Below are 115,343 nucleotides of genomic sequence, written 5' to 3'. Positions count from 1 at the left end.
CCGCATAGAAACCGTAGCCGACGGCTATCCGAACCTCGTCAGAGTGGGTTTTCCACTACTCAAGGGCAAGCTTCACGTGGTGGTGCGTAACCGGGAAATCCAAGAACTGCCCGAATCCCACGCAGACGACCCACTGAAAGTAGCCGTGCGCCGGGGCATAATAATCGCCGAAAATACCGCCAAAGCGTTGGGCATGGAACCCATTCACGCGGAAAGCTATGAACAGGTGCGAACACTGCTCGAAATGCGACGGGTTGACTTGGCCTTCGTAGCCAGCATCGAAGGCATTACACCCTTGGTAAACTCTGAATGGCATCACCTGCACATATTGCCAGAGCCAGTAGCCAGCTTTACCCTCCACCACTACCTCAATCGTCACCATGTCGAACTTGCCGAAGAACTTGCCGAGGTATTGGCACAACTGGAGCAAGAGGGAGTTAGAGACCAGATACTCAGAACCGTTCGGGGCCAACAAAAGGACGAGGAGTGGTGAGGGGCCTTCACACGAGTTTTGGAGAATACAAAGAATGACATCATCAAATCGCCATTCATTACTGGCAGCACTGGATATCGAAAAACCCATCATCCAGGCCCCCATGGCCGGCGTTCAGGATTATCGCCTGGCAGCGGCAGTTACCAACGCCGGCGGCCTCGGCTCTCTGCCCTGCGCCATGCTCGGCCCCGATGCACTGAAAAAAGAACTTCAGGCACTGAATGAAGCCACCCAGGGTGGCCCCTATAACCTCAATTTTTTCGCCCATACACCGCCCACCCCGAATGACCCGCAGGAGGCCGGATGGAGGCAGGCACTGGCGCCCTATTACCAAGAATTCGAGATAGATCCAGCCTCCATCAGCAACGGCCCCGGCCGCATGCCTTTCAACGAAGAATCGGCAGCTATTGTGGAAGCCTTCCGACCGGCAGTGGTGAGCTTCCATTTCGGGCTACCAGAACCGGCTTTGCTGGATAGAGTCCGGCAAGCCGGGGCAAAGATATTCTCTACCGCCACGACTGTGGAGGAAGCCATCTGGCTGGAACAACGCGGCGCAGACGCAATTATCGCCCAAGGGTTGGAAGCGGGCGGTCATCGAGGGATTTTTCTTACGAGGGACATGACCACACAAATGGGCACCTTCGCCCTGTTGCCTCAGATTGTGGACGCCGTGAACATTCCCGTTATCGCGGCTGGTGGCATTGCAACTGCAGAGGGAGTACAGGCCGCGTTGAAGCTTGGCGCAGCGGCAGCGCAGATTGGCACGGCGTTTATGCTGTGTCCCGAGGCAACCACCCGCCCCCTGCACAGGGAAGCACTTAAAAGCCCGCAGGCCAGGCACACCGCCCTGACAAACCTGTTTTCCGGCGGCCCCGCCCGGGGCATTGTGAACCGGATAATGCGAGAACTCGGGCCAATATCAGAGCTCGCACCGGCATTTCCACTGGCAACCAACGCCATAGCGCCGCTCAGGGCGGCGGCTGAAGCGGCGGGCTCCGGCGATTTTTCACCGTTGTGGAGTGGGCAGAATGTGAGTGGGTGCAGGGAGGTTCCGGCGGGGGAGTTGGTGGAAGCGCTGGCACCATAAGCCAGCCCTTAAGCGCCAGAACAATCACATACCCAACCACTCCGCCAGTTGAAGATTGGTCTTAAGGCGCAAACGTTGCTGTAACATGCCCTCAAACACGCTATCGACCGCGCGGCTCGCCCCGAGAAGTGGCAGTGATGCCTCTGCTTCCGAGAAAAACTGCGGCTCGCGCTCGGTGCCGATAATAACTTGCTCCCACCATTCAATGACTCTGGGGCGGGCCTGTTTCAGTAATGAATCAGCCGGTAGTTTTTCTGACTTTGCCGCATTGGCAGTATGAGAGGCCGGCAACAGGTTCCAGAGATCATTATTGTTCCAGCGAGACCAGGGAAAACAGTGGTCGATATCGTATCGAATATGGGAAAGATTCCTGGCTGTCCACACGCACTCCACCGGTCTAGCAGAAAGCTGTTGCTCTACCAGTTTGCGCACCACAGACGTGTCACGCCGCCCTTCTACCCACTGCAGAGCCTGATGATAGGTCTCCGTTGTATACCGGGCTTCCCAGCTACCCATCAGATTGATCCATTCATTTACGATGGCCGGTTCCACCCAGCAGGCATAGCGGCTAAAGGTATCCCAAAGTGTGGCCGGCACACGGAAGCGCCCGAATCTTGCCAAGGTTTCCTTATCGAGACGAACCGCCTCATTACGAATCGTCACTCGGCTGGTACCACCCTCGAAAACCTGGCGATTCGTGCCTGGCCAGGTAGTAAATTGAGCGGGATTTTTGAGAATGTTCGACGCAGCCTTCTTGATCGCTCTCATCACCACAGGTGCGAACTCTGACGACAGCGACAAACCAACCCTGAAATCCAGCGGGGACAACTTGCTTAACTCATAAAAATCATCCCCGGCAAAGCCCAAACCACGGGAACCCGGAGCCTGCCGTAAATGATGCTTCAGCACCAGCGGGTGGTAGAGCATGATCCAGAACAGCCCCACTGCCCCAAGCGGCAGCTCTACCCAGTCATCCGAGCGGTGCAACACCAGTCCCGGCGCGCTGTCTGCCATGCGCACCAGGGTTCGCAGCAAGCCCAATTTGTACGTGGAGAATTTGTTGTCATTGATGATGATATGCCGCAGCGTGGGCAATGCTCCCGTGCCATCATCCGGCAGACGGTATACGGCGGTTTCCCACCACACATCCTGGCGTTTCAGCTGATCCGCGCGCGGCGTATCCGCCAGAGGCACAGGCATAACCGCCCGGTGGCGGGCAAAGCTGTCCAGCTCGGATTTTGAGACTTCATAGAACTGCCGCTCGCCATCACCCGGCCCATGGCGAAGGGTAATCACGAGCATGCCAGACGGTGCCAGCAGCTCCGTTAAAATCCGGAACGCCCTCTCCCTGGAAGTTGGAGGAAGATGCATCCACACCGCCGACACCAGAACCAGATCAAAGCGGTAACTGAGTTTGCGGATCTCGCTCAGATCAGGCAGAGCATCATCCACCCACTGGATGCTCCGGTGAGCTGTTGCGGTTTCACCCAGGCGACGCAACTCCGCCGCCGGCTCCACGGCCACTACGTCCCAGCCACGCTCTGCCAGGGCAAGTGCATCACGACCGCTTCCGGCGCCGACATCCAGTGCCAGGCCGGTTTTCTTGTCCAACTGAGGGAGCCAGTCGCTGTGGATCTGTTCGAAGGTCAGGGACTGGTATTGGGTGAAGAATTTTTGGGCGTGCTTGTTGTAGGGGCCGTAACTCATGCCACCGCCAACTTAGCCGCTTGCTGCCACATAAAGTTCGGCATCGGCGTCCGCAGTTTCCAGGTAATATTCATAGGCTGGGAACCGGTGTGAGACACGTAGTCCACCTCACCGTAATTCACAAACCCCATCGTGCGACCATATTCGTCTTTCGCCTGCTCTCTGACAAACAGGAACAAACGTTTGTTGATGGCTTGGTGTTCAATATAGTCCTTACCTTTGCCGCGGTCAGGCCGCGCGCTGTTCTGCGACTGCCAGTGGAATAACTGCTCGTTGATGGCGTAGTCGTGGTACATGGTGGTCGGAGAGAACTGCTTTTCGTTTTTGTCTAGGGTGACAAACAGCAGCTCGATATTTTGATCCTGAATGACATAAACACCTTCCCTCGATGGTGGCTTGTGCTCGAACGTCATGGCACCAAAGCCAACCAGGATCTGCTCTCGGGAATAACGGGCGTGCAATCGCAACGGTACTCCATGTAACTCCGGCATGGCCGGCTGTTCGTGCTTGGTTTTCGCCATTTTCCAATCGAGCACGTCAGCCAACTCCTGCTCAATTCCTAACGTGCCGAGTTCGCTCAGGCTCTGCGCAAGAGTCTCAAACTCGAGCTCGGGCCCTGCCTTCTGCCAGAAATCGTAATGGCACATCAACGCCTGCCGATTACCGGCATCGTTCCAGCTGAAACCTGTCTGGCACAACCTCTTGAGGAACTGCAGATAACGGTGGTCGTCACAGATCAGAATCCGGTTATAGATGGCCTTTTTCGCGAGCTTGAAAGGCGAATCATCGACTACGTCTTCGTCTTTCGCTTTGCTCACCAACTCAGCCCAACTGCCACGCTTGTACAGTTCGTTCAGGTCGATATGAGGATGATGGGTTATGAAGTTTTTCAGCGTGAGAGCCTGCGTAGAATGCTGAGGAAACTGACGAACCAAAGACACCAGCCGCTTCATGGTCAGCGTGGCTTGCCGGATGTTGCTCAGCACCATTTCCTGGGTTTTCTTGGTGAGCTCAATTCGGCAACCCAGTGGTGCATGGGGAAAGCCCTGCTTCAGTTCTTCCGTGATCGAGCGTTCTGACTTACCCACCAGTGCCCGGAATTTGTTGGCGAAATCATATTCAGGCCGAGAATTACCAACAAAATCCAAGACTGTGCAGCAATCTTTGTCGTCAGCAAGGCGCAAACCCCGGCCCAATTGCTGAAGGAAGATGGTCAGGCTTTCGGTTGGGCGCAGGAATAACAGGGTGTCGACTTCCGGAATATCGACACCTTCGTTGAAGATATCGACAACACACAGCAAATTAATTTGCCCGGAACGAATGGATTGCTGCTTTTGCTGGCGTTCGTGGCTGTTATCACTGGTGAGCACATCCGCCTTGATGCCGTGCAGCAGTAGTTGCTCCACCATAAAGGTCGCGTGCTTACGGCTCACGCAGAAAGCGAGGGCCTTCATACTGCTGATGTCGGTGACGATTTCCCGCAGGCTGCGCAGGATCTTGTCCACACGGCTCTGGTTGTGGGTGTACAGGTTGGTTAGCTGAACAATATCGTAGCGGCCGCGACTCCAGGGGATGGTACGCAGGTCGGTATCGTCATCTATGCCGAAGTATTGGAAGGGGCAAAGGTGGCGGCGGTTGATGGCCTCCGGCAACCGGAGTTCGGCGGCGATCACGCCGCCAAAATCACAGAGGATATCGCCACCGTCGTGCCGCTCCGGAGTCGCGGTCAGGCCCAGCAGTATTTCAGGCGAGAAGTGTTCCAGCACCGCCCGGTAACTGGATGCGGCGATGTGGTGCACTTCGTCGATCACGATGTAATCGTAATAGTCTTCGGTCAGTTTCAGCTGGTCCAACTGGTTATTCAGGGTCTGAATCGACACGAACAACTGGCGGTAGTGTTCCGGCAACTTACCGCCCACCCAAAGTTCACCAAAGGCATTGTTTCTCAGAACGCCACGGTAGGCTTCGCGGGCTTGGCGCAGAATTTCTTCCCGGTGCGCCACAAATAGAAAATGAGCGTTTGGTTTTGCTTTCAGGAAGCGCTGAAAATCAAAAGCCGAGATCAGCGTCTTGCCAGTGCCGGTGGCGGCCACCACGAGGTTTCGGAAACGCTGGTGCAGGTCCCGCTCAACAGCCAGCTGCTCCAAAATATCCTTCTGATGCGCAAACGGCGTGAGTTCGAAATAGTGTGAGATGCCTGGAGCATCCAAGCCTTTTTGCTGCTTCAGGGCTCTATTGAGTTTTTCGGTACTCTCAGCCTGACCATCGAACCTCTCAAAGTCTTCCGAAGCCCAGTAGGTTTCAAACGTGCTGAGAGATTTGTTGATGATGTGGGGAATTTCCTGAGAGGTGATTTTCAGGTTCCACTCAAGGCCGTTGGTCAACGCCGATCGGGACAGGTTTGATGAACCAATGTAACCGGTGTGAAAGCCGGTATTCCGGAGAAACAAATAGCTTTTGGCGTGCAGCCTTTCACGCTCGGTGTTGTAGCTCAGCTTCACTTCCGTGTTTGGCAGGCTCGCCAGATACTCAACGGCTTTGGCATCCGTTGCCCCCATGTAGGAGGTGGTGATGATTTTCAGCTCTCGGCCACTCGCGGTGAAGGCTTCCAGCTCTTTCCGGAAAATGCGGATGCCGGCCCATTTGATGAACGACACCAGCCAGTAAATCTTGTCTGCCGACAGAATTTCGCGTTTGAGTTCCGATTCGAGCGACAGGCCAGCATTGCTGCCGGAGAACAGCTCGCTTTGGGTTAGACCGGTAAGCGGGAAGATGTCTTCAACGTACTGTTTCAGGTTGGCTGCAACCGGGTTTTCCAATTCGTACAGAGCCGTCAGGATCTTTCCCTGGCTATCGAGCAGGTTTTCTTCCAGAAAGCCTTCGTCTGAAATCTGGCTCTTGAGCCACATCAGTAGCTGGTTGGAGAGTTCGATTTGCTCTTGAAGCCGATCGTCTCCCGACGGCACGGCTTCAATGGCAAATTCCAGAATGTTGGAGAGGAATCGTGACAGCCACACCGAGGCTTCGGCGCTGTTGAGCTGGCGTTCACCAACGTAGAACTTGTCTCTGTCCAGGCGGTTTTCGATGAGCTTGGTGATTAGCTGTTCGTAGATTCCGGTTTGTTGCATCAGGTACTGTCCATGTTGATGACGCCCATCAGTTCGACACTAAGACCGCCATCATTACTTGGTTGCTAACGAATTCTTGAAGAAACCTTAGCCTCAGGCGTTCCGATATCCAAGGACTTCCGAAAAATTGAGTAAATACAAAGCCATTACGATCAATCAGACGTTAGCCAACCAAGCCGCCCCTCTAACCCCACTGGAATCCCCATGGAGAGCTCTGGCCACAGGCGTATCACACTCACCACCAAACACATAGCTGGACAGCCTTCCCGGCAGTTCCCGATAGATCTGTTCCGCATTACTCATGCCGCCACCCAGCACGATGATGTCCGGGTCCAGCACGTTGATAACGGCGGCCAGGCCCCGGGCCAGGTGCTCCAGGTATTGCTGCAGGGTTTCGGTGGCTTGCGAATCGCCATTTCGGGCGTTTTCAACAATGATGTGAGCGGGCAGTTGCTGTCCGGTGCGCAGTTTGTGAGTGAGTGACAGCCCGGTTCCGGAAAGAAAGGTCTCATTGCAGCCGTACCGGCCACAAAAGCAGGGGCGCTGTTGCAGTTCAGTTTCCGGTGTCCAGGGTAGCTGGTTATGGCCCCATTCGCCGGCTACACCGTTGGGGCCGGTCAGCAGCTGGCCGTTCACGCTGATGCCGGCGCCGCACCCAGTGCCCAGTATGGCGGCGAATACCGTGTGGTGGTTACGCCCTGCTCCGTCTGTGGCTTCGGAAAGCGCCAGGCAGTTAGCATCGTTGGTCAGGGTTACGGGCCGTTGCAGGAGTTCACGAAGGTGTTGCAGCATGGGCTGGCCGTTCAGCCAGATGGAGTTGGCGTTTTTAATGCGGCCGGTTTTGCCCGAAACGCTGCCGGGGATGCCTATGCCCACGGGTATGCCGGTGGTGCCGGCGTGGGCTTCGGCCTTTTGTACCAGGGCGTGGATGGTTTGCAGGGTGGCTTGATAGTTGCCGACGCTGGTTGGTACCCGTTGGCGGTAATGCTCCTGGCTTTGCCGGTCCATCAGGATGACTTCGGTTTTGGTGCCACCCAGATCAATGCCTATCAGCCAGTTACTTCCCATGCCGCACTCTTTTTCAACAGTTTCCCAGAAAATACGGTGTTATGAGCGGAAAGGGAACCCGGTATTTTTATGCGTTTTCTTTCTGACAAAAGCGTGGGTTATTCATACAGCTATTAACCATTATCGAAAATCCCTGTTTGCCTTGATATTCGTCAGTGCTTATCATCCCGCACCCTTTAACGCACCAATTCAGGGCATAAACAGGCAGTATGGGACGCAGGAACGAACAACTCCGCTGGCAACTGGCCAAAGGACTGGTCCAGGCGCTGCACCTGGAGCGCCTGGCGAGCAAGTACAGCCGTACCACGGTGATGGCGGTGTTCAACCTGGTTAATGGCGGGTTCAGTATTGCTTTGGTGTCGTTTGTGGCGTTGGTTACGCAGGAGGCTTTCATTTTCCCCTCCCTCGGTGCCACGGCTTTTATTCTGTTCTATGTGCCCATGGCGCAACCGGCGTCTCCCAGAAACACACTCTGCGGTCACCTGATCGGCGCCCTGATGGGCTTGCTGGCTCTGTATGTTTTCGGGCTGCAGGGGCAGGCGTCGGCGTTCATGACGGGTGTTGATCTGCCCAGGGTGGGTGCGGCGGCTTTATCGCTGGGGCTTACCAGCTGCCTGATGGTGGTGTTTCGGGTGGCTCACCCTCCGGCCGGTGCCACGGCACTGATCGTTTCCCTGGGCCTGATGCCCAACCCGGCGCAGTTGCCAGTGCTCATGGCGGGAGTGGCGTTGCTGTTGGCCCATGCCTTTGTGATGAACCGGCTGGCAGGTATTCCCTATCCGCTCTGGTCGGCCAGCACGGGTTCCGCTCCCATTCGGCAGCAGGCCCCAGCGGCCGATTGAGACTTACTTCTTCACCCATTTGCCGTTGATCAACACAAACTGACCTGCGGGCGTTTTTTCAATGGCTTTCTGACCGGCCACGGTTTCAACCTGTGTCACCGGAATGTCGTGTTTTTCGGCGATACGGGTGTATTCGTCCCGGCGAGCCTGATTAATGGCTTTCACCACGGCCTGGGCATCGCCCTCTGCGCGCACTACATCCAGGTAGCCGGTTGGTGTTTCCCCTACCAGGCCCTGCTGTTTGACGGTGTCCAGTTTCTGTTTCGCTTCTTCCAGCCCCATGGCCAGCGCCGGTATTGCTATGGCGAGTGCCAATACAAAGGCGCCCAGTTGTATCAGTCGTTTCATATTCAACCCCTTGATCAGCCGTTGGCATTGCCCGGTCTCGCTCAGAACAGCCCCTGTTCGCTGAACAGCTCGTCCACTTCTTTGTCCACCTTCACGTAGATTTCATGCTGAATCTTTACGTTCAGGTTGACGGTAATCGGTTCTTTTGGTGCCGCCATCTGCACAGTGGGTGTGCACGCAAATAGCGCCAGCGGCAACATTAAAACCAGGAATGTTCTGGCCGCCAGTGGCCGGCACCAACGCCATAGGTTTGTCATGGCACTGCCTCCTGCCCGGATTTTTGTAGCCGTTCCCGAACCCTTTCGGTCACGGCTTCGTTCACCCTGCCACTCAGCTGAAGGCTGGTTAACAGGGCGGGGATATCCTCTTCAAGATTGATGTTGAGCACAACCGGCTGCCTGCCACGAAGATCCGGATTTTCACCTTCCAGCCTCAGGCCGAGTGCCAGCTTGCCCTCTTCATCGTAGTCTATCGTGCTCTCCAGCACCGAATAGTGAAAGTTTTGCAAAGCTTGCACCACCAGCTCCATGGCATCGCTGCTGCCCAACATGGCCTGCAGGCTTTCTGCCGGCATGATAAGTTTGCCACCCGGCAATACCGCCCTTAGTGCGCCCTGGTCTACTCGCACACCAGCGTCGGTCACCGCGACCGGAATCCTGCCCGTTAATGAGCCAGTGCCGGAGAAGCCCTCTGCCGGATACACCTGCAGCAGTCGTTCCAGAGAAAGATCATAGACATCAATGGGAACATGCCAGGGACGATTCGAGAGGTCCACAGTGCGCGGCGCTACGCGAAGCCGGCCACCCAGAAACTCGGCTGTCGCCTGCTGAACGGCAAGCTGCCCCCTGAGCGGCGCAGCCAGGTTGGCTTCGTAATCCGCCAGGAGCTGAATCGGCCCAATGCCGATTCCGGAATCGACTTCGCCTATCCGGATGTCTCGCAGTGCGGTGGTTAGTGTGTCCGCTTCCAGGGCAAACAACAGGCGCCCACTCAGGTTGGTGAGCGCCGTACGGTCCATTACCCCGGACACATCCTTAAGATCCAACCAGGCATCAGCCGCCAGTGGTTCATTGGAATTCAACCTGAGATTTGCCTGAAGTGTCAGTTCACCGTTTTCCAGCGACAGCAATTCCGGCCAGTTCAGGAGCGTGGCCGCAAGCGCCTCTCCCGCGTTCTGCGCTGCCATGGCCGCGCGGATGTCGGCTGTAAAGTTGCTCTCCGACCCGCTACGCAAGACGAGATTGGCTGTCAGGCCGGAGTTGGCATTCAGCGTCCCTTCAAGCTCCAGATCTGCCAGCGTTCCGCTCGCCTTGCCCTGAAACCACCAGCGTTGGGGCTTCAGGCTCGGGTGGCGGATTTCCGCTACGTCGATGCGCACATTTCCGGAGATGCGGGTGCGTTCCGGCATAGCACCCGGGGCGCCAAGATCAACGCTTACTTCGGTATCCGCGAGATCCAGCTGAACATCAATTAACTCTGCGGGGGTGCTTCCGGATTGCCGGGCAATGCGGGCTAATGTCAGCCGGGACCCCGGGCGGAAGGTAACGCCGACCTGCTTGTTACTTGCTTCAACGGAATTGACGATATCTGCGTGAATGCCCGTCGCTTTCCAGCCGGCGATTTCATAGTCAGGCAGCGCCAGGTCCATCCGACCTTGCTGGAGCGAGAACGTCCATGGCGTGGCATTTGCCTGAGAGAGTGTCAGGGCACCAGCCACCACAGCAACCAAACAGAACCAGAGGGCCCGAAAGAAGCTGGCTGGGGATCTTGGCGGTGGCAGTATCATCCAGTCGTTCCGATAAATTGGATTACTCCATGCAGGTATAGAGAGCCGGATTTAGGATACTACGGAGGCAGGGCTGATCATATTTCGTGTTAGACTCCACTCCGAATTTTTCTGTATCCGGAATACGATGACTTCTGAACAAGCCACCACCAAGGCCCTGTCCCGCCGGTTCTGCGTCGCCCCCATGATGGACTGGACAACCCCGCACTTTCGTTACCTGGCCCGCATCCTCAGCAGGCGGGCTCTGCTTTATACCGAAATGGTTACCACAGGTGCGCTCATCCATGGCGATACAGAGCGGTTTCTGCGCCACGATGCTTCAGAGTATCCGCTGGCGCTTCAGCTGGGCGGCAGCGATGCTAACGAGCTGGCCCATTGCGCGCGGCTGGCGCAACAGTTCGGGTTCAGCGAGGTTAACCTGAACGTGGGTTGCCCCAGCGACCGGGTGCAGAACAACATGATCGGCGCCTGTCTGATGGGCCATCCAGACAAGGTAGCAGAGGGCGTGGCCGCAATGATTGAGGCCACCGACCTTCCGGTTACGGTAAAGCACCGCATTGGTATCAACGGCCGGGAATCCTGGGACGAGCTGTGCGAGTTTATTGAAACCGTGGCCGCAGCCGGCTGCAAGACATTCATTGTGCATGCCCGTATTGCCGTTCTTGAAGGCTTGAGCCCGAAGGAAAACCGGGACATTCCGCCGCTCAAATACGACTGGGTGTATCGCCTGAAACAGGCCTATCCGCACCTGGAGATTATCATCAATGGCGGCATCAAAACCTTCGAGGACTGCCATGAGCATCTGGCCCACACCGATGGCGTGATGCTGGGGCGAGAGGCCTACCACAATCCCTGGTTGCTGGCCGAGGTAGACACTGAACTATTTGGTGAGCCACCGGCCGTTACCAGCCGCCATGAGGCCCTCCGGGCCATGTTCCCGTTCATTCAGCAGGAGCTGGACCGGGGCGCGTACCTCACCCACATTACCCGCCATATCATGGGCCTGTTCCTGGGGCAGCCGGGGGGACGGCAGTTCCGCCGTCATCTGAGTGAGAATGCCAACAAACCCGGCTCCGGGCTGGAAGTGGTCGAACAGGCGCTGGCGAAAGTCAGAGAACCGGAACCCAGTTTGGAAACCTGATCGCCACCATACCTTTTGTTGTCTTGTTACTGTCGTAAGCTGCCGTTATTGTAGGAGTTAAAAGGGCATTGTGGATGAATGCCCGGATAACACCGAACCATCGGGATGACAGGACGAATGAACAGCAAACTCGAACAGCTTAAAACCATGACCACGGTTGTGGCCGACACCGGCGATATTGATGCTATCCGGCAGTGGCGCCCGGAAGACGCCACCACCAACCCTTCCCTGCTGCTGAAGGCCGCGGCCTCAGAGGCGTATCGCCCCATGCTGGAAAAGGCCGTGGCCTATGCGGCCAAGCACGGTGGCTCGGATGCCGAACAACTTACGGTCGCAACCGACATGTTGGCAGTGCTGGCTGGCAAGGAAATTCTCGGGCTGATTCCGGGCGTGGTCTCCACCGAGGTAGATGCCCGGTTGTCCTTCGACACCTCCGCCACTCTGGAGCGTGCCCGCCGCCTGGTGGACTTTTACGACCGCCAGGGCGTGGACACTAACCGTGTTCTGATCAAGATTGCCTCCACCTGGGAGGGTATCCGTGCAGCAGAGCAGCTTGAGAAGGAAGGCATCCGCTGCAACCTGACGCTGCTTTTCTCTTTTGTGCAAGCAGTGGCGTGTGCCCAGGCCGGCGCCCATCTGATTTCACCGTTCGTGGGCCGTATCCTCGACTGGCACCTGGCCAGCTCCGGGCGCGACAGCTATCCGGCCGAGGAAGATCCTGGCGTACTTTCGGTTTCACGCATCTACAATTACTACAAGGCCAATGGCTTTAATACGGTGGTAATGGGTGCCAGCTTCCGCAACACCGGCGAAATCGAGATGCTGGCCGGCTGCGACCGGCTCACCATCAGTCCGGCACTGCTGCAGGAGCTCAAGGATGATCAGGGCACTCTGGCCAGGAAACTCAACCCGGAGACGGCTTCCTCGCCCGACAAGCCGGGGCAGATTAACGAGAAGCAGTTCCGCTGGGAATCCAACGAAGACGCCATGGCCACCGAGAAGCTGGCTGATGGCATTCGCCGTTTTGCGGCAGACCAGATCGAACTGGAGCACCGGGTTCGCCAGCTCGCGCAGGCGGCCTGACATTTGTTGAAACAAAGTAACTGACCATGATCGAACGCCTGAAGAAACTGTTTTCCGTTGCCGAGTCGGAACCGGTCAAGCCGGATGCACACCAGCTGGCCGTGGCGGCCACTGCCTTGATGGTGCAGCTGTCACGGGTGGATAACCAGGAAGATGAGCGAGAACTTAAGACCATTGTGGACTGCGCGGTTAAGGCTCATCAGATTACCCGGGAAGAGGCTGAGGAAATCCTGAACGATGCCCTGGCCCACGCCGAGGACGCCACGTCGTTGTATCAGTTTACCGGGCAGATTAACGATCATCTGGATCAGCAACAGAAGCAGTCCCTGTTGGAGAGCATCTGGCGGGTAGCCTTTGCCGACGGCCGTATCGACAAATACGAGGAACACCTTATTCGCCGAATGGCAGACCTGCTGCATCTTAATCATCGCGAGTTCATGCAGGCCCGTCACCGGGCGGAAGAATCCGCATCCTGATTCAAGGAGATTCCATGTTAGCCATTCTTCACCCCAACACCGCGCTCGATAGTGAAGCCTATCGCCAGACCATGGAATACCTGGAAAACCTTCCGGGCGTCAGTATCCGGGTACACGAAATTCAGGGTGCCAGCCAGCGACTGACCGAAATCTACCTGCTTGGCGACACCAAATCCCTGGAAAAGGCAGAAATTGAAGCCCTGCCGGCGGTGGAGCGTGCCATCCGGATCTCCGAGGATTACCGCATTCTTGGCCGCCACAAGGATGACAAACGCCAGAGCGGGTTCACCTATAACGGCGTGGAGTTCAGCCAGAACAACCTGAACATTTTCGCCGGCCTTTGCGCGGTGGATGTGCCTGAGCATGTGGAAATGATGCTGCAGGCGCTGGAAGACAACGGAGAGGTATGTACCCGAATGGGGGCCTACAAGCCGCGCACCAACCCTTACTCCTTCCAGGGCCACGGCAAGGGCTGTCTACCCTGGGTGTTCGAGAAAGCAGGCAAGCATGGCATCAAGGTGATTGCCATGGAAATCACCCATGAAAGCCATATCGAGGAAATTGACACCTGCCTGGAAAAACTCGGGCGGCCAACCGGCGTGATGTTGCAGGTAGGCACCCGAAACACCCAGAACTTCGAACTGCTCAAGGCCATTGGCCGGCAGAGCACCTATCCGGTGCTCCTCAAGCGTGGTTTCGGTATCACCCTGAACGAATCCCTGAATGCAGCCGAGTATCTGGCCAGCGAGGGCAACGCCAACGTCATTTTCTGTTTACGCGGTATGAAAACCGAGGCCGGCCTGCCCCACCGCAATATGGTGGACTTTGCCCATGTGCCTGCGGTCAAACGCCTGACCCGCATGCCGGTGTGTGTGGATCCGTCCCACTCCGTGGGCAGCCGGGACCAGTCACCGGATGGTATTCTTGATGTGATGCACGCAACCGCACAGGGCGTCGTTGCCGGTGCAAACATGGTGCTGGTGGACTTCCACCCGAAACCGGAGAAAGCTCTGGTAGACGGCCCTCAGGCGCTTCTGATGAACGAATTACCGGCCTACCTGGAAGATATTCGCCTGTGCCACGAGACCTGGAAGAAACGCCAGGCCATCTACCAACGCCTCAGGGAAACTACAGCAGAATGATCGTTTATGGTCACCGTGGAGCCAAAGGAGAGGCTCCAGAAAACACCATGCCTGGCTTCATCCATGCCCACCGGCATGGTATCCGGCATTTTGAGCTGGATCTGGTGCTGTCTAAAGACGGCATTCCTGTGCTGGTGCACGATCTGACCGTGGACCGCACCACCGGCCAGAAAGGCAGTGTCGGCAAGTATACCGCCGCCGAACTGGCCGAGATGGATGCGCGCCGCAATACCAGCTCATGGTCCCGGAAAACCGGCATTCCCTCGCTGGAGAATCTGCTCAATCAGTTTGATGACATTGAGCACCTTCAACTGGAAGTGAAAAAGGATACACGGCACAGGCTGAACATCCTGTGCAATCGCCTGACCGAGATCATCCAGCGCCGGGATTTGTACCAGACGGCCGCCATCACCTCTTCCGATCCCTGGTTTCTGCGAGAAATCCGGCGGCGCGACAAAAACATACGCATCGGCCTGGTAGCCGAGCGCAAGTTTCCCAAGCCACTGAACCTGGCCACCCGGCTGGGCTGCGAATATTTCTGTGTGAACTGGAAAATACTGACCAAAGGCATGGTCGAGACGGCACATCGGCGGAATATGCATGTCTCTACCTGGACGGTTAACCGTATCCACGACATGCTGCTTCTGGAAGAGATGGGGGTCGACAGTATTATCACCGATTACCCCACCAGCACCCGTATGTTTTTCGACAACCGGGCCAAGGCGGTGTTGAACCTGCCGATACGGGAAATCTCACCAGAGCCCGCCTGAAGCAGGGCTCTGGTGGGCAACGGTCTGATCAGAAGATTCGGTTCAGGCCGTTCAGGGCAGCTACCCGATAGGCTTCCGCCATGGTCGGGTAGTTGAAGGTGGTGTTGATAAAGTAGTTCAGGGAATTGGCTTCCCCTTCCTGGTTCATGATGGCCTGGCCGATGTGAACAATCTCGGCGGCCTGGTCACCAAAGCAGTGTATCCCCAGAATTTCCCGGGTCTCCCGGTGGAACAGAATCTTCAGCATGCCCACGGCTTCGCCGGTAATCTGCGCCCTCGCCAGATCCTTGAAGAACGCCTGGCCGACATCGTATGGCACTTTGGCTTCGGTCAGTTCGCGCTCGGTTTTACCAACAGAGCTGATTTCCGGAATGGTATAAATGCCGGTAGGCACGTCGTCCACAAAGCGGAAATACTCGTCCTGGGTAATGTCAGACGAGGCCGCCCGCCCCTGGTCGTAGGCGGCACTGGCCAGGCTTGGCCAGCCAATCACATCGCCGGCAGCATAGATATGCTCGACTTCCGTGCGGTAATGCTCGTCTACCGCCAGCTGGCCCCGGCTGTTCGGTGTCAGGCCCACGTTCTCAAGCCCCAGATTCTCGGTATTGCCGCTACGGCCATTACACCACAGGAAGGCATCGGCCCGAATCTTCTTGCCGGATTGCAGTGACAGTACAACGCCGTGATCGTCACCTTTCACGGATTCATACTGCTCATTGTGGCGAACCAATACACCGTTGTTACGCAGGTGGTAACTCAGGGCATCGGAAATTTCATCATCCAGGAACGACAGCAAGCGACTGCCCGGGTTGATCAGGTCTACCTTCACACCCAGTCCAGCAAAGATAGAGGCGTATTCCGACCCAATGACACCGGCACCGTAGATAATCAGGGTACGCGGGGTGTGGGACAGATTCAGAATGGAGTCTGAGTTGTAGATCCGATGATGACGGAAGTCGACATCGGGCGGCAGGTACGGGCGGGAACCGGTGGCAATGATGGCCTGTTTGAAATGGATGGTTTCCACAGACTTGTTGCCACGGATTTCCAACCGGTGCTTGTCGACAAATGCGGCACGGCCGTTGATAAGGTCTACCCGGTTACGGGAATAGAACTGAGTGCGCAGCTTCACCTGTTTGCCAATCACCTTCTGGGCGTTCTGCAATACCCGCGGAAAAGAGAACCAGCGCGGTTCACCAATGTCCCGGAACATCTGGTTGGTGTTGAAGGTGATGATCTGCTTGACCGAGTGACGCAGTGCCTTGGACGGAATGGTGCCCCAGTGGGTGCAGTTACCGCCAACCGTAGGCTTGTCTTCAATGATGGCGACGCGCCTGTTGTGCTTCGCCGCATTCATTGCCGCCCCTTCTCCCGAAGGACCGGCGCCAATAACCACCACGTCGTAATGATGCTCTGCCATGCGCGCACTGACTCCTTATCTACACTCTGAAAGCGTAGCTATAGTTATTAATGTATTGTTGGCCTGGAGCGGTTATTTGTCGGCCTTGGTGGCATCGTATGCCAGGTCTTCCGCTTTTACTGGCTCATCCGAGCCGCTCCGGCTCTCTTCGCATTTCTGGGTATTGCCCCCGCAAATCTCACAGGAAGTACTGATTCCCAGAGCGCCAATACCACCGCAGGTTCCGCTGATCGGCTTTCGACCGAAAATCACACCGATCGACATACCGGCAATCAGCAGCACCACAATAAACAACACCAAAAGAAAGGTACCCATTACTGCCCTCCTTTACTGGACAAGGTAAGACGAGAACGCCGGTGTTTGGTGGGTTTCAAAGCCGTTGTCTCCCCTCACAATAAAAAAAGCGGGAATGTTTTCACGGGTTGCCAGGCCCATGGCCTTGTCAAAACCCATCACATTAAAGCCGGTTGCCAAGGCATCTGCCGTCATACAGTCTTCTGCAATAACCGTAACCGATGCCAGTCGATGACCAATCGGCTTTCCCGTCTCAGGGTCTATTGTATGGGAGTACCGCTGGCCGTTCGATTCGTAATAGTTACGATAATCGCCGGACGTCGCCATGGCCTGAGCATCCAGCGCCACCACACTATTTACTGCCCGGCCCTGCTCTATCGGTTGCTCAATAGCCAGACGCCAGGCGGTACCGTCCGGCTTGCGTCCATTGGTACGCACTTCGCCGCCCACTTCCACAAGGTAAGCGCCAACACCTTCACTGTCGAGGTAACGGGCCACCGCATCCACGCCATAGCCCTTGGCAATACCCGACAGATCAATGTACTGGGGCTTCTCGCTGCGAATGGCACTGGCCAATTCATCGAACTCCAGGTGCTCCCAACCGGTGCCACCAAGTACGGTGTTCAGTTCATCGTCGGAGGGTATCTGTTCAGGCCGCGCCTTGGGCCCAAACCCCCAGAGATTCACTACCGGGCCAATGGTCACGTCGAACGCCCCACCCGTCAGTTCAGCAATCTCGACTGACCGCCGGATAACCTCGAACAATGCCGGCGAAAGCTCAATCCACTCCGACTGGTCCCGCAGACTGTTCAGTTGAGACAGCTCGGAATCCGGCTTCCAGGTCGACATGGCATTGTCCACCTGATCCAGCGTGCTCTCAATGCCCTTGGCCAGAGTCTGAAGCCGTTGCTCATCTTCTGGCAATACGACGTTAATGTGATAGGTCGTCCCGAAAATCCCGCCAGAGATCTCCCAGACTTTTTCTTCTTCCTGAAACGAACAACCCGCCAGGGTGGCCAGAGCCAGCGCCATAAAGACGCTGACCACGGCTACCCTGGCGGGTCGAAACATGCGGGATGTCATGCGGTCTGATTAACCTCCGAAGTCATCCAGCATGATGTTCTCGTCTTCTACACCAAGATCTTTCAACATCTTGATCACAGACGCGTTCATGATTGGGGGTCCACACATGTAGAACTCACAGTCTTCCGGAGCCGGATGGTCCTTCAGATAGTTTTCGTACAACACGTTGTGGATAAAGCCCGTAGGGCCGTTCCAGTCATCGGTTGGCAGGGGGTCTGAAAGCGCCACGTGCCACTCGAAGTTGTCGTTCTCTGCAGCCAGACCGTCGAAGTCTTCCACGTAGAACATTTCGCGTACGCTACGCGCACCGTACCAGAAGCTGATCTTGCGCTTGGAGTTCAGGCGCTTGAGCTGGTCGAAGATGTGGGAGCGCATGGGCGCCATACCGGCACCACCACCGATAAACACCATTTCCGCATCGGTATCCTTGGCGAAGAACTCACCAAACGGTCCCATGACGGTGACCTTGTCACCCGGCTTCAGGTTGAACACGTAAGTGGACATGATACCTGGCGGATGATCAGTTCCAGGAGGCGGCGTAGCGATACGGATGTTGAACTTGAGAAGACCTTTTTCTTCCGGGTAGTTCGCCATGGAATAGGCCCGGATGGTTTCTTCCTTGTTCACGCCCTTGTAGCGCCAGATATCGTGCTTGTCCCAGTCCTCGTGGAACTCTTCCTCGATGTCGAAATCCTTGAAGTTGATTTCGTACGGAGGGCATTCCAGCTGCACGTAACCGCCGGCGCGGAAGTCTACTTCCTCGCCTTCAGGCAACTTCAGTACCAGTTCCTTGATGAAAGTAGCTACGTTGTGGTTGGAGATAACCTCACATTCCCACTTCTTCACACCGAAGAACTCTTCCGGCACTTCAATCTTCATGTCCTGCTTCACAGGAACCTGGCAAGACAGGCGCCAGCCTTCTTTTTCTTCACGATTAGTGAAGTGGGTCTTTTCCGTGGGCAGCATGGCGCCACCGCCGTCCAGAACCTTGCACTTGCACTGGGCACAGGTACCGCCACCGCCACAGGCAGAGGACAGGTAGATGCCGCTGTTGGCCAGAGTACCCAGCAGCTTACCGCCCGCGGCGGTCTTGAGCGTGTGCTCGGGGTCGTCGTTGATCTCAATGGTCACGTCACCGGTGCTTACCAGCTTGGAGCGGGCTGCGAGGATAACCGCAACCAGCGCCAGAACGATAACGGTGAACATGACCACGCCGAGAATAATTTCTGTATTCATGGTCTCGCCTTTTCGTTAAACCGAATCACCGGGTGAATTACAGGGAGATGCCTGAGAACGACATGAAACCCAGTGACATCAGACCAACGGTAATGAAGGTGATGCCAAGGCCACGCAGTCCGTTCGGAACATCGCTGTACTTGAGCTTTTCACGGATACCCGCCAGAGCAATGATGGCAAGAGCCCAGCCAACGCCAGCGCCGAAGCCATACACCAAACTCTCGCCAAAGGTGTAGTCACGCTCAACCATGAACAGTGACGCCCCAAGGATGGCGCAGTTAACCGTAATCAGCGGCAGGAACACACCCAGCGCCGCGTACAGGGCCGGAATGTATTTATCCAGCACCATTTCCATGATCTGTACGATCGCGGCGATTACCCCGATATACGTCAGCAATCCGAGAAAGCTCAGGTCTACGTTCGGCAGGCCAGCCCAATCCAGGGCGCCTTCGCGCAGAACGCTGTTGTACAGAAGGTTGTTCACCGGAACGGTGACCGTCAGCACGACCACCACGGCAATGCCAAGACCGGTTGCGGCCTCGATCTTCTTGGAGATGGCCAGGAAGGTACACATCCCCAGGAAGAAGGCCAGCGCCATGTTTTCAACAAAAACAGCCTTCAGAATCAAGCTGATATAATGCTCCATCAGAAGGCCTCCTTGGCGACATGGCGAGACATTTTATAGTCCGGCTCTTCAACCTGCTCCGGCTTCCAGGTCCGCAGACCCCAGATCGCCAGGCCGATAATAAAGAACGCACTCGGCGGCAGCAGCAACAAGCCGTTAGGAATGTACCAGCCACCTTCGTTCACCACCGGCATCAGGGAGACACCGAACAGTGAGCCGGCGCCCAGCAATTCACGGAAGAAGGCAACGAAGATCAGGAGTACCGAGTAGCCCAGACCGTTACCAACGCCGTCCAGGAAGCTCAGCCAGGGGCCGTTCTTCATGGCAAAGCCTTCCGCGCGGCCCATAACGATGCAGTTGGTGATAATCAGACCAACGAACACTGAGAGCTGCTTGGAAATCTCGTAGGCATAGGCCTTGAGCACCTGGTCAACCACGATTACCAGGGAGGCGATAATGGTCATCTGCACGATGATCCGGATACTGCCCGGAATCTGGGTGCGTACCAGGGACACGGCCAGGTTGGAAAATGCGGTAACGGCAATAACCGCCGCGCACATAACAAGTGTAACGTTCATGCTGGTGGTAACCGCCAGCGCTGAACAGATCCCCAGGATCTGCAGGGCAATCGGGTTATTGCTGAAGATCGGTTCGAAGAGAACCTGTTTGGCTGATGCATCTGCCATGATCAGACCTCCCCTTCACGAAGTTTTTGCAGGAACGGCGCGTATCCGCGGTCGCCCATCCAGTAGTTAACCAGTTGCTCAACGCCGCGACTGGTCAACGTTGCCCCGGACAGAGCATCCACTTTATGCTGCCTTTTTTTTGCATCAACGTTTACGCCACCTTTAACCAGTTTGATCTGCGGTTCAGTGCGATCACCATCATAAACTTTCTTCCCCACCCACTGCGACTTCCAGCGTGGATTGTCTACCTCCCCACCGAGGCCCGGAGTTTCGGCGTGGGAGTAAAAGCCAAGCCCTTCAATGGTGTTCAAATCACCTTCCAGCGAAATGAAGCCATACAATGTAGACCAGAGGCCATAACCATGAATTGGCAGTACCACACGCACTAGCTCTCCGTTCTCGCTCAGCGTATACACCCTGGCAACATTCGGCCGGCGCTTGATGCCAGCCTTGTCTTCCGAGGAAGGAATATCCGTAGACAACTGAGGGTCCGAGGCAGCCTTGTACATATCATATTTCATGGGCTCAGCAACACCAACGGCGGAAGGCTTTACAAATTTACCAGTATCCAAATCCACCAGGCGAACATCGAAACTCTCGAATTTCTGCAAAATCTGCTCTGCAGTATCGCCTTGATCCAGCATACCTGCGGCAGAGAGAATGTTCGTTGTCATATCAAGATGCTGATTCTTGACCTGGGCAGGTCTGAGCATGACCGCCGCGGTGGATACCACGACAGAGAACACGATACTCAGCACCAGCGCAACGATCAGCGTGCGGGAGACGGTTTCTTTAGCTTTAGCCACGAGCAAGCCTCCGTTTGATGTTGGCCTGAACCACGTAATGGTCCATCAATGGCCCGAACAGGTTTGCGAACAGGATGGCAAGCATGATGCCTTCCGGGAACGCCGGATTGATCACGCGGATCAGCACAGTCATCACGCCTACCAGAATACCGAAACACCAGCGACCCGTGTCAGTCATCGCGGCGGACACCGGATCCGTCGCCATGAACATCATGCCAAAGGCAAACCCGCCCATGACCAGATGCCAATGCGCCGGAACCGCGAACATCGGATTGGTCTCGGAACCTATGATGTTTAGCAGCAGCGACATGCCGATCATACCGATCAACACACCTCCGACGATGCGATAGGAGGCAATCTTCATCCCCAACAGGATCAGGCCACCAATCAGAATGGCCAGTGTCGAGGTCTCACCCATCGAGCCCTGAATGGTGCCCATGAAGGCGCTCATCCAGCCAATTTGAGCTTCCAGAGCTTCCAGACCACCACTGGCGGCCCAGCTCAGCGCCGTCGCGCCACTGAAGCCGTCAACCGCAGTCCAGACGGTGTCGCCGGAAATCTGCGCCGGATAGGCGAAGTACAGGAAGGCACGACCGGTCAGGGCCGGGTTCAGGAAGTTCTTGCCGGTACCGCCGAACACTTCCTTACCGATCACCACACCGAAGGTGATACCCAGGGCCACCTGCCACAGCGGGATGGTGGGCGGGCAGATCAGTGCAAACAGTACGGAGGTCACAAAGAAGCCTTCGTTCACTTCGTGCTTGCGCACGGTGGCAAACAGGACTTCCCAGAAACCACCCACAATGAAGGTAACCGCGTAGATGGGCACAAAGTACGCCAGGCCATATACGAAGTTATCCCAAAGGCCGGCTCCGGCTCCGGTTACCGCCAGGGCGGTAATGAAGGCTTCACGCAGGCCGCCGTCGGCAATCTGGGCGCCGGCATTTTCTGCCAGGAAGCTGTTGGCCTGGAAACCGATGTTCCACATACCGAAGAACATGGCCGGGAAGGTACACAGCCACACAGTGATCATGATGCGCTTGAGGTCTACGCCATCACGCACATGGGAGGTGGTCTTGGTTACGCTCGCAGGCGAGTAGAAAATTGTATCAACGGCTTCGTACAGGGCGTACCAGCGCTCGTACTTGCCGCCTTTTTCAAAGTGATGCTCGATTCCATCGAGAAACTGTCGGATTGCCATCGTATTAGCCCTCGATTTCGATTCGGGTCAGGTTCTCGCGGAGAATCGGACCGTATTCATATTTGCCGGGGCACACGAAGGTGCACAGCGCCAGATCTTCTTCGTCCAGCTCCAGGGCACCCAGTTTCTGTGCCATTTCAGTGTCGCCCACAATCAGTGCGCGCAGCAGCTGGGTTGGCAGGATATCCAGCGGCATAACCTGTTCATACGCACCTACCGGCACCATGGCTCGCTCACTGCCATTGGTGGTGGTGGTAAAGTTGAACAGCTTGCCCGGGTTAAGCTTGGACAGATAGATATTCAGCACCGAGAACTTGTTGGGGCCCGGAGACAACCAACCCATGAACTCACGCTTGCTCTGCTCTTCCAGCACGCTTACCTGGTTGGCAAAGCGGCCGAGGTAGGCGCAGGGGCCTTCGCCGCGACGGCCACCAAACACAGAACCGGAAATAGCACGAACCTGACAGTCAGTCGCCACTTCGCCGTCCAGCAACTCCTGCAGGCTGGCACCCAGACGGGTACGAACCAGGCGGGGCTTGGAGGCTTTCGGGCCAGCAATCGCCACAATGCGGTCTACCGGCACTTCACCGGTTTCGAACAGCTTGGCGATATCGATGACGTCCTGGTAGTTGATAGACCAGACAGTCTTGCTGGCCGACACCGGATCCAGGTGATGGATATGGGTACCGACATTGCCTGCCGGATGCACGCCATCAAACTGATGCACTTCAATATTGTCAGCCTTGGGCACGGCAACGTTAGAGCCGGGCTTGCCAGTCACAAACACTTTGCCGTTGGTGAGGCGAGAGATAATAGTCAGGCCCTTTTCAAAAGCCTTGCTATTTTCGCCAATGATAACGGTGGGATCTGCCGCCAGCGGATTGGTGTCCATAACGGATACAAAAATCGAATTCGGCGCAGAATCGATTTCAGGAACCTTGCTGTAGGGGCGCGTACGGAAAGCTGTCCACAGGCCAGACTCTACCAGGTTATCAACCACCTGCTGGCGTTCCAGGCCGGCGAGGTCGGAATCGCTGTAGCGGGCATAGGTTTCCGCATCGTCGCCATCAATTTCGATCACGACAGACTGGAAAACGCGACGCTCACCGCGATTGATTTCTTTCACCACGCCTGCAGCGGGGGAAGTATAACGAACGCCTTCGGTCTTCTTGTCCGTGAACAGCAGCGTACCGCGCTTGACACGGTCTCCCTCTTTCACAGCCATGGTCGGCTTCATGCCGTGATAGTCAAAACCGATCAATGCCACGTGGCGAATCGGCTTGCCATCTGTAATGGTCTGTTCGGGAGCGCCGCTGATGGGAAGATCCAGGCCTTTTTTGATCTTGATCATTAGCCTCATCCAATCATCAGAAACTGTTTCTGTGGATTTGTAACGCCCGGCCCCCTGCGGCCCAGGAAAGGTTGAGAAACGGGGTGCCAGACATACCCAAAATCGCGCCAATTATAGAGATTAAGGAAACCTATTTCCACCGGTAACAAAAATGGTTTTGTACGGCCGAAGTAACAAAAAACCCCGGCAGCTGGCGCTACCGGGGCTTTCTGTCAATCAACTGCCGAGACCGGCCTACGACTTTAGTCGCGGGCGCGCTTCGGGAAGATCGGATAGGTTACGCCGGCCATCTGGTTCACACAACGCACAACCTGGGCGCTGTAGCCGAATTCGTTGTCGTACCACACGTACAGGATCAAACGCTTGCCATTGGCGATGGTAGCCTGGGCATCGACGATACCGGCATGGCGGGAGCCCACGAAATCGGTGGAAACCACTTCCGGAGAGTTCACGAAGTCGATCTGCTTCTGCAGCTCGGAGTGAAGCGCCATATCGCGCAAGTACTCGTTCACCTGCTCGGCATCCACATCACTTTTCAGGTTCAGGTTCAGGATCGCCATGGACACGTTCGGTGTCGGCACCCGGATAGCATTACCGCTCAGCTTGCCTTTCAGCTCTGGCAGAGCTTTGGCAACGGCCTTGGCTGCGCCGGTTTCGGTAATAACCATGTTCAACGGGGCGCTGCGGCCACGACGACTGCCCTTGTGGTAGTTGTCGATCAGGTTCTGATCGTTGGTGTAGGAGTGCACGGTTTCAACGTGACCATCCTCAATACCGTATTCGTCGTTGATGGCCTTCAGTACGGGCGTGATGGCATTGGTGGTACAGGAGGCGGCAGACAGGATCTTGTCTTCGTCGGTGATCCAGTCGTTGTTGATACCATAAACGATGTTCTTGATATCGCCCTTGCCCGGCGCAGTCAGGATCACGCGGCTGACGCCCTTGGATTTCAGGTGAAGGCCCAGGCCAGCTTCATCACGCCACTTACCGGTGTTGTCGACCACGATGGCATTGTTGATGCCGTACTCGGTGTAGTCCACCTTGTCCGGACCATCGGAGTAGATCACCTTGATAAAGTTGCCGTTGGCGATCAGCGCAGAGTTCTCGGCATCGACCGTGATGGTGCCATCGAAAGGACCATGCACGGAGTCACGACGCAGCAGGCTGGCACGCTTTTCCAGATCGTTGTCAGCACCACCCTGGCGAACAACGATCGCACGCAGGCGCAGGTTGTTGCCGCCACCGGCTTTTTCAACCAGGATACGCGCCAGCAGTCGGCCGATCCGGCCAAAGCCGTAAAGCACCACATCCTTCGTTTCTTCCTTGGCATCCTTGGCCGCCTCTTCGGCGTACTTGCCAACCACCGGGCCGATTTCCTTTTTCAGGAACTCGGTGAGGTCACCGCCCTCTGCCTTGAATTTGACCGCCAGCTTGCCAATATCCACGTGAGCGCGGCCAAGCTCCAGCTTGTCCATCGCCTCGAGAATGGGCAGCGTATCGTGAACAGACAGCTCGCTGTCCTCAACCTGACGCACAAAACGATGGGCGCGGATGATATCGATAACAGACTGGTTGATGATCGCACGGCCGTATACGGACGTAACAACGTTGTTTTTACGGTACAGGCGGCCGATCAACGGGATCATCGCTTCTGCGGTAGACTCCCGGTCAGTCCAGTTGGACAGGTGCTGGTTGATCTGTTCGTGACTCACGGTTGGAACCTCGTATAGCACTGGAAATAATTTGGGGCGCACATTATCCAACTTAAAAGGCGATACGGCAAATAGCCGTTTGTCTGCCCCGACCATGACACTGTCACAACCGGGCGATAGAATAGCGCCGCCCCGGCAAATGATGCATTTATTCAGGAGAACGCTTGCCCCATGACCAAAGGCCAGGCCCACGCCCCGCTTATCGCCCCCGCTGCCCCTGAAAAGGCCGCCGACCACAGAAAATGGGGGCAACTGAATGGCTGTGCCGACGCCCTGGCCATCTGCGAGAGCGCCCGCGCCCACAAAGGTCTGACACTGGTCATCACCCAAAGTACCAGCGAAGCCATCCAGCTGGAGCAATCCATCCGGTTTTTCCTGGGGCTGCCCACGGATGAAGACGGCGCCACCGTTTCCTCCGATGGCATTGAGCTTTTGTCGCTCCCCGACTGGGAAACACTGCCCTACGATCTGTTTTCGCCACACCAGGACATTACCTCGAGGCGGATTCGCTCCCTGCACCGGTTACCCGGCACACGCCACGGCATTCTGGTAGTACCGGCACGCACCCTGATGCACCGGCTTGCCCCCCCGAGCTATCTGCAGGGTAATACCCTGCTGCTGGAAGTGGGCCAGACCCTGGATATCGACAGCTGGCGAATGCAACTGGAGGCAGCCGGTTATCATCATACCGACAACGTGTATGAACACGGCGAGTATGCGGTACGGGGGGCCATCCTCGACATTTACCCCATGGGCTCTAACCTGCCCTACCGCATTGATCTGTTCGATGACGAAATCGAAACCCTCCGGACCTTTGACCCGGAAACCCAGAGATCCATCGATAAAACCGAACGCATCGAACTTCTGCCAGCCAACGAATTTCCCTGGCACAAGGAAGCCCGCTCAGGCTTTCGCAATCGCTGGTTTGAATACTTCCCCAATGCCGACAAAGACGCGCCGGTTTACCAGGATGTTACCCACGGCATCACACCGCCTGGCATTGAGTACTATCTTCCACTGTTTTTCGATGAAACCGCCACGCTGTTTGATTATCTGCCGGGCAGCACCCTGGTATTCACCGCCAACGGTCTCAATGATGCCGTCAATGCCTTTGATGCGGAAACCCGGGCCCGTTACGAAGACCGCCGTCACGATCGCCTGCGCCCTATTCTGCCCCCCTCCGAGCTGTTTCTGCAGCCGGATGAAGTGTTCGGGCAACTCAAACACTACCCCCGCATTACCTGCAGCAGTCAGGCCGAAGACGGCGCGGGCGCCAGCAACTGCGGTACCGAATCTCTCCCGGATGTCGCCATGGACGGGCGCGCCGCTGATCCGGCAGGGCGTCTCAAACGGTTCATCCAGGAGTTCCACGGGCGCATCCTGATCTGTGCTGAATCGTCCGGGCGCCGGGAGGCGCTGATTGACAACCTGGCCGATCACAAGCTCAAGCTGGCAACCGTGCAGAGCTGGTCGGAATTCCTCGAAAACGAGAGCACCACTCTGGCCATCACCATTGCCCCACTGGAACAGGGCATGGTGTTGCCCGGCCAGAATCTGGCACTGATTACCGAAACGGCGTTGTTTGGCGAGCGGGTGCTGCAGCGTCGCCGGCGCCAGAAACCAACCGAAACCGACGATGCCGGCTACCGGGACCTGTCTGAACTGAGAATTGGCGCACCGGTCGTGCATATCGACCATGGCGTAGGGCGCTACAAGGGGCTGGAGACACTCACCGCCGGCGGCCAATCCGACGAATTCCTGACCCTGGAATACGCCGGCGGCTCCAAACTCTATGTACCGGTGTCCAGCCTGCACCTGATTTCCCGTTACGCCGGCACCGATGAGGAACACGCACCGCTCCACAAGCTCGGAACAGAACGCTGGAGCAACGCCAAGCAAAAAGCGCTGGAAAAAATCCGCGACACCGCCGCAGAACTGCTGGATGTTTACGCCCGCCGGGAAGCCCGGAAAGGCTTCCAGTTTGAGGACCCGAAAGAGGCCTATCGGACCTTTGCTGCCGGCTTCCCGTTTGAGGAGACGCCGGACCAGCAGGTGGCCATCGAATCGGTGTTCGAGGATATGACGAGCGAACGCCCGATGGACCGGCTGGTATGCGGCGATGTCGGCTTCGGTAAAACCGAAGTCGCCATGCGCGCGGCTTTTCTGGCCACCTGGTCTGGCAAACAGGTGGCCGTGCTGGTGCCCACTACTCTTCTGGCCCAGCAACATTACGAGTCGTTCCGTGACCGGTTCTCGGATACGCCGGTAACTGTAGAGCTTCTGAGTCGCTTCCGCAGCGGCAGCCAGACCAGCAAGGCCATCACTGCCATAGAGGAAGGCAAGGCAGATATCGTCATTGGCACCCACAAGCTTCTGCAAGGCGATATCAACTTCAAGAATCTGGGGCTGGTGATTATCGACGAAGAACACCGGTTTGGCGTTCAGCAGAAGGAAAAACTGAAATCCCTGCGGGCCGAGGTGGATATGCTGACCCTCACCGCCACACCGATTCCCAGAACCCTGAACATGGCTATGGGCCACCTGCGCGACCTGTCCATTATCGCGACCCCACCAGCCCGCCGGCTGTCGGTGAAAACCTTTGTGCGCCAGCGCGACGACGCCATGGTGAAAGAAGCGATTCTGCGGGAAATCCTGCGGGGCGGTCAGGTCTATTTCCTGCACAATGATGTCGCCACCATCGAGAAAACCGCGGAAGATCTGCGCAAACTGATTCCGGAGGCGCGGGTGGGTGTGGCACACGGCCAGATGCGCGAGCGCCAGCTGGAACAGATCATGTCGGATTTCTACCACAAGCGTTTCAACGTACTGGTGTGCACCACTATTGTGGAAACCGGCATCGACATCCCCAGCGCCAACACCATTATTATTGAACGGGCAGACAAATTTGGCCTGGCGCAGCTGCACCAGCTTCGGGGTCGCGTGGGCAGGTCTCATCACCAGGCGTACGCCTATCTGCTGACACCACCGCCAAAGGCCATTTCCGCCGATGCAAGGAAGCGACTGGATGCGATTTCCGAATCCCAGGACCTGGGCGCAGGCTTCATGCTGGCCACCCACGACCTGGAAATCCGGGGCGCTGGCGAGCTGCTGGGTGAAGAACAGAGCGGTCAGATCGAAAGCATCGGCTTTACCCTCTACATGCAGCTGCTGGACGAAGCCGTAAAAGCGATTCGCGACGGCCGCACGCCCAACGCCGAGCTGCCTCTCAGCCACGGCACCGAAATGAACCTGCGCATTCCGGCCCTGATTCCCGACGACTACCTGCCAGATGTCCACAACCGCCTGATGCTGTACAAGCGTATTGCCAGCGTGAAGGATCGTGAGGCATTAAAAGAACTTCAGGTTGAGATGATTGACCGCTTCGGATTATTACCGCCCCCGGCCAAGAACCTCATGCGCCAGGCACAGCTACGCTTGCAGGCAGAGACTCTGGGCATCGTGAAAGTGGATGCCGGCAAGGAATGGGTGCGGCTTGAGTTCGGGGCAACGACACCGGTCGACCCTCTCGAACTGGTTAAAAAAGTGCAATCCGCTCCGGATCGATACCGGCTCGAAGGCGCCAACAGCTTTCGCTTCCGGCTGAATGATGACTCAACCGATGGTAAACTCGACGCCATCGCAGCGATGCTCGAAGAACTGGCGCCCGACAAGGCCCCGGCAAAGGCATCATGACAAAAAAGGATTCAGGTGGAGTAACGCCCTTGCAAGCTCACATTTTATGCTCCCGGCAAACCCTGGCCAGTGCCGCGCTGTTCGCCTCAGTTGCATTCACACCGGCAACCCTGTGGGCCCAGGGCGCTTCAGGCAATGTCCCGAACGACTACTACCGGGCAGAGCTGGTGATTTTACAGCGTCTGGTGGACCCGGCCGGCATTGAAGAGCAGATGGCGAACAAGTCGGTGGAACCTGTCGAAGAGGCCGGCAAAACCCTTTGGGTGGAGCAGGAATCCGGGGAGCGGGTAACCGAACTCAACCTGATACCCCGCAACCAACTGCACCTGGGCGAGGCGGCCAACCGGCTCGAGCGAAGCGGTAACTACCGGGTACTGGCGAGTGCCGGCTGGTATGAAGCCTTTCCGCCCGACTACGAGGGCGAACCTCTGCGTGTCGCAATCGGTGACTGGCTGGCCGAGTCTGGCCAACGAGCGGTGGAAGGCCAGATCACCATTGACCGCCAGCGCTACCTGCACGTTAATGTGCAGCTTAACCACTGGGCCGTCAGCGACGATCCCGAGGCTGTGCCGGCAGAGCCTGAAACACCGCCTCAGACCGAAGCGGTTGCGGAGTTTTCCGATCAGGACTCTGGCAATACACTTGATAGCGAAACCGGTGGTTCAGCATCAGAAGGCACCGGTACCGCTTACCAACTCCGTCCGGCACCAGTAGAACTGGTGACCTGGATTCGTGAAACGCGGCGGATGCGCAGTGAGGAAATCCACTTCATCGACTCCCCCACCGTCGGCGTCCTGGTTTTCTTCAAGAAGATTGAGGGGTAAGCGCAAGCTGCCCCAGACTTGCCATTGAACGCTCCAGAATCTGCCGAACGCCGGACATGCCCTGGGCAATCGCTTCTTCAATCTCGGCCATGGTAATAATGTGGTCGGTTTTACCCGCAGCCCAGTTCACCACCAGCCCGAGGCTGACGTACCGCAAGCCCAGCTCTGCCGCCAGCACTGCCTCGGGCATGCCGGTCATACCAACGATGTCACAGCCATCCCGCTCCATCCTGCGGATTTCCGCCGCCGTCTCCAGCCTGGGCCCCTGCGTCGCGCCATAGACGCCAAACCCGGAAAATGACAGCGACGCCGCGCGAGCAGCATCAATCAACACCTGACGCGCTTCCTGATCGTAGGGCCAGGTAAAATCAATGTGTGTAACTTCCTCCAGCTCGCCTTCGAAGAAAGTGCTGGCCCGGCCCCAGGTGTAGTCGATCAGTTGATCCGGGATCACGATGTGGGCCGGCCCCATATTGGCATGTATGCCACCAACCGCGTTTACACCCACCAGCACCCGAGCGCCGGCATCATGCAACGCCTGAATGTTGGCCCGGTAATTGACCTGATGGGGCGGAATCCGGTGCGGGTTACCATGACGCGCGAGAAAGATAACAGGCTGATCACCTAGTTGCCCCCGCACCAGCGTGGAGGAGGGCTCACCCCACGCAGTTGTCACTGTCTCTTCTCCGGTGATCTGGATATTGCTCAGGCTGGTCAGCCCCGTACCACCGATAATGCCTACCGGTACATTGTCATTCGTTACTGTCATTCCCCGTCTCCGGAATCTGAATCGGCTTCACCGTAACCGCCATCATGATCGATATTTTTTCCGGATTTTCCGGAATCAGCGTCCTTGTCCGAGGACTTGTCGTTTGAGTCCTCACGCTTTGAGGAATCGCGCCCGTCTACCCGCACCCCATCCGGCAGATGCAGCGTGCGCGTCGGGAAGGCCACCTCGGCGCCATGGTTTTCGATGATGTCACTGATTTTCAGTAATACATCTTCCTTCACCTCATGGAAACGCACCCACTGGGTGGTTTTGGTAAAGGTGTACACCATGATATCCAGTGACGATGAGTTAAACGCCAGAAAATTAACGATCAAGGTCTCGTTGGCATCAATCTCTTCATGATTCTTCAGCATCTCCCGGATTTCGTCCACGATGGTTTTCATGGAATGCACATCGGCATAGCGAATGCCGATGGTCTCGTAGATCCGGCGATTGGTCATACGTGATGGGTTTTCCACTGCAATAGTGGTAAACGCCGCATTGGGGACATAAAGCGGGCGCTTGTCGAAGGTGCGAATGGTGGTCAGTCGCCATCCGATATGCTCAACCGTACCCTCAATGCTCCGATCCGGGGATCGAACCCAATCCCCCACCTTGAACGGACGGTCCAAATGGATAATGAAACCACCGAAAAAGTTCGCCAGGAGATCTTTCGCGGCAAAACCAACCGCGATGCCCCCGACACCACCAAATGCCAGCACGCCCGAAATACTGAAGCCCAGGGTTTGCAGGGCGGTCAGAGCGGCGGTAATAATCACAACCGCGCGCGACAGCTTGCTGATGGCATTGACCGTGGTGTAATCCATCGGCTTGCGCATCTTGATCGGAGAGGTGAGGATATTCTCGAACTGTTTGATCAGCCGAATAAAAAACCAGACCACCACCCAGACAAAACCGATCTGAAGCAACGTTCCGTTAGCCTTGAAGACCTCAGCCTCGGAAAAATGGTGAGCCACTTCGGCAGCCCAATACACCCCTTGGAGCCACACGAAAGCCACGACAGGGCGACGGACCGCGTGCAGAATAGCATCATCCCAAAGGTTATGAGTGCTGGCGAATTTGCGCTCCAGCGCAGAAATCACATGACTGGCAATATAGGCAACCGCCGCCGTCCCCAGCACGAGCAGGAAAACCAGCACACCGGCCCGCCAACCTTCAGATAGCAACCCGAACTGCTCTATCCAGCCATTCAGTACACCCAAAACTTCGCCAATCATCCTGTCCCTCTGAATTATGCGGATTAATAGATACTGACTGGAGTCCCCGCTGGAACCCGGTCAAAAAGCTCAACAATATCGGTATTGCGCATCCGGATGCAGCCATGGGATCTGGCAACTCCCATAGGTTCACTGTCCGGCGTGCCGTGGATATAGATAAAACGACGAAAAGTGTCTACCCCCGGCCCACGGTTTCGCCCCCATTCACAGCCACAAAGCCAGAGTATACGGGTAAGAATCCAGTCGCGCCCCGGGTTCGCTGCCGCCAGACTCTGGCTGTAGATCTCGCCAGTGGGGCGGCGCCCACGATACACCGTATTTAATGGCTGCCCTGCCCCGATTCGGGCGCGGATATAATGCTTGCCAACAGGGGTACAGCCACTGCCGTCGGCCTGGCCGGGGCCATTCAGGCCGGTGGATACCGGGTAGCGGGCAATGATATCACCCGATTGAGTAGCCAGTGTCAGGAACTGATTGGCGATATCAATGGACAGGGTAACCCCGGGGGGCTTGTTATCGGGCATTGGTAACGACTTCCCTCCGGCTGCGAACCAGAGGGAAGACTACCCGAGGCGGGGGAGTTCAGGCAACCGAAACGCCTGAAGCGGTAGGCGGCACCAGCATTTTGTCTGGAGCCTTCATGCCTGCGGCCAGGAACGGCACCAGGCGTGCGGCAATTTCCTGAACCGTGGTTTCAACGCCGAGCTTGTTTTCGAGAATATCAATCAGGGCATCACTGCTGGACATGGTGAAGGCCGTCGCTCCCAGCATGAACTGGATGCGCCAGTAGCGATCAACCGAGGACAACTCAGGCGTGGCCTCTTTGAGCAAGCGCATGAAACGACCAAATGGCTCACTGTATTCCTGTTCGAGAAATTTACGCAGGTGGCCCTGAGACTGGGTATAGGCAAGACCGAGCAGGCGCATGAAGATGGATATGCCTTTCTCATTACGCTGAGGCATGCGCACGGCACTTTCCGTAAGCGCCCACAGGGTCTGGTTCAGCGTGGGCGGCTGGCCATCACAACGCTCTTCGAGTTCATCAAAGGCGGTATCCAGGGTGGCCGAAAACGGCGTCAGGAACCGGGCGAACACGGCGTGGATCAGGGCATTCTTAGACCCAAAGTGATAATTGACAGCGGCCAGATTTACCTTAGCCTTACTGGTAATCATACGAAGCGATGTTTCCGAGAACCCACGCTCGGCAAACAGCTCTTCGGCAGCGTCAAGAATGCGGTCAACGGTATCAGACTGCGCCATTTTGTTGTCAGAGCCTCTAGCAAACGTCTGTTTGAAACATACGTTTGAAGGCCTGTCATGTCAAGCTCGGTCTTCAGGAACCGCCGCCACTGCCTGCCACCCCCGGTCTATCGCGTCCTGATTGCCGTCGAAAAACGCTTGCTGGACTTTGCCATAGGCTTTCTCGGCTTCCAGCAGATAGATAAGATACAGCCGAACATGTTCCCGCCGGGTAAGATAACGCGGCAACACCCGTTGCTCAGACAGTCTGAGCAATTCACTGAAGCGGGTATGACGCAGTGTCGGGTTGTACTCTGCCATACGCGCACACTGCCATATCAGCCCGTCCTTTCCCTCCAGGTGGGCCGCATGTTTGCGGGCATCCCGAAGCATGCGCTGACGGCGAATAATTAAATCCATATAGGAGGGGCTGGACGTGTAAATCCGACGGATAAACGGCACTCCCAGCAACAGAATAATCACGAAAGCGCCAAAACCTCCACCGGCTACCCAGGCCGGCACAAAACCGGTCAAACCACTGAGGAAAAACGTCGCAGCCAAAAGGGCACTGAAGATCCACAGGTCTCGGCTACGCCGCGCAGCTGCCATCTGATAGTTATCCGGCCAGTCCGACATAGCCAGCAAGTTGAAGTCCATCAGCAGAACCCGGTCACACTGCCTTAGCATAAGACGCAGCTTGCGCTGTCGCGACTCCGCCAGCGCCTGCTCGATATCCGGATTCTCCGACCCGGTCTCGGCAGTCCGATCCTGCGATTCCTGCGCCCCGGGCTGCTCGCTGCCAGATTCAGCGTTCGGGCCCTGGTCATCGTCAGCCTGCAGAGCAGCGGTTCTTTGCGCGGCATTGAGGGCAGATTCCGGTGTTGCCGGCACCGGATCAGCGGCCCGACCGGGGCGAAGGACCGCTCCGGATGCATTGGCCGGATCTGTCTTGTCTACTGCTGTATTTTCCGCCATTGAGCTCACTGTTCTTCAGGTTCTTTATGCAAGTATCGACCTTTACGAACAATTCTTGAATGTCGGCTTTGCCGTCATAAGCGGCTTGCAGACTTCTTGGCAACACTGGCAGGCGCCGGTATGCTTGCGCCAATCAACGGCTTTCAGGAGAGCATGTATGTTTACCGGTATCGTTCAGGGCATTGCACGGGTCGAAAACGTGATCGCGGCGCCGGGCCTGAGCACCTTCGTGATCGAGTTCCCGGAAGACCGGGTTCAGGGCGTAACCATCGGTGCCTCGGTTGCCATCAACGGCACCTGTCTGACGGTTACCCGCCAGGAAGGCCACCGGCTGTACTTCGACGCCATGCAGGAAACCCTGCGCTTGACCACCCTCGGCGACCTGAAACCCGGCGACGAAATCAACTTCGAGCGCGCCGCCCGAATCGGCGATGAAATCGGCGGCCATCTGCTCAGTGGCCATATCCACACTACCGCAACCATCGTCGATATTCTGCGGCCGGAAAACAACGTGACCCTATGGTTCGAACTACCGGAAACCTGGGCGAAGTACATCTTCCCCAAAGGCTACATTGCCATCAATGGCGCCAGCCTGACCATTGGCGAGGTGGAAGGTAACCGCTTCAACGTCCACCTTATCCCGGAGACCCTGCGTGCCACCACGTTTGGGAAGGCCACCAAGGGGCAAAAGGTCAACATCGAGATTGATAGTCAAACCCAGACCATCGTGGATACCCTCGCGCGCCTCGGCTACGATCGCCCGGCGACGGCCTGAGACTCACACCGCGCCATTCCGGGCTTCGAACACCACGAATTTCGGGCTTGCAGCTCTCTGTTCAACGCTGCTGAAGTATTGTTTCAGGGAACGGTGATACCCCAGGTGGCGATTGCCCACCATCAATACGCGGCCGCCCGGCGCCAGATGCCGGGCGGCATCCCTGAACAGTCTCAGTGCGATGTGATCGCCTACCACGCCACCCTCATGGAAGGGTGGGTTCAGCAGAATAAGCTGATAGTCAGGCAAATCATCTGCGATGCCGTCCTGATGCCATAAGTGCACGCAATCGCCGCCCTCATACCGGCTCAGGTTATGCTCAACACTGGCAATGGCCTGGCTGGATACGTCACTGAAATGCACTTCGGCGCCCGGCCTGCCGGCAAGCGCAGACAACCCGAGCACGCCATTTCCACACGCCAGATCCAGAATCCGCCCGGCCGGGGGCACTCGACTAACCGCCTGAGGAATCAGCGGTAACAACTCCCGCGTGCCAATATCCAGCTTATCTCTGGCAAATACTGCGGGCAGCGCCTCGACCGGCCCGGGCAATCCTGCCACCGGGTAGCCACGCCATTGCTCCTGCCATTCCGTCAATGTGGCCGAGCCACCACGACACACCACTACCCGCGCCTTTTTACGGGCAGGCAACACCTGTTCGGTGACCACCGCACTGGCGAACACATCAACACTACGATCGGGCAGATGCTTGATCATACCGCCCGCCAGTATTTGTCCGTCTTCCGCCAGCACGCTGTTGAGCCACCGTAACAACCAGGCCAGATAACCGGCCTGACGGGGAATACGGAGCAGCACCAGATCAAAGGGCCCTGAGGGTGGCCGGCGCCAGTTCAAAACCGTCGGGCAGTCGGGTAACCCCGGATTGAGCGAAGCGTTCGTCAACACGGAGTGTGCGAGCGTCGCGCTGTCGGCAACTGTCTGCGGCTGATAGCAGGCAAGCCCGAGGGTCAGAGCACCAAACTGGTCGTCCACCACCAGCACGCGCAAACCGTCTGCCAGATAAGGCTCCGCAGCCGACAACAACAACTCGTCGGCAGCGTCCCAGGCGCGCAGCCCAGCCGTTCCGCCTGGCCGGATCAGGCGGAGTTCACCGGCAGGTGTCTGGAGTCTGGCAGTTGTCATTTTGGGCTTCCGTTGGCAGCTTTCGGGAAAATAAACACTTTTAGGCTGTTTATTCTAGAAATTAAACCTAAGTTAGGGGTGTTCACGCCGAACACCCTTTCCGGTCATGCCCCAGCCCTGACCCGGCTGGCCGGCCGCATTTTTCCGGACAAGATCTTTTGCCCCTTACCCCAGGGGCTTTTTTCTGTCTGTTTTTCAGCCCGACTTTTTCCGAAATGCCCGGTAAACGGTAAATCGCCGATCCTGCGCGAGTTTCTCAACCGGGCCGATGTGTTGTCGAATCAGGGCTTCATACGGCAGAAAACTGTTGGCCACCAGCCTCAGCTCGCCGCCGTGCGCGAGATGAGCGGCCACCTGGGCCAGGAACTGCTCGGTCATGGATGTATCGGTTTTTACACCGGTGTGGAAAGGCGGGTTGCTGATCACGGCCGGCCAGTTGCCTTGAACGGCAGCCAGGCCATCAGCGGCAAAAATCTCACCGTTTACCCCTGCCTTACGGTAACTTTCCCGGGCACAGAACACGGCCTGCGCCTGAACATCGGTCCCATCTACTCGAATTGGCTTCTTCCCCGCCAACTGATGAAAACCATGCAGCCAGGACCCGATAACACCTGCACCGCAAGCGAAATCGAGCACCCGATCGACACCCAGGGGTGACTCAGCCAGGGTTTCCAACAACATCCGGGTGCCATCGTCCAGTCGACCCAGACTGAAAACGCCTGGCAAGCCGGCAACAGAGAGCGCCACGCCAGCGCAGGAAAGCTCCGTCCAGCTGAGCCAGTCAGTCAACCGGAATTCGGTCAGGGGTTGGGTATTTCTGCCGCACCAGACCTGGCAATGGCGGGCGCTGTCGACCTTTACAACCTCCCCGGCGACGACGGAAAACTGCTTTATGGCACCGGCAATGCCTTCCTTCTTCTCGCCAATAACCACCAGTGCCGCACCTGGTTTGCCGAGGTAACGAGCCAAAGCCAGGCGGAGCTCACACTCAGCCCGGGCTTTAGGCAAAAATACCACCACGGTATCGCAAGAGCCCTGCTGCTGCCGATCTGGCTCGTAACCAAAACAGCCAGCCCAGTCAGTGTCATGGGACAGGATTTGCCAAAGACCGGCGTGCTCGGTCATCGCGATACCGGGAACCGGGCATCGGGGCAAAAGCGATGCATCCGAGACGCCTAACAGCGCCGGCCGTCCATTCAACAGATGCGAGTTGCGGAGGAGAACTTCATGGGTATTGGGCAGTGCAGACATGGGTAGCGGACCATTGCCAGAATCATGAGCCGCGTATGCTAACCGGAAAAAAGCCCCGAGTCTGCCCTGTGGCATCAGTCGGGGCTATTGCTATGGAGCTCGGCCTCTGGGACCGCCTGCAAAAGCCGGATTTTACTTGTAACGGGCAACCGTCCCCACACGCAGGGCGTCTTCAGGTGACATTCCCCAATCTTCCGGGGTGCGTGCTTCGGTGCGCTTGGCCTCAGCCCTTGCGCTATCCATGGCAGAACTTTCGTTTCTGCGGGTTCCCAGTGCCTGCAGGGCTTTCTGCATCAGTTCTTTCATGGTTTACCTCCCTTACTGCTTACAGTTGCTACTGTAACAGACGCAGAAGGTCACTACTGTGATGACGCCACGGGTCAGGAAGTGACGAGCATCACGATTTTTTGACAGTTTTTGACATTCTTCGCATTATATTTTTTGGCGCCCGGAGCGAACCGGTCGTTCGATCAGCTCATCCAGACTGGACTGACGAATCGTTTCCCGGTCTGCCTCACTGGCGATCGAGAGCCCCATATCCCTCAACAGACCGTCGGCCACGTCGTAAACGAAACCGTGCACAGTCAATGGCTGGCCGCGACGCCAGGCTTCCTGAACGATGTTGTTCTGGCACACATGCCCTACCTGCTCTACCACGTTCAGCTCACACAGGCGGTCTACCCGGTCCTGCACATTGGGAATGGCGTCCAGTACGGACTGGTGACGGTCACGCACGTCCTGAACATGGCGGAGCCAATTTGAAATCAGGCCAAAGCCTTCGTTCAGCAATGCCGCGCGCACGCCACCACAACCGTAATGCCCCACCACCAATACGTGTTTGACCTTCAACACTTCGATGGCGAACTGGAGCACCGACAGGCAGTTGAAATCTGTATGTACAACCACGTTGGCCACGTTTCTGTGCACGAAAAGTTCACCGGGGAGCAAGTCCACAATCTGGTTCGCAGGTACCCGACTGTCGGCACAGCCGATCCACAGGTACTCCGGTGCCTGCTGGTTCGAGAGCCGGTCAAAGAACTTCGGGTCCACCGACTTGATGCCATTGGCCCAGGCCCGGTTCTTGTCCAGTAGATGTTTCAGTGGTGCCATTATCTTGTTGCTCCTGCCATTGATTCCCGCTGCGGGATTGAACGGGAATCAACGACATAACGCAATAGTCAGTTGGTCGTTACGTCTTCCGGGCTCTGGTGCATGGTGCTTTGCGCCAGGTCCAGCAGCTCCCGCAGTGCGACCGAGAACATGGCGTATTCCGGTTCCCTTACACCTTTGAGTTCCGCCAGCATCGCGTTCCAGCGATCAATCATGTGCTGGTTGCGCTGCTCCCAGGCGTTCACACTATCGGTGACTTTCTCCGGGCTTTCAGCGGTTTTCAGCACACCGGTGGTCAGAGCCCGTTGCTGCCAGTCCAGATCCTCCCGGAAGCTTTCCCGCGCCAGGGCCTGCCAATGGGAACTTGGCGTCAACGCTGCGATGGCATTAGCGAACCAGGTCAGGTCGAGACGGTCACCCAGATCGTAGTACAGGTTGGCCACCGTTTTCAGCGGCATGCCTGTGGCTTCCTGTGCCTCGATAATACCAAGAGAGGAATACAGATAGCCGGTTCCTGCCAGCACCGACGCCAGTTCCTTCGGCAAACCCGCAGCCATCAGCTGATCATTGCGTTTTTCCCAATTGGCACGAGCCTGGTCGCCAAGGTATTCCGGCAGACCCGAGGTAATGGCCCAGACGCTGTCGGCAAACCGCTCCATGTGACTCTGGATATTGAGTTCTGCCCGGCGATTACGAAGCAACCAGCGCACAGCCCGACGCATCAGACGCATCAGATCCTGCATCAACTCCATCTGCAGATCCGCGGAAACGTGGAAATCCAGCGCTTCAATCTTGTCCCACCAGCTGTCGATGCGGAACACATCCCGGGCAATAATCCAGGCCAGGGCAATGGATGCTGCGTCCGCCCCGGTAGACTGGTTCAGGCGCTCCACAAAGGTAATGCCCATGTGGTTAACCATGTCGTTGGCGATCTGGGTTGCGATGATCTCCCGTCGCAGTTGGTGTTCACCCAGCTCTTTCGAGAAACGCTTGGTCAGATCCCGCGGAAAGACCTTGTACATCTCACCCGCCAGCAGAGGATTGTCCGGCAGATTACTGTCGATCAGCACCTGCTTCAGATCCCCTTTGACGTAGGAGATCAGCACCGACAGTTCCGGCCGCGTCAGCCCTTTCTTGGCCAGCTTGCGCTCTGACAGGGTTTCGTCATCCGGCAGGAACTCCAGTGCCCGGTTGAGCTTGCCTTCGCTCTCGAAGGTATTCATCAGCCGACGATACTCCTCCAGCCGGGTGGCGGCATCCTCGCTGGCGATACTGATGGCCTGGGTCTGACGGTAGTTGTTCTTCAACACCAGCGAGGCAACATCATCAGTCATTTCCTCCAGCATGATGTTGCGCTGCTTGCCAGTCAGATCGCCCATGGCCACCGCCCGGTTGAGCAGGATCTTCATGTTCACTTCATGGTCAGAGCAGTCCACGCCGCCCGAGTTGTCGATGAAGTCAGTATTCAGGCGACCACCCTTCAGGGCGTATTCAATCCGCCCCATCTGGGTGAAGCCGAGGTTTCCGCCCTCACCTACAACCTTGCAGCGCAGCTCGGCACCATTGATCCGCAGGCCATCATTGGCCTTGTCGCCCACGTCGGAGTGGCTTTCACCGCTGCCCTTCACGTAAGTGCCAATACCACCAATCCAGAGCAGGTCCACTTCGGCCTTGAGGATGTGACTGATCAGCATATTGGGCGGAACGCGGTCCGCCTTGATGCCCAGCAGCTTTTTCATTTCCGGGCTGACCGGAATGGACTTGGCATTGCGGCTGAATACGCCGCCGCCCTTTGAAATCAACTTGCTGTCGTAATCGGTCCAGGCGGAACGCGGCAGTTCAAACAGGCGCTTACGCTCCTTGTAGCTGCGTTCGGCGTCCGGGGTCGGGTCAATGAAGATGTGGATGTGGTTGAAGGCGGCCACCAGCCGGGTTTTTTCCGAGCACAGCAGGCCATTACCAAACACATCGCCCCCCATGTCACCGATGCCGATGGCGGTAAATTCATCCACGGCCGGGTTGATGCCCATCTCACGGAAATGCCGTTCCACGGAGACCCAGGCGCCCCGGGCAGTAATGCCCATTTTCTTGTGGTCATAACCGTTACTGCCACCGGAGGCGAAGGCATCTCCCATCCAGAAGCCATATTCCGCGGCCAGGCCATTAGCGATATCGGAGAAGGTGGCGGTGCCTTTGTCAGCCGCCACCACGAGATAGTGATCGTCTTCGTCATGGCGGATTACCCGCTCCGGCGGCTGGATGCCAGAATCCACCAGGTTATCTGTGATATCCAGCAAGCCCCGGATGAATGTTTTGTAGGCCGCAATACCCTCTGCCTGGAATGCCTCCCGGTCAGACGGATCGGGCAGACGCTTGGCCACGAAGCCACCCTTCGCGCCCACCGGGACAATGACGGCGTTTTTCACTTGCTGCGCTTTTACCAGGCCCAGGATTTCTGTGCGGTAGTCCTCGAAGCGATCCGACCAGCGCAAACCACCACGGGCCACTTTGCCACCACGCAGGTGAACCCCCTCCACACGAGGGGAATACACAAAGATCTCGAACATGGGTAATGGCAACGGCATGTCCGGAATCTGCGACGGGTCAAATTTCACACTGATGTAGGGCTTGGGCTGGCCCTCGCCATCCGGCTGGTAGTAGTTGGTGCGCAACGTCGCCTGCATCAGCTCCAGATACAGCCGTAGCACGCGATCCTCACTGAGGTTTTCCACTTCATCCAGGCCGGCGTTGAATTCGATTTCCAGTTTCTGCTGGGCCGCCTCGCTTTTACCCTTACTCTTGAAACGCTCAGGGTTGAATCGGACCTCAAAGTACTCCAGCAGGATCCGTGTCAGGTTGACGTGGTTGACCAACGTGTTGGAAATGAACGTCTGACTGTTGGAGAACCGGATCTGGCGCATGTAGCGGGCGTAAGTACGCAGCAACGCGATCTCACGCCAGCTCATGTAGGAGGACAACAACAGGCGGTTAAAGGCGTCGTTTTCGGCTTCACCGTGCCAGACCCGGCGGAACAACTCTTCGAAAATCGGGCGAATACGGTGAATATCCACCATGTTGCCGGTGTGGGATTGCAGGGTAAAGTCATGAATCCAAACCGTTTTACCCGTTCGATCAATCACCTCGAACGGATGCTCGCCAATCACCCGGAAACCGAGATTGTCGAAAATCGGCATCACATCCGACAGTGGCAGCGGCTCGTCCGGATAAAACAGTTTGAAATGCAGCGTGTTCTCGTCTTCTTCCAGGGCCCGGTAGAAGCTCATGGCCAGATCATCGTCGCGGGCAGAGGCAGTGATGTGCTCCAGGTCGATGGCCGCCCGGCGAGGTGAAAACATGTCAGTGTAGCTGGCGGGGAAACCGCCTGCCCAGACGCGATACAGCTCATTGCCCTGCTCTTCGCCATAGGCTTCGCTCAATGCCTCGTAGAGGCCGTCGCGCCAGGACTGGGCGAGCTCAATAACCTTGTCGCGGATCTCAGCCAGCGGCAACTGGCGGTTTTCCACCTGTGGCACCCGGATGGTGAACTGTACCCGGGCCAGCACCGATTCGGAAAAATGAGTAACAAACTCAATGTCCTCGGCCTCCAGGCGATCCAGCAGCACCTGTTCCACCTTCAGGCGCAGCTCCGTGTTGTAGATGTCCCTGGGGAAGAAGGCCAGACAGGTTACAAACTGGCCGTAAACATCCTCCCGCATGAACAGCTCAATCCGGCGACGTTCCTGGATGTACAGAATGTTCTTGGCAACACGCAGCAGTTCGTCGGTTTCAATCTGGAACAGCTCGTCCCGCGGATACAGCGTCAGGATCTGCTCCAGCTCCTTGCCAGCGTAATCGTCGGTCAGGAAGCCGGATCGCTTCATCACGCTCTGGAACTTGCGCCGTAACAGCGGAATCTCATCGGGACGCTCGTTGTAGACTCGAGCGGTGTATAGACCGAGGAAGCGGCGCTCACCCACCACTTCGCCCTTGCTGTTGAATTTCTTGACCGCAATGTAATCCGGATAGGCCGGCCGGTGCACGCGAGACCGCTGCGCCGATTTGGCGAAGATGAAGATGTCATCGGAACGGGTCATTTCATGGCGGGTACGCTGTGGCAGTTCATTCAGCCGGACCCGATCCGGGCGTTCGTTGTTGACCCGCAGGATACCCAGCTCCGAGTTCTCCACCCGGCGCACCACCATGCCCTGCTTATCCTTGGCAAAGTCGTATTCGTCGTACCCGAGGAATGTGAAGTGATCATCCACCAGCCAGGTCAGAAAAGCCCGGGCTTCTTCCTTACCTTCCTCACTGATCCCCGCCGTGGTCGCATCCAGCTCCTTGACGATCTCGCTGACCTTGTCTTTCACGATCGGGAAATCACCCACCGCAATGCGTACCTCGTGCAGCACTTTCTGCAGAGTCTGCTCCAGATCCCGCAGATCTTCCGGAGCACTGTGGCGGTCGATTTCAAGCACGATGAAAGCTTCGTAGCTTGCGTCCTTCGACGCCTTTTTGGTGGTGTGCAGCTTCTTCAGCTTGCCACTGTCATCCCGCTCCACCCGCAGGATGGAATGCTGAATGGAATGGGTGCCGATTTCCCGCTGATTGATGGCCATGCGCAGGGAATCAATCAGGAACGGAATATTGGGATGGAGAATAAAAATAACGCTGTGGGTGGACTGCCAGCCGTCGCTTTCCAGGTCCGGGTTGAACACCGAAACCGGGGTTTCATCGGCACTGCGCTTTTGCAGGAACTGCCAGGCCGCCAGAATGGCGCCGTAGGTATCCGAGAAGCGGCGACTGACCAGCTCCTCCAGAGGAATATGGGCGTAATGCTGTCGTGCAAAATCGGCGATCTTCTTCGCCTCGGTTTTTGCAATCTTTTCTGAGAACGCATCGGCCAACTGCTCGAAAAACTGATCCTTGCTGGCGATTGTCAGCGCATTCATATCCAACCTCTGGTTTGTGTGAAAGAAACGTAATCAGGGTATCGTCACATAAGCATAGTCAAACCCTTGATTTTTGCCGGCCAGACGCCAAAACTGCGGCAATCACTTACCCAGGCTTTCATCAATCAAGAGCAGTCATTTTCATGTCGTTACAGCAAACGTTCGGTGATCTCAGAGCTCAACTGGCCAAGCGCATTATCGGTCAGGACAAACTGGTCGACCGGCTTCTGATTGCCCTGCTGGCCGATGGCCACCTACTGGTTGAGGGCGCGCCGGGGCTGGCCAAAACCACCGCGGTGAAAGCACTTGCCGACCATCTGGAGGGCGACTTTCATCGCATTCAGTTCACTCCGGATCTGCTGCCGTCCGATGTCACCGGCAGCGAAATCTACCGCGCTGAAACCGGCACTTTTGAATTCCAGCGCGGCCCCATATTCCATAACCTGGTGCTGGCCGATGAAATCAACCGCGCACCGGCGAAAGTCCAGTCGGCCCTGCTCGAAGCCATGGGCGAACGCCAGATCAGCGTTGGCATGAGAACCTTTCCCCTGCCCAAACTGTTCATGGTGATGGCCACCCAGAATCCGATTGAACAGGAAGGCACCTACCCGCTGCCGGAAGCCCAGCTTGATCGCTTCCTCATGCATGTGGTGATCGACTATCCCTCTGCCGATGCTGAGCGTGAGATTCTGCACCTTGCGCGCAGTGACTACCGTCAGGGAATCCCGAACGTAGACATTCGTCTAACCCAGGAACAGGTGATGGCCGCCCGGCAGGCGGTCTCGGATATTTACATGGCGGAACCTGTCGAGCAGTACCTGCTGGCGCTGATTCTGGCCACCCGCGATGCCGCAGCCCTGGATCCTGAACTGGCGCGCTGGACCGCCTTCGGCGCCAGCCCCCGCGGCACTATCGCCCTGGACCGTTGCGCCCGGGCGCTGGCGTGGCTCGATGGCCGGGATTACGTAACACCGGACGATGTCCAGACCATGGCTTACGATGTACTGCGCCACCGGATTCTGTTGACCTTTGAGGCCGAGGCCGAAGGCATGACCGCCGATTCCGTGCTGCAGCGGCTGATCGACCGGGTTCCGGTTGCCGCCTGAGGTGTTGCTGACAGGAGACCATAACAACGTCATGGCAGATTCCAGCCCAGCCACGTTCATTACCCTGCCGGAGCTGGTGCGCCTGCAGGCAGATGCACGAGCTCTGAAGCTGCCGTCGGTAAAACCGGTCCGGTCTCGCCAGGCCGGGCTACGCCAGTCCCGACAGAAAGGGCGCGGGATGACGTTTTCTGAAGTGCGACAGTACCAGCCCGGTGACGACATTCGCAGCATAGACTGGCGGGTAACAGCCAGGCGCCAGGCACCGCACACCAAGCTGTATGAGGAAGAGCGGGAGCGGCCTGTATTGTTGATTGTGGATCTCGGGCCGACCCTGTTCTTTGCCAGTGCCGGCGCCTACAAACAGGTCCGAAGTGCCCAGGTTGCGGCTCTGCTGGCCTGGCTGGCACTCTGGGCGGGTGACCAGGTGGGCGGTCTGGTGTTCAATGACCGGGATCTGGCCGTACTCCGGCCCGCCCGGCGCCGAAAGTCCGTCCTGCGCCTGCTGGATCATCTGGCCAACCACCAGCATCAGGGCAAAACACCGCCAACCCCCGCAACGAACGCCAGCCATGGGCTGGATACGGCACTGGCAGAAGCCCGCCGGGTCACACACACTGGTTCCCGCGTGTTTATCATCAGTGACTTCATGAATATCACCGAGCAGACCACCACCCTGCTGGGCGCCATGAGCCGGCACAACTCGGTCAGTGCCATCCGCATTCAGGACCCGCTGGAAAAGGCACTGCCTTCTTCCGGCCGGTTTGCCGTTGCCGGCCCGGACGGCCCGATCTGGTTCGATGCCTCTAATCCTCGCTTCCAGCAGGCCTGGCAAGGCAAAATCGACGCCCATGAGCAACGTCTGGCCGACTGTTTTCGGGCATCCGGCGTGGCTTCTGCAACGCTGTCGACCGGAGAGGATCCGGCTAAGACCCTGCGCCTGCTGCTGGGCCCGGGAGGTCGCATCGGATGAACCCTCAGGATCCCCTGGCACAACTTCGTGATATCCAGTTACCAGCTACCGGTGGTTGGTGGCCCCCGGCCCCTGGCTGGTGGCTGCTGGCGATACTGACGATTGCCGCTGTGTTGGTATTTGCGTGGCTGTGGCGCCGTGAGCGCCGAAAGCTTCGCTGGAAACGCAGAGCCTGGTCCGAACTGCAACAGCTTGAAACCAAGGCCCGGCCTGCGCCGGAATGGTTCGCGGCGCTCAATGCCCTGCTCAAACGAGCGGCACGGCAGAGTCATCCGGAAAAGCATCCAGAGGCCATGACCGGGCAGCAGTGGATCGACTTCCTCCTGGAAACCGCGCCGAAAGACCGCATCGCCGCCCGTCCCGTCGTTGAGGCTATGGTCACAAGCACCTGGCAACCACGTCCCGGCGCACAGACTGAACAGGCGCTGGCGTTCGCCAGAACCTGGTTGGAGGCCCAGTCATGATCAGTCTGGCTTACCCGTGGGTGCTGTTACTGGCATTGCTGCCGCTGCTACTTGGTAACCGCAAGCGGCAGAGCGAACCGGTGGATGCTCCGGTCATTCCGGTCGGGCACTGGTTGTCCGGAATGCCGGGCGTGAGCTCCCGGGGAAGATCAACGCCGCTCTGGCGCCAGCTTCTGCTATTGCTGGCCTGGCTATGCCTGGTGGTCGCCCTGGCCCGCCCTCAGCATGTTGGCGAAGAAATCCAGATGCCCGTAACCGGCCGCGATCTGATGTTAGTGGTCGACATTTCTCCCAGCATGGACGAACAGGACATGGTGCTTCAGGGCCGCAGCATCAACCGCTTGCAGGCGGTGAAACGGGTGCTGGATGATTTCATAGACCAGCGTGAGGGCGACCGGCTGGGGCTCATTCTGTTCGGCACCGAACCTTACGTTCAGGCGCCACTGACCTTCGACCGGGAAACGGTACGGACCCTGCTGTTCGAGGCAGGCCTGGGCATGGCTGGCCGGGCCACCGCCATCGGGGACGCCATCGGATTATCGGTGAAACGTCTGCGCGAACGCCCACAGGAACAACGCGTGGTGATCCTGCTGACAGATGGGGCAAATACCGCTGGCCAGGTCAGCCCGGACAAGGCCACGGAAATTGCCCAGGCAGCCGGCGTGCGGCTTTACACCATCGGCATCGGCGCCGATACCATGATCCAGCGCGGGCTGCTGGGTTCAAGGCGGGTCAACCCCTCAAGGGATCTGGATGAAGAACTGCTCACACGCATGGCAGAACAGACCGGTGGCCGGTATTTCCGGGCCCGAAGCCTGCCAGAGCTGGAAATGATCTACGACAGCATCAATCAGCTCGAACCGATAGAACAGGATGGCCAGTTCTACCGGCCGGTGACAGAACTCTACGCCTGGCCTGCCGGCATGGCCGCCGGCCTCTGGCTGCTACTGATTGCCGTGCGACTGGCATCCAACCGTTATCAGCAAAACACCGCCACGGAGGCTGGCCATGGCTGACTTCCATTTTCTGCGCCCCTTGTGGTTAATGCTATTACTGGCGGTTCCGGTCCTGTTTCTGGCCCGACATCAACTTCGCCAGGGTGAGACCGGATGGGCCCGATACATCCCCGCTCACCTGTTACAGCCCTTGATTCGTTCCCGGGCCAACGAGAGCACTGGCACCACCCGCTCACCCCTGTTGCCCCTGAGTCTGGCGTTGGTTTTGCTGGCGATCGCCCTCGCCGGGCCAAGCTGGCGACAGGCGCCCACACCCCTGAAACAGACCCAGGACAGCCTGGTCATTCTGCTGGATCTGTCCCTGTCGATGCTGGCCACCGACGTAGAACCGGACAGGCTGACCCTGGCCAAGCGCAAGGTTCGTGACATTCTCGACCAGCGCAAAGGCGGTTTGACTGCCCTGGTGGTCTACTCCGGCGACGCCCACACGGTAACGCCACTCACTGGTGACACCCGCACCATTGAGGCCATGCTCAGTGTGCTGGACCCCACCATCATGCCTGCCCAGGGCAACCGCGCCGATCTGGCGGTCCGCCAGGCGGTCGACCTGCTGGATCAGGGCGCACCGGGCCAGGGTCGCATCCTGCTGATCTCCGAGGCGGTGCCGGAACGGCAACACAGTGCAATCCGCCAGCAGCTGGCAGATACCCCCTACCCTCTGAACACTTTGGTAGTGGGTACCCGTGAAGGCGGCCCCATCCCTCTGGCAAAGCGTGGATTCATTCGGGACAACGGCAGAATTGTCATCAGCCGTGCCGAGCCGGACACCATGGCGCAGCTGGCCAGCAACAACGGCGGAACCAGTCACGAACTGACTCTGGATGACCGTGATATTCGCGCCCTGGCGCTGGAGCCATCGCAAACCGATGAATGGCAGAGTGAACAGGATGGCATGACCGTTAATCGCTGGCAGGATGACGGTTACTGGCTGCTCTGGCTGGCCCTGCCGTTACTGATTCTGGGCTGGCGCCGGGGAGCCTTTGCCATTCTCGCCTTTGCGCTGATTCCGCTGGCAGGCGCACCGCGCCCGGTTCAGGCCCTGGACTGGGGCAGCCTGTGGCAGCGCGAAGACCAGCGTGGCCCGGACCTCATTCAGCAGGATCCGGCCAGGGCGGCCACCATTCTGGAGCAGCCGGGTTGGCGCGGCTCAGCACTCTATCGTGATGGCCAGTACAGCGACGCCGCGGAAGCCTTTGCCAATCAACCCGGTGCCGTTGGTGACTACAACCGGGGCAACGCCCTGGCCCGGGCCGGCCAACTGGAAGAAGCCATAGACGCCTATCAACAGGCACTGGAACAACAGCCGGATTTCGAAGATGCGCGCTTCAACCAGCAACTAGTAGAGCAACTCCTGAACCAGCAACAGAAGTCCCAGGGCGAGGGAGAAGGCGACAACAACCAGGAAAGCAACGATCAGAATCCCGGACAGCAGAATGGCTCCGGAGGCCAGGGCAATGACAGCCAGGACAGCGCCGGACAGGATTCCGCAAACAACAATGGCGAGAATCAGAATCCCCGCCCTGGAGAGCAACAGCAGCCCTCCGAGAACGGCGAAAATTCACAGGATAACGCCGGAGAGCCACAACCGGAGGATGGCACACAGGAGCAGCAGGCAAATGCCCAGGCAGACCCGGATGGGCCTTCCGGAGAGGGGCAGAATCCTGCCAGTGCGCCGGCCGAAATATCAGAACAACCTCTGAGCCAGGGCCAGGAACAGTGGCTGCGCCGCATACCGGATAACCCCGGCGGATTGCTGCAGCGCAAGTTCCTGCAACAGCACCAACAACGACAGACAACACCCGATGAGGGCGACACACCATGGTAACGCGCGTTCTCTCCCTTGCCGCGACACTCCTGCTACTGCTCCTGTCCGCCGCCAGCCATGCTGCCGACAGACTGCTGGTGGAACCGGACCGAACCCAGCTCTACGAAGGTGAGGTACTGACCCTGACCGTTAAGGGCTCCATGAAAATCGACATCAATCTGAGCAATTTGTTCAGCTTCGATCTGTCACAGTTGCCTTCGCCAGATATCGAAAAGGTGGAGCCGGATTTCGAAATTCTGGCCCGCAACCAGCGCTACAGCGTGCAAACCGTCAACAACGAGATGGTAGGCGAGATTACCTGGACCTATCAGCTCGCCCCTGCACGCACCGGGACACTGACGATTCCCGAACTGACGTTCAAGGATTCCGTTTCCGACCCGGTCGACATCGAGGTTATTTCCGGCACCCCGCCGGATCAACCGGCGGCCAGCCGTGACAGCTTTATCGAGCTGTCCGCAGACAAGGCGGAAGTGTACGTTCAGGAACAGCTGGTACTGACCATACAGTTGTTCTTCTCCGGCAACCTGATCCGGGGAGAGCTGTCGGAGCCTGAGCACCCGGACGCCATCATCGAGTCACTGGGCAAACAGCGTGAGTTTACCCGCTATCGCGACGGAATCCGGTATCGGGTGGTTGAGCGGCGTTACGCCATCTTTCCCCAAACACCAGGCACTCTCAGCCTGGAGCCTATCCGGTTTGAGGGCCAGGCCAGGGATGCCTCGGGCCAGTTGCGCTTCCTTCGTGACCGGCAGCAACTCTATGACGTTCCGGTCAAACCCGTACCTGCCGGATATCCGGACAATCAGCCCTGGTTACCAGCACGAAGTCTGACCCTGAGCGACGAAGGCCTGCCCTCTACCCAGGAACTCGCCGTCGGCAGCAATCTCAGCCGGAAAGTGACCCTACAGGCGCGGGGATTGCCCGCTGAGGCCTTGCCGCCGATCGCCCAAGAGGTACCGGATGCCATCCGCAGCTACCCGGAACAGCCCCTGCGCAATACCGAAACCACTCCGGAGGGGCTTCGCGCCACGCTGCAACAGGTGACCGCCCTGGTGCCTGTCCAGGCAGGTGAAACCACCCTGCCCGCGGTTCGTATACCCTGGTGGAACACCGAGACCGACCAGCTGGAGGAGGCCGTGTTGCCGGAGCGTCGTTTCCGGATAACCGGCGACCATGCCACCGCCGCACCGCCCGCGCAGACAACGGGCGATTCAACGGCGCCCACGGATTCACCGGTAACCCCGGATACAGCCCCTGGTTCGGAAACCTCCGGCAACACTTTCTGGCTCTGGGGTACGGTTCTGTTTGCGGCGCTTTGGCTGCTGACCCTTGCGCTCTGGTGGCGGGCTCGCCAAACCCCAGCGTCCGGCCACAATGAGGCGGAAGATGACAGCATCAAGAACGAACGTCAGGCGTTTGAAGCACTACTGGCGGCTGTCAGACGAGGCTCCGGGGAGACGTCAACGCTGTTGCTGCGCTGGGCCCGGCTCCGTTTCCCACAGCACTCGTTTGATTCCGTTTCAGATCTGTTCAAGCTGACGGAGGACAGCTCGCTGAAAATTGCCTTTGATCGTTTTCAGGCGGGACTGTATTCGGGCCAGCACCGTACCCACGTTGAGAATGCGAGACAGCAACTGCAACGGGAGCTGGAAAGCCTGCGCCGGAACACCGGTCAGGGCAACGAAGCGCCATCGCCAGACCTGCCGCCACTGTATCCCGCCTCCCTCTCGCGCTGATTCCGGTCCAGAAAAAAGCCCGTCGAGGTGACGGGCTTTTCAAATTCAGTTGGTCAATTCCTGGTTAATCACCAATTCAACAGGTGGTTCCGCTTCCGCCGGGGGCAGCACCTCTGCCTCAACCCGGCCCTCCCAGTCACCGGGCTGCGGATTAACACTTCCGGAGCGACTCAAGCGGGCGACCACCACCACATCTTCCTGGCCAGAAATCGCAGATTCAGGGGACATGGCATAACGATCATCCAGGCGGATCTCTGCCGGCAGATCACCGGCCGTCATTCTGGCAACCGCAACCGGCGCACCGCCCGCCGCAGACGCCGGCCGGGCAAAGATGAACAACACGGTATTGTCAGCCACTTGCTGGCGCAAACCTTCGTCCAGCGATACCCGTAAAGATACGCCCGGACCAGCAGCCTGCTGAGGCTCGGATGCAACCTGGCCCGGCGGGGTTTCACCCAGGCGCTTGTAGGCCTCCTCGATACCGCCACGGATGGCCCCGATCTGCGGATGGTCCGGTGCCACCTCGGTAATACGCTGCCAGTATTCAATGGCTTCCCGGTAGTTTTGCTGGCCGAAGGCATTGATGCCCATCAGCCCCAGTGCATTGACCTCGTCCGGGTTCAGGGCCCGGGCAGCCGCAATGGCATCGATCACCGCCGGGGTCATCTCGCCTTCACTGGCAAAATAGTTGGCCTGGGCAGCCAGCCCCAGGGCCACCGCGCTGGCGTTTCGGTCCTCAGATACCACATCGGCCAGACGGCGATAGGCTTCGGCCGCTTGCTCATAGCGCTCAAGACGCATGTAGGTCTGCCCCAGCATTGCCCAGCCATCGGCGTTGTCCGGACTTTCCTCAAGCCGCTGGCGCAGCTGGTCCGCCAGTTCCGCCATACGGGCCGTCTGATCCCCCTGAGCGGCATCCATCTCCTGCATCGCAAGGAACTGTTCCACCTGATCCATGGAACCCCATTCCGCATAGCCGAAATAGGTGCCTACCGGCAATGCCAGGATCGCCAACAAGGCGACAACCATGGCGCTACGGCGCCCGGGCACCCGCCGTTGGGTAACGGGCTCCTCCGGCACATCATCAAGCATGGCACCGGCCAGCTCTTCCTTCAGCTGCTTGTAACTCTCGCCATCCAGTATGCCGGCCTCGTGCTCGTCCTCCAGCTCTTTGAGCCGGGTGCGATAGGCCAGCAGGTTCTGATTACGCAGATCCGCCTCCAGGCGGGCCCGGGGTTTATGGAAAAAGACTGGATAAAGCACAAAGGCCAGGGCCACCAGAATGAGTACGGTCCCGGCAATCCAGAAGGTATCGGTCATGGAAATATCGTCACGTCTCGAAATGAATGGGAGTTATCGGCGATCAGCCTTGTCACTTTGACTGGCCAGAATTTGCTCTGCCCGGGCGCGGTCTTCCGCACTCAGGGGCGGTTCGTCTTCACGTCTGCGGGCACGCCACACCACACCGGCCACAATCAGAAAACCGCCAATGGTGGCAATCGCCGGAAAGGCCCAGAGCAGGATGGTGCGGTTATCCACCGGTGGCTTGTACTGAACAAACTCGCCAAAACGATCCACCAGGGCACCGACGATCTGATCGTTGGAGGCACCGTCCTGCATCATACGGTAGACCTCATCCCGCATATCCTTGGAAATGGGCGCATTGGAATCGGCGATGTTCTGGTTCTGACACTTGGGGCAGCGCAATTCAGAGATCAGTTGCTGATAACGCTGTTCTTCAGCCCGGGTATCAAAGTCATAGACTTCTGACACCTCGGCAATTGCCGGCCCCGAGAGCATCATCAATACGGCTAAGAAAGCAGGCAACAAACGCATCAGCTGTTCCCCCTGGCCTGGGCAATAACGGGCAGCAGCACTTCATCCCAGACTTTCTGATTCACTACACCTACGTGGCGATAGCGCACCACACCATCCGCGTCGATAACAAAGGTTTCCGGGGCGCCGTAAACGCCCAGGTCAAAACCCAGGGTTCCCTTGGGGTCAAAGATGATCGTCTCATAGGGGTTGCCCAGCCGGTTCAGGAAGCGGAAAGCATTTTCCCGCTGATCCTTGTAGTTCAAACCCACAATGCGAACGCCCTGTTCCCGGGCCAGATACATCAGGTATTCGTGTTCGTCCCAGCAGGAGGGGCACCACTCGGCCCACACGTTCAGCAGGGACACCTCACCCTGGAACACGGAAGGATCCAGCTTAACATCCGGATTATCCAGAGATTCCAGGCTGAATTCCGGAACAGGCTTGCCAACCAGTACGGATTCCAGTTTGGTGGGGTCCTTGCCCAGGCCGGCAAACAAGAACACCCCCACACCGACGGCAATCAGCAGCGGCAGAAACAGCAACACCCGCTTCATGTGGACGCCTCCGCCACTTTACCCGGCACTGCCGGCTCGCCGCTTTTCACCGCTTCCTCGTCGCGCACACGGACGCGGTAGCGCTTGTCAGCAATCGCCAGGAAACCACCGATGGCCATCACCAGGGAACCGAGCCACAACCAGCGCACCAGCGGTTTGTATTGCAGGCGGATAGCCCAGGCATCGTCACTTATACGCTCGCCGATGGCCACAAATACATCCCGGAACAGGCCGGCATCAATGTCCGCTTCGGTCATCACACTCATGCCGACCGGATATTGCCGCTTTTCCGGATGGAGGTCGGTCACGAGTTCCCCATCCAGGTAAACATTGAAGCTGCCGTACTGGGCGGTAAAGTTGGGGCCGCGACGCTCACCAATGTCTGTGAAGACAATCTCATAATCCCCCACCATGGCGCGGTCACCCGGTTGCATGCGCACATCACGCTCGACCCCGTAGTTGGAAACTACCGTCGCGCCGGCCATTACCATGGCAAGCCCCAGATGCCCGAGAACCATGCCCCAGTAACTGCGGGACTGGCGCTTCAGGCCATGCCAGCGCCCTTTGCGGGATGCGGATTTATCCCAAAGGTCCCAGGCGGTGGCCACAGTCACCCACATGGCGGCAAACACCCCCAGGAAAGCCCATGGCGCAAACCCACCGTAACCGATCATCACCGCGGCACTGGCAACCAGACTGATCGCCAGCGGCCACAGCAGTTTACGGGCCAGCCAGCCGCCGTCGGTTTTCTTCCAGCGCGAGAAAATCCCGGCGCCCAGCAGCAGGCCGGTGGCCACCGCGAGCGGGCTGAAGGTGGTATTGAAGAACGGTTCACCAATGGACAGCTTGCCCAGATCCAGATAATCCAGCACCAGCGGGTAAAGTGTGCCGATGGCTACCAGCATCGTGGCAGATACCAGCAAGACATTGTTCAGGAGCAGAAAGATTTCCCGGGACAGGGAACCATAACGGGAGCGGACATGCACCACTGGTGCCCGGAAGGCATACAGCGTCAGGCTGGCGAGAATGGTGATGCCCAGCAGGGCCAGCAGGAAACTGCCCCGCTCCGGATCTGATGCGAAGGCATGGACGGAGGTGAGCACACCGGAACGCACCAGGAAGGCACCCAGCAGACTCAGTGCAAAAGTGACAATAGCCAGCAACACCGTCCAGCTTTTGAAGACCCCTCGTTTTTCCGTTACCGCCAGCGAGTGCATCAAGGCGGTACCCGAGAGCCAGGGCAACAGGGAAGCGTTCTCAACCGGGTCCCAGAACCACCAGCCACCCCAGCCAAGCTCGTAGTAGGCCCACCAGCTGCCCAGGGCAATACCCAGGGTCAGGAAGGACCAGGCAACCGTGGTCCAGGGGCGCGACCAGCGAGCCCAGGCCGCATCCAGCCGGCCATTGATCAGGGCGGCAATGGCAAAGGCGAAGGCCACCGAAAAACCAACATACCCCATATAAAGCATGGGCGGGTGCATGATCAGGCCGATGTCCTGCAACAGCGGATTCAGATCCTGCCCATCTGCCGGTACGTTCGGCAACAGACGGTCAAAGGGGTTGGAGGTCAGGATGATGAACAGAAGGAAGCCAACGGAGACCATACCCAGAACCGACAACACCTGGGAGACCATCACCGAAGGCAGTTTACGGCTGAAGATGGCAACGGCCAGCGTCCAGCCTATGAGCATCAGTATCCACAAGAGCAACGAGCCCTCATGCCCGCCCCAGACCGCGCTGAACTTGTAGTACCAGGGCAACATGCTGTTGCTGTTATTAGCCACATAAGCCACCGAGAAGTCATCCACCAGAAAGGCGTGGGTCAGGATCGCAAACGCCAGGGCGGTGAACACAAACATGCCGGACGCCAGTGGCCGGGCAAATGCCTGCAGGCTGTCACGCCCGGTCAGAGCGCCCGCAAGCGGCACCACGGAAAGAAGTACTGCCAGCAGCAACGAGAGAATCAGTGCAAGCTGTCCGAGTTCCGGATACATCGGGTTTCTCCAACGTCAGAAATGAATTGAGCGCTCAGTACGCCGTGGTTTCCGCGGCTTTTTCCACATCCGCAGACTTGTACTGCCCCTTGGAAGAGCGCTCCAGCGCCTCGGCCACTTCCGGTGGCATATAGTTCTCATCGTGCTTGGCCAGAACCTGATCGGCCACGAACACGCCGTGTTCATTCAGCCGCCCCATGGCGACCACGCCCTGCCCTTCGGCGAACAGATCAGGCAGTATGCCCTCGTACTGTACCGGCACCGACGCCGCATAGTCGGTCACCCGGAAGTTCACCTTCAGGCTGTCGGTATCCCTTGCCACACTGCCCTCTTCAACCATGCCACCGGCGCGGATGCGGACGTCAACCGGCGCGTTACCCGCTGCAATTTCCGTAGGATCGTAAAACAGGTTGATATTCTGCCTGAGGGCATAGGTGGTCAGGCCTACCGCAATGGCAATACCGGCCACCAGAAAGAGCACAATCGTCAGTCGTTTTTTTCGGATCGGATGCATGGATTACCTGCTGTTTATTCCTGGGAAACTTCGACACGGGCGAACGTAGCGGCCTGTTTTGGCCGGGCACTGGTGCTGTTTTCCTGCTGCTGGTAGCGGCGTTTGCAGCTGGCCATAACCGCCTGATGATGCCGGGACGACCAGACCATCAGCCCCACCAGCAGAAGGGCGAACACGGCATAACAGGCCCAGACATAGGGACCATGGCCTTCCATTGCGATAAATGCTGAAAAAGAATCAAACGCCATCGGTCAGCCTCTCCCCGCCATCACCAGCTCTTTCACCCAGCGGGTTTTTTGCTCCCGCATGACAATTTCGGTTTTCATGCGCAGACACGCCAGCCAGCCAAACAACAGGTATAACCCGAGCACCGAAAGCAGCAGCGGAACCCACATCTCAACGGGCATAGAGGGCTTTTCGGTGAGTTTGAACGTGGCCGGCTGGTGCAGTGTATTCCACCACTCCACGGAGTATTTGATAATCGGGATATTTACCACCCCCACCAGCACCAGCACCGCTACCGCCCTGGCAGCGGATTTTTCGTCATTGATGGCCCGGTCCAGGGCGATGGCACCGCCATAGAGGAACAGCAGAATAAGCATGGAAGTCAGCCGGGCATCCCACACCCACCAAGTCCCCCAGGTAGGCTTACCCCAGACGGCACCGGTAAATAGCGACAGAAAAGTAAACACCAGGCCAACCGGCGCCACGGCCTTCACGAAGACATCCGCCAGCTTCATGCGCCAGACCAGCGTAACCACGGCGGCAGACGCCATCATGATGTAGATGGATTGGGCGAGAAAAGCAGTGGGAACGTGGATAAAAATGATGCGGTAACTGTTGCCCTGCAGATAGTCCTTGGGAGCAAACGCCAGGCCCCAGACCAGGCCAGCAAGGAGCAGAAGAATACCGGCCGCCAGCAACCACGGCATAAACCGGGTTGCAATCCCGAAGAACCATTTGGGAGAACCCAGTTTGTGAAAGAATTGCCACATCAGTTGGTCACCATCTTCACTGTTATCGTTTGGTTGGTTGCCGGCCCCAAAGAACCGATCAGCTGTTCGAAAGACTGATTCTCAGGGCCGCTGCCGAGGCGAAAGGCGACAGGGTTACCGCCAGAACCAGAAACGCGCCCATCAGAGCCAGGTACCCGCCAACCGGCGCGCCTTCGGCTGCCGCTGCTACCGTGCCGGTACCAAAAATCAGCACGGGAATGTACAGCGGAATGATCAGCAGTGACAAGAGCACGCCTGCCGAGCGCAATCCCAGGGTCAAAGCTGCGCCAATAGCTCCGATCATGCTCAGTACCGGGGTGCCGATCAGGAGCGTTAGACACAGAATTGCAATAGAGTTCCCGTCCAGGTGCACCATAACGCCTAAAACCGGCGCTAACAGCACCAGTGGCAGGCCCGTCAACACCCAGTGTGCGGCTGTTTTGGCCAGCACCAGCAGGAACAGAGGCTGAGGCTGCAGTACCAGCTGCTCCAGGGTCCCATCGTCAAAATCGTGACGAAACAGATGGTCCAGCGACAGCAACACCGACAGCAAAGCCGCTACCCAAAGGATACCGGCTCCGGACTGTTTCAGAAATGCCACTTCCGGGCTGACTCCCAGGGGAAAAAGGGTTACTACCATGATGAAAAACAGCAACGGGTTCAGCAGATCCTGCCGCTGCCGGAAAGCCACCCGGACATCCCTGGCAAATACTGCCGCCATGGCGGCTATCGGGCCAACCGATTCAGACACCGGCTTCAGTGCCGGCCGCCGATCAGCATTCATGCACACCTCCGGCGCCCAGAGTGATGCGTTTCATACCCGGCAACTGGAGTTCATGGTGGGTTGTTACCAGCACCGCACCACCTTCCGCGGCGCGTTGCTGTAGCAGAGACTCAATGGCACGGACACCGTCTGCATCAATCGCGGTAAAGACTTCGTCCAGCAGCCAGAGTGGCTCGTCGGCAATCAGTAACCTGGCCAGCGCCACACGACGTTGCTGCCCGGCGGACAGATTCCTGCATGGTACGTTTTCAAACCCTGCCAGCCCGGTACCCGCCAGTGCCTGAACCAGCACCTCTTCGCTCACCTCCCGACGTCCGGCCATCAGAGCTTTCAGGTTCTCGACCGGTGTAAGCAATGGTTTGATGCCCGGGCGATGGCCGATGTAAAGGGTATTCCGAAGGAAGGACTCGCGTTGCCGGGCCCTGGGCTCGCCGCACCACAGCAATTGTCCTGACCAGGCATCGTTCAGGCCAGCAAGAATTCGAAGTAATGTTGTTTTGCCGGTACCGTTGGGGCCCTCGACACGGGTAACCGTACCGGGCAGTATGGAAAAGGACAGATTCTGGAACAACAGGCGCTCGTCCCGTTCACACTCAAGATCTATCGCCTGTAGTAACGGCTCGGACATCAGGGCTCCGTTTCAGAGCGATGGATGCGCAGCAGGCATCAGGTGCATGTAATGAAGGACACACAGGTGCCAACATGAAATCAGGGCAATCACTGCCAGCGCGGCGTATTATAACGAAAGCGCCAGCATATTACTCTTGCCCGACATCAAATCGACACTAATGAAACTGAACGGCGGACAACCACCCATTCCCCCGAAACAGCCCGCACCGGACCAGACCACCCGGAGCCCGGGCAAGGCTAACCCGGGCACCAGCACGGAGCCCGGCGCTGCGCTCTCGGCCAGGCAACAACTGGCCCAGTTGCAGCTGGCAGATCGGGAGACAGCATTGGCCAAAGTGGCCGACATCCTGCGACAGAAAGGTGGAAGCCATGAGCTGTTGCTGGAACTGCGAGGACAATCCCTGAAAGTATCGGCAGGCAACCGGCCACCGGATCTGTCCGTAGGTGACCTGATCAAGGTCATGCGTGCCGGTAACGAACTGCAGCTGATGGGCAAGCTGGCGCCGGGCCAGGAGAGCGCAGTCGCCCGGGCTCTGGCGCAGCGACTGCCCTGGCAACAGAACCTTCAGGGTGGTCTGTCACAACTGTTCACCGCCCTGAGCCAGGGCCTGAAATTGCCGCCCCAACCCGGGCAATTGCCATCCGCCACCAGTGCACAGCCTCTGCCAGCGCCCGCGCAACAGGCCCTGCAAAATCTGTTCAATCAGTTACCCAAGGCAGACGCTCTGACTCCGGGCGCCGGCAAGGCCGAGTCCATGGCCACGCAGGTACGGCAGTGGTTGTCTGAAAGCGGCCTGTTTTCCGAGGCTCGATTGTTACAGGCCGGCCCTTCCGCCGCCAGCCAGCCGGATCTTAAACTGGTACTGTTAAAGGTGGTGTCGGCTCTGCTCGCCAGCCAGAACCAGGGGCCAGAGCAATTCAACCGGCTGACACCCCTGTCCAGCCAGGATTTGCTGCAGGCACCATTGCAGTTTCCAAGAGCACCAGCGCCGACCGCCTCTCAGAACACGGGGGAGCCAGCCACGGTCGGGCAGACCCTGCGCCTGCTAGCCGGCATGCTGAACCGGATTACCGTAAACCAGCTGCACAGCCAGACGCTGAATGCCCGGGCCGGCGCCGAACCGGGCGTGCCCGTGAACACTCTGCTGATTGAACTGCCATGGTTAACGCCGCAACAGGAACCCAGAACGGCGCAATTACGACTGGAACAGTACTCTCAGGAGAAGGACGGCAGCAACCGCCCGGAACGGGCCAGCGCCAGTGAGTGGCGGTTGTCCCTGTCGATGGATCTGGACAAGGCGGGCCCGCTGCATTTCGATGTCACTTTCCGGCCTCCGTCCGTGAGCGCTCTGGTCTGGGCGGAAAACCAGAGCACCCTGAGAACCGTGCATCGCGAGCTGCCACTGCTGCGACAAAGCCTGAACGACCTCGGGCTGGAAGTCACCGACCTGGACTGTCGCAGGGGCAGCCCACAGCAGATGCAAACCCGGCTGGAACACCGACTGGTGGATACCAAGGCATGACCAACACATCACAGGACAACATCCCGGCCGCTGTCGCCCTCAAGTACGACGGTGAACGTGCACCGGTTATCTCCGCAACCGGCACCTGGGAGCTGGCCGAGGAGATTATCCGGATTGCCCGCGACAACAATGTCCCGCTGTACGAGAATGCCGAGCTTGCCGGCATTCTGGCGCGTCTGTCGTTGAATGAAGAGATTCCGGAAGAGTTGTACCGGGTGATCGCGGAGATTCTGGCGTTTGCTTTCCACATCCGGGGCCGGACACCCGGAGATGCCCGGCCGGAGGAAAATAACCCATCAATGGATCAGGGAACGTAGCGCCCAGGCCTGCTGCCAATGCTCACCTTTGCGCGGCGCAACGGCGGTAGACAGGGCCGCTTCGGAAACCACGCCAAGATCAATCAGAATCTGTTCGGAGTTACGGTTGAAATCTACCCAGCCCAGGGTTCTGACCCGTTCCAGCTTGTCGCCTTTACGCTGGAACATGGCGACACTGGGCACCGGCCCCGCCCGCCCCTCCAGGCATACCAGATTCCCGCCCTCGCGCAGGTTCGGCAAAAGCATCTTGGGGTCCGGAATGAAGGTGGTACACAGAATCAGGTCACAGGGCGAGTCCAGTTCCAGCCCGGTATCTGCCGAAGCCTCAACAACATCCACATTATGGGCGCCGTGCTTGAAAAAGCGCTCGCGGGCCTTCTCCACCAGCGCCGGGTTGCGATCAACATAGACCACCCGGTGAGCCAGATCCGCCAGCACGGCGGTCAGATAACCGGAGCCACCACCGACATGCATCACCACGTGGTCTGGTTCGATCTCGGGAATCAGGCCCAGCAGGTGCCGAACCGTTTCTTCTCGGGGAATGGAGTGGCCGGTGATGGAAGGGACAAGATCGGCACCGGAAACAAAATCGGGGCGGGAAACAACAGCGAGGGCCTCAACGGCCCTCTGATACAGTTTCTTCATTCAGCAGCATCCGATAAAACGCCGGATCAGGCCGCCTGTCGCCTCTTCAGGGCGGAAACCAGCTCGGCCTCCGGACGGGAAATTCCGCAGGTATTCATAAGATCGTCGATATCCGCGCCAAGATCAACCAGTCGCGCGGCTTCGTCGTAAGAAATTCGCAACGGGTCATTCTGCCGCATTTCTTCCAGTGTGTTCTTGAGCTCGTGAATCTGCCGTTCACAGGCAACCAGGCGCTGGCCCACGCCAAGACTGCCACTGGTGGTAGCATGCAGTTCACGACCAAGGGTATCGCAACGATGCTTGAGAGAAGCCTGCAAGGCCCGGATACGCCGGCCATGGATAACGCCCTGAACCAGAACCAGGGTGATGGATGCAGCGGTCAGGCCCCAGGGGAGCCAGGAGGGAATGGTGAAACTCATAGTGGACGTCTCCGTTATTGGTGACCACGGAAGACGTCCATCACTGCGCTGTGAAAAGCCGGTTACAGCGACGCGATTTCAGCCCACTCGTGGTCTGACAGCATCTTGTCAAATTCGACGAGAATGATCAGCTCGCCGTTCTTGTTGCACACGCCCTGGATGAACTTGGCACTTTCCTCGTTCCCCACGTTAGGTGCAGTTTCAATTTCACTGGCCTTGAGATAAACCACCTCAGCCACGGAATCCACCAGAATGCCCATCACCTGGCTGGACGATTCCATGACCACGATCCGGGTGGCATCGGTCACTTCCGCGTCCGCCAACCCGAACCGGCGACGGGTATCGATAACCGTAACCACGTTACCCCGCAGGTTGATGATCCCCAGTACATAATCCGGGGCTCCGGGAACCGGCGCGATTTCCGTGTAGCGCAGCACTTCCTGGATCTGCATCACGTTGATGCCATAGGTTTCGTCATCCAGGCGGAAAGTCACGTACTGCAGTACCTGATCGTCCTGGGCCTGATTTTGCTGTCCGCTCGGGGATGCCATAGCACTCTCTCCTTCTCGGCTGCCCGGCGGGCAACCTGATCGTCAAAAATTCATCATCAGTGCCCAATACTATAGTTAAGGGCACAAACCGTGCCAGCCTCACACGGTTTCATTGAGTAACGGAACTGTTTAACTCAGATCCAGATGGTGTTCACGCTCCGCCCGCACCAGCAGGTGTGCCATGGTGCGCACGTCAATCAGCGCACACATGTGGTCAACCACGGTACCCGCCAGCCATGGGCGCTTGCTGCGGGCTGTGCGCCAGCGCACTTCATCCGGCCGCAGCGTGAAAGACTGGGCCACATCATCGCAGGCCAGCCCCCACTCACTGTCATCCAGCCGGATCACAAATCGATAATTATCCCGGGCACCAGCCGGTACCCTGCCTGCCATGATCCACTCGGCGGTGTCCACAACCCGCAGGTTGTGGTCCCGATCCGGCCGTATGCCCATGTACCACCTGGGGCTGCCAGGAATTGGTCGGATCTCTTCTTCAATACGATGGATGGCGCCCAACAGAACCAGCGGCACCGCCAGCTGCAACCCTGCCACCGTAAAAATCAGGCACTCAAACGGCTCTTCCGACCAGTCCGGGCGCGCCGGCGGGGTGTCGCCATTGTCGCCCGGGGCCGTTGCTGGCGCCGCTGTCTGAACCGGCTCCGGCGCTTTCTGTTCCACCACAGGTGCCTGAACAGTCGGGCGAGGACGGGTTCTGGTGACAGGCTTTGCTTCGGTTTTTACCGGCTTCGGCAGTTCCGGTTCCGGTTCCGGTTGCGCCACTACCGGCTCCGGCTCAGGCTTTACCTGTTCTTCCTGAAGCGCTGTGCTGGTGGCGGTGTGCAGCAATTCATCCAGATAACTGGCAATGGCCGCTTCCGGCGCCGCCAGCTGTGTCATTTTTCTGTCAGCCATGCTGACGCTCCTTCACCGAACCAGTTCGCTTCAGGAGGTCGTCCAACAAATGATCATAAGCCCGGACACCGTGGGTTTCTGCGTCCAGTTGCGACGGAATAACACCAGCCTGGCTGGCATCCCGGAATTTGGTATCAACCGGTACGGCGAACCGCCAGAGGGTATCCTGATAGGTCTTGCGCAACAGATTAAGGCTCTTGACCGAAGCCTGGGTCCGGCGATCATAGAGTGTGGGAACAATCATGTACGGTAATTCGTTCTTCTGGGAGCGCATGATCATTTGCAGGGTGTGCAGCATTCGTTCCAGGCCCTTGATGGCCAGAAACTCGGTCTGTACCGGAATCACCAGGTACTGGGCAGCGGCCAGTGCATTCACCATGAGCACACCCAGCGACGGCGTGTTGTCGAGAATCACGTAGTCAAAATCATCCCACAACTGGGCCAGGGCACGGGAGACAATCAGCCCCATACCCTCAACGCCAATCATCCGACGCTCCAGGGTGGCCAGTGCAGTACTGGCAGGCAGCAGCGACAGCCCGGGGCAACCGGTATCGGTGATCAGTTGCGCCGGCAGGCCTTCAGGGACCTTGCCCTGATGCTGAAACAGGTCAAACACGCTGTGGGCAATAGTATCCGGGTCATAACCAAACCAGCTGGTCAGCGACCCGTGCGGATCCAGATCAACCACCAGCACACGCTTGCCACGTTGGGCCAGCAGTCCGCCCAGGGCGACCACAGAGGTTGTCTTCCCCACTCCACCTTTTTGATTGGCTACAGCCCAGATACGCACGTTTTGTTCTCCGGTAACGGCTCAGCCTGGCGCCATGCGCCGGCCTCTGTTCAACTTATCGGCAAGGATACGGGTAACTTGAAAGCCGAATCGATGGTTTTGCGGCAACCCCTTGCCGATTCGGACGATGAACAACAGGTAATACAGGAAGTGTGCCAGCTCAGCCATACGCATCTGCCACCGGCAGGTGATCAGCGCACCGCCCCCCGGATGCTTGCATCCCGGGAGATCAGCAGAACCACCCGGCGGTTACGCCGCCGCCCCTCCTCGGTATCGTTGCGGGCCACGGGCTGGTATTGACCATAACCCACCGCTGCCAGGCGCTCTGGCTCGATGCCCTCCAGCATCAACATCCGGGCCACCGCCGCTGCACGGGCAGTGGACAACTCCCAGTTGGACGGGAAGCGGCTGGTACGGATAGGCTGATTGTCGGTAAAGCCTTCCACCTTGACCGCGTTGTCGCGATTGCGCAGTACACTGGCGATCTTTTCGATGACTTCAAAGGAGTCGTAATGGGGCTCGGCATCCCCACTGCCAAAGAGCATGCTGTTCGGCAGGTTAAGCTCAATCCACTCACTGCTGGTTTCCAGGCTCACAACACCCTGGTTGATCAGTTCGTCGAACTCCATGGCAAGCTGGCTGGCCATGGTTCGCAAAGCCTCGGTGCGACCCTCGGCATCCAGTTCCGGATTATGAGGCGCCTCGGTAACCGGCGGCGGAATAACATCTTCATGCTGTTGTTGCGGCGCCCGGACCGGCTGGCCGCCCACGGTAACGGGCTGCAATGAGCGTTGGGGCGCGTTGAAGACACCGGTGAAGGTTTCGGACAGCACCTTGTATTTGCCCTCATTCACCGAAGACACCGAGTACATCACCACGAAAAAGGCAAACAGAAGCGTGATGAAATCCGCATAGGAAATCAGCCAGCGTTCCTTGTTGTGGAGATCATCCTGGGGTGGTCTGCGACGGCGCATAGGAAGCCCTGGCCCGGAATTACTGCAGGAAGCCCCGCAGTCTCAATTCGATGGATTTCGGGTTTTCGCCCTCGGCAATGGCGATAATGCCATCGATCATCATGTCCTCATAGCGGGTGCGTTCCTTGACGATGCCCCGCAATTTATTGGCCACCGGAAAGAACAACAGGTTAGCCAGGGCAACGCCGTAGATGGTCGCCACGAAGGCGGTCGCGATTCCACCGCCAAGGGATTGGGGATCTTCCAGGTTGGTCATGACCTGAATCAGGCCCATGACCGCCCCGATAATACCGATAGTGGGGGAATACCCGCCCATGGCCTCATAGACCCTGGCCGACTCCAGATCGCGCTGTTCCCGGGTTTCCAGATCCACTTCCATGATGCTGCGAATGGACTCGGGCTCGGCACCATCAACCAGCAACTGCAGCCCTTTCCGGGCGAACGGTTCCGGCTCTCTTTCCGCCAACCCTTCCAGTCCCAGCAGGCCCTGTTTGCGGGCCTTGACGCTCCAGTCGATGACCTTGCCAATACCATCTTCCAGTGAGATGTAGGGCGGCACAAATACCCAGCGAACCTGCCCGAAGGCACGTTTGAGCATCGGCCAGGAGGTTTGCAGGATGGTCGCCGCCAGGGTCCCGCCAACCACGATCAACCCGGCCGGACCGTTGAACAGGGAACTGACAGCACCACCTTCCAGCAGATTGCCGCCCAGGATGGCCACGAACGCCAGGATGATTCCGAGCAGGCTCAGAATATCCATCAGCTCACACCTTCAACCAGCCGTGCGCCAATTTCCTCCAGCGCCAGAATCTCGTCGCTCAGTCCGGCTTTGGCTACGGCCATGGGCATGCCATAGATAACCGAGGATTTCTCGTCCTGGGACCAGATCACAGAACCAGACTGCTTCATCATCCGGCAGCCTTCCTTGCCATCGGACCCCATGCCCGTGAGTATCAGCCCCAGAGTTTTGCCAGGAAAGCTCCGGGCCAGAGAACCAAAGGTAACATCCACACAGGGTTTGTAATTCAGCCGATCGTCGCCCGGAAGGATCCGCACTTTCGCCTGCCCGCCGCGACTTTCGATCATCATCTGCTTGCCACCCGGCGCCAGCAGGGCCAGCCCCGGGCGGAGCACGTCGCCGTCCTCGGCCTGACGCACCTCAATGCGACACAACTTGTTGAGCCGCTCAGCAAAGGCCGGGGTAAAACTGGCCGGCATATGCTGAACCAGCACAATGGGCGCCGGAAACGAGGCCGGTAACGCCGTGAGCACCTTTTGCAGCGCGACGGGGCCACCGGTGGAGGTGCCGATGGCCACCACGCTGTAATGCCTGGTCGCGGTTTTTCTGGCGGGTCTACGAACTGGCTCGGAGGCTGCAGGCTCTTTACGGGGTTCCGGCGTTGCCGGGCGGGTCAGACGCGAACCAGAACGCTCGGCAGGCTCCCGGCGGGGTTCCGGTGCAGGCGTCGCCGGCCGCGGGGCCGCAGGCGCTGATCGGGCACCGGGTCGGCTACCAGCCACATCCAGAATGCGCTGGATGAGGATTTTCTGAAGCTGACTGGTATCCCTGGCAATTTCCTCAAAATTCTTGGGCAGGAAATCCACCGCCCCGGCTTCCAGGGCATCCAGGGTAACGCGGGCACCTTCGTAGGTCAGAGACGAGAACATCAACACCGGAGTAGGATGCTTGCGCATGATCTCGCGAACGGCAGAGATGCCGTCCATCACCGGCATCTCGTAATCCATCGTGATCACATCGGGGCGCAGCTTTTCCGCCAGCTCGACCCCTTCCCGCCCATTGGTGGCGGCGCCTATCACTTTAATCTGGCCCGAGGCCGTCAGGATTTCCGTCAGCCGTTTGCGAAAGAAGCCCGAATCATCCACGACCAGGACAGAAACTGTCATCCATTTCTCCTACACAATCCCGGAAATTCCTGCTCAGCCGTAGTGCTGCAGGAGGCTCGGCACATCAATAATCAGGGCGATACGGCCATCACCGGTGATGGTGGCGCCTGCCATACCCGGCGTCCCCTGCAGGGCCCGGCCCAGAGGCTTGATCACCACTTCTTCCTGGCCAATCAATTGGTCAACCACAAAGCCGACCTGCTTGGTGCCCATGGCTACAATCACCACGTGCGCGTTCTCCGGCTCGGCCTGACCGGCCGCGCCATGTACCAGCCAGCGCTTGATGTGGAACAGCGGGAACACCTTGTCCCGCACCACAATGCACTCTTTGCCATCGACAATGTTGGTCTTGGTCAGATCCAGGTGGAAGATCTCCACCACATTCACCAACGGCAGCGCGAAAGACTGGTCACCCAACATGATCATCAGGGTTGGCATGATGGCCAGCGTCAGAGGCACCTTGATAATAATGCTGGTGCCCTTGCCCTGCTCGGACATGATATTGATCTGGCCATTGAGCTGGCCGATCTTGGTTTTCACCACGTCCATGCCGACACCGCGACCGGAGACATCGGAAATCTGGTCTTTGGTGGAGAAACCGGCCGCAAAGATAAGATTGAAGCACTCGTTGTCGGTAAGGCGGTCTGCCGCATCCTGATCGTACAGACCCTTTTCTACCGCCTTGCGGCGCAGGACATTGGGATCCATACCGGCACCGTCGTCGACGATGGACAGCAATATATGGTCGCCTTCCTGCTCCGCCGACAGGGTCACGGTTCCGGCTCGGGGTTTTCCGGCCTTCTCCCGTACGTCCGGCGCTTCGACACCGTGATCCACGGAGTTTCGGACCAGGTGCACAAGTGGGTCAGCCAGCGCCTCGACCAGGTTTTTATCCAGGTCGGTTTCCTCACCGTGCATCACCAGGTTCACTTCTTTTTTCAGGCTTCGGGCCAGATCACGCACCACCCTCGGGAAACGGCCGAATACTTTCTTGATCGGCTGCATCCGTGTTTGCATGACGGCAGCCTGAAGATCCGTAGTCACTACGTCGAGGTTGGCCACCGCCTTGTGCATGTGTTCGTCTTCGCTTTCGGAACCCAAACGCTGCAGGCGGTTCCGTACCAGCACCAGTTCGCCCACCATGTTCATGATGTCGTCCAGGCGCTTGGTATCTACCCGAACCGTGGTTTCACCAGCGGGTGCGGCCTCACGGGCAGGCGCGGGCGCAGAGGCCGGCTTGGCAGCGGCCGTGCTCTCGGCTTTGGCTTCTGCTTTCTTTGGTTCCGGGGCCGGTTCGGCCTTGCCGGATGGAGCAGGCGCCGGTTTGGGCTCGCTGTCGGAAGACCCGGCACTTGGGCCGGCGCCCTTGCCATGCAGTTCGTCCAGCAGGTTCTCGAATTCGTCGTCGGAAATCAGATCGGCGTCAGCGGATGATTTTTCTGAACCACCGCTGGTGCTGGTATCTGCCTTGGCTGTTTCCTCTTCCGCAGGCGCGCCGGCAAACTGGCCCTTGCCGTGGAGTTGATCCAGCAAGGCCTCAAATTCGTCGTCGGTAATTTCATCACTGTCTGAGCTGCCGGCGGATTCAGCCGGATTGCTCACCTGCTCGTTGCCGGCCGGTTTCTGGCCGTCGGATTTTTCATCCGCCAACGCGTCCAGCAACTGCTCGAATTCTTCGTCAGTGATATCGCCCTGGTCCCCTTGCTGCCCGACCTCCGCAGACGACGGCTCCGGTGCCGGGGTTGGCGCTTCCGCCGCTGGTGCATCCTCTGACTCGGGTTTGGCGAGGGCGTCCAGGGCTTCGATCAGTTCGTCCGGCGCGGGCGTTGGTTCTTCCCGGTTTCGAACTTCTTCGAACATGGCGTTAACGTTGTCCAGCGCCTCCAGAACCACGTCCATCAGTTCCGGAGTGACCTTGCGCTTGTGATTCCGGAGAATATCGAACACGTTCTCTGCCGAGTGGCAGCAGTTAACCAGTGCCTCCAGCTGAAGGAAGCCTGCGCCCCCTTTCACGGTATGGAAGCCACGGAAAATGGCGTTCAGCAGATCGCTGTCATCGGGATGCTGCTCCAGATCCACCAGCTGCTCCGACAACTTTTCGAGTATCTCGCCGGCTTCTACCAGGAAGTCCTGCAGGATCTCTTCATCAGCATCTAACGCCATGCGTCACCCTCTTTATTATCAGAATCCGAGACTGGACAGCAGATCGTCCACATCGTCCTGTCCCGAAACTACATCTTCCCGCTCATCGGCCTTGATCTGGGGCCCTACCCCTTTTTCGGCCGATTCTTCTTTTTCTTCAATCTGGTGCACCGTGCCGGTCAGCTGATCCACGTGGCTGGCCATCACTACCAAGCCAAGAAGATTGTCTTCCACTTCTTTCACCAAAGCGGTGACCTTCTGGATAACCTGGCCAGTAAGATCCTGGAAGTCCTGAGCCAGCAGGATTTCCGACAGATTCTGGTACAGACTGTCAGAGTCTGTGGTCAGGCCGGCGAAGAACTTGTCGATGCGACCATACAACTCGCGAAACTCCGCAGGTTCCATTTCACGGCGGCGCAGACGCTGCCACTCGTCCCGCAAGGCAACCGCTTCATCCCTCATGGAATGAGCCACGGGCATGCTTTCCTCGACCAGGTCCATGGTGCGGTTCGCTGCCTGGCTGGTCATCTGCACCACATAGGCCAGACGGTCAGAAGCGTCGCTCATCTTCGACAGGACTTCTTTCTGCTCGGCATTACGCGGGTCTATCTGGAAGTTCCGGATTGCCTCATGGAGGCTGCGGGTGAGTCGGCCCACTTCCCGGTACAGACTCTGATCGCGAACCTCGCTCAGTTCATTGATCAGGGTCATCGCCTTGGCATAATTCCCGGCGTTTACATTCTCAGCCAGGTCGGAGGCCTGCTTTTGCAGTTTCTCCGCCACCTCCGGATCAAGGCCCTGATGGTTCTGTTTGGTATCACTCATGGCGAGCCATCCGACCTCTGGTTACTGGATTCGTTCGAAGATTTTCTCGATCTTTTCCTTGAGCACGGCTGCCGTAAAAGGCTTGACCACATATCCGTTTACCCCGGCCTGAGCCGCGGCCACGATCTGGTCCCGCTTGGCTTCTGCCGTCACCATCAGAACCGGCAGGTTCTTCAGGTTTTCGTCAGCGCGGACAGCTTTGAGAAGATCAAAGCCCGACATGCCGGGCATGTTCCAGTCAGTCACCAGGAAGTCGTACTTGCCGCTTCGGAGCATGGGCAACGCCGTGTTGCCATCATCGGCCTCATCTGTATTGGTGAAGCCAAGATCTCGCAGCAGGTTCTTGATGATTCGTCGCATTGTGGAGAAGTCATCCACAATGAGAATTTTCATGTTCTTGTCCAATGGGACCTCCAGTCAGTAACACCCGGAATTCATTCAGCCTTTTTGAAAGTCTAGCAGGCTGCTACCTTAACCGCTTATTGTGTGGTGTTTGCGCACGTTGTAAAGCATCGGTTACCAAAAGCTACACAGCCTGCTGAAAGAGAAACACAGCACCCGGCTGATCAGTCGTTGTCACTATCCCGCCACTCGGCCAACCGGCTGCGCAGCCGCAGTGCCGCCTGGCTGTGAATCTGGCTTACCCGGCTCTCACTGACCCCAAGCACTGCGCCGATTTCCTTGAGGTTCAGTTCTTCCTGGTAATACAGGCTCAACACCAGCTTTTCGCGCTCAGGCAACTGCTCGATGGCGTCCGCCAGACTGCGCTGGAAAGCGCCGGAAGCAATACCGTCCAGCGGATTATCGCTGGCCTCTGCTTCTTCTATCGGCAGCTCGCCGGATTCATTGAGCTCATCAAGGCTAAAAAGTCGGCCACTGTTGGCGTCGGCCAGTGAAGCGTGATATTCGTCCAGACCAATGCCAAGCTCTTCAGCTACTTCGGCATCCTGGGCCTCGCGCCCGGTACGATCTTCCACTTGTTTGATGGCACTGGCGATTCGCCGGGCGTTGCGGTGCACTGAGCGGGGCACCCAGTCGCCTTTGCGGATTTCGTCCACCATGGCGCCGCGGATGCGAATGCCTGCATAGGTTTCAAAGGTGGCGCCCTTGCCTGAAGAATAGCGCTGCGCAGCCTCCAGCAGGCCAATCATACCGGCCTGCATAAGGTCTTCGAGCTGCACCGATGCGGGCAGTCGAGCCATGAGATGAAGGGCGATTTTCTTGACCAGCGGCGCATGCTCTTCAATCAGGGCTGAAGGGCTCCTGGCGCCGGCCTGATGGTAAATACCCAGATTTTTCGCCAATGTCATGTATCCGGTTTTCTTGTAGGACTGGATTCAGATCAGACTTCGACGAGCCGCTCCACGAAGAATTCGAGATGCCCCCTGGGAGAGGACGGCAAAGGCCAGCTATCCACTTTTTCGGCCAGAGCCCGGATAGCCAGCGAGGCTTTCGCCCTCGGATAGGCATCCAATACCGCTTTCTGTCTTTGGACGGCTTTCTTGACGGCCTCGTCGTAAGGCACGATACCTACATATTGTAGTGCCACATCCAGGAAACGCTCGGTGACCCTGGTCAGTTTTTCAAACAGATGGCGGCCTTCCTGCTCGTTGCGAACCTGGTTTGCCAGGATGCGGAAGCGGTTGGTGCCGTAATCCCGGTTCATCAGTTTGATCAGCGCGTAGGCATCGGTAATGGAAGTAGGTTCGTCGCAGACCACCAGCAGAAGCTCCTGCGACGCCCTCAGGAAGCTGACCACCGATTCAGAAATACCCGCGGCGGTATCCACAATCAGAACGTCAATCTGGTCGCCCAGCTCACTGAAGGCATTGATCAGGCCGGCATGTTCCATGGCGCTGAGCTGGGTCATACGCTGGGTGCCGGATGATGCCGGAACAATCTTGATGCCACCTGGGCCATTCACCAGCACATCTTTCAGATCACAATCGCCGTTGAGTACGTCTTGCAGATTTCGATTGGCGGTAATGCCAAGCAACACATCGATGTTGGCGAGCCCAAGATCCGCGTCCAGCAAGACAACCCGGCGCCCCTTCTGGGCCAGGGCGATACCTAGGTTGACCGAAACATTGCTCTTGCCGACACCGCCCTTGCCGCCGGAAACCGCAATCACCTGAACCGGATGTGGTCTGCTCATACTGTTATCAGTCTCTTACTACGTTCTTGTACGGGCACGCGTGCCGGTGTTTTATTCTGTCGCTGGCGAGGCTCAGGCACCTTCGGCTATTGCCTGCGCGCTCTGCACGGCCCTGAGCCTTTCTACGCCCAGACGCACCAGCGGGATAGCCTCCGCCCTTTGGAGATCTTCCGGTATCTTCTGGCCATCGGTGTACCAGGCCACCGGCAAGCTGGTCTCCATAACGAATCCGAGCGCTTCGCCCAGGGTCAGGGCTTCATCAATCTTGGTCATGATGCAGCCTGCAAGGTTTGCCATCTTATAGCAATGCCACACGGATTTCATGATACGTGGCTGACTGGTGGCAGAGACCACCAGATGTGTACGGATATTGTGATCGCTGCGAGCCAACTCCGCCAGTTGTTCCTGGTAACCACGGTCGGCACTGGTCAGGCCGGCAGTGTCAATCAGTACCAGGTGCCTATCCGACAGTTCATCAAGAATGTCATCCAGGGAATGGCTCTCATCCACCACCCGCACGGGCACATTCAGGATTCTGCCGAACACAAACAGCTGCTCATGGGCGGCCACACGGTAGCGGTCGGTGGTCACCAGGGCCAACGAATCCGGGCCATGCTCCAGCACATAGCGAGCCGCCAGTTTGCCAATGGTGGTGGTTTTGCCAGACCCGGTCGGCCCGACCAGGGCATAGATCCCCCCGGCATCAAGCCAGTCTTCGCGACCGGTGCGAACGCCGGTCGCCAGCATTTTCAGTGACTGCTTCCAGCCATCTTCCAGGCGCCCGGCCCGGTGCCGTCGGGACAGAGAGCCGGCCAGCTCCGCGCCCAGACCGAACTCCTGCAGCCGCTCGGCCAAGCGTTGCTGTACCGCGCTGTTTCCACCGTCAGCCTGAGTGGTGGACGCCACCTTGCCACTGACCAGATCACGCAGAGAGCTGATCTCGGCACGCATACTGGCCAGTTCATCGGCATAGCCACCGGTACCGGATTCTCTGCCGGAAGCCGGCTTTTCGGCCACAACAGTACCGGAAAGTGACGCCGGAAAATCGGCGGTCTCGAAAGACATGGACGATGCCGTGCCGCCTGACGACGCATTTCCCGCGCGCTTTTCCCGAACCTCACGAATGCGGCTGCGGGACCGGTTCAGCTCCTCTTCCAGCCGACGATGCTGCTCAGCCTGCATCTCTGCCAGGCGGGAGCCGTTGGTGGCTTCAACCGCTCTTTCACCCAGACGCTGGCGCGCCATGTTTTCGTCGTAGTCGAGTGCCGTCACGATCTCGACACCACCATCAACCCGGCGGTTAGACAGAATAACGGCATCCGGCCCCATTTCGTGGCTTACCTGCTTCAGGGCCTCAGCCATGGACTGCGCAAAAAACCGTTTTACTTTCATGCTGCTTCATCCTCCCAACGGCAAGCGCTCTGGCTTCCCGCGATGCTCCGTCGGTTTATTGACCTACAGAGGCGACTATCGTGATCTGTTTGTTATCCGGGATTTCCTGGTACGAGAGCACATGCAAACGCTCTACCCCATAGCTGGCAAACTTCGCCAGTACTGGCCGCAAGGGCCCTGAAACCAGCAGGATGGCAGGCTTGCCGAGCATTTCCTGGCGCTGCACGCTGTCCTGAAGGGATCGTTGCAGCTTTTCCACCATGTTGGGCTCAAGCACCAGACCAATGTCATCCTGACCGCCGGATTGTTGACTCTGCTGAACAGACTTTAGCAATAACTGTTCCAGGTCTGGATCCAACGTGATAACGGGGATTTCGGCGTCGTTGCCGCAGATACTCTGAACAATCATTCGGCGCAGGGCCTGGCGGGCCACCGTGGTCAGCACTTTCGGGTCCTGACTCTTCGGATGCACGTTCACAATGGCCTCGGCGATGGAGCGCATGTCCCGCACCGGCACTTCTTCTTTCAACAGGTTCTGCAACACTTTCAAGAGGATGCTGATGGAAATGGTGGTCGGCACCAGCTCCTCTGCCAGCTTGGGCGAAATCTTCTCCAGCTGGTCCAGCCACTTCTGGGCTTCCTCGTGGCCGATCAGTTCGTGAGCGTGTTTCTGCAGGATCTGGTTCAGGTGTGTCGCCACCACGGTGCTCGCATCCACCACGGTGTAACCCAGCGTCTGGGCCTGGTCTTTCCTGTCGGATTCAATCCAGATGGCGTCGAGGCCGAAAGCAGGATCCTTGCCGGCAATACCTTCCACCTTGCCGAACACCTGCCCCGGATCAATGGCCAGCTCCCGTTCCGGATGAATCTCGGCCTCGGCGATGGTCACACCCATCAGGGTAATCCGGTAGACGTTCGGCATCAGATCCAGGTTGTCGCGAATGTGCACCGAGGGCATGAGGAAGCCCAGATCCTGCGAGAGCTTCTTACGAACCCCTTTGATTCGGCTGAGCAATTGTCCACCCTGGGATTTGTCCACCAGCGGGATCAGCCGGTAGCCCACTTCCAGCCCGACAATGTCCACCGTGGCCACGTCATCCCAGCCCAGCTCGCGGGTTTCCCCCGGTGCCGGCAATGCCTGCCCCTCGCCACCCGGACGATCCGGGGAAATTTCCGCACCCTGGCGGGCCGCCCCACCGGCCATGCCCCCACGACCTACAAAGCCGCCTTCATCTTCAACCGTCTGCTGCTGTTTCTTCCAGATCAACCAGGCTGCGCCGGCTGCCAGCAAGCCCAGGCCAAGAAATGCGATGTGGGGCATCCCCGGAATCAGGCCCAGCAGAATCAGGATACCGGCCGCAATGCCCAACGCCTTGGGCGCACTGAACATCTGCTGAATGATCTGGCCGCCCATGTCCTGGCTGGAGGTTACCCGGGTAACCATGATGGCGGCAGACGTGGAGAGCAGCAGGGAAGGAATCTGGGCGACCAGGCCGTCACCGATGGTCAGCAGCGCATAACGCTCCATCGCCAGACCGAAATCCAGACCGTGCTGCATCATGCCGATAGCCACACCACCGACGATGTTGATGGCCAGAATCAGCAACCCGGCAACGGCATCGCCTTTCACGAACTTCGAGGCACCGTCCATGGAGCCGTAAAAATCGGCTTCCTGGGCAATTTCCGAGCGGCGTGACTTGGCCTCGTCCTGGTTGATCAGGCCGGCGTTCAAATCCGCATCAATCGCCATCTGCTTGCCGGGCATGGCGTCCAGGGTAAAGCGGGCACTGACTTCAGACACCCGGCCAGCACCTTTGGTGACAACCAGGAAGTTGATGATCATGAGGATGGCAAAGACCACGAGACCGACGGCGTAGTTACCACCAATCAGGACTTCACCAAAAGACTCGATCACCTTACCGGCGGCATCGCCACCCTCATGGCCGTTCAGCAATACAATCCGGGTGGACGCCACGTTCAGGCCCAGGCGCAACAGGGTGGCCACCAGCAACACCGTGGGGAAGGAAGCAAATTCCATCGGCCGCATGGCGTACACACAGACCAGCAGAATGACGATGGACAGGGTGATATTAAAGGTGAAGAACACATCCAGCAGGAACGCCGGCATTGGCAGAATCATCATGCCAAGCAGCCCCATCAGCATCAGGGGGATGCCGAGGTTCCCCCGCGTCAGGGATTTGACGTTGTTAAGGACTAGCGCTCTGTCCATGCCGGATCTGTCTCCACGTATCTGGGCTTGCGGGCAATTTCCGGGTCGAAAATCTGACACCGGACGTCGCTTTCCGGGAGGTATCGCAAGAACCGTACCAGCCCTTGCAAAATTTGACGTCTGACCACCGTTCAACGCCTGACGCAGAAGCCCAGATACGGTATCCTTTCGCCATTTGCACTATCCCGATTCAAGCCAGAAACCCGAACACACAGGTGACCCCATGCCGATCCACGAAGTGAAGCACCCTCTGATCCGCCACAAGCTCGGCCTCATGCGCCGCGCCGACATCAGTACCAAGAACTTCCGAGAGCTGGCACAGGAAGTTGGCGCACTGCTGACCTACGAGGCCACCAAAGACTTCAACCTGCAGGAAAAAACCATTGAAGGCTGGGCCGGCCCGGTCTCCGTGGAGCAGATCCACGGCAAGAAGGTAACCATCGTGCCCATCCTACGTGCCGGTCTGGGCATGCTGGACGGTGTCCTGAGCCTGATTCCGGTGGCCCGGGTGAGCGTGGTTGGCCAGATCCGCAACGAAGACACCCTCGAAGCGGAAACTTACCTGGAAAAACTGGTAGGCGAGTTGGATCAGCGCATGGCCCTGATCATCGATCCGATGCTGGCTACCGGCGGCTCCATGATTTCCACCATCGATTTGCTCAAAAAGGCCGGTAGCACCGAAATCCGGGCTCTGGTTCTGGTGGCTGCGCCGGAGGGCGTGGAAAAGGTTCTGGAAAAACACCCGGACGTGTCCATCTACACCGCATCGGTGGATGAGCGCCTGAACGAGAAAGGCTACATTCTGCCGGGCCTGGGTGATGCCGGCGACAAGATCTTCGGCACCAAGCAGAAGGACGTCTGAGCATGCAGGACCATAACAACGATCCGGTATGGAAACAGGCTATTGCCGGTTCCCAGATGCTGCTGGTGGCTTTTGGCGCCCTGGTACTGATGCCACTGATTACCGGCCTGGACCCGAACGTCGCGCTGTTCACTGCCGGCCTGGGCACTCTGATTTTTCACATTGTCACCGGTGGCCAGATCCCGATCTTCCTGGCTTCATCGTTCGCGTTTATCGCGCCGGTGCTGGCCTCCAAAGGCCGCTTTGGCCTGGAAGAAACCCTTGGTGGCCTGATGGCCGCAGGCATTCTGTATATCATCCTGTCCGGGGCGGTTCGTCTGCGCGGCACCGGTTTCATTACCCGGCTGTTGCCTCCAGTGGTGATTGCACCGGTCATCATGACCATCGGCCTGGGGCTGGCGCCCGTCGCTGTGTTTATGGCCACGGGCAAAACCGGTGACGGCCAGACCCAGCTGGTGCCCTATAACACCGCCATCTGGATTGCCATGATCTCCCTGGCCGTGACCATCATCATGTCGGTCTGGGCCAAGGGCATTTTCCGGCTGATCCCGATCATGTTCGGCGTCCTCGTGGGTTACCTTCTCTCCGCCATCATGGGCATTGTTGACACAACGCCGATCCAACAGGCTGAGTGGCTGGCAATGCCAAACTTCGTAGCACCGGCGTTCAGCTGGGGCGCTATCCTGTTCATGATTCCGGTCGCCATTGCACCAGCCATCGAACACATCGGCGACGTTCTGGCCATCGGTAACGTTACCCGCAAGAACTATCTGGAAAAACCGGGCTTGCACCGTACCCTGCTGGGTGATGGTCTGGCCACGAGCGCTGCCTCGCTGCTTGGCGGTCCTCCCAACACCACCTATTCCGAGGTAACCGGTGCGGTGATGCTGACCAAGAACTTCAACCCGAAAGTTATGTGGTGGGCGGCGGTGGTTGCCATTGTTCTGGCGTTTGTCGGCAAGTTCGGTGCCGCGTTGCAGACCATTCCGGTACCGGTTATGGGCGGCATCCTCTGCCTGCTGTTCGGTTCAATCGCCGTTGTGGGCCTGAATACCCTGATCCGACATCAGGTGGATCTGTCACAGTCCCGTAATCTGGTGATCGTAGGCGTGACCCTGGTCTTTGGTATCGGCAACATGGCGCTGGGCCAACTGGAAGGCATCGCCCTGTGCGCAGTGGTTGCCATCATCCTTAACCTGATCCTGCCGGGCGAACGGGAAGCCTGGGGCAAGCGGATTCACGAGCACGAATCCAGCTGACCCCGCGGAAAGCAATATCCTGCCTCTATTCCGGTTCGCCGGAATAGAGGGCTTCAGATATCACGCCGCATATCGGGCGGAATCGGGAAGTCCGGCATGCCGGGCTTCGGCCCTCGGCCCTTGCGGAACTGACGCAGCTGGAAGACGTAGGCCAGCACCTGAGCAATGGCCATGTACAGGCCGTCCGGAATCTCTTCACCAATATCGGTATTGTGATACACCGCCCGTGTCAGTGGCGGTGTTCGCAGGACCTCGACCTTGTTCTCCCTGGCAATTTCCATAATCTTGAAGGCCACCTCGTCTGCCCCCTTGGCCACCACCACTGGCGCGCCCATGGTTTTCTGATCGTACTTCAATGCCACGGCATAGTGGGTCGGGTTGGTAATCACCACATCGGCCTTGGGAACGTCCTGCATCATCCGGCGTTGGGCCATCTCCCGCTGGAGCTGGCGAATCTTGCCTTTGACCTCCGGCTTGCCCTCGGTGTCCTTGTACTCGTCCTTGACCTCCTGCTTGGTCATACGGAGCTTTTTCTGGTGATCGTAGATCTGGAAAGGCACATCGATGGCGGCAATGGCAATGGTGGCGCAGGACAGGAAGAAGAAGCTCCAGCCCAGCGTCCACAGCACGTGCTCCATGGCAGGTACGGTCGGCTCTTCGGCAATCGCAAGCAAGTCTTCGGTGCGAAGGTTCAGAATCAGGATGGCGACCGCCATCACCAGGCCCACCTTGGCAATCGCCTTAACCAGCTCGATAAGGGAGCGCATGGAGAACATTCGTCCCAGGCCCTTGATCGGATCCATCCGGTTGAATTTCGGTGCGATGGCCTTGGCACTGAACAGCAGACCGCCGATGCCAACGGAGCCGGCAATGGCGGCAATCAGCAACATCACCAGTATCGGTGACAGCGCCCAGGCCGCCTCTTTGGCTGCCAGTATCAGCTGAACACTCATATGCCGGGTATCAAAAATCGCAGAGCGCTCGATTACGAAGGAGTCGCGCATGATGGACTCAATAGATGCGCCAAGCGACGTACCAAAAATCAGAAGCCCACCAGCACCGGCCAGCAATACCGCCATGGTGGCGAGTTCCTTGGAACGGGCCGTCTGGCCTTCCTCCTTGGCCTTCTCCAGGCGTCGGGGGGTAGGCTCTTCGGTTTTTTCCTGACTGTTGTCGTTCTCTTCGGCCATGGTCAGGGTTGCCCTTGCAGAGCACGCATGAAATCGAACGTTTCCCGCGTGTACTGATCGAAGTGTGGCAGGAAATTGGCGTGTAAGACCCAGATAGCAAACAATCCAAAAATCAGGCCAATCGGAAAGCCGAGGGCGAAGATGTTCATCTGTGGCGCCGCACGGGTCATTACACCGAAAGAGATGTTCACAATCAGGACCGCAGTCACGGCCGGCAATGCCAGCAACATAGCAGAGGCAAACATCCATGAAATGCGATGGGCCAGCGCCCACACACCATCCTGCCCCAGCCCCTCCAGGCCAATAGGCAAGGTATAGAAACTCTCGATGAACACCTCGAAGGCCACCAGATGGCCATTCATCACCAGAAACAGCAAAGTAATGGTGATGGTGTAGATCTGAGCCAACACTGGCACGTTAACACCATTGGCGGGGTCTACCATGGAAGCAAAGCCCAGGCCCATCTGCATCGCAATCATCTGGCCGGCGATCACAAACAGCTGCCAGAGTGCGGTCAGGGCGAAGCCCAGGCCGACGCCAATCAGGATCTGCTGCAGCGTGATGACGACCGCGTCGGCACTGAGCGCTTCCACCTGGGGAACGGGAGGAATCATGGGCACAATCAGGATGGTCATCAGTAACGCCAGTCCCAGCCGCACCCTCGCTGGCACCAGTTGAGTACCGAAAATAGGGATGACCATGAGAAAACTGGCCAGCCGGAATAAGGGCCAGATATGCTGCCCCACCCACTGGCCGATCAGATCTGCGCTGAACTCCGCCGGCAGCATGGGCTCAGCCGATCAGATAGGGAATGCGGGAGATCAGCCCGTTGGCGTGGTCCAGCAAGGTGGTCAGCATCCAGGGCCCGGCGGCAATGATCACGATCAGTGTGATCAGAAGGCGAGGCAGGAAACTGAGGGTCTGCTCGTTGATCTGGGTCGCCGCCTGGAAGGTACTGACCACAAGACCAATCACCAGGCCCGGCCCGATGATGACGGCAGACAGCAATACAATCAGCCAGAGCGCCTCTCGCAGTATGTCGATAACCGTTTCCGGAGTCATGATTGCCTCCTAGATCCCGTAGCTGGCGGCCAGGGTACCCATGATCAGGGCCCAACCATCCACCAGTACAAACAGCATGATTTTAAAGGGCAGCGAGATGATAATGGGTGACAGCATCATCATACCCATGGCCATCAGAACACTGGCCACCACCATGTCGATGATCAGGAATGGTATAAACAGAATAAACCCGATCTGGAACGCCGTCTTCAGTTCACTGGTGACAAACGCTGGCATCAGAATCCAGAAAGACACGTCCTGCGGTGTTTCATACTGAACATCGGCAATCCTCATGAACAGCGCCAGGTCGTCTTCTCGAGTCTGCTCCAGCATAAACTTGCGAAACGGCTGGCTGGCCAGTTCCACCGCCTCCAGTGAAGTCACCTCTTCCTGCAGGTATGGTTGCAGGCCCACCCGGTTCGCCTCTTCCAGTACCGGCTTCATGATAAAAATGCTCAGAAACAGCGCCAGCCCCAGCAAAATCTGGTTGGAGGGTGTGGCCTGTAGCCCCAGAGCCTGACGAAGAATCGCAAAGACCACGATGATCCGGGTAAACGAGGTCATCATCATCAGCATGGCCGGCAGGAAAGTCAGCGCGGTCATCAGCGCCAGGATCTGCAGGGTTACCGAGTACTCCTCGGTGCCGTTCTCGCCGGGCTCAACCGTAAATGCCGGAATGCCGGGCAGATCAGCCTGGGCCAAGGCGGGAAGACAAAGGCCGGCAATCAGCGCAAGCCAGGGAAAACCGCGTTTGAGAATGGCCACCACCATGACGTTAGTCTTTCCTCTCTGGCGCTGACCAGGATTTGCCAATCATGGACTGCAGCTTGCGGGCGAAGTCACTGGAGCCGGCATTGCCGGCATCCACCACCGGCTGATCAAATACATGCAGGGTCCTGATCGTGCTGGGAGTAATACCAAGCAGAATCTGCTGCTGCCCCACTTCCACCAGCGCAATACGTTCCCTGGCACCGATGGCCAGCACAGACACCACCTTGATGGCGTTGTTGTTCATACCGGTCATGCCGCCCATCCGACGGATCAGCCAGGCACAACCATAAATGATGGCCACCACTGCCAGCAGGCCCGCTCCCAGGCTCAGTATCGTCGCCACAGTATCCGGGGCACGCCCACCAGAGGCGGCGATTTCGCCCGCCTTTGCCGTTTCCTCGGCCAACAGCGGCAGCGGAGCCCACAACAGCAGCCAGCCCGTCAGTCTTGCCATATTATTTCTGCAGCCGTTTGATTCGCTCACCCGGACTAATCACGTCCGTCAACCGGATACCAAACTTCTCATTGACCATGACCACCTCACCGTGGGCGATCAGGGTGCCATTAACCAGCACGTCCAGAGGCTCGCCCGCCAGTCGGTCGAGTTCGATCACTGAGCCCTGGTTCAGCTGAAGCAGGTTTCGTATCGGAATCTGGGTGTTCCCCACTTCCATGGAAATGGTAACCGGAATATCCAGGATTACGTCAATGTCAGGAGACTCACCACCAGCGCCCTGGTCCGCGCCAAACTCCTCCATGGGAACGGTGCGCACGCCCTGGCGTTCGGCTTCAGGTTGGTCGTCGCCACCTTCAGCCTCAGCCATAGCCGCTGCCCACTCGTCTTCCCGGGAGCCCTCTGCATCGCCAGACTCGTCCATTGCCGCTTCCCACTCGGCCGCCAGCTTTTCGTCTTCGCTGAGTTCCTGCTCGTCTTTCTTGTCGTCGTCAGCCATTGCGTCCCACCTTCAGTTGTTTCTTTACCTTGGGCAACTTGGCCCGGTCGTGAATCCTCAGCGCCAGCTTACCGTCGCGGGTGCCCAGCGTTGCCTTGTAGATTGGAATACCATTGGCGGTCACCGTCAGGTGCTCGGGAATCTCTACCGGAATCACATCGCCAGCTTTCATCCGGGCAATGTCACGCAACGATATGCGGCGCCGGCAGACGGTGGTATTGATGGGCACATTGACCTCTTTGATGTCCTCCTGCAAGGCGTTTACCCAGCGTTCGTCGACATCATCAATATCACTCTGCACACCCGCATCCAGCACATCGCGTATTGGCTCGATCATGGAATACGGCAGTGCGAAATGAAGTTCGCCGCCCCCCCCATCGAGTTCAATATGGAAGGTGCTGACCACGACCACTTCGCTCGGGCTGACGATGTTGGCCATGGCCGGGTTGACTTCCGAGCTGAGGTATTCGAATTCCACCTGCAAGACCGCATGCCAGGCTTCTTTCATATCGTGGAAGACCTGATTCAGTACCATTTGCACAATTCGGGTTTCGGTCGGTGTGAATTCCCGACCCTCGATCTTGGCATGGCGGCCCTCACCACCGAAGAAGTTGTCCACCAGTTTGAACACCAGCTTGGCGTCCAGCACGAACAGGGATGTACCGCGTAACGGGCGAACCTTGCACAGGTTAAGGCTGGTGGGTACGTACAGGGTATGGATGTACTCACCGAACTTCATGATCTGGACACCGCCGGTGGAGACATCGGCATTGCGGCGCAGCAGGTTGAACAGACTGATACGGGTATAGCGGGCAAAACGCTCGTTGATCATCTCGAGCGTTGGCATGCGGCCACGGACGATCCGATCCTGGCTGGCGAGGTCGTAGTTCTTTACGCCGGTATCATCGGTCTCTTCATAGGTATCGATGTCACCATCATCCACCCCGTGGAGGAGGGCATCGATCTCGTCCTGTGACAGTAAATCCTGCATACCTGTTCCTGCCCCTAACTGTTGGTTATCCGCCCGGTATGATTACTGAACCACGAAATTCCGGAACAATACCCGGTCGATTGCCGGCTCCCCTTCCTGCTCCAGCACCTGGTTCACAGTCTGCAGCATGCTGTCGGCCAGCGTCTGACGACCTTCCGGCGTTTGCAACTGCATGAAGTCGCTGCTGCCCAGCACCATCACCAGTTGGCTGCGGATAAGCGGCATATGAACATCAGCAGCGGCCAGTGCCGCAGGATCTTTGGCTTCGAATGACACATAGACCTGGGCATAACGCTGGCGACCCTGCGCCTGAACGGTAGTCACCAGGGCTTTCTCAATTTCGGTATAACTGCTGGCGACAAACGCGGGCTCTGCCGAAGTCGTGGTTTCGCCGTCATCTGCGCCGGGCAATCCTCCGCCCAGGAACCAGAGTGTCCCGACCACGGAAAGACCCACCGCCAGGATAATGATGATCACCAGCATGATGATCAGTTTCAGCTTGCCTTTTTTGGCAGGCGCTTCGGTCGCAGTATTTTCGGCCATAACACTCGCTTGTCACTTTTTTGGCGTCCGGGAAGCTCCGAACAACCTTTCTCCGATGTGAAGCAAAGGCCGGGCCAGACAGCCCATCCCCTGTTGTCAGAACCGCAGTTTAGCGTTGCCGGAGGGGATGGGCAAAGAAGTCGGAAAACAGCAGGCTGAATTGTTCAGAAATTATCCGGACTCAGGCAAAGACGTCCACTTCACCCCGCCAGCCCAGATCAAGCTGGCCGGTGCTCAACGACTCTGCATCAGCATCGTGGCTGGCCAGTGATGATCCACCAGAAGACCGACCATCGCCCTCACCGGCCTCACCACTCTCGCCACCGGCCTGCTGACCGCCCTGGTCAGAGACATCAAACTGCCCCAGGGACAACCCCTGTTCACCCAGCATGTCGCGGAGCCGGTGGGAGTGCTGTTCGAGCTGCTCCCTCACCACCGGGTTGGCCGCATGCACGGTGACGCTGGCCTGATCGTTGTGGACTTTTACCTTGACTTCCATTGGCCCCATATCCGGAGGCGTGAGGTGTATTTCGGCAACCGACATATTGCGGGCGGTCAGCCAACTGAGCTTGCCCATGACCTTGTCGCCCCACTCCGCCTGTCCAACCGGCACATCCACCGAGGTGGTGTAGCCCCGGAGCGGAATGTTGGCGTCCGCAGCCAGTTTTCCGGGCTGTGCTGCCTGCTGCGCTGCGGTATCCATTACACTCTGGAATCTGGGATTGGAGAGCAGACTGGTCGGATCAACGGGACGGGCGCTCTCAGCGCTTGTCGCACCGGCAAGCAGGTCGGTTAGCTGCATGCCCGGAGCCAGAGCGGTGCTGCCTCCCCCGGCAGATGTTTGCCCTGGCAGGCCCTTGATCAGTCCGGAAGCGGCCTGAGTTCCTGTGAACGCCATATTTGAAGCCAGGCTCTCAGGCCCGCCCGTACCGGATTGGTTGGCGGTTGCAGGATACAGCGACTGAAGATTGGCGAATGTCAGGGGCACCAGCGGTTCTGCAACGACCAGGGCATCGTCTGCCTCAGTATCGCCGGTATTGCTGGTGTCACTGGCCGAGGAAGGACGGGCCGGTGAATCGGAGTCCGCTACCCGCTTCTGGTCAGTGGGCGTATCGTTTTTCTCTGGCCGGGCACTGGAGGCTTCAGCTTTCTCATCAGCCCGGTCGGCTGCCTTGCGTTCCTGCGCGGCATCAGCCTGATCCCGACGTTCGGCGCGCTTGGCATCCATCCGCTTCTGCTCGGCCCTGGACAGCTCGTCAAAACGACTGTCACCGGCCTCCGCGTCTTTCCGGCCCTGCGGTTTCGCTGCACCGACCTCCGACTGACTCGTTTTCGCCGGTGCCTGGGGAAGTATGGTCTGTTGCATGGCAACCTCTTGCCGCTTTAGATCTCAGGTAGCCCCTGTTCGGAGCGTTTTCCTGAAAACTGCAAAAGCGGTGCCAAACCTCCGCGCGGGGTGACGGTCAGACCTCCTGGCCAAAATTCTGCAAACGCTGGGCCACTTCCGAAAACTCGGCCTCAATCCGCTCAAGCACTGCAGGGGCCTGTTCCAGAGTCGCGTCCTTGCCCAGCTGCTCGGCCTCAAAACACAGGCCTCCGAGCCTGGGAGCACCGATATTGATGCAACTGCCCTTGAAGCTGTGCGCGGTCTTGGCGAAGTGCTCCGGATCGGCCGTTGCCAGCGCCTCCCTCAGGCCGTCAATGCGTGAACGGGAGTCTGCCAGGTAGGTCTGGATCAGGACATCAAACTCGTCTTCCATCACATCCTGCAGTTCGGCCAGCGCCTCCACGTCAAGATGGGGTTTGTCGTTCATTCGCTATCCTCGTTTGTCGGCACTCAGGCGCCACTGATTATGGCCGCGTCGGGGAACCACCAATCATAGACGATTTCCACGCGATTGCCTCGGCCGTGAACCTTGAGATTTCGCGTCATACGCCGGAGGATTTCCAGCCCCCGGCCCGCGTATCGGCCGGTTGAAGCCGCCTGCTGTTGCATCACTGTGTCAGAATATTCAGCAAAATCAAAACCATCACCACTGTCTTCACAGACAACGGTAAGGGTACCTCCGCCCTCCCTGGGCTGATGCTCAAGAGAAAACCGTATGAAATGCCCATCGGTGCTCCCCAGTCTGCGCGTTCGCTCCTGGTAATAGCGACTGAAACCGCCAGGTGACGTTTTCCACTCTGAGGACAGGGCCAGAACACCGTGCTCAAGAGCATTGTTGTAGAGTTCCGACAACAGGGTGTAGACCTCACCGCTTCGGCTCCTCAGTCCGGGCACTTCCATACAGATATGCAGTAAAAGCGGCAGTGGGTTGAAGTCTGCCAGAGTCTGTTCCCTTAGCTCATAGACGCAGCGCCAGTCCGCCGGGCCCGTCAACGCCGATTCAGGAATCTTGTCGGGCATTGCCTCTGGCGCCTCCGCCCGGACCATTTGCAGGCAGCAGAGCGTCAGGTCATCAGCCAGCTCTGGCTTCCCGGTGTGCTGCTGCATTCTCTCCAGCAGGGCCTCGAACGGCTCCTGCCCTGCTTCCAGACCCGCCAGAACGCTCAGGACACCTTCCTCGCCCAGGCTTTCACCGCCACTATTGGGCGCCTCGGGGAGCCCGTCGGTCATCATCACCAGCCAGTCGCCCGGTGCCGCATCCAGCACGGTCATGGAGGCCGAAAACTGGTCCGGCTCCTGAACGCCCAGCGGCAGATGCCGGGACGGAATGGCGACGCGGTCGCCTGCGGCACGCAACAGCCAGCCATCCGGCAAGCCACCATTCCAGACACGCAGGCTGTTGTGTTTGAAGTCAGCCTCAACCATCAAACCACAACAGAACATGCCTACCGGCAGTATTCGCCGAAGCTTGCGGTTGATTTCCCGGAGGACATCCGGGGCGCCAAAGCCTTTGGCCGCCATCCCGTAGAAGATTTCAGCAACCGGCATGGCGCCAATGGCGGCAGGTAATCCGTGCCCGGTGAAATCACCCAGAAACACCAGAGTGCCGCCCCCGGGGCGCTGAGCAGCAAACAATACATCACCGTTGAAAACCGAGAGGGGGGAGGCATGGTGGCGGATGTTGGGGGCATCCAGACAACCGGTATGGGCAATGTTATCGAACACCCTCCGCGCCGTGCGCTGCTCGTCCAGCATCTGCTGATTCTGGCGCCGAATATGGTCACGCTGGTCCGACAATGCCTGGTGCAACCCCCTCATACGATTGAACGCGTTGATCTTCGCTTCAAGAATCACGCGATTGTAGGGTTTAACGAGAAAGTCGTCGCCGCCGGCCTCAAGACACCGGGCCAAATCGCCCGCCCCGGACAGGGAGGTGAGAAAGATGAGCGGCACCAGGCGCTCGCCTGCCAGAGCCTTGATTTGACGAGCGGCCTCCATTCCGTCCATCCGCGGCATCAGGGCGTCCAGCAACACCAGATCCGGCTGGGTCTCCCGGAACAGATCCACCGCCTCGGTACCGTCTTCGGCTTCAATCACGGTATGGCCCAGGCGACTTACCAGCCGCGCCAGAATCAACCTGTCGCTGGCACTGTCCTCGGCAAGAAGTACCTTCAAGGGAATCGCCTCAGCGAATGCTGAACAACTGCTCGAAGTTGGAAATGGAGAGAATTCGCCGGACATCGCTGTTGCAGTTCTCGATTGAGATGCGGGCGCCATCTCCGCCAGCATGATCCCTTAACAGAAGCAACATGCCCAGAGCAGAGCTGTCGAGGTAAGTGGTGTCTGAAAGATCAATGACGTAGTGGCTGACGGTGGGTTCGCTGTGCTCGTAGGCATCCCGAAAGGATTGATGGGTACTGAAATCGAACCGACCCTCCACGCAGATCGTGAGGGTCTTGCCGTCATCGCTCCGGCGTGTCTCTATAGGCATTCCTGAACCTCCCGGCACATTCCACCAATGACTTTCCTTTGCTGCCAGCCATTGATGGCAAGCTTATCTGGTAAAGGATAGTCAAATAAACGGAAATTGCATCCGGGTTATCTGATGCAGATCACCGGGGACTGCAATTATCGCTGTCGCCGGGCAAAGGCCCGACCGGCAGCTTCGTCCGCCAGTTTCTGGTCGCTGAGATCCTGTTCCCGTTGTTCCTGTTGCCGGCAGGACTCAATGTATTTTTCCATACCACGGCGACGTTCCCAGGCCTGTTGCCACTCCCGGCGCCTGGCTTCAAACACCTGTTCAGCCTGTTGCAGCTGCCGCTGTTGCTGGGCAATCACCTGGTCCAGCTGGGCGATAAAAGCCTGCCAGGCCTGCAGTCGCGCCACAGGAACCACACCCTGCTGGCTCGCGCGGATCTGGTCACGATACTCCTGCTGATAGCGCTCCAGGTTTTCCACCTGTTCGCGATGCGCCTCCACCTGCTTACGAGCCTCACCAAGGCGTTCCAACGCTTCCTGTTCTTTCCGCTCTTCAAGGGCGAGGACAACTTCAAGCCGTTTCGATCGCAGCATCAGACATTATCCCGATTGCCGGCGGGGTTCGGCACCGCCGTCTTTCTTCGTTCCGGTGAACGTCGTTCCGGCACTACCGCCATCAGTTGCTCAATCGCCTCCGTGAGGGGAGCACGTTCATTCAGCCCCTGCTGCAGAAACTGGCTCATATTGCCTATGTGCTGAATGGCAAAGTCAGTCTCCGGGTCGGAACCTTTCACATAGGCACCCACACTGATCAGATCACGGGCCTGCTGATAACGGGAATACACCTGCTTGAATCTCTGGGCCCGGGAGAAGTGCTCCGGATCGGTCACTTGGGGCATCACCCGGCTGATGGAGGCTTCCACATCTATGGCCGGATAGTGGCCTTCTTCCGCCAGGCGTCGGGATAACACGATGTGACCATCAAGGATGGCCCGGGCTGCATCGGCAATCGGATCCTGCTGGTCGTCGCCTTCCGTCAGAACGGTATAAAACGCAGTAATGGAACCACCGCCGGGTCGGCCATTGCCTGTGCGCTCAACCAGTTGCGGCAGCTTGGCAAAAACCGAGGGCGGATAACCCTTGGTCGCCGGTGGTTCGCCTACGGCCAGGGCGATCTCCCGCTGTGCCTGGGCATAGCGGGTGAGAGAATCCATTAAAAGAAGAACGCGCTTACCCTGATCGCGGTAGTATTCGGCAATTCGGGTGGTGAGCATGGCAGCGCGCAGGCGCATCAACGGCGAGTCATCTGCCGGAGCGGCTACAACCACGGAACGAGCCAGGCCTTCATCGCCGAGAATGTCCTCGATGAATTCCTTAACCTCCCGGCCCCGTTCACCAATCAACCCAACCACGGTAATGTCTGCATCCGTGAACCGGGTCATCATTCCCAGCAGCATACTCTTACCGACACCACTGCCGGCAAACAGGCCGAGACGCTGCCCCTGCCCTACGGTCAGCAACGCGTTGATTGCACGGATTCCCACATCCATGGACTGACGCACCGGAGCCCGGTTCAATGGGTTGATGATGTCGCCGGTCAGCTGCACTCTGGCCTCTGCCTGCAACGGTCCCTTGCCGTCCAACGGGTCGCCGGCACCATTGACCACTCGCCCCAGCATTTGCGGGCCCACCGGCACCCTGCTGGCCGAGGCCAGAGGAATCACCCGGGCTCCGGGCTTGAGACCTTCGATGGCGGTCAGCGGCATCAGGTAAACCTTATCTTCCTCAAACCCCACCACTTCCGCTTCAACACTGGTGGCGCTATCACCCTGAATCAGACAACGGTCCCCCACCACCATCGGGCAACCCACGCACTCCAGCGTGAGACCCACCATGCGCGTAAGCCGGCCAGACAATTCTGGCGCCGGCTCGTCGCTGATGGCCCCCTGAAGCTGCCGTAACCGTTCAGCCAGGCGTGATGTCATCGTCCTGGCCCTGGTCGTTGAATTCGTCAGACTCGGATTCTGGCGGTGATGTCATACCCGAATCACTCAGCACATCCCGGTGAAAATCGGTCAGCTCCCCCATACTGGGTGCCAGCTCCTCCTGATCCGGACCGGCAGGCTCCGCCAGCTGTTCTTCCAGCATAGCCTGAACCACCCGCTGGAAGCGCTTCTCCACGGTGTAATCCACCAGACTATGGCGCGATTCCACTTTACAGCCACCAGGCATGAGAGAGTCGTCCTCAATGAGGACCGCCGGTGATTCCAGGCGCTCTGTGACTTCCCGTACCGGCTCGATATCGTCGGGGTGAATATGAATGCGGAGATTATCGGCGGTAGAGGGCAGTGACGACAGAGCCCGACGCACCACCTGGCGAATCTGGGAGGAATCAATGCTGAGCTCACGGAAGACCACCGCCCGGGCCAATACGGTAGTGAGGTTGACCAGCACCGCTTCCAGCTCGTCTTCATGGCGCTCGATGGGCAACAACAGCTCACCCATCAGATGCTCCAGCCGTTCCATCCGGGAGGCAACTTCCTGACGCGTCTGCTCCGCTGCCTGCTGCTCGCCCTCGCTCCGCCCCTCCGCCTCGCCTGCGGCGTAGCCATCTTTGTGCCCGTCTGCGCGACCCTGCTCAAAGCCTTCAGCGTAACCGGCCTGCCGGCCCTCCTGAAAACCGTCCTCGCGGGCAGCCTGGCGAATCTCTTCCAGGTCGGCCGCGGTCAGCGGCTTGACTTCCTCTTCCTCGACAACCTGATTTCCGCGCTCATCAAGCAGGGGCAATTCCCACCGTTCCCAGGCGGTCATCTGTTCTTTCGGTATGCGCTTGCTGTCCTGATCGGAATCTTTCATCACATCATTTCTTCGCCACTACCACCCAGCGAGATCTCGCCGGCTTCAGCCATACGGCGAGCAACGGTGATAATGTCTTTCTGGGCCGCTTCGACTTCGCTGACCTTGACCGGCCCCTTGGCTTCCAGATCATCCTGCAGCAACTCCGCAGCACGCTTGGACATGTTCTTGAAGATCTTCTCCTTGACGGCTTCGTCGGCACCTTTGAGCGCCACCACCAGCACCTCCGAGGAGACCTCTCGAAGCAGCGCCTGAATACCCCGATCATCAATATCCTTGAGGTTATCAAACACGAACATGAGGTCTTCAATGGTGGACGCCAGATCCGGATCCATGTCTTTGATGGAATCCATCAACGAGCCCTCAATCCCCCGATCCATGAAGTTCATGATATCGGCCGCTCGCTTCACGCCACCAATCCGACTGGTCTGGGAGGCCGCGCCACCAGAGAACTGCTTCTCAAGGATGTCGTTCAGTTCCTGCAGGGCCTGTGGCTGAATGCTTTCCAGCGACGCCACCCGCATCATCACATCCAGTCGCACTTTTTCATCAAGTGTGCCAAGAATTTCAGCGGCCTGGTCCGGGTCTAGGTAGGAGATAACAATGGCCTGAATCTGGGGATGCTCGTAACGGATAATATCGCCCACAGCCCGGGGCTCCATCCACTTAAGAGTATCCAGGCCGGTGGTATTGCCGCCAATCAGGATTCGGTCAATCAGGCTCGCGGCCTTGTCATCACCCAGCGCCTGGGTGAGCATCGCCCGGATATAATCGTCATTACCAACCCCCAAACCGGTCTGGCCACCGACAGCGTCCACAAACTGGTTAAGCACGTAGGTGACGTCGTCCTTGCTGACGTCTTTCATCTGCGCCATGGCGACGCCAACCCGCTGAACCTCTTTCGGCCCCATGTGCTTGAGCACCTCAGCAGCGTCCGCTTCACCCAGAGACATCAGCAGGATCGCTGCCTGCTCCACTCGCGGAATCTTGCGCTGCGGCTTTTTCGGGGCATCCCCCTGCAACTGGCCGTTTTCTTCAGTCATCGACATTCACCCACTGGCGCATAACCTGTGCAACCCTGGCGGGATCTTCCGCAATCAGGCCTTTGAGTGCATTCAACTGTCTATCATAGCTGTCTGTGGCGCCCGGCAAAAGCAGGTCATCCTGAGACGACATGGCATCGCGTAGTGCCTGCCCGCCTTCGATATCAGCAAGGCCACCATACTCACCCTCTTCTCCGCCTTCACCACGCTCGCGGCGACCGCCACCGGACAGTGTCTTCAGGGTGGGGCGCAGCAAGCCAAGAACCAGAATCAAAATGACCAGTCCTGCCAATACCTGCTTCATCAAATCCCAGAACCAGGGCTGCTCCCAGAAGCCCGGAGCTTCAAACTCCACCGCTTCCTCAGGGGCAAACGCGGTATTCATGACGGTAACGCTGTCTCCGCGGGACGCGGAATAGCCAACCGCATCACGCACCAGCATGCTCAGCCGTTGCAGTTCGGCCTCTGGCCAGGGTTGATAGCTCACCTCGCCGGTTTCCGGGTCGACCACTTTCATGTCATCCACGGCAAGGGCCACGGTCACCCGCTTGACCGCACCCAGCTCCTGACGGGTGTAGCTGACGGTACGATCCAGTTCATAATTCCGGGTGGATTCACTCCGGACATTCACCGGCGGAGCTGCAGGAGCGCCATCTTCCCCTGGGGCGGCGGTGGCCTGCTCCGGAACCGTCGCAGCCCCTGGCGGCTGATTGGCCAGCGCGCCGGGAATACCACCCTGGGCTCCCGCCACACGCTGCTCAGACAACTCGCGTTCACTACGCACCGCCTGTTGCTCCGGATTGTATAATTCCTCGGCACGCTCGACCGCAGAGAAGTCGAGGTCGGCGGTGACTTCCGCGCGGTAACGCCCTTCCCCGACAATTGGGCCAATCAATGAGGCGACACGGCGGGTCAGCCGCTCTTCAACCCTGGACGTGTATTCATACTGGTCTTTCATCCGGTCTGTTTCGGCCTGAACCTCATCGCCCGTCAACAGATTGCCGTTCTGGTCAACCACAGTCACCTGATCCCGGTTCATCATCGGAATGCTGCCGGCCACCAGGTTGACGATGGCCCGAATCTGCTCGGGCTCCGGACGACGTCCCGCAAATACCTCAAGAAACACCGAGGCGGTTGGCTCCCTGGCATCCCGGATAAACACCGAGCGCTCTGGAATAGCCAGGTGCACACGAGCATTACGGACACCGCGCATGGCTGCGATGGTCCGAGCCAGTTCGCCCTCCAGTCCGCGCCGGTAGCTGATGGTTTCCATGAACTGGGACGTTCCCAGACCACGTTCCTGGTCCAGCAACTCATAGCCCATGGTCTTCTGGTCGGTTACGCCTTCAGCAGCAAGCTTGAGGCGCGCGCTATAGACCTGTTCAGACGGCACCAGCAATGCTCCGGTGCGGGGGTCCATCTTGTAATCGATACCGTTGCTGTCGAGGATGGTGGTCACGTCCTGCGGGTTGTAGGCAGACAGATCCCCCACCACCGGCTGGTAATTGGGCTCCTGAGCCCAGAGCACCACAGCCACACCCAGTGCCACACTGGCGGCCAGCCCCACCATAAGCCCGACCTGGCGGAGCAGATTCAATCGGTTGAACCCGAGCAAAAGATTGCTACGGCTCTCAGGAGTATCACTCTCCTGGGTAGCCGGCAGGTCAGAGGCGGCGGTTTCCGCGGGTACGCTTGCCATGCTGTTGCTCCGTTATCAGATCGGCATATTCATAATGTCTTCGTAGGCCCGCACAACCCGGTTACGCACCTGGGTCAGCGCCTCGAAAGACACGGAAGATTTCTGGGCAGCAATCATTACCCGGGTAATGTCCACATTCGGATCGCCCATTTCATAGGCCGTCCTGAGTTCGCTGGCCTGACTCTGGACCTCGTGCACATTGTTGACGGCCTTGCCCAGCATATCGCTGAAGCTGGGAACTTCCTGAGTTTCCTGAACCTGTCGTGGGCCATCGATGCGGCCACGTACGGACTGATCCTGTTCAATCCTCTGGTTCTGCATCATCTGGGTACGCAGATTCCGGATCTCAGACAGAACATTGTTTATGTCGGCACGTTGAACCATCACACTCTCCCGGTGGCCCCGTCGGGCCTGTACTTGTTGCTGACTCAAATGAACTGAAAGCAAGCAACAGGCCAGAAACAATTAAACCATTTATTTCAACGGGTTAATAAATCATTGCACAACGGAAGGCGTCTGCGCGACGAAGAATTGACAGGGATGAAACCAGACCGAAAAAGAAGACCAGGCAGACAAGTAAAAAAACGGCACCCCGAAGGGTGCCCGAAGGAGTATAAGGTCGACAACAAAGGCCCTGACTCAGGCCATGGCCAGCTCCGCATCAAGATCGATACCGGCATCTCGCATCTGGGCCAGTTTGTAACGAAGCGTTCGCGGGCTGATGCCCAGTTGCTCCGCGGCCCGGTTGCGCCTGCCACGCTCTTTCTTGAGGGTTTGAATAATGATACGGAACTCCTGTTGGCGCAGATCATCTCCGAGTGAGCCAATCGCCTCATCAGCCGCTGAATCCGCTTCCATCGCCGCCTCGGGGTCTGGCAAGTCGGCCTCAGGGGCCTCCATGGATCTGGCGGGAATGGCCGGCTCAGCGGGTGCACCAAAGTCAGCGGCACCGGTAATCCCAAGCTCCAGACAAAGATCACCGGCGTGGATTACATTACCCTGATGCAACACCAGCGCCCGCTGAATGGCATTGTCCAGTTCCCGGACATTACCCGGCCAGGCATGAGCCATCAGTGCCTTGCGGGCATCCTCGGCCAGGGTGATGCCGGTCAGCTTCATCTTGCGGCAATGCTTTTTCAACAGTGAGCGGGCCAGGGGCAGAATATCCAGCGGCCGCTCCCGCAGGGGCTGCCACCGCATCGGGAACACCGTCAATCGATAATAAAGGTCTTCGCGGAACTTGCCCTCGCGCACGTAGTCCGCCAGATCACGGTTTGTGGTCGCCAGCACACGAACATCCAGCTGAATGGTCTTGCGACCACCGACGCGCTCCACTTCCCGCTCCTGCAACACTCGCAGCAGCTTGGACTGCAAACCAAGATCCATTTCGGAAATCTCGTCCAGCAGGATCGTTCCGCCATTGGCCTGCTCGAATTTACCTGGAGAGGCTGCAACGGCACCCGTGAAAGCACCTTTCTCGTGACCGAACAGAATGGCTTCCAGCATATTCTCCGGAATAGCGGCACAGTTGATCGCGACAAATGGCTCATCCGCTCGGGGTGACTGCTGATGGATATAGCGGGCCAACACTTCTTTACCGGTACCACTCTCACCGGAAATCATCACTGTGGAATCACTGGCCGCCACTTTCGCGGCCAACTGGAACATGCGTTTACTGACCGGATCCTCAGCCACCGGCTCATCGCCAGCCTTTTGGCGGCTTCCGCCCACGACCCGACTGACCGCTTCCACCAGAACCTGAGGCTCAAACGGCTTGACCAGATAATCGATGGCACCGGATTGCATGGCAGACACCGCGTGGCTGATCTGGCCGTACGCGGTAATCAGCATCATGGGCAGCCCCGGATACAAGCGCTGAACTTCCGCCAACAACTCATGGCCGGACATGCCGGGCATATTGACATCGCTGACCACCATATCGACCGGCGCCCGGGCCAGGCTTGCCAGCGCATCTTCAGCGCTGGCCGCTTCCCGCACCTGGAATTTCGCCAGTTCCAGCGTCGTTACCAAAGCTTCGCGCAGGTCGTGGTCATCTTCCACAATCAGAATCTGGGCCTTTGCCATGCTATGTACCTCCAACCTGTTCTTTAAAACCGGGCTGTCAGAATCGGCAGCCGAACTATCGCGTCGGCACCTTGCTGTCCGGGGGATGAAATCGAAAACTCGCCCTGATGGGCCTTGACCACAGCCTGCACCACGGCCAGCCCGAGGCCGGTGCCATGGGACTTGGTGGTGTAGAAGGCTTCCATAATCCGACCTGCCTCACCAGGCTCGAACCCGGGCCCATTATCGGAAACCCGGATCTCCAGGCGGCCGGAGGTGGCGGAAACAACGATTGAAACGTCGGCGGCCCCCGCCTCCAGACTGTTATTCACAAGATTGGTACAGGCGCCGACCAGGGCATCGCGATTGCACATCAGCCGGCAAGGCGTCTGCACCTGGTTGTCCAGGGTCACCTGCACACCTGGCGCAAGCTTGAGTCCATCAACAGCAGACTCGAGCGCTTCCACCAGGCGCGACGAATCCAGCTCTTCCGCCAGTCGGGTTTCACCGCGGGCGAAGATCAACATGTCGCGAACCTGCTGTTCCAGATGGGTCAGGCGGGACATCAGCCGGGAAGCGCAACGTTGACGTAGCTCCTCATCGAGATCCGGCTGGCTCAGATGGCCACCATAGAGAATGGCAGCAGACAGCGGTGTGCGAATCTGGTGGGCCAGGGACGCAACCATCTTGCCCATGGCAGAGAGGCGCTGGGCATGAGCCAGTTGCGACTGGAGCTGGCGCGTTTCAGTCAGATCGGTCAGCAGGATCAACTGACCCGGCTGATTCTCCATGGTACGAATCTCAATGCTGACCCGGCGACCATCCTTCAGGGACACCTCATGGCCATCATCGTTACGGGGTGCGAAACAGCGGCGGATAACGTCAATCCAGCGCTCGCCCTCCAGCGGCTCGCCCAGCAAGGCAATGGCGGCCGGGTTGCTCTGGCTGACAGTACCATGTTTGTCCAGCACCACCACGCCCGCAGGCAAAGCATTGAGCAAGGTAGACAGGCGATCTGCCAGCTGCTCTTTCTGCTCCAGCTCCTGCTGGCGCTGCCGCGATTCATAAGACAGTTCACCGGAGAGCTGGTTCACCCGAGACTCGAGTGTGCGATAGGAGTCGGTAATCTGGCGAGACATGCGATTGAACAGTTCCAGCGCAGAATCTACAGCCTCATCGTCCTGCTGTGGAAACAGTGCTGTCACCTTGTCGTTGACATCAGCCGCAGCGTTGGCATCCGGCTGGTGGCGGGACTCCATAACGACATGTGCGTGGCTCATAACCTTTCCCCCTGACAGGCCCGGCGGGGCCATCAATACTTTTGTTCGGAAAGGTTAAAGCTAACAGCGTGCCAATTAATATTTATTGTTTATTTTCAAATAGTAACGAAACCAACGACACCCGGGGTGACGAATTACCGTCGGCCAGAAACAACAATGGCGTCGCAGGTTACAAACCTTTGACGCCACCTTTTACCGGTCACCCCGGTGCCATCAGGCTTCTTCTGAGTCGTCCCTCAGACCATACTTTCGCACTTTCTCCACCAGCGTAGTACGCCGTATCCGCAGCTTTTCGGCAGCGCGGGCGACTACGCCACTGGCTTCATCGAGAGCCTGCTGAATCAATTGCTTTTCAAGATTGGAGAGATAATCCTTCAGATCAATGCCGTTCACCGGCAGCAACGCTGGCGCATCCAGCCCCACCAGCCCTGGTATGGAAGAGGGCATACCGGAATCCTCTACCGGGCGATTCTCATCGTAATCATCCACATAGCGGAACTTCTTCGGCAATTCCTGCACTCCGATCACGCCATAGGGATGCATGATGGCAAGACGCTCCACCAGGTTCGCCAGCTCACGGACATTGCCCGGCCAATCATGACGACACAGGCTCATGATGGCCGCCGAGTTCATCCGCAATGAACCACGCTTCTCTTTTTCCATCCGGGAAATCAGCTCGTTGATCAACAGTGGAATGTCTTCGACTCGCTCCCGGAGTGCCGGCATTTCGATGGGGAACACGTTCAGCCGGTAGTACAGATCCTCCCGAAAATCACCGGATTCAATCATGTCCTCAAGATGCTTGTGGGTCGCCGCAATCACCCGTACGTCAGCGGTCTGGGTGCGGTTACTGCCCACTTTTTCAAAGGTGCGCTCTTGCAGAACCCGCAGTATCTTCACCTGCATGTTCAGGGGCATATCGCCAATTTCATCCAGGAACAAGGTGCCGCCTTCCGCCATCTCAAAGCGCCCTACCCTCGCCGTAATGGCACCGGTAAACGCGCCTTTCTCATGGCCAAAGAGCTCGCTTTCCAGCAGCTCTGCCGGAATAGCACCACAGTTCACCGGCACAAAGGGCTTATCGCGGCGGGAAGAATGGTAATGCAGATTGCGAGCAACCACTTCCTTCCCAGTACCGGACTCTCCGGTAATCAGCACGCTCACATCCTTGTCGGCCACCTGCTCCATCAACTGGCGCACTTGCTGGACTTTACGACTGGTTCCCACCAGGCTGCGGAACAGCTGCACACCACGCTGCTGGCCGCGCTGCTGGTTGCGGCTGAACTGGTCACGATAGATCTGTGCGCGGTACAGGGAATCCACGAACTTGGTGTAGTTCAGCGGCCATTCCATCCGCGCAATCACTCGTGCCGCATCGTCCTCTGACAACCCCTTGAGATCAGGGTCGCCAACCAGCAACACTGGCACACCGGTCATGGCCCGGCATACCTGCTCTATGGCGGAACAGGCGCCGGATTCGGTGCCGTTGACGACCGCCACTGAAACACTATCCCAGGCCTGATCATCGTCACTCGCCAAAAGCGCCAAAGCCTCGTCGCCGGAAATCACCTGCTCTTCACCGACAAACTCCAGAATGGTGACCAGATCTCGCCGCCTGGTTTCATCCTTACTCAGCACCAGCACTTTGTTATTTTTGGACATTCACAGGAATCTCTTCATGGATTTGTGCGGTATTTAAGACCGTATGCCGGCCCGAGTCAATTTTATGACGCTATCTTTGACGATTCGAGGAGACGTTCTGATAGGTTTTGGCGGCGTTACGGTTCTGGCTGACCCCCTTCAACGAGGCTTTCGCCTCGTCGCGGGCCTTCACAGCGGCAGCATCAGCCTCGGCCACAAAACGATTCAGCGCTTCCAGTCGCTCTCGCACCAGTGCGGCATCAATTCGGCCCTGCTCGAGTTCAGCCATCAACGGTTCCACCGTCGGTCGGACCCGGGCATTAAGCTGGCCCAAGCGTTCCCAATCCTGGTTGTCCAGGGCCAGGGTTAATTCGTTTTGAAGCTGATCCAGATCGGAAAGGAGGTTTTCAGGGTTGGCCATTGGCAATCTCCGGGGTCTGCGGGACAGACTGGCCAACGAAAGGGCGCCACCGGAAACGATGGCGCCCCGCAAGCGGACGGTTAACGCCGTGCAGCGCGACGGGCCGCAGAGGCGGTAAACTCGTTACCACGATACCCCGGCGCGAAATCATAGGCGGGGTAACCATTGTCCAGACCATCAATGTAATAACGGTTTGCCTTCAGATCATACGTCATTTCCATGGTGGTCCAGAAGACCGGCTCGCTGTAGTAGCTGATATTGTGAGCCTCGGAAACGCGCCATAGCTCGCCCTTCTCGTTGTACTCCTCAGAAACCAGAATCTGCCAGCTATCTTCGTCAATGTAGAACACACGGCGCTCATAAATGTGGCCAATACCAGTACGGCGCTTGGCCTCTACCACCCAGACCCGGTGCAGCTCATAGCGGGCGAGTGTCTGGTTGATGTGGTTCGGGCGGATGACGTCCTCAGGGCGAACACTGGAATCGTGAAGCTTGTATCCGTTGTAGGGAACCAGCAGCTCCCGTTTACCTTTGAGTTCCCAGTCATACTGGTTTGGAGCACCGTTATACATATCTTTCTGGTCAACCGAACGCAGAGAGGACGAATTCGGCAGGTCTGTCTCGTAGGCCAGGTTCGGAGACCGGCGCAGGCGTCGGGAACCCGCATCATAACGCCATGCAAGGCGAGGTGAACGAACCTGGTCCAGAGTCTCGTGCACCAGGGTGATGGTGCCCGCCAGCGTGGTCGGAGCGATCGTCTCGGTTTTCAGGTAGAAGATCTTGTTGTCGATATCGGCAAGATCCGCGCCTACCTGACTGTACGCGAAAAAATAATCGTAGTGGTTGACCACCGGGTTGAAAGAACCGTCTTCCTGAGGAGTGGCTGAAGCACTTCGGAAGGACACCTCCTCACCGCGATACCGGAGAATGTGGTTCCAGATCGCCTCCAGACCATTCTTCGGAATGGGGAACGGGCTGGTCATGATGGTGTCTCTTACCCCGTTACCATTATCCAAAAGCTCGGCGGTCAGGGCATTCTGACGGAACTTCTCGTATACATGTTCGGGAAACGCCGCTGTCCGACGGGTTTCATACACCGGCATGAAAAATGCCGGGCCATATTGCTCCAGCATCCGGATGTGGCCGTCCGACAACTTGTCCCGGTAAAGATCAAGGTTATCACCCGTCACCACATACAGGGCGTCATCGCCAGGGAACGGATTGGTTTCTACAGACCCCTCGCGCCAATTCGCCGGTGGCGTGGCAAGCCCGCCATCCCAGGCTGGAATGGTGCCCGCTGCGTTGCCCGCGCGCTCAGCACCAACCGGTGTCAGCTCATTATTCAGGCGCGCGGCTTCCGCCTGTGTTACCTTTGCCAGCAGCGGACTGGACGCCCCCATAACAGCAACTGCGATGGCAGCAATAAATCGGTTTCGCATCCTCAACCTCCAGCGTGAGTCACATGAGTGGTCAATACTCACCCAATCTGACGCTCTTTTTGCCAGTTTCAAACGCCCGTTTCAAGTGGTTGTTTGTAGTTTCTTGTGACAAGAGCATTTCCACAAAGCGGATAGAACGAGAAATAAACAGCCAAAAATGATAAACTCCCAAAGTTTTACCGGCCCTGTTTCTCTGATTTTTCGTTCGCAGGTTTCCTCATGGCATCTCAATGGCATTCTCTGGTTTCGCAAAAGCTGTTTCTGGCCAAAACGTTACTAATCCGGGTTGAGCAAGACGAAGCAGCGACTGCGCCAGAACGAGAAGCCCAACTGCAAGGTGCCATTGAGTTATTGCTGCGGGCTCGAGAACTCCTGCTGGTAATGATTACCCGATGCCACCAGAACAAAGTCGACAGACCGGCCTCCATCGACGAGCTGGAGGCGCTGTTTCCCTATGCGATTGCGGAAGGCGGGATGTTGAAGGAACTGGCTGAAACACCAGGCAGCTGGTGGCAACAGCTGAATCAGTTGGAGACTGCAGCTGGAGAACCGCCCAAGATACGGAAAACCGTGACGGAAGAAAACATCATTGCGGTTTCGGCGGATCAGGGGCCAGATCGGTCCGTTCAGGCTCTGAACAAGATACTGGCTGCCATGACCGTATTGACCAGAGAGATAGACGAGCAACACAGCGAGTGGTAATCCGCCTGCCGGAGCCAATCCATTAACATACGCTGACAGCAGATATAGGTTGAATGAATGTCACCTTCGTTTTTTGAAATTGTACAACTCGCCGACGGCGACTACGCGCTTCGCCGGATTGATGACGATGCAGCTCCACTTGTGCGCATCTCATTCTCTGATGAGGCCAGAGAAATGCTGGAAGACCGGGACATGAACGTCGCCAAGGCGATGATTGCCGCTGGCATCGAGGCCGCTGGCAACATCAGCCACGACATTGACTGGGAAGAGGACGAAAGCGAGTTCGCCGACAATCAGCCCCACTACACCTTGCATTGAGCACCCGTTATCTCTGGCGCAACACCACACCGTGGCTATTACCCTTGGCAGATGCCTTTTGCAACGCTTCCAGCGCCGCACGGCCTAGCTTGTGAGTCCAGAGCACAACGGCATGGCAGGTGCCTGCGCCCAGCGCCCGCTCAGCCAGCTCTTGTGCTGGGAATTCTGTCGTTGACCGCAACACCAGAATCTCACTGGCCACAATGCCGTGCATTTTCTGCCACTTGGCCACCAGGGACTGGGGAGGATCAATCCACGCCAGCCAACGTTTCTCCTGGTTGAGTTGTGTGAGCATTGGCAGCAGCAACTGGAAATTCTCCACCTGCTCCTCCGGAAGAATAATCTCGGTAACATTGCCACCGAAGCCAGACGCTGAACGTCGCTCCGAACCGGACGCTGCTACCCGGGCCGCCGGTGCCCTTTGGCCAGAGGAAACCGCGCCAGCCGCAACAACAGCTGCCGGCTGAAATGCCATGTTCTGAGTGAAGCTCAACTGTTCCATTACTCACCTACCTGCGCCATGCGCTGCCGAATACGGTATTCAGTGAAGATCGGAGCGGCGGATAACGCCTACGCCGAGACCTTCAATAAACAATTCCTGCTCCGCAAGATCGACCTCAATCGGAGCAAACTCCTCATTCTCTGCAATCAGCCAGACCTTGTTGCCTTCCCTGCGGAAACGCTTGACGGTGACCTCCTCTCCGACACGAGCGACAACGATCTGACCGTTATGGACATCCTGGGTACTGTGCACCGCCAGTAAATCACCATCCAGAATCCCGATGTCTTTCATGCTCATCCCCCGTACCCGCAAAAGGTAATCTGCTGAAGGAGAGAAGAAGCCCGGCTGCAGCGTGCAGTGATCTTCAATATGTTCCTGCGCCAGAATCGGGCTACCGGCGGCAACCTGCCCGATGACAGGGAGGCCCAGATCTTCTTCGGCCTCCGGCAGGCGAATGCCCCGGCTGGCTCCCGGGACCATCTCGATGGCGCCTTTCCTTGCCAGAGCCCTCAAATGTTCTTCCGCCGCGTTGGCGGAACGGAATCCCAGCTCTGCGGCAATTTCAGCCCTGGTGGGCGGGTAGCCGGTTTCATCCACGTAACGTCGGATAATGTCCAGCACCTGGGATTGTCTTGCAGTCAGTTTCATCAGTCGGGCTCCGGAATTTCGATCCTGTTTTTTTATACAGTGAACTGACTATATACAGTGTTTTATCCAGTGTAAAGCCCTCTCCGTTTCGTTTCCTTCCTGTAACGGGCGACCAACAGCCTGTATGTTATGGTGACGCAAACCAGACACAGGGAAGCCACACACAACCATGACCGTACACGACCGCTGCAAGATGCCGGAACAAACGACAAACCGGGACGGCCAGGAACGAAAAGTCGGGGTTGAGATTGAACTGTCCGGCCTGACCTACGAGGCCCTGGTCCAGCATGCTGCCCGACTGCTTGGGGGAGAGCCGGAGCTGACATCCCGTTATGTCACCCGACTGGATACGGACGCCGGGGCTTTCACCATTGAGCTGGACTCTGATCCTATCAAAGACCTGGATCTTGCCGACGAGCGGCTCCCGGAATCCATTCGGGAACTCGGCAACCACGCCATGGACGTCATTGATTTTGCCGCCGAGAAGATTGTGCCATTAGAGATTGTGGGACCACCGCTCGCAATGTCGGCTCTGGGCATGATCGAGAATCTGGTAGACGAGCTGCGAGACCTGGGTGCTGAAGGCAGCCGGGAGGCCATCTACTTTGCGTTCGGGCTTCAACTTAACCCGGAACTGCCCGATCTTGAACCCGAGACCCTGGTACGTTATCTGCAGGCGTTCGCACTGCTGTATGACTGGCTCAAGTCCCGGCATCAGCTGGATATCAGCCGGAAGTTCACCACCTACATCGAGCCCTGGAGCAGCCGCTACACAGACAAGCTGATGGCGGACGATTACCGTCCTGACCTGGACACACTGATGAGGGACTATCTGCACTACAATCCTACCCGGAACAAGGCGTTGGATCTTCTGCCACTGTTCGCTCATCTGAACGAATCGCTGTTGTCCGAATACGTTCAGGACCCCAGGATCAAAAGTCGTCCTACTCTGCACTACCGGCTGCCGGATTGTGATATCGACAATCCCAATTGGCACTTCTCCACAGTGTGGAACGATTGGGTAGTGCTGGAACAGCTTGCCAACAACCGTCAGGATCTTGATGCCCTGCGGGGCGAATTCCACGAATCCCGGAAGTTCAGCTTCCGCAATCTCACCCGCTCCTGGCGTGAGTCCACCGATGAATGGCTGCATCAGCACGGTTATGTCTGACTGGGAAAACGAAACGGACATCCCCGGTCTCACCATCGGCATCAGCGGCCCGGCCCGACGAAGTATGGCCCATCGGCTGATCAGCCTGGGCCTGCGCCTGCATGGCGCCAGAACACACTACATCCGCCCGGGCGACCGAACCAACGTCGAACTACTGGACGGGCTGGTTCTCTCGGGCGGCACCCACGTGCATCCGGGCCGCTATGGTCAACAACCCCAAGTGACGGCCAGGTATGACCTGAAACGGGATGCTACCGACACCGAGCTTCTCCGCCAGGCGGAGGCGATTAACATTCCGGTGCTGGGTATCTGCCGCGGTGCACAGTTTATCAACGTCTTTCACGGCGGGTCCCTGTGCCAGAACGTTACCCCGTTGCGGGTACATACCCGACATCGACCTTTGTTATTACCCCTCCAAACGGTTCGCCTGGTCCGGGACAGCCGTCTGGGAGGCCTGATGTACAGCCACGTGATTGGCGCCAACCGCATTCACAGCCAGGCCATCAAGCGCCTTGGACAGAATCTCAGAGTGACGGCCGTGGACAACGACCTGTTTGTGCAGGCCATCGAAAACACCGGCCGACAATGGTTGATGGGAGTGCAATGGCACCCCGAATACCTGCTTTACCACACCGGGCACCGTCGCATCTTCAGCCACTTTGTGCACGCCGCCCGGGCCCGGAAACTGGAACGACTGGATAACCGGGAAGGCCCGGAGTTCCACTCATAAGGAGAATGACCATGATCAAACGTCGACTGCCACTTGCGCTCGCCGCCGCCGTCACCGTGATACCCGCGGCAGCCAGTGCCGGAGAAGTGAGCCTGAATGGCGAAGGTATTGTTCGTTACGAACCAGACAGCGCCAGACTGCAGTTCTCAGTCACGGCCGAGCACCCGGATGCCGCAAAGGCCTCTGAACAGGTGTCCGACACCATGGACGAATGGCGCCAGGCCATTGCGGCCTATCGTAATGAGCTGGACGACTATTCTGATGCCGATCTCAGTGTTTACACTCGCATGCTTCCTGTACGGGAACAAGGCCAGGATCCCAAGCGAGTATCGGTGGCAAGCCAGACCGTCAGCTTCTCGATCAACGATCTGGATCTGCTGAATCCGTTGATTGGTGAAGCCAACAAGCTGGGGCTGCAATATCATCTTGGCAGCCACCAGTTTTTCCACTCAGACGAGCAGGGGCTGGAACGCGAAGCTCTGGCAAGGGCCATCGCCGATGCCAGAAGCCGCTGCGAGTTTGTCGCCAAGCAACTCGAGCAACGTTGTGGCGAAGTGGTCAGTCTGAATGTGAACGGCGGCCATCGTCCGGTACCGATGATGCAAGCGGAATCGAAAATGGTCGGTGACGCCGTTTCAAGCGTGGGCCCCAGGGAAATCCAGGCCACCGTCAGCGCCACCTTCGAGCTGGACTGACCTGGCCACTCAGAAGTTCCGTGTATAGAAAATATCCAGTGAGGCCGCCAGACCACTGGCGGCCTCCAGATAGAAGTAGCGGCCCAAATCGTAGCGCAGGGCTACCGTGGTAATGGGTTCAAATATGCCAACACCATAACGGAGGCTTAGTTCGTCTGTGATATAGCCGCTCGCCACCACGGAGGCCTGCTCCCCTGAACCCTCCGCCTCCAATGTCAGGTTACGGATACCCAGCTCGTTTCCAATACCTTGTGTGATCTTGCTGGCCTGGGTAAGACCCAGTGACAACGCAGCCCGGCTCATCTGCCCCTCATCCCCCTGGCCCCGGGGCGGACGACCAAGAATAACGTACGACAAGGCATCACTCTGCGGCATCGACGGTTCCGAGAACACTTCCGTTTCCGGCTCATCCACTGGGCCGGACAACCGGATCCCGGCGACCACCGTATCAACTTCACGGACTGCCTCAATGTCCAAATACGGTCGGGTCAGCGCACCTACAAAGAGAATCCGTGCCCGGCGCAGGTCCAGTTCCTGGCCAAAGGCTTCATAGCGACCATTCACTAACTGCAGCGCACCCCGCGTATCCATATTGTTGCCAATGCGCAACGTGCCTTCGAGGTTGCCGGTGACACCAAACGCGGCAAACGACACCTCATCCTCACCGACCACCACAGTCACATCCATCAGCATGGACCGAATGGCAGGTTCTTCCCGTTCAACACCCACGATGACTTCATCCTCGGAAACCGACACCGCCGATGGGGGGACGCTCTGGACTTCGATTTCGCCTCTGGGCACCTCAACGCGGCCGGAGACCGACAGCTCTCCAGATTTGAAGGCAATATCCAGATCCGGCGCCACCTCCAACCGGGCATAAGGTTCCAGCGTCACCGGCAGCCGTTCGCCTTTCAGGTTGATCGCGACCTGCGGCGACTGTGCCCACTCCAAGCTCCCGGAGACCTCGCCCTTACTGCGATCATTGCTTTTCCAGCGCCCGCTGATATCGGCCGACTGCCCCCGGAACTCAAGCACTACAAGCAATTCCTCCAGTGGCAGGGGAAGGCCAGGATCAAACACTCGCCCTTCACTAAGCACCAGCTCGCCGGTGACGTCAGGCTTCATCAAGGGACCGCTCAAACGACCACTGCCATTAACCCGCCCCTGAATATCTTCAATACCGGTAAAAGCCGAGAGGAAAGCAAGATTAAGGGCCTGGAGCCGGAATTCACCATCAACCGTGCGGTCACTGGCCAGAGGATCCACAGCAAGATCCAGATCAAACTGGCCAAGTTCCGGGCCGCTGAAATCCAGGCTGACATTGGCCTCATCCGGTTTAAGATTAGCCTCAACCACTAGCTGGTCATGAGTGATGGGCTGCCAGTCGTCCAGCACCAGAACCCCGAACTCGCCAGCGCCGGCATCAATCCGGATAGTGCCATCGGGACCCGCATCCGTGAGAGTTACGGCAATGTCGGCGTCTATAGTCGATTGCCACCGGAATGTCTCTGGAAACAACGGCGCCAATGCACTGGCCGGGAAACCTCGCAGTTCATAAGCAATGCGGGAGTCTGGCCACAGTCTCTGGTCAGCCGCACAGACCGAGCTTTGCTGCCAGCGCCAGCAGTGACTGCCAAGTTCAAGAGCCCCGGCCACGTAGGTGAGATCCGCTCTCCTATCCAGCTGCCAGATCTGCCCGGGCTCTGGTACGGAAATCCGGCCCCGGGTCAGCTGTCCGCGCCAATCCGGTAGTTTCTCTCCCAGCCCGCCCGCGAATTCCAGCTCAACCGAAGCTTCAGGATGATCGACTTGCAATGCCAGGGTGTGGCGCTCCCGGGTGCCGCCGAGGGACGCTACAACCTTGTCGAGTTCCTGGCCAGCGAGACGCAGCTCAGTGCCCGACAGATCAAGGTCCAGCACCCCGTCACTATCAAGTCCCGCCTCAAGCTGCGCCTCGGTAACCAGGAATTGATCCTGCCAGGCCAGATTGCCCGCCGTCAGTGAGAGCTCAGCTTCCGGAGCTTCCGGCGAGCCAGCCAGCCGAAGCCGTCCGGCAGCCTCCCCACCCAGACCAGCCAACAGTTGTTGCGGTGCGGCAAGATCAAAGCGCAGGTCGCCCGCCAGAGATTCGCCATACCGTCCACTGCCCTCAAGCCGGTTATCCCCGACGGACAGGTTGAAGTTTTGCACAACCCAGTCTCGCCCCTGGGTGGACAAGGTTCCTTTTGCCTGTGCCGGCTGCTGCCGCCATTGGCCGCTGAGATCCAGATCTGCGAATAATTCGGGCAGCGCCCCCTCCCGCAACTGGCCTCGGGTAGCCGCCGTTCCATTCAAACGCGCTTCCAGTTGCGGCACCCAAAAGCCCGGATTGAATCGATCGAGCTCAAACTGCGCCTCCCAGCTCAGCGGCCCGGAAAACACCAGTTCTGCCTGTCCGGAAAGCGCGCCGGCACCGGTGGTCATGTCCAGCTGGCTAAGGCTCACCGATTGCAGATCCCCTATCAGCCGGGATGTCAGTTCGGCTTCACCCAGGGGCCCCGCCACTGAAGCATCCAGCGCTGCCTGATAACGACCATTACCATACTGAACCTGGCCATCCAGACGTTTCAGCACAACCGGTGGCGGCTCCAGGCCCGGAATCAGGCCGTACCAGGGAAACTCCTCCAGGGTTATGTCTGCGCTGGCATCAATACCGTCACGCCAGGATACCTTGCCGCTCGCACCGAAGCGGCCATCGAAATTGCCCTCCCGATCCCGCGCGATCATCGTAACCTCGACGCCGGAAGCGCCTTGGAGGGTCACCAGACCCTGAACTGACGCCTCCACTGGCCCGGTGGACGCCGGGAGCATCGCCCGGGTTCGGGTATCGAAGCCCCGAGCCAGGCTACCATCGAGTTCCAGCCGCCATTGGCCCAGCGTCAGGGTTTCAGGCACGGCGCTGTGCGGCCAAAATTCCGGCGACTGAAGCTTCAGGGTAGCCGGCAGATCGACATCAAGCGGATCCAATTCCCCCTCAAGGCGGGCATCGAGGTAGCCGCTGCTGGCGCCTGCCAAACGAAGATCCCGGGCGCTGCCGGACAGATCCAGGGCAACCTGCCAGTCGTCTCCGCTCGGTGGTGGCAAGGCAACGTTCACTGAAAGATTCAACAGCCAGTCCCGCCGCATCTCGGCTCGGCCGTTGGCGGTCACCAGTATATCGCCGCGTTCGTACAGGAGGTGGTCGACGTTCAGGGTGGCACCCGACGCCCGGGAATCCAGCTCGATCCGGTCCCAGACCAGGTTGTCATTTACCGTCAGCGTCCCGAGCCGGACGTCACCGATGTTCACACCCAGGGGCAAATTGATGACAGGTAACTGGATATCACCTCGTGGCTGATCGGCCTGGTCGGCGGATTCCTGTACAGTAACCGCGATACTGGCCGCTTTGAGCGTGTCCAGGCACACCGTCAGCTCGAACAGGCACGACGGCGACCAGTCAATTTCCGGTTCGCTCACCTGCACGCCCACACCATAGCCCTGCCAGACCAGTTCGTCGGCACGCCACTGCCCCAGCATCGACCCCACGGCCGCTTCCGTCCGCAGGCCGGGCACCTGTTCTATAACCCAGGCGGTTCCGGTCTCACTGCGCAGGGCCAGTAACACTGCAACCACCAGCAACAGGGGCACCAGCAGCAACACCAGCACAATGACCAGCGGCCAAAACCACCAGTGCCGGGTTTTTCGGGTTTCCGGTTCGGCATCCGGGGACTGTGTATTTCTGGATTGTGTCTCGGTCACAGCTCCGGCCCCATGGAAAAGTGAATCCGCCAGCCACCGCCAAGCTCCTCATTCAACCCCCTGGCAACATCCAGGCGAAGCGGCCCCACCGGGCTGACCCAACGAATCCCCACCCCAACACCGGTCGCCAGTGGATCAAAGACATCGTTCACGGCATTACCCTCATCCACAAAGGCGGCCACACGCCAGTTCCTGGCAAACTCATACTGGTACTCAGCACTCCCCACAATGAGATATCGACCGCCAACGGCCACACCATCGCTGTCCTCCGGTGAAAGCGTCTCATAACCATACCCTCGTACGCTCTGATCACCGCCGGCAAAGAACCGGAGAGAGGGCGGCACATCGGAAAAATTGTTGGTGGCAACACCGCCAAAGTTGAACCGGGCAAGAAAACGATGGTTGTCAGCCAGGGTATACAGACCCTTGGCAAGCAGATTGACATGCAGAATATCCGCATCTGAAAGCACAGCCCGGTGGGCCCCGGTGACATCCAGCTGTAAACGAAATCCCCGGGACGGATCCAGTGGCGAATCCGCCTGCAGCTTCGAATAGCTCACACCCGGCAGAAGCAGGCTGGAGGTCCCTCGCTCACCGTCACCGATGCGAAAGCGCTCCCCCTCCCAGCGCATCGACAACACCTGCATCCAACCGTTGTCCAGCTGATGGTTCCATTGCTGACCGAAGGTCAGGCGCTCGGACTCAACGTCTTCCACATGCTCCCGCTGATACCCGGTGCCCAGGCGGATGGAATCGGTCATGGGCGGGTCAAGAGGCAATTCGTACCAGCCACTGACACTCTGACGCAGCTCAGACAGCTCGGTGTCCGCCCCTCTCTTGTGCCCCATGGGGTTGATATAGTGCTCGCGCCAGTTACCCCGGAAACGCGGCCCCACATCGGTCGAGAACCCGACACCCGCAGAGACCGACCTGGGAGGTCTTGGGGTCAGACCGATATTCACTGGAATAACACGATCCTCGGCCTGGGAAGGTGAGGCATCAATGTCGACGCCGGAAAAATACCCGCTGTTGGACAGATCCCGGTTAAGCCGCGCCACCTTGTCAGCATGAAACGGCTCGCCCGGCTCTGTGGTCACAAATTGCCTCAGCAACTGCTCCTCAAAACCATGGCCTTCCAGAAACGTGACGTCGCCCAGCTGATAACGTTCACCGGTGCGATAGGTGAGCAGAATATCGGCGGTATTGGCATCCGGATCAACTTCCAGCTTCCGGTTCTCGTACTCGCCGTCAAAGTAGCCCAGGCGCCCTGCCCGGTTCTGTATCGACTGCCGTAAACCGTCGTATTCACCATGATTCAGAATGTCACCCTCCCGAGGGCGCTCCGGAAGGTCTTGCACCAGGTCGGGATCGTCTGCCCCCGGACCCTGAATATCCACACGCCGGGACCGGACGCGCACGGGCTCGCCGGGAACGATGGTCAGCACCAGCTCCGCTGGCGCTTCACCCTGTTCATTCACTTGCCAGCGAATGGTCGGGTTGTAATAACCCAGAGCCCGGACTGCTTCTTCCACCTGAGAGACGGCGCTGGAGGCATAGCGGCGAAGTCCGTCAGCGGTTCTGTCCTGCACCTCACCCAGCAGGATTTCCGCGTTCTCCTGCAATTGGTCGTAATCCCCCTCAACCTCTACCCGGACCTGGTTGGCAAATCCCGAGCTCGCCTGCCATAACAGCAACCATATCACCGGCCTGATCGCTGCTTGAATGTGAGTCCCGAATAACCGCATCAAAGGATGGCTGCCCTGACCAGATAAAGTGAGTGTTCCCTGTCACAGGGGCGAGAGTTTACCCGCAAGACCGGGACGCTATCCATGCCCGCCGTATTAAGATTAGCAGCATAACGCCGCTGCCGTTGCCACCGCCAGTCTCGTACCCATTCCAGAAATAGGCTAACCTGTCAGACACTTATAGAGCCATAGACAGGTCCTACGGATGCTTCATGTAAACCGCGAAAACCTGAAATCCAGTCATCAGCTGATCTGGTTCGTGATCGACTTTCTGATGCTCGGCCTGTTGATCGTCAACCTTTCGTTCATCATCTGGGATTCTATCTACAACTTTGTGGCTGTGCAGAATCTGCTCAAGGACTACGCTCCGGCCCTGCAATCTACCTACCACCCCATTCATGAGCGTTTCATTTTCTACGATCTGATCTTCGTGGCCATATTCCTGAGCGAATTTGTGCTGCGCTGGGGTTATTCCATCAAGGCAAAAGTCTATGACCGCTGGTACTTCTATCCGTTCATCCACTGGTACGATCTGGTGGGCTGTATTCCGGTCGGCAGCCTCCGGTTTCTGAGAATCCTCCGGGTGATCTCGATTATCTACCGGCTGCATCAGTACAAGATCATAGATTTCACCAACACCCGGCTGTTCCGGTTCGTAAATTTCTACTACGAAGCTTTCATGGAGGAGTTGTCTGACCGGATTGTCCTGAAAGTACTCAGCGGTGTTCAGGAAGAGGTTCGGCGGGGCTCGCCACTGTTTGAGCGTATCCAGCAGGATATTCTTTATCCGCGGCGGGAAATGTTGTCAGACTGGATTTCAGAGCGGGTGGCAGTGGCAGCCAAGGAGGGTTACGTACCAAATCGCGGCGCATTGAGGGCCTACCTGGAAAACCGGGTAGACCAGGCCTTGAAGCAGAATCTGGAGCTGTCCCGGTTGAAATACCTGCCAGTGGTGGGGCCAACCATCCAGGATACGCTGGAGAATGCGGTGGGTGATATTGTCGCCAATGTGATTCACCAGATTCTCGAAGACCTGGCCTCCACTTCTAACCATGCGTTTATTGAAGATATCGTCAACGTATTCCTGCCCGAACCTGGCCAACAACAGGAAGAGGCCGAAAACGAAGCGCTAATCAACCTGATACTGGAGGTGGTCGACGCCATCAAGGACCAGGTCCGGGTCAAACACTGGCGCGAGAATCTGCCCTGACAGGAATTGCTCTTTACTGTGGCAACCCATCGATGACCGCCTGACAGGCCTGTTCCAGGTTCAGCCCATGGCCCTTGATGGTCAGGTCCGCGTAGCGGGTATAAAGGGCGAAACGCTCTTCAAATAACGCTTCCAGAGACTGGTCGGGCCGACGGGAGATACCGCGGAGACTGTAATTGCCGATACGTCTGCGTACCTCATCCAGAGAGATATCGAGAAACACTACGGTACCCTTCTGCCTCAGGTGTGTCATCGCGGCCTCACTGTACACCGCACTACCACCGGTGCTGATGACCTGACCTTCAACCTCAAGTGCCAGCAATACCTGCTCTTCAATCCGGCGCAGGGCCAGATAACCGTCCTGATCAACGATCTCCTGCAGCGTTCGCCCGGCCTGCTCCTGGATCAGCAGATCGGTATCGATAAACCCCAGGCCCAGGCGTTTTGCCACCAACACTCCGACGGTGCTTTTGCCGCTGCCGGGCATGCCGATAAACACCAGATTTCTGCGCCCGGTGGTCATGCTGATTCACGAACCTCGGCCGAACGACAGGCCGCCGCGGTGAACAACACATCCGTTGATGAGTTCAATGCGGTTTCGGTGGAATCCTGAACCACGCTGATGACAAAACCAATTGCAACCACCTGCATGGCCACTTCCGTGGAGATACCAAACAGACTGGTCGCCAGCGGAATAAGCAGCAGTGAACCTCCAGCCACGCCGGAAACCCCGCAGGCCGCAATAGACGAAACCACACAAAGCAGCAGTGCGGTCGGGAAATCCACCGGAATACCCAGGGTATTCGCAGCCGCCAGGGTAATCACGGAGATGGTGATGGCAGCACCGGCCATATTGATAGTGGCACCGAGCGGGATGGAAATCGCGTAAGTATCCGGGTCCAGCCCCAGCCGGTCACACAGGTTAAGGTTAACCGGGATATTGGCAGCGGAACTGCGGGTAAAAAAGGCGGTGATGGCACTGCCCCTTAAACAGGCGAATACCAGGGGGTAAGGATTCTGGCGGGTGTGGAGGAAGACAATCAACGGATTGGTCACCAGAGCCACAAACAGCATACAGCCAACGATGACCGCCAGAAGGCGACCGTATTCCAGCAGCGCGCCGATGCCGGCATCTGCCAGGGTATTGGCAACCAGCCCGAAGATTCCCAGGGGCGCAAACCGGATAACGGCCCGGACAATGCCGGAAATTGCATCGGACAGGTCGTTCACCACTTGCCGGGTGGCGTCACGGCCCTGGCGCAGCATTAATCCCAGACCAACGGCCCAGGCCAGAATAGCAATGAAGTTCCCCTCCATCAGGGCGCTGACCGGATTCGTCACCGCGCTCAGCAGAAGATTGCGCAGGATCTCGACTACCCCGCCAGGCGGGTTGCCGCTGACTTCCGGAAGCTCCAGCGTGAGTTCCGTGGGGAAGACAAAGCTGGCGATCACGGCTACCACCGCCGCTACCAGCGTACCGATCACATAGAGCAGCAACACCCCACGAATGTGGGTTGGCTGTCCCTGCTGGTGATTGGCAATGGCTGCCGTCACCAGCGCAAACACCAGAATCGGCGCAACCGCTTTCAGGGCGGATATAAACAGTTGGCCAAGCAGAGAAACCGATTGGGCAGTATCAGGCCAGACCACGGCCAGCAAAACGCCGGCAATGATTCCGATGGTAATCTGGGGTATCAACCCCATCTGCAGCAGGGGGCGTACAACGCCAAGTCGCCGGGAAGACATCTTTGGGCTCCTTTTGCTTGGTCAGAAAGGGGCATCACCCGGCAATAATGGCCATGGGAATAATCTGCCGCCCAGAAAGCAAAAAAGGCAGATCAGTGAAGGTAACTGACCTGCCTTTTTCTTTTTTGGTAGCGGGAGCTGGATTCGAACCAACGACCTTCGGGTTATGAGCCCGACGAGCTACCAGACTGCTCCATCCCGCATCAAACTTTTTATCAATCAGGTAGAGGCCCGATCAACGTGGCGCGAATACTATAGCTCTGACCGCCAGCTGTCAAAGAGGATTTCGGTTATTACCTATCCCGCCCGGATCAGCGTTCCAGAATTGCCGTCACGCCCTGGCCGCCAGCAGCGCAGATGGAGATCAGGCCACGACCACTACCTTTCTGCTCCAGCAGCTTGGCCAGCGTGGCGACAATACGGCCTCCGGTCGCGGCAAACGGATGCCCCGTGGCCAGACTCGAACCCTTCACGTTCAGCTTGTCGCGATCAATGGTGCCCAATGGTTTGTCCAGCCCCAGGCGCTCCCTGCAGAATCCCGGATCTTCCCAGGCTTTCAGGGTAGATAAAACCTGTGCCGCAAATGCCTCGTGAATCTCATAGAAGTCGAAATCCTGAAGGGTCAGGCCGGCCCTTTCCAGCATCCGGGGTACGGCATAGGCTGGCGCCATCAGCAAGCCCTCTTTCTTGTCGACGAAATCCACAGCAGCCACTTCGGAGAAGGTCAGCCAGGCTTTGACATCCATGTTATGGGCCTTTGCCCACTCTTCGCTGGCCAACAGCACTGCCGACGCGCCATCGGTGAGCGCCGTGCTGTTGGCTGCAGTCATGGTGCCGTTTTCCCGATCAAAACAGGGCTTGAGGGTGGCCAGTTTTTCCAGCGTGGTGTCCGGACGCAGGATATTATCTTTATCGAGACCGGCCATGGGAGTCATCAGATCGTCGAAAAAGCCCTCCTCGTAGGCCTTTGCCAGCTTCTGATGACTCTCCCAGGCCAGGCGATCCTGATCTTCACGGGCGATGCTCCATTCTTTGGCAGTCACCTGGCAATGGTCCCCCATGGACATGCCTGTACGGGGCTCGCCGTTCTCCGGAATCTCCGGCACCAGATGGCTCGGCCGGAAACGGCCAAGAATTTTCAGGCGCTCCTTGGTGGTCTTGGCACGGTTGAGGTCCAGCAGGATTTCCCGGAGCCCTTCGCCCACCCCGATCGGCGCATCAGACGTGGTATCGGTGCCGCCGGCAATGCCGCACTCGATCTGCCCCAACGCGATTTTGTTCGCCACCAGAATCGCGGCTTCCAGGCCGGTTCCGCAGGCTTGCTGGATATCGTAGGCCGGTGTTTCAGGTGCCAGACCACAGCTGAGAACCGATTCACGAGTCAGGTTGAAGTCCCTGGAATGCTTGATCACGGCGCCCGCGACCACTTCGCCCATTTTCATGCCGTCCAGATTAAAGCGATCCACCAGCCCACGAAGCGCCGAAGTCAACAATTCCTGGTTACTGATCTTGCTGTAGGCAGTATTGGAGCGGGCAAACGGAATACGGTTACCGCCAATAACGGCAACCCGTCGAATGCCCTGGCTTGCCCCTTTCACGGGTGCTGAGGTTTTCTTTGCCTGTGCCATCGCTGTGTTTCCTTGTGAGTCAGATGATTCTGTTTCGGTTCACCGATACTGTTGATGAGTCTAGCGCCTGACGGCAGTCTCTCATTGGCAACTCTGACAACGCACAACCTGCGTTCAGTCAATACAATAGCTGGAAGATTCCTTACCCTTTAGGCTAATTTGCAATCAACCAGATGCACAAGGAAGAAAACATGTCTGACCTCTACCTCAAACTCGTGAATACCCCGGTGGGAAAAACCGCCGCCCAGTCTCTTGGCTTGCCGTCACCGGCCCCGCTGAAACGCCTCAAGCGAGTGGATCAGCCTTTTATTGAGGGCGACGTCCTCATTGGAGCCGGCAATGGTGCCCGCGCCATCGCCACCCTTGGCAGCATTGTTGGCGCCAGCCCGGCCACCCTGCACCACGCCACCGGGCCGGAAACCCTGGCCGAATCGGCCAAGACAAGCAACAAGGCTCAGGCACTGGATATCACCGGCGAGGTCTCCGGCAAGTTCTCGGCACTGATTTTCGATGCGTCCGGCCTGCAGAAACCGGATGAATTGCGCGCCCTGTATGACTTTTTCCACCCCACTATCCGGAAACTGGCGACGAATGGCCGGGTTCTGGTGATTGGCCAGGACCCGCACACCTGCCGCAAGGCGCCCCAGGCCGCTGCACAACAGGCACTGGAAGGCTTCGTACGAGCCGTTGGCAAAGAGATCGGCAAAAAGGGCGCTACCGCGAACCTGGTCTGGATAGCACCCAATGCTGAAAACCAGCTGGATTCCTCGGTTCGGTTCTTCCTGTCGCCACGCTCAGCCTACGTCTCCGGGCAGGTGGTTCGCATCGGCAAAGCCGACGAAGCCAAAGCCACCAATCCGGTCGCACCATTGGCAGGCAAAGTGGCCTTGGTGACCGGCGCGTCCCGAGGCATTGGCGCCGCTATCGCTGAAACCCTGGCCAGAGATGGGGCAACCGTCATCGGGCTCGACATTCCGCCGGCACTCGAGGAATTGCAGAAAGTAACCGGCGCTCTGAAAGGCAAGGCGCTCGCCTGCGACATCACCGATGAAAAGGCGCCAAAGCTGATCGCAGACTTTATCGAAAAGGAAACCGGCGGTGTCGACTTCGTCATCCACAACGCCGGCATCACCAGAGACAAAACCCTAGGCAACATGCCCGAACATTTCTGGGATATGACCATTGCCGTCAACCTGACTGCAGAAGAGCTGATTGACGAGGAACTGGCGGAGCGCAAACTGATGCGGGAAAACGGCCGCATCGTCTGCATTTCTTCGATCAGCGGCATCGCAGGCAATTTCGGCCAGACCAACTACTCCTGCGCCAAAAGCGGCGTGATCGGCTATGTCGAAGCCATGGCCCGTCATCTGAAGAACGGCATCACCATCAATGCCATTGCCCCGGGCTTTATTGAGACCCAGATGACCGCCGCCATGCCGTTTACCATCCGTGAGGCCGGTCGACGCATGAACAGCCTGTCTCAGGGCGGGCAACCGGTAGATGTGGCCGAGGCTATCGCCTGGTACTGCAACCCTGCGTCTGCGGGCGTGAACGGGAACGTGGTTCGGGTTTGCGGCCAGTCCCTGATCGGCAAGTAATTCAGAGAAGGCACTTCAGGAAGAGGCCGGTCAGGATAACCCTGCCCGGCCTTTTTGCGGCTCGCCAAAGGAGCTTGGCATTTTCTGAGGGCATAAAAAAAGCAGACCAGATTGGTCTGCTTTTTAGAATCTGGTGGGTGGTGCAGGGATCGAACCTGCGACCCTCGCCTTGTAAGGGCGATGCTCTCCCAGCTGAGCTAACCACCCAGGGTAAGGTGGCGGAGCGGACGGGACTCGAACCCGCGACCCCCGGCGTGACAGGCCGGTATTCTAACCAACTGAACTACCGCTCCGCAT

Annotated in this window: 109 protein-coding genes and 3 tRNA genes (1 of these 112 running past the window's edge); 28 read left to right on the top strand and 84 right to left on the bottom strand. The window is 58.1% G+C overall.

Annotation, left to right across the window (positions count from 1 at the left end; genetic code table 11):
* Positions 1-493: the 3' portion of a transporter substrate-binding domain-containing protein gene (locus tag ARC85_RS03200; RefSeq protein ID WP_286714280.1), read on the top strand. 251 nt of this gene lie to the left of the window's left edge; only the last 493 of its 744 coding nucleotides appear in the window; its start codon lies off the left edge, out of view; the stop codon is at positions 491-493.
* 34 nt (positions 494-527) lie between these two features.
* Positions 528-1,580, top strand: coding sequence for an NAD(P)H-dependent flavin oxidoreductase (locus ARC85_RS03195; RefSeq protein WP_286714279.1), 1,053 nt, complete (start codon positions 528-530; stop codon positions 1,578-1,580).
* A 24-nt stretch (positions 1,581-1,604) separates the two neighbouring features.
* Here ARC85_RS03195 and ARC85_RS03190 read toward each other — a convergent pair whose 3' ends face one another.
* The 3 genes from ARC85_RS03190 to ARC85_RS03180 form a co-directional block, all read right to left on the bottom strand.
* On the bottom strand, positions 1,605-3,287 hold the full coding sequence (locus ARC85_RS03190; protein ID WP_286714278.1) for a class I SAM-dependent methyltransferase: 1,683 nt from the start codon (positions 3,285-3,287) through the stop codon (positions 1,605-1,607).
* Positions 3,284-6,415 (bottom strand): DEAD/DEAH box helicase, encoded by a 3,132-nt coding sequence (locus tag ARC85_RS03185; RefSeq protein ID WP_286714277.1) that lies wholly within the window; start codon positions 6,413-6,415, stop codon positions 3,284-3,286. Before ARC85_RS03185 ends, ARC85_RS03190 begins: the two co-directional genes overlap by 4 nt.
* Positions 6,416-6,571: 156 nt before the next feature.
* Complete coding sequence (locus ARC85_RS03180; protein ID WP_286714276.1) at positions 6,572-7,483, bottom strand: ROK family protein; 912 nt, start codon at positions 7,481-7,483, stop codon at positions 6,572-6,574.
* Between the two features lie 209 nt (positions 7,484-7,692).
* Between ARC85_RS03180 and ARC85_RS03175 the strand changes: the two genes are divergently transcribed.
* Positions 7,693-8,325: an HPP family protein gene (locus tag ARC85_RS03175; RefSeq protein WP_206851568.1), complete on the top strand. Its 633-nt coding sequence runs from the start codon at positions 7,693-7,695 to the stop codon at positions 8,323-8,325.
* A 3-nt stretch (positions 8,326-8,328) separates the two neighbouring features.
* On the opposite strand, the gene ARC85_RS03170 is transcribed toward ARC85_RS03175, so the two are convergent.
* The 3 genes from ARC85_RS03170 to ARC85_RS03160 are packed head-to-tail and all read right to left on the bottom strand — an operon-like array spanning position 8,329 to position 10,459.
* On the bottom strand, positions 8,329-8,673 hold the full coding sequence (locus ARC85_RS03170; protein ID WP_286714275.1) for a YdbL family probable chaperone protein: 345 nt from the start codon (positions 8,671-8,673) through the stop codon (positions 8,329-8,331).
* Between the two features lie 41 nt (positions 8,674-8,714).
* Positions 8,715-8,930 (bottom strand): YnbE family lipoprotein, encoded by a 216-nt coding sequence (locus ARC85_RS03165; RefSeq protein WP_011785390.1) that lies wholly within the window; start codon positions 8,928-8,930, stop codon positions 8,715-8,717.
* Entirely contained in the window at positions 8,927-10,459 is a 1,533-nt protein-coding gene (locus tag ARC85_RS03160; protein WP_286714274.1) for an intermembrane phospholipid transport YdbH family protein, read from the bottom strand. Before ARC85_RS03160 ends, ARC85_RS03165 begins: the two co-directional genes overlap by 4 nt.
* Positions 10,460-10,586: 127 nt before the next feature.
* On the opposite strand from ARC85_RS03160, the gene dusA reads away from it, so the two are divergent.
* The 5 genes from dusA to ARC85_RS03135 all read left to right on the top strand — a co-directional run bounded on the left by dusA (position 10,587) and on the right by ARC85_RS03135 (position 15,071).
* Complete coding sequence (gene dusA, locus ARC85_RS03155) at positions 10,587-11,600, top strand: tRNA dihydrouridine(20/20a) synthase DusA (protein WP_286714273.1); 1,014 nt, start codon at positions 10,587-10,589, stop codon at positions 11,598-11,600.
* A gap of 117 nt (positions 11,601-11,717) precedes the next feature.
* Positions 11,718-12,683, top strand: a complete 966-nt coding sequence (tal, locus tag ARC85_RS03150) for a transaldolase (RefSeq protein ID WP_153740422.1) — start codon at positions 11,718-11,720, stop codon at positions 12,681-12,683.
* Between the two features lie 26 nt (positions 12,684-12,709).
* A complete protein-coding gene (locus ARC85_RS03145; protein ID WP_153740423.1) occupies positions 12,710-13,159 on the top strand; it encodes a tellurite resistance TerB family protein in 450 nt (149 codons plus the stop codon).
* A 14-nt stretch (positions 13,160-13,173) separates the two neighbouring features.
* Complete coding sequence (locus ARC85_RS03140) at positions 13,174-14,301, top strand: 3-deoxy-7-phosphoheptulonate synthase (RefSeq protein WP_199452207.1); 1,128 nt, start codon at positions 13,174-13,176, stop codon at positions 14,299-14,301.
* Positions 14,298-15,071, top strand: coding sequence for a glycerophosphodiester phosphodiesterase (locus tag ARC85_RS03135; RefSeq protein WP_199452208.1), 774 nt, complete (start codon positions 14,298-14,300; stop codon positions 15,069-15,071). The genes ARC85_RS03140 and ARC85_RS03135 overlap by 4 nt, the downstream gene beginning before the upstream one ends.
* A 28-nt stretch (positions 15,072-15,099) precedes the next feature.
* On the opposite strand, the gene sthA is transcribed toward ARC85_RS03135, so the two are convergent.
* The 10 genes from sthA to ARC85_RS03085 form a co-directional block, all read right to left on the bottom strand.
* Positions 15,100-16,491: a Si-specific NAD(P)(+) transhydrogenase gene (sthA, locus tag ARC85_RS03130; RefSeq protein WP_011785397.1), complete on the bottom strand. Its 1,392-nt coding sequence runs from the start codon at positions 16,489-16,491 to the stop codon at positions 15,100-15,102.
* A gap of 72 nt (positions 16,492-16,563) precedes the next feature.
* Complete coding sequence (gene nqrM / locus ARC85_RS03125) at positions 16,564-16,806, bottom strand: (Na+)-NQR maturation NqrM (RefSeq protein ID WP_011785398.1); 243 nt, start codon at positions 16,804-16,806, stop codon at positions 16,564-16,566.
* Between the two features lie 12 nt (positions 16,807-16,818).
* Complete coding sequence (locus tag ARC85_RS03120) at positions 16,819-17,868, bottom strand: FAD:protein FMN transferase (RefSeq protein WP_011785399.1); 1,050 nt, start codon at positions 17,866-17,868, stop codon at positions 16,819-16,821.
* Positions 17,869-17,877: 9 nt separating this feature from the next.
* Entirely contained in the window at positions 17,878-19,104 is a 1,227-nt protein-coding gene (gene nqrF, locus ARC85_RS03115) for an NADH:ubiquinone reductase (Na(+)-transporting) subunit F (RefSeq protein ID WP_011785400.1), read from the bottom strand.
* Between the two features lie 37 nt (positions 19,105-19,141).
* A complete protein-coding gene (gene nqrE, locus ARC85_RS03110) occupies positions 19,142-19,750 on the bottom strand; it encodes an NADH:ubiquinone reductase (Na(+)-transporting) subunit E (RefSeq protein ID WP_153740429.1) in 609 nt (202 codons plus the stop codon).
* Entirely contained in the window at positions 19,750-20,415 is a 666-nt protein-coding gene (locus ARC85_RS03105) for an NADH:ubiquinone reductase (Na(+)-transporting) subunit D (RefSeq protein ID WP_008175066.1), read from the bottom strand. The genes nqrE and ARC85_RS03105 overlap by 1 nt, the downstream gene beginning before the upstream one ends.
* A 2-nt stretch (positions 20,416-20,417) precedes the next feature.
* Positions 20,418-21,221 (bottom strand): Na(+)-translocating NADH-quinone reductase subunit C, encoded by an 804-nt coding sequence (locus ARC85_RS03100; RefSeq protein ID WP_053112423.1) that lies wholly within the window; start codon positions 21,219-21,221, stop codon positions 20,418-20,420.
* Positions 21,214-22,422 (bottom strand): NADH:ubiquinone reductase (Na(+)-transporting) subunit B, encoded by a 1,209-nt coding sequence (locus ARC85_RS03095; protein WP_273029794.1) that lies wholly within the window; start codon positions 22,420-22,422, stop codon positions 21,214-21,216. Before ARC85_RS03095 ends, ARC85_RS03100 begins: the two co-directional genes overlap by 8 nt.
* Positions 22,423-22,426: 4 nt before the next feature.
* Complete coding sequence (locus tag ARC85_RS03090; protein WP_286714272.1) at positions 22,427-23,773, bottom strand: Na(+)-translocating NADH-quinone reductase subunit A; 1,347 nt, start codon at positions 23,771-23,773, stop codon at positions 22,427-22,429.
* A gap of 242 nt (positions 23,774-24,015) precedes the next feature.
* Complete coding sequence (locus tag ARC85_RS03085; protein ID WP_370258753.1) at positions 24,016-25,419, bottom strand: glyceraldehyde-3-phosphate dehydrogenase; 1,404 nt, start codon at positions 25,417-25,419, stop codon at positions 24,016-24,018.
* A gap of 237 nt (positions 25,420-25,656) precedes the next feature.
* Here ARC85_RS03085 and mfd point away from each other — a divergent pair, with 237 nt between their 5' ends.
* Together mfd and ARC85_RS03075 are read left to right on the top strand one after the other, a co-directional pair.
* Positions 25,657-29,178 carry a transcription-repair coupling factor gene (gene mfd / locus ARC85_RS03080; RefSeq protein WP_153740432.1) on the top strand — a complete coding sequence of 1,174 codons (3,522 nt, stop codon included), beginning with the start codon at positions 25,657-25,659 and terminating at the stop codon, positions 29,176-29,178.
* Between the two features lie 29 nt (positions 29,179-29,207).
* Positions 29,208-30,002: a CsiV family protein gene (locus tag ARC85_RS03075; RefSeq protein WP_153740433.1), complete on the top strand. Its 795-nt coding sequence runs from the start codon at positions 29,208-29,210 to the stop codon at positions 30,000-30,002.
* Here ARC85_RS03075 and ARC85_RS03070 read toward each other — a convergent pair.
* From ARC85_RS03070 to ARC85_RS03050, 5 genes are read right to left on the bottom strand one after another with little or no spacing between them, the layout of a single operon-like run.
* On the bottom strand, positions 29,983-30,771 hold the full coding sequence (locus ARC85_RS03070) for an S-methyl-5'-thioinosine phosphorylase (RefSeq protein WP_023009890.1): 789 nt from the start codon (positions 30,769-30,771) through the stop codon (positions 29,983-29,985). The genes ARC85_RS03075 and ARC85_RS03070 overlap by 20 nt on opposite strands.
* Entirely contained in the window at positions 30,768-32,009 is a 1,242-nt protein-coding gene (locus ARC85_RS03065; protein WP_014421076.1) for a mechanosensitive ion channel family protein, read from the bottom strand. The genes ARC85_RS03070 and ARC85_RS03065 overlap by 4 nt, the downstream gene beginning before the upstream one ends.
* Before the next feature lie 23 nt (positions 32,010-32,032).
* Positions 32,033-32,533 (bottom strand): L,D-transpeptidase, encoded by a 501-nt coding sequence (locus ARC85_RS03060; protein ID WP_023010568.1) that lies wholly within the window; start codon positions 32,531-32,533, stop codon positions 32,033-32,035.
* Positions 32,534-32,591: 58 nt separating this feature from the next.
* Positions 32,592-33,269, bottom strand: a complete 678-nt coding sequence (locus tag ARC85_RS03055) for a TetR/AcrR family transcriptional regulator (protein ID WP_011785412.1) — start codon at positions 33,267-33,269, stop codon at positions 32,592-32,594.
* 60 nt (positions 33,270-33,329) lie between these two features.
* Positions 33,330-34,223: a hypothetical protein gene (locus tag ARC85_RS03050; protein WP_022991586.1), complete on the bottom strand. Its 894-nt coding sequence runs from the start codon at positions 34,221-34,223 to the stop codon at positions 33,330-33,332.
* A gap of 157 nt (positions 34,224-34,380) precedes the next feature.
* On the opposite strand from ARC85_RS03050, the gene ARC85_RS03045 reads away from it, so the two are divergent.
* Entirely contained in the window at positions 34,381-34,998 is a 618-nt protein-coding gene (locus tag ARC85_RS03045; protein WP_153740434.1) for a riboflavin synthase subunit alpha, read from the top strand.
* Between the two features lie 3 nt (positions 34,999-35,001).
* Here ARC85_RS03045 and ARC85_RS03040 read toward each other — a convergent pair whose 3' ends face one another.
* From ARC85_RS03040 to ARC85_RS03020, 5 genes are all read right to left on the bottom strand, one after another.
* A complete protein-coding gene (locus ARC85_RS03040; RefSeq protein WP_199452217.1) occupies positions 35,002-36,141 on the bottom strand; it encodes a class I SAM-dependent methyltransferase in 1,140 nt (379 codons plus the stop codon).
* A 195-nt stretch (positions 36,142-36,336) separates the two neighbouring features.
* On the bottom strand, positions 36,337-37,392 hold the full coding sequence (locus tag ARC85_RS03035) for a methyltransferase (RefSeq protein ID WP_286714271.1): 1,056 nt from the start codon (positions 37,390-37,392) through the stop codon (positions 36,337-36,339).
* Between the two features lie 132 nt (positions 37,393-37,524).
* Positions 37,525-37,698, bottom strand: coding sequence for a hypothetical protein (locus ARC85_RS03030; protein ID WP_014421070.1), 174 nt, complete (start codon positions 37,696-37,698; stop codon positions 37,525-37,527).
* Positions 37,699-37,824: 126 nt separating this feature from the next.
* Entirely contained in the window at positions 37,825-38,502 is a 678-nt protein-coding gene (gene can / locus ARC85_RS03025; RefSeq protein WP_011785417.1) for a carbonate dehydratase, read from the bottom strand.
* A gap of 68 nt (positions 38,503-38,570) precedes the next feature.
* The gene (locus tag ARC85_RS03020; protein WP_286714270.1) at positions 38,571-43,451 is read right to left on the bottom strand and encodes an NAD-glutamate dehydrogenase; all 4,881 of its coding nucleotides are present in this window, start codon (positions 43,449-43,451) and stop codon (positions 38,571-38,573) included.
* Positions 43,452-43,594: 143 nt separating this feature from the next.
* On the opposite strand from ARC85_RS03020, the gene ARC85_RS03015 reads away from it, so the two are divergent.
* From ARC85_RS03015 to ARC85_RS02990, 6 genes are read left to right on the top strand one after another with little or no spacing between them, the layout of a single operon-like run.
* On the top strand, positions 43,595-44,557 hold the full coding sequence (locus ARC85_RS03015) for an AAA family ATPase (RefSeq protein ID WP_222447887.1): 963 nt from the start codon (positions 43,595-43,597) through the stop codon (positions 44,555-44,557).
* Between the two features lie 31 nt (positions 44,558-44,588).
* Positions 44,589-45,527, top strand: coding sequence for a DUF58 domain-containing protein (locus tag ARC85_RS03010; protein WP_286714269.1), 939 nt, complete (start codon positions 44,589-44,591; stop codon positions 45,525-45,527).
* Positions 45,524-45,991 carry a DUF4381 domain-containing protein gene (locus ARC85_RS03005; RefSeq protein ID WP_153740438.1) on the top strand — a complete coding sequence of 156 codons (468 nt, stop codon included), beginning with the start codon at positions 45,524-45,526 and terminating at the stop codon, positions 45,989-45,991. Before ARC85_RS03010 ends, ARC85_RS03005 begins: the two co-directional genes overlap by 4 nt.
* Entirely contained in the window at positions 45,988-47,007 is a 1,020-nt protein-coding gene (locus ARC85_RS03000) for a vWA domain-containing protein (protein ID WP_286714268.1), read from the top strand. Before ARC85_RS03005 ends, ARC85_RS03000 begins: the two co-directional genes overlap by 4 nt.
* On the top strand, positions 47,000-48,832 hold the full coding sequence (locus ARC85_RS02995) for a VWA domain-containing protein (protein ID WP_278351327.1): 1,833 nt from the start codon (positions 47,000-47,002) through the stop codon (positions 48,830-48,832). The genes ARC85_RS03000 and ARC85_RS02995 overlap by 8 nt, the downstream gene beginning before the upstream one ends.
* Positions 48,826-50,568 (top strand): BatD family protein, encoded by a 1,743-nt coding sequence (locus tag ARC85_RS02990; protein ID WP_278351326.1) that lies wholly within the window; start codon positions 48,826-48,828, stop codon positions 50,566-50,568. The genes ARC85_RS02995 and ARC85_RS02990 overlap by 7 nt, the downstream gene beginning before the upstream one ends.
* A gap of 45 nt (positions 50,569-50,613) precedes the next feature.
* On the opposite strand, the gene ccmI is transcribed toward ARC85_RS02990, so the two are convergent.
* From ccmI to ccmA, 9 genes are read right to left on the bottom strand one after another with little or no spacing between them, the layout of a single operon-like run.
* Positions 50,614-51,888, bottom strand: coding sequence for a c-type cytochrome biogenesis protein CcmI (gene ccmI / locus ARC85_RS02985; protein WP_278351325.1), 1,275 nt, complete (start codon positions 51,886-51,888; stop codon positions 50,614-50,616).
* Between the two features lie 33 nt (positions 51,889-51,921).
* The gene (locus ARC85_RS02980) at positions 51,922-52,404 is read right to left on the bottom strand and encodes a cytochrome c-type biogenesis protein (protein WP_278351324.1); all 483 of its coding nucleotides are present in this window, start codon (positions 52,402-52,404) and stop codon (positions 51,922-51,924) included.
* The gene (locus ARC85_RS02975) at positions 52,404-52,940 is read right to left on the bottom strand and encodes a DsbE family thiol:disulfide interchange protein (RefSeq protein WP_286714267.1); all 537 of its coding nucleotides are present in this window, start codon (positions 52,938-52,940) and stop codon (positions 52,404-52,406) included. Before ARC85_RS02975 ends, ARC85_RS02980 begins: the two co-directional genes overlap by 1 nt.
* Positions 52,937-54,934, bottom strand: coding sequence for a heme lyase CcmF/NrfE family subunit (locus tag ARC85_RS02970; RefSeq protein ID WP_286714266.1), 1,998 nt, complete (start codon positions 54,932-54,934; stop codon positions 52,937-52,939). Before ARC85_RS02970 ends, ARC85_RS02975 begins: the two co-directional genes overlap by 4 nt.
* Positions 54,935-54,968: 34 nt before the next feature.
* Positions 54,969-55,448 (bottom strand): cytochrome c maturation protein CcmE, encoded by a 480-nt coding sequence (ccmE, locus tag ARC85_RS02965; RefSeq protein WP_278351321.1) that lies wholly within the window; start codon positions 55,446-55,448, stop codon positions 54,969-54,971.
* Positions 55,449-55,462: 14 nt separating this feature from the next.
* The gene (gene ccmD / locus ARC85_RS02960; RefSeq protein ID WP_278351320.1) at positions 55,463-55,696 is read right to left on the bottom strand and encodes a heme exporter protein CcmD; all 234 of its coding nucleotides are present in this window, start codon (positions 55,694-55,696) and stop codon (positions 55,463-55,465) included.
* Positions 55,697-55,699: 3 nt separating this feature from the next.
* Positions 55,700-56,443 carry a heme ABC transporter permease gene (locus ARC85_RS02955; protein WP_273029826.1) on the bottom strand — a complete coding sequence of 248 codons (744 nt, stop codon included), beginning with the start codon at positions 56,441-56,443 and terminating at the stop codon, positions 55,700-55,702.
* 58 nt (positions 56,444-56,501) lie between these two features.
* Positions 56,502-57,227, bottom strand: coding sequence for a heme exporter protein CcmB (gene ccmB / locus ARC85_RS02950; RefSeq protein WP_011785433.1), 726 nt, complete (start codon positions 57,225-57,227; stop codon positions 56,502-56,504).
* Entirely contained in the window at positions 57,217-57,855 is a 639-nt protein-coding gene (ccmA, locus tag ARC85_RS02945) for a cytochrome c biogenesis heme-transporting ATPase CcmA (protein WP_278351319.1), read from the bottom strand. Before ccmA ends, ccmB begins: the two co-directional genes overlap by 11 nt.
* Before the next feature lie 160 nt (positions 57,856-58,015).
* Here ccmA and fliK point away from each other — a divergent pair, with 160 nt between their 5' ends.
* Positions 58,016-59,380: a flagellar hook-length control protein FliK gene (gene fliK, locus ARC85_RS02940; protein WP_379945157.1), complete on the top strand. Its 1,365-nt coding sequence runs from the start codon at positions 58,016-58,018 to the stop codon at positions 59,378-59,380.
* Positions 59,377-59,697, top strand: coding sequence for an EscU/YscU/HrcU family type III secretion system export apparatus switch protein (locus ARC85_RS02935; RefSeq protein WP_278351317.1), 321 nt, complete (start codon positions 59,377-59,379; stop codon positions 59,695-59,697). The genes fliK and ARC85_RS02935 overlap by 4 nt, the downstream gene beginning before the upstream one ends.
* Here ARC85_RS02935 and ARC85_RS02930 read toward each other — a convergent pair.
* From ARC85_RS02930 to flhA, 16 genes are all read right to left on the bottom strand, one after another.
* Complete coding sequence (locus ARC85_RS02930; protein ID WP_286714265.1) at positions 59,677-60,342, bottom strand: protein-L-isoaspartate O-methyltransferase family protein; 666 nt, start codon at positions 60,340-60,342, stop codon at positions 59,677-59,679. The genes ARC85_RS02935 and ARC85_RS02930 overlap by 21 nt on opposite strands.
* 26 nt (positions 60,343-60,368) lie before the next feature.
* Positions 60,369-60,761: a DUF2802 domain-containing protein gene (locus tag ARC85_RS02925; protein ID WP_286714264.1), complete on the bottom strand. Its 393-nt coding sequence runs from the start codon at positions 60,759-60,761 to the stop codon at positions 60,369-60,371.
* Between the two features lie 62 nt (positions 60,762-60,823).
* Positions 60,824-61,312: a chemotaxis protein CheW gene (locus ARC85_RS02920; RefSeq protein ID WP_011785440.1), complete on the bottom strand. Its 489-nt coding sequence runs from the start codon at positions 61,310-61,312 to the stop codon at positions 60,824-60,826.
* A gap of 129 nt (positions 61,313-61,441) precedes the next feature.
* Positions 61,442-62,224, bottom strand: coding sequence for a chemotaxis protein CheW (locus ARC85_RS02915; RefSeq protein ID WP_286714263.1), 783 nt, complete (start codon positions 62,222-62,224; stop codon positions 61,442-61,444).
* Positions 62,217-63,014 (bottom strand): ParA family protein, encoded by a 798-nt coding sequence (locus ARC85_RS02910; protein ID WP_011785442.1) that lies wholly within the window; start codon positions 63,012-63,014, stop codon positions 62,217-62,219. The genes ARC85_RS02915 and ARC85_RS02910 overlap by 8 nt, the downstream gene beginning before the upstream one ends.
* A gap of 21 nt (positions 63,015-63,035) precedes the next feature.
* Positions 63,036-63,182: a hypothetical protein gene (locus ARC85_RS02905; RefSeq protein WP_286714262.1), complete on the bottom strand. Its 147-nt coding sequence runs from the start codon at positions 63,180-63,182 to the stop codon at positions 63,036-63,038.
* 23 nt (positions 63,183-63,205) lie between these two features.
* Positions 63,206-63,988, bottom strand: coding sequence for a flagellar motor protein MotD (gene motD, locus ARC85_RS02900; RefSeq protein WP_286714261.1), 783 nt, complete (start codon positions 63,986-63,988; stop codon positions 63,206-63,208).
* A gap of 19 nt (positions 63,989-64,007) precedes the next feature.
* Positions 64,008-64,748, bottom strand: coding sequence for a flagellar motor protein (locus ARC85_RS02895; RefSeq protein ID WP_222179981.1), 741 nt, complete (start codon positions 64,746-64,748; stop codon positions 64,008-64,010).
* Positions 64,748-65,893: a protein-glutamate methylesterase/protein-glutamine glutaminase gene (locus tag ARC85_RS02890; protein ID WP_286714260.1), complete on the bottom strand. Its 1,146-nt coding sequence runs from the start codon at positions 65,891-65,893 to the stop codon at positions 64,748-64,750. The genes ARC85_RS02895 and ARC85_RS02890 overlap by 1 nt, the downstream gene beginning before the upstream one ends.
* Before the next feature lie 33 nt (positions 65,894-65,926).
* A complete protein-coding gene (locus ARC85_RS02885; protein ID WP_286714259.1) occupies positions 65,927-68,056 on the bottom strand; it encodes a chemotaxis protein CheA in 2,130 nt (709 codons plus the stop codon).
* 18 nt (positions 68,057-68,074) lie between these two features.
* Entirely contained in the window at positions 68,075-68,860 is a 786-nt protein-coding gene (locus ARC85_RS02880; RefSeq protein WP_114433352.1) for a protein phosphatase CheZ, read from the bottom strand.
* Between the two features lie 21 nt (positions 68,861-68,881).
* On the bottom strand, positions 68,882-69,265 hold the full coding sequence (gene cheY, locus ARC85_RS02875; RefSeq protein WP_011785448.1) for a chemotaxis response regulator CheY: 384 nt from the start codon (positions 69,263-69,265) through the stop codon (positions 68,882-68,884).
* Between the two features lie 161 nt (positions 69,266-69,426).
* Complete coding sequence (locus ARC85_RS02870; RefSeq protein WP_286714258.1) at positions 69,427-70,170, bottom strand: RNA polymerase sigma factor FliA; 744 nt, start codon at positions 70,168-70,170, stop codon at positions 69,427-69,429.
* 32 nt (positions 70,171-70,202) lie between these two features.
* A complete protein-coding gene (locus tag ARC85_RS02865) occupies positions 70,203-71,015 on the bottom strand; it encodes a MinD/ParA family protein (protein WP_114433356.1) in 813 nt (270 codons plus the stop codon).
* Positions 71,016-71,087: 72 nt separating this feature from the next.
* Positions 71,088-72,407: a flagellar biosynthesis GTPase FlhF gene (gene flhF, locus ARC85_RS02860; RefSeq protein ID WP_286714257.1), complete on the bottom strand. Its 1,320-nt coding sequence runs from the start codon at positions 72,405-72,407 to the stop codon at positions 71,088-71,090.
* 55 nt (positions 72,408-72,462) lie between these two features.
* Positions 72,463-74,637: a flagellar biosynthesis protein FlhA gene (gene flhA / locus ARC85_RS02855; protein WP_278351312.1), complete on the bottom strand. Its 2,175-nt coding sequence runs from the start codon at positions 74,635-74,637 to the stop codon at positions 72,463-72,465.
* A 223-nt stretch (positions 74,638-74,860) separates the two neighbouring features.
* On the opposite strand from flhA, the gene upp reads away from it, so the two are divergent.
* Both upp and ARC85_RS02845 read left to right on the top strand, forming a co-directional pair.
* Positions 74,861-75,499 carry a uracil phosphoribosyltransferase gene (gene upp, locus ARC85_RS02850; RefSeq protein ID WP_011785453.1) on the top strand — a complete coding sequence of 213 codons (639 nt, stop codon included), beginning with the start codon at positions 74,861-74,863 and terminating at the stop codon, positions 75,497-75,499.
* 2 nt (positions 75,500-75,501) lie between these two features.
* Positions 75,502-76,758, top strand: coding sequence for a uracil-xanthine permease family protein (locus ARC85_RS02845; protein ID WP_278351311.1), 1,257 nt, complete (start codon positions 75,502-75,504; stop codon positions 76,756-76,758).
* A gap of 53 nt (positions 76,759-76,811) precedes the next feature.
* On the opposite strand, the gene flhB is transcribed toward ARC85_RS02845, so the two are convergent.
* From flhB to ARC85_RS02730, 23 genes are all read right to left on the bottom strand, one after another.
* Positions 76,812-77,948: a flagellar biosynthesis protein FlhB gene (gene flhB / locus ARC85_RS02840; RefSeq protein WP_113878972.1), complete on the bottom strand. Its 1,137-nt coding sequence runs from the start codon at positions 77,946-77,948 to the stop codon at positions 76,812-76,814.
* Positions 77,949-77,950: 2 nt separating this feature from the next.
* Complete coding sequence (gene fliR / locus ARC85_RS02835) at positions 77,951-78,736, bottom strand: flagellar biosynthetic protein FliR (protein ID WP_278351310.1); 786 nt, start codon at positions 78,734-78,736, stop codon at positions 77,951-77,953.
* A 4-nt stretch (positions 78,737-78,740) separates the two neighbouring features.
* On the bottom strand, positions 78,741-79,010 hold the full coding sequence (fliQ, locus tag ARC85_RS02830; protein ID WP_011785457.1) for a flagellar biosynthesis protein FliQ: 270 nt from the start codon (positions 79,008-79,010) through the stop codon (positions 78,741-78,743).
* 9 nt (positions 79,011-79,019) lie between these two features.
* Positions 79,020-79,781, bottom strand: a complete 762-nt coding sequence (gene fliP / locus ARC85_RS02825; RefSeq protein ID WP_011785458.1) for a flagellar type III secretion system pore protein FliP — start codon at positions 79,779-79,781, stop codon at positions 79,020-79,022.
* 4 nt (positions 79,782-79,785) lie between these two features.
* Entirely contained in the window at positions 79,786-80,235 is a 450-nt protein-coding gene (gene fliO, locus ARC85_RS02820; RefSeq protein ID WP_023010594.1) for a flagellar biosynthetic protein FliO, read from the bottom strand.
* Position 80,236: 1 nt separating this feature from the next.
* On the bottom strand, positions 80,237-80,734 hold the full coding sequence (gene fliN / locus ARC85_RS02815; RefSeq protein ID WP_224849131.1) for a flagellar motor switch protein FliN: 498 nt from the start codon (positions 80,732-80,734) through the stop codon (positions 80,237-80,239).
* Positions 80,727-81,725 (bottom strand): flagellar motor switch protein FliM, encoded by a 999-nt coding sequence (fliM, locus tag ARC85_RS02810; protein ID WP_011785461.1) that lies wholly within the window; start codon positions 81,723-81,725, stop codon positions 80,727-80,729. The genes fliN and fliM overlap by 8 nt, the downstream gene beginning before the upstream one ends.
* Positions 81,726-81,767: 42 nt before the next feature.
* Positions 81,768-82,268, bottom strand: a complete 501-nt coding sequence (locus ARC85_RS02805; protein WP_278800227.1) for a flagellar basal body-associated FliL family protein — start codon at positions 82,266-82,268, stop codon at positions 81,768-81,770.
* Positions 82,269-82,449: 181 nt separating this feature from the next.
* Positions 82,450-83,634 (bottom strand): flagellar hook-length control protein FliK, encoded by a 1,185-nt coding sequence (locus ARC85_RS02800; protein ID WP_286714256.1) that lies wholly within the window; start codon positions 83,632-83,634, stop codon positions 82,450-82,452.
* Between the two features lie 97 nt (positions 83,635-83,731).
* The gene (locus tag ARC85_RS02795) at positions 83,732-84,082 is read right to left on the bottom strand and encodes an Hpt domain-containing protein (protein ID WP_286714255.1); all 351 of its coding nucleotides are present in this window, start codon (positions 84,080-84,082) and stop codon (positions 83,732-83,734) included.
* Between the two features lie 23 nt (positions 84,083-84,105).
* Positions 84,106-85,830, bottom strand: a complete 1,725-nt coding sequence (locus tag ARC85_RS02790; RefSeq protein WP_222179974.1) for a fused response regulator/phosphatase — start codon at positions 85,828-85,830, stop codon at positions 84,106-84,108.
* Between the two features lie 10 nt (positions 85,831-85,840).
* Complete coding sequence (locus ARC85_RS02785; RefSeq protein ID WP_014421036.1) at positions 85,841-86,146, bottom strand: STAS domain-containing protein; 306 nt, start codon at positions 86,144-86,146, stop codon at positions 85,841-85,843.
* 137 nt (positions 86,147-86,283) lie between these two features.
* Positions 86,284-86,727: a flagellar export protein FliJ gene (fliJ, locus tag ARC85_RS02780; protein WP_286714254.1), complete on the bottom strand. Its 444-nt coding sequence runs from the start codon at positions 86,725-86,727 to the stop codon at positions 86,284-86,286.
* Positions 86,727-88,118, bottom strand: a complete 1,392-nt coding sequence (fliI, locus tag ARC85_RS02775) for a flagellar protein export ATPase FliI (RefSeq protein WP_286714253.1) — start codon at positions 88,116-88,118, stop codon at positions 86,727-86,729. Before fliI ends, fliJ begins: the two co-directional genes overlap by 1 nt.
* Positions 88,099-88,989 carry a flagellar assembly protein FliH gene (locus tag ARC85_RS02770; RefSeq protein ID WP_286714252.1) on the bottom strand — a complete coding sequence of 297 codons (891 nt, stop codon included), beginning with the start codon at positions 88,987-88,989 and terminating at the stop codon, positions 88,099-88,101. Before ARC85_RS02770 ends, fliI begins: the two co-directional genes overlap by 20 nt.
* Entirely contained in the window at positions 88,989-90,032 is a 1,044-nt protein-coding gene (gene fliG / locus ARC85_RS02765) for a flagellar motor switch protein FliG (RefSeq protein ID WP_011785470.1), read from the bottom strand. Before fliG ends, ARC85_RS02770 begins: the two co-directional genes overlap by 1 nt.
* Positions 90,025-91,731 carry a flagellar basal-body MS-ring/collar protein FliF gene (fliF, locus tag ARC85_RS02760; RefSeq protein WP_011785471.1) on the bottom strand — a complete coding sequence of 569 codons (1,707 nt, stop codon included), beginning with the start codon at positions 91,729-91,731 and terminating at the stop codon, positions 90,025-90,027. The genes fliG and fliF overlap by 8 nt, the downstream gene beginning before the upstream one ends.
* Positions 91,732-91,746: 15 nt before the next feature.
* Positions 91,747-92,115, bottom strand: a complete 369-nt coding sequence (gene fliE / locus ARC85_RS02755; protein ID WP_011785472.1) for a flagellar hook-basal body complex protein FliE — start codon at positions 92,113-92,115, stop codon at positions 91,747-91,749.
* A gap of 255 nt (positions 92,116-92,370) precedes the next feature.
* Positions 92,371-93,816, bottom strand: a complete 1,446-nt coding sequence (locus ARC85_RS02750) for a sigma-54-dependent transcriptional regulator (protein WP_278351305.1) — start codon at positions 93,814-93,816, stop codon at positions 92,371-92,373.
* 23 nt (positions 93,817-93,839) lie between these two features.
* Entirely contained in the window at positions 93,840-95,075 is a 1,236-nt protein-coding gene (locus tag ARC85_RS02745; protein WP_011785474.1) for a sensor histidine kinase, read from the bottom strand.
* A 213-nt stretch (positions 95,076-95,288) separates the two neighbouring features.
* Entirely contained in the window at positions 95,289-96,737 is a 1,449-nt protein-coding gene (locus ARC85_RS02740; protein ID WP_222534623.1) for a sigma-54 dependent transcriptional regulator, read from the bottom strand.
* 70 nt (positions 96,738-96,807) lie between these two features.
* Complete coding sequence (locus ARC85_RS02735) at positions 96,808-97,137, bottom strand: hypothetical protein (RefSeq protein ID WP_023009853.1); 330 nt, start codon at positions 97,135-97,137, stop codon at positions 96,808-96,810.
* 80 nt (positions 97,138-97,217) lie between these two features.
* Positions 97,218-98,576 (bottom strand): DUF1329 domain-containing protein, encoded by a 1,359-nt coding sequence (locus tag ARC85_RS02730; protein ID WP_286714251.1) that lies wholly within the window; start codon positions 98,574-98,576, stop codon positions 97,218-97,220.
* A gap of 219 nt (positions 98,577-98,795) precedes the next feature.
* Here ARC85_RS02730 and ARC85_RS02725 point away from each other — a divergent pair, with 219 nt between their 5' ends.
* Together ARC85_RS02725 and ARC85_RS02720 are read left to right on the top strand one after the other, a co-directional pair.
* Positions 98,796-99,278, top strand: a complete 483-nt coding sequence (locus ARC85_RS02725) for a DUF6586 family protein (RefSeq protein ID WP_286714250.1) — start codon at positions 98,796-98,798, stop codon at positions 99,276-99,278.
* Positions 99,279-99,335: 57 nt separating this feature from the next.
* Positions 99,336-99,596, top strand: a complete 261-nt coding sequence (locus tag ARC85_RS02720) for a hypothetical protein (RefSeq protein ID WP_121206861.1) — start codon at positions 99,336-99,338, stop codon at positions 99,594-99,596.
* Between the two features lie 7 nt (positions 99,597-99,603).
* Here the strand turns inward: ARC85_RS02720 and ARC85_RS02715 are convergent, their stop codons facing one another.
* Entirely contained in the window at positions 99,604-100,098 is a 495-nt protein-coding gene (locus ARC85_RS02715; RefSeq protein ID WP_121206862.1) for a cell division inhibitor SulA, read from the bottom strand.
* Between the two features lie 39 nt (positions 100,099-100,137).
* Positions 100,138-100,749 (bottom strand): transcriptional repressor LexA, encoded by a 612-nt coding sequence (gene lexA, locus ARC85_RS02710; protein WP_031210455.1) that lies wholly within the window; start codon positions 100,747-100,749, stop codon positions 100,138-100,140.
* A gap of 166 nt (positions 100,750-100,915) precedes the next feature.
* Here lexA and ARC85_RS02705 point away from each other — a divergent pair, with 166 nt between their 5' ends.
* Genes ARC85_RS02705 through ARC85_RS02695 form a run of 3 tightly spaced genes read left to right on the top strand, consistent with a single transcriptional unit; the run spans position 100,916 to position 103,342 of the window.
* Positions 100,916-101,917 carry an amidoligase family protein gene (locus tag ARC85_RS02705; RefSeq protein WP_273029875.1) on the top strand — a complete coding sequence of 334 codons (1,002 nt, stop codon included), beginning with the start codon at positions 100,916-100,918 and terminating at the stop codon, positions 101,915-101,917.
* The gene (locus ARC85_RS02700) at positions 101,910-102,647 is read left to right on the top strand and encodes a gamma-glutamyl-gamma-aminobutyrate hydrolase family protein (RefSeq protein WP_222179971.1); all 738 of its coding nucleotides are present in this window, start codon (positions 101,910-101,912) and stop codon (positions 102,645-102,647) included. The genes ARC85_RS02705 and ARC85_RS02700 overlap by 8 nt, the downstream gene beginning before the upstream one ends.
* 11 nt (positions 102,648-102,658) lie before the next feature.
* Positions 102,659-103,342 (top strand): SIMPL domain-containing protein, encoded by a 684-nt coding sequence (locus ARC85_RS02695; RefSeq protein ID WP_228198057.1) that lies wholly within the window; start codon positions 102,659-102,661, stop codon positions 103,340-103,342.
* Between the two features lie 9 nt (positions 103,343-103,351).
* Here ARC85_RS02695 and ARC85_RS02690 read toward each other — a convergent pair whose 3' ends face one another.
* Together ARC85_RS02690 and ARC85_RS02685 are read right to left on the bottom strand one after the other, a co-directional pair.
* Entirely contained in the window at positions 103,352-107,119 is a 3,768-nt protein-coding gene (locus tag ARC85_RS02690) for a translocation/assembly module TamB domain-containing protein (RefSeq protein WP_286714249.1), read from the bottom strand.
* Positions 107,116-108,822: an autotransporter assembly complex protein TamA gene (locus ARC85_RS02685; protein WP_456490314.1), complete on the bottom strand. Its 1,707-nt coding sequence runs from the start codon at positions 108,820-108,822 to the stop codon at positions 107,116-107,118. The genes ARC85_RS02690 and ARC85_RS02685 overlap by 4 nt, the downstream gene beginning before the upstream one ends.
* Positions 108,823-109,069: 247 nt before the next feature.
* Between ARC85_RS02685 and ARC85_RS02680 the strand changes: the two genes are divergently transcribed.
* On the top strand, positions 109,070-110,074 hold the full coding sequence (locus ARC85_RS02680; RefSeq protein WP_286714248.1) for a hypothetical protein: 1,005 nt from the start codon (positions 109,070-109,072) through the stop codon (positions 110,072-110,074).
* 13 nt (positions 110,075-110,087) lie between these two features.
* Here the strand turns inward: ARC85_RS02680 and ARC85_RS02675 are convergent, their stop codons facing one another.
* From ARC85_RS02675 to ARC85_RS02660, 4 genes are all read right to left on the bottom strand, one after another.
* Positions 110,088-110,597, bottom strand: a complete 510-nt coding sequence (locus ARC85_RS02675; RefSeq protein ID WP_011785488.1) for a shikimate kinase — start codon at positions 110,595-110,597, stop codon at positions 110,088-110,090.
* Positions 110,594-111,820, bottom strand: coding sequence for a serine/threonine transporter SstT (gene sstT / locus ARC85_RS02670; RefSeq protein WP_222179967.1), 1,227 nt, complete (start codon positions 111,818-111,820; stop codon positions 110,594-110,596). Before sstT ends, ARC85_RS02675 begins: the two co-directional genes overlap by 4 nt.
* 126 nt (positions 111,821-111,946) lie before the next feature.
* Positions 111,947-112,023: transfer RNA gene (locus ARC85_RS02665), tRNA-Met, on the bottom strand.
* Positions 112,024-112,131: 108 nt separating this feature from the next.
* On the bottom strand, positions 112,132-113,448 hold the full coding sequence (locus ARC85_RS02660; protein ID WP_222179966.1) for an acetyl-CoA C-acetyltransferase: 1,317 nt from the start codon (positions 113,446-113,448) through the stop codon (positions 112,132-112,134).
* Between the two features lie 191 nt (positions 113,449-113,639).
* Between ARC85_RS02660 and ARC85_RS02655 the strand changes: the two genes are divergently transcribed.
* Positions 113,640-115,046, top strand: coding sequence for a 3-oxoacyl-ACP reductase (locus ARC85_RS02655; protein ID WP_041656364.1), 1,407 nt, complete (start codon positions 113,640-113,642; stop codon positions 115,044-115,046).
* 131 nt (positions 115,047-115,177) lie between these two features.
* Here ARC85_RS02655 and ARC85_RS02650 read toward each other — a convergent pair.
* Positions 115,178-115,253: transfer RNA gene (locus ARC85_RS02650), tRNA-Val, on the bottom strand.
* Positions 115,254-115,262: 9 nt separating this feature from the next.
* Positions 115,263-115,339: transfer RNA gene (locus ARC85_RS02645), tRNA-Asp, on the bottom strand.
* Between the last annotated feature and the right edge of the window lie 4 nt (positions 115,340-115,343).

This window comes from Marinobacter sp. tcs-11 (assembly GCF_002049515.1).
GTDB classification, from domain to species: domain Bacteria; phylum Pseudomonadota; class Gammaproteobacteria; order Pseudomonadales; family Oleiphilaceae; genus Marinobacter; species Marinobacter nauticus.
Note: the sequence above shows the minus strand (reverse complement) of the source record. Positions and strands in the feature narration are given on the sequence as shown.

Coding starts and splice junctions, on each gene's coding strand:
- ARC85_RS03195 (WP_286714279.1), top strand. CDS start 528: ATGACATCATCAAATCGCCATTCATTACTGGCAGCACTGGATATCGAA.
- ARC85_RS03190 (WP_286714278.1), bottom strand. CDS start 3,287: ATGAGTTACGGCCCCTACAACAAGCACGCCCAAAAATTCTTCACCCAA.
- ARC85_RS03185 (WP_286714277.1), bottom strand. CDS start 6,415: ATGCAACAAACCGGAATCTACGAACAGCTAATCACCAAGCTCATCGAA.
- ARC85_RS03180 (WP_286714276.1), bottom strand. CDS start 7,483: ATGGGAAGTAACTGGCTGATAGGCATTGATCTGGGTGGCACCAAAACC.
- ARC85_RS03175 (WP_206851568.1), top strand. CDS start 7,693: ATGGGACGCAGGAACGAACAACTCCGCTGGCAACTGGCCAAAGGACTG.
- ARC85_RS03170 (WP_286714275.1), bottom strand. CDS start 8,673: ATGAAACGACTGATACAACTGGGCGCCTTTGTATTGGCACTCGCCATA.
- ARC85_RS03165 (WP_011785390.1), bottom strand. CDS start 8,930: ATGACAAACCTATGGCGTTGGTGCCGGCCACTGGCGGCCAGAACATTC.
- ARC85_RS03160 (WP_286714274.1), bottom strand. CDS start 10,459: ATGATACTGCCACCGCCAAGATCCCCAGCCAGCTTCTTTCGGGCCCTC.
- dusA (WP_286714273.1), top strand. CDS start 10,587: ATGACTTCTGAACAAGCCACCACCAAGGCCCTGTCCCGCCGGTTCTGC.
- tal (WP_153740422.1), top strand. CDS start 11,718: ATGAACAGCAAACTCGAACAGCTTAAAACCATGACCACGGTTGTGGCC.
- ARC85_RS03145 (WP_153740423.1), top strand. CDS start 12,710: ATGATCGAACGCCTGAAGAAACTGTTTTCCGTTGCCGAGTCGGAACCG.
- ARC85_RS03140 (WP_199452207.1), top strand. CDS start 13,174: ATGTTAGCCATTCTTCACCCCAACACCGCGCTCGATAGTGAAGCCTAT.
- ARC85_RS03135 (WP_199452208.1), top strand. CDS start 14,298: ATGATCGTTTATGGTCACCGTGGAGCCAAAGGAGAGGCTCCAGAAAAC.
- sthA (WP_011785397.1), bottom strand. CDS start 16,491: ATGGCAGAGCATCATTACGACGTGGTGGTTATTGGCGCCGGTCCTTCG.
- nqrM (WP_011785398.1), bottom strand. CDS start 16,806: ATGGGTACCTTTCTTTTGGTGTTGTTTATTGTGGTGCTGCTGATTGCC.
- ARC85_RS03120 (WP_011785399.1), bottom strand. CDS start 17,868: ATGACATCCCGCATGTTTCGACCCGCCAGGGTAGCCGTGGTCAGCGTC.
- nqrF (WP_011785400.1), bottom strand. CDS start 19,104: ATGAATACAGAAATTATTCTCGGCGTGGTCATGTTCACCGTTATCGTT.
- nqrE (WP_153740429.1), bottom strand. CDS start 19,750: ATGGAGCATTATATCAGCTTGATTCTGAAGGCTGTTTTTGTTGAAAAC.
- ARC85_RS03105 (WP_008175066.1), bottom strand. CDS start 20,415: ATGGCAGATGCATCAGCCAAACAGGTTCTCTTCGAACCGATCTTCAGC.
- ARC85_RS03095 (WP_273029794.1), bottom strand. CDS start 22,422: ATGGCAATCCGACAGTTTCTCGATGGAATCGAGCATCACTTTGAAAAA.
- ARC85_RS03090 (WP_286714272.1), bottom strand. CDS start 23,773: ATGATCAAGATCAAAAAAGGCCTGGATCTTCCCATCAGCGGCGCTCCC.
- ARC85_RS03085 (WP_370258753.1), bottom strand. CDS start 25,419: ATGATCCCGTTGATCGGCCGCCTGTACCGTAAAAACAACGTTGTTACG.
- mfd (WP_153740432.1), top strand. CDS start 25,657: ATGACCAAAGGCCAGGCCCACGCCCCGCTTATCGCCCCCGCTGCCCCT.
- ARC85_RS03070 (WP_023009890.1), bottom strand. CDS start 30,771: ATGACAGTAACGAATGACAATGTACCGGTAGGCATTATCGGTGGTACG.
- ARC85_RS03065 (WP_014421076.1), bottom strand. CDS start 32,009: ATGATTGGCGAAGTTTTGGGTGTACTGAATGGCTGGATAGAGCAGTTC.
- ARC85_RS03060 (WP_023010568.1), bottom strand. CDS start 32,533: ATGCCCGATAACAAGCCCCCCGGGGTTACCCTGTCCATTGATATCGCC.
- ARC85_RS03055 (WP_011785412.1), bottom strand. CDS start 33,269: ATGGCGCAGTCTGATACCGTTGACCGCATTCTTGACGCTGCCGAAGAG.
- ARC85_RS03050 (WP_022991586.1), bottom strand. CDS start 34,223: ATGGCGGAAAATACAGCAGTAGACAAGACAGATCCGGCCAATGCATCC.
- ARC85_RS03045 (WP_153740434.1), top strand. CDS start 34,381: ATGTTTACCGGTATCGTTCAGGGCATTGCACGGGTCGAAAACGTGATC.
- ARC85_RS03040 (WP_199452217.1), bottom strand. CDS start 36,141: ATGACAACTGCCAGACTCCAGACACCTGCCGGTGAACTCCGCCTGATC.
- ARC85_RS03035 (WP_286714271.1), bottom strand. CDS start 37,392: ATGTCTGCACTGCCCAATACCCATGAAGTTCTCCTCCGCAACTCGCAT.
- ARC85_RS03030 (WP_014421070.1), bottom strand. CDS start 37,698: ATGAAAGAACTGATGCAGAAAGCCCTGCAGGCACTGGGAACCCGCAGA.
- can (WP_011785417.1), bottom strand. CDS start 38,502: ATGGCACCACTGAAACATCTACTGGACAAGAACCGGGCCTGGGCCAAT.
- ARC85_RS03020 (WP_286714270.1), bottom strand. CDS start 43,451: ATGAATGCGCTGACAATCGCCAGCAAGGATCAGTTTTTCGAGCAGTTG.
- ARC85_RS03015 (WP_222447887.1), top strand. CDS start 43,595: ATGTCGTTACAGCAAACGTTCGGTGATCTCAGAGCTCAACTGGCCAAG.
- ARC85_RS03010 (WP_286714269.1), top strand. CDS start 44,589: ATGGCAGATTCCAGCCCAGCCACGTTCATTACCCTGCCGGAGCTGGTG.
- ARC85_RS03005 (WP_153740438.1), top strand. CDS start 45,524: ATGAACCCTCAGGATCCCCTGGCACAACTTCGTGATATCCAGTTACCA.
- ARC85_RS03000 (WP_286714268.1), top strand. CDS start 45,988: ATGATCAGTCTGGCTTACCCGTGGGTGCTGTTACTGGCATTGCTGCCG.
- ARC85_RS02995 (WP_278351327.1), top strand. CDS start 47,000: ATGGCTGACTTCCATTTTCTGCGCCCCTTGTGGTTAATGCTATTACTG.
- ARC85_RS02990 (WP_278351326.1), top strand. CDS start 48,826: ATGGTAACGCGCGTTCTCTCCCTTGCCGCGACACTCCTGCTACTGCTC.
- ccmI (WP_278351325.1), bottom strand. CDS start 51,888: ATGACCGATACCTTCTGGATTGCCGGGACCGTACTCATTCTGGTGGCC.
- ARC85_RS02980 (WP_278351324.1), bottom strand. CDS start 52,404: ATGCGTTTGTTGCCTGCTTTCTTAGCCGTATTGATGATGCTCTCGGGG.
- ARC85_RS02975 (WP_286714267.1), bottom strand. CDS start 52,940: ATGAAGCGGGTGTTGCTGTTTCTGCCGCTGCTGATTGCCGTCGGTGTG.
- ARC85_RS02970 (WP_286714266.1), bottom strand. CDS start 54,934: ATGTATCCGGAACTCGGACAGCTTGCACTGATTCTCTCGTTGCTGCTG.
- ccmE (WP_278351321.1), bottom strand. CDS start 55,448: ATGCATCCGATCCGAAAAAAACGACTGACGATTGTGCTCTTTCTGGTG.
- ccmD (WP_278351320.1), bottom strand. CDS start 55,696: ATGGCGTTTGATTCTTTTTCAGCATTTATCGCAATGGAAGGCCATGGT.
- ARC85_RS02955 (WP_273029826.1), bottom strand. CDS start 56,443: ATGTGGCAATTCTTTCACAAACTGGGTTCTCCCAAATGGTTCTTCGGG.
- ccmB (WP_011785433.1), bottom strand. CDS start 57,227: ATGAATGCTGATCGGCGGCCGGCACTGAAGCCGGTGTCTGAATCGGTT.
- ccmA (WP_278351319.1), bottom strand. CDS start 57,855: ATGTCCGAGCCGTTACTACAGGCGATAGATCTTGAGTGTGAACGGGAC.
- fliK (WP_379945157.1), top strand. CDS start 58,016: ATGAAACTGAACGGCGGACAACCACCCATTCCCCCGAAACAGCCCGCA.
- ARC85_RS02935 (WP_278351317.1), top strand. CDS start 59,377: ATGACCAACACATCACAGGACAACATCCCGGCCGCTGTCGCCCTCAAG.
- ARC85_RS02930 (WP_286714265.1), bottom strand. CDS start 60,342: ATGAAGAAACTGTATCAGAGGGCCGTTGAGGCCCTCGCTGTTGTTTCC.
- ARC85_RS02925 (WP_286714264.1), bottom strand. CDS start 60,761: ATGAGTTTCACCATTCCCTCCTGGCTCCCCTGGGGCCTGACCGCTGCA.
- ARC85_RS02920 (WP_011785440.1), bottom strand. CDS start 61,312: ATGGCATCCCCGAGCGGACAGCAAAATCAGGCCCAGGACGATCAGGTA.
- ARC85_RS02915 (WP_286714263.1), bottom strand. CDS start 62,224: ATGGCTGACAGAAAAATGACACAGCTGGCGGCGCCGGAAGCGGCCATT.
- ARC85_RS02905 (WP_286714262.1), bottom strand. CDS start 63,182: ATGGCTGAGCTGGCACACTTCCTGTATTACCTGTTGTTCATCGTCCGA.
- motD (WP_286714261.1), bottom strand. CDS start 63,988: ATGCGCCGTCGCAGACCACCCCAGGATGATCTCCACAACAAGGAACGC.
- ARC85_RS02895 (WP_222179981.1), bottom strand. CDS start 64,748: ATGGATATTCTGAGCCTGCTCGGAATCATCCTGGCGTTCGTGGCCATC.
- ARC85_RS02890 (WP_286714260.1), bottom strand. CDS start 65,893: ATGACAGTTTCTGTCCTGGTCGTGGATGATTCGGGCTTCTTTCGCAAA.
- ARC85_RS02885 (WP_286714259.1), bottom strand. CDS start 68,056: ATGGCGTTAGATGCTGATGAAGAGATCCTGCAGGACTTCCTGGTAGAA.
- ARC85_RS02880 (WP_114433352.1), bottom strand. CDS start 68,860: ATGAGTGATACCAAACAGAACCATCAGGGCCTTGATCCGGAGGTGGCG.
- ARC85_RS02870 (WP_286714258.1), bottom strand. CDS start 70,170: ATGACATTGGCGAAAAATCTGGGTATTTACCATCAGGCCGGCGCCAGG.
- ARC85_RS02865 (WP_114433356.1), bottom strand. CDS start 71,015: ATGAGCAGACCACATCCGGTTCAGGTGATTGCGGTTTCCGGCGGCAAG.
- flhF (WP_286714257.1), bottom strand. CDS start 72,407: ATGAAAGTAAAACGGTTTTTTGCGCAGTCCATGGCTGAGGCCCTGAAG.
- flhA (WP_278351312.1), bottom strand. CDS start 74,637: ATGGACAGAGCGCTAGTCCTTAACAACGTCAAATCCCTGACGCGGGGG.
- upp (WP_011785453.1), top strand. CDS start 74,861: ATGCCGATCCACGAAGTGAAGCACCCTCTGATCCGCCACAAGCTCGGC.
- ARC85_RS02845 (WP_278351311.1), top strand. CDS start 75,502: ATGCAGGACCATAACAACGATCCGGTATGGAAACAGGCTATTGCCGGT.
- flhB (WP_113878972.1), bottom strand. CDS start 77,948: ATGGCCGAAGAGAACGACAACAGTCAGGAAAAAACCGAAGAGCCTACC.
- fliR (WP_278351310.1), bottom strand. CDS start 78,736: ATGCTGCCGGCGGAGTTCAGCGCAGATCTGATCGGCCAGTGGGTGGGG.
- fliQ (WP_011785457.1), bottom strand. CDS start 79,010: ATGACTCCGGAAACGGTTATCGACATACTGCGAGAGGCGCTCTGGCTG.
- fliP (WP_011785458.1), bottom strand. CDS start 79,781: ATGGTGGTGGCCATTCTCAAACGCGGTTTTCCCTGGCTTGCGCTGATT.
- fliO (WP_023010594.1), bottom strand. CDS start 80,235: ATGGCAAGACTGACGGGCTGGCTGCTGTTGTGGGCTCCGCTGCCGCTG.
- fliN (WP_224849131.1), bottom strand. CDS start 80,734: ATGGCTGACGACGACAAGAAAGACGAGCAGGAACTCAGCGAAGACGAA.
- fliM (WP_011785461.1), bottom strand. CDS start 81,725: ATGCAGGATTTACTGTCACAGGACGAGATCGATGCCCTCCTCCACGGG.
- ARC85_RS02805 (WP_278800227.1), bottom strand. CDS start 82,268: ATGGCCGAAAATACTGCGACCGAAGCGCCTGCCAAAAAAGGCAAGCTG.
- ARC85_RS02800 (WP_286714256.1), bottom strand. CDS start 83,634: ATGCAACAGACCATACTTCCCCAGGCACCGGCGAAAACGAGTCAGTCG.
- ARC85_RS02795 (WP_286714255.1), bottom strand. CDS start 84,082: ATGAACGACAAACCCCATCTTGACGTGGAGGCGCTGGCCGAACTGCAG.
- ARC85_RS02785 (WP_014421036.1), bottom strand. CDS start 86,146: ATGCCTATAGAGACACGCCGGAGCGATGACGGCAAGACCCTCACGATC.
- fliJ (WP_286714254.1), bottom strand. CDS start 86,727: ATGCTGCGATCGAAACGGCTTGAAGTTGTCCTCGCCCTTGAAGAGCGG.
- fliI (WP_286714253.1), bottom strand. CDS start 88,118: ATGACATCACGCCTGGCTGAACGGTTACGGCAGCTTCAGGGGGCCATC.
- ARC85_RS02770 (WP_286714252.1), bottom strand. CDS start 88,989: ATGAAAGATTCCGATCAGGACAGCAAGCGCATACCGAAAGAACAGATG.
- fliG (WP_011785470.1), bottom strand. CDS start 90,032: ATGACTGAAGAAAACGGCCAGTTGCAGGGGGATGCCCCGAAAAAGCCG.
- fliF (WP_011785471.1), bottom strand. CDS start 91,731: ATGGCAAGCGTACCCGCGGAAACCGCCGCCTCTGACCTGCCGGCTACC.
- fliE (WP_011785472.1), bottom strand. CDS start 92,115: ATGGTTCAACGTGCCGACATAAACAATGTTCTGTCTGAGATCCGGAAT.
- ARC85_RS02750 (WP_278351305.1), bottom strand. CDS start 93,816: ATGGCAAAGGCCCAGATTCTGATTGTGGAAGATGACCACGACCTGCGC.
- ARC85_RS02745 (WP_011785474.1), bottom strand. CDS start 95,075: ATGAGCCACGCACATGTCGTTATGGAGTCCCGCCACCAGCCGGATGCC.
- ARC85_RS02740 (WP_222534623.1), bottom strand. CDS start 96,737: ATGTCCAAAAATAACAAAGTGCTGGTGCTGAGTAAGGATGAAACCAGG.
- ARC85_RS02735 (WP_023009853.1), bottom strand. CDS start 97,137: ATGGCCAACCCTGAAAACCTCCTTTCCGATCTGGATCAGCTTCAAAAC.
- ARC85_RS02730 (WP_286714251.1), bottom strand. CDS start 98,576: ATGCGAAACCGATTTATTGCTGCCATCGCAGTTGCTGTTATGGGGGCG.
- ARC85_RS02725 (WP_286714250.1), top strand. CDS start 98,796: ATGGCATCTCAATGGCATTCTCTGGTTTCGCAAAAGCTGTTTCTGGCC.
- ARC85_RS02720 (WP_121206861.1), top strand. CDS start 99,336: ATGTCACCTTCGTTTTTTGAAATTGTACAACTCGCCGACGGCGACTAC.
- ARC85_RS02715 (WP_121206862.1), bottom strand. CDS start 100,098: ATGGAACAGTTGAGCTTCACTCAGAACATGGCATTTCAGCCGGCAGCT.
- ARC85_RS02705 (WP_273029875.1), top strand. CDS start 100,916: ATGACCGTACACGACCGCTGCAAGATGCCGGAACAAACGACAAACCGG.
- ARC85_RS02700 (WP_222179971.1), top strand. CDS start 101,910: ATGTCTGACTGGGAAAACGAAACGGACATCCCCGGTCTCACCATCGGC.
- ARC85_RS02695 (WP_228198057.1), top strand. CDS start 102,659: ATGATCAAACGTCGACTGCCACTTGCGCTCGCCGCCGCCGTCACCGTG.
- ARC85_RS02680 (WP_286714248.1), top strand. CDS start 109,070: ATGCTTCATGTAAACCGCGAAAACCTGAAATCCAGTCATCAGCTGATC.
- ARC85_RS02675 (WP_011785488.1), bottom strand. CDS start 110,597: ATGACCACCGGGCGCAGAAATCTGGTGTTTATCGGCATGCCCGGCAGC.
- sstT (WP_222179967.1), bottom strand. CDS start 111,820: ATGTCTTCCCGGCGACTTGGCGTTGTACGCCCCCTGCTGCAGATGGGG.
- ARC85_RS02660 (WP_222179966.1), bottom strand. CDS start 113,448: ATGGCACAGGCAAAGAAAACCTCAGCACCCGTGAAAGGGGCAAGCCAG.
- ARC85_RS02655 (WP_041656364.1), top strand. CDS start 113,640: ATGTCTGACCTCTACCTCAAACTCGTGAATACCCCGGTGGGAAAAACC.